This window comes from Pedobacter sp. UYEF25 (assembly GCF_054061655.1).
Window position 1 is genome coordinate 57,672 of sequence record NZ_JBSSEL010000013.1, and the last position, 93,151, is coordinate 150,822.

Below are 93,151 nucleotides of genomic sequence, written 5' to 3' on the forward strand. Positions count from 1 at the left end.
TGTTGCTTTGCTTGTTGCATGTTTTTATTTAATTGTTCCTGCATCTGCCTTAATTGCTGCATACTTTGTTGTTTGCCCTTACCTCCTTTAGCATTCTTAGTGGCTTTTTGCAGTTGCTCTAAAGCTTCATTAAGCATTAGCGCGAGGTTATTTATAGAAGTCATGGTATATTGTTGATAACGGTTTCCCTCTGCCGTTCTTCGCTCCGCTAAGCTTTCTAAACTTTTGGTTAAATTAAAGTTTATGGTGTTCATCTCTTTATTAACGGTACTTTCTATTTGAGGCACTCTTTTGCTCAAACTGAATAAGCTATCGGCAATGGTTTTCAAATTCTCTTTGACCGTTCGCTGCGCTTGTACATTAGTTCTATAACTTGGGTCGTTAGCATTCATTTCCTTCAACGCAAGCATAATTTTTTCTTGGGTAAAGGATGTAGAAAGCAGGTTTTCAAGCAGTTTACGCAGCTCTTTTGCATTTACGTTATTTTCAGCTTCTGTGCTATGCTGATTCATTTGCTTCATTTTCTCCGAAAGATTTTGCATGCCATCTGCTGCGTCTTTTTGTTTTTGGCTCGCCTGTTTTGGATTGTTTTTATCTAACGCGTCCTTACCATCTTGTTGCTGTTTTTGTATCTGCTGCAATTCGTCCTTAGGTTCTTCAAAAGTATTGGGACGTTCCAATTCCTTATTTTTCTCGCTTAATTTGGCAAGCTCTTCTTTAATTTCTTTAAGTTGTTTTATTAAATCATCCTGCTTTTCCTTCGCATCAAGTTGCGCTGTGCTTGCTGCCTTTGTTTGTTCGCTAAGCTTTTGCTGCGCTTTCGAGAGCTCATTAAGGCGATTGATGTTGTTTTCTAGTCCTTGGTCAAATTCCAGCTGTTTATACAGTTCCAAAATCCTATCCAGTTCATTTTTCAAACCTTTGTTGTCCACTTGAATTTTAGATAACTCATCCTGTGTAGAATCTTTAGCCTGTTGATCCATTAAAGATTGAAGTTTCTGCAACAATGCTTTGGTTTTTTCATCTAACACGTTATCGAACAAGTTTTTTATTTGATCTTGTTTTTGTTTGAGCTCATCCGTTTGCTGCCGATTTTCTTCTCGTTGCTGATTGCTTTTGTTGTTAAGCTCTTTTATCTCTTTAACCGCCTCGTCTAACTGTTTCTTTTTATCAAGTAAGGATTCTATCTCTTTTTTATCCTCAAAAGTAATTTCCTTTCGATCTATAAGCTTGTCGGCTATTTTTTTACTTTCTGTTTGCACCGAATTCGCAAGGCGAATGGCCGATTGCATCTGCTGTTTCAATGAAGTGCTATTCGCATTCAATTGGTTAGAAACCTCTTGTTTTGTAGGTGGAACGAATGTCATCAAAGAAGACCTAGAAATTTTCGCCCCATTAACGCCGTCGTTATCCGCTACTTCAAAATAATATTCTAACGATTGGTTCTCTTTTAAGGCAATATTTCTTAAATCCCATAAAAAGAAGAAATCGTTTGCAATAGCGTCCGCTTTGATTGCTATATTCTTGTGGAAGCTGGAGATTGATTTGCCATTTTCTTTAACATTATAATTAAAACTAAGGCGACTAAAGCCGTAGTCGTCTTCTATCTGACCGGTAAAATAAAGTGCTTTGCTTGATATCGAATCACTTTTTTGGTTAACCGCTATGCTTGGAAATTGATCTTTAATGACTGAAATTTGATGGCTAAGCGAATCAATAGAAGTTGAAAATTGATTCTTTGGAACGATACTATATCGCCCATTTTCTTTCATTTGTGAGCTGAAATTTGAAAGATTATTCTTTACAGATAAACGCCGGGATTTATCATTAAGCAGAAACAAAACGGCATCACTTTGCGAAGTTTTTATTTGCCAAGTTATTTCAGTTCCTTCCGGGATAAGTAATTCACCAACATTATCTACCTTTTCGCTTTTTTTACCAAGATAGTTTGGAAAATTAAGGAAAGCAGAAACGGTCAAAAGTTCTGCTTTGGGACGAACCTTCACCACATAACTCACTGACGAAAAACCTCCTCCTTTAAAGATTAGCGTCTTATCATTTTGAATATTTTTAATCGCAAAATTGAAGTTCGTTAAACCTTTCTTTTCTAATTTGTAAATGTTCTTTCCATCCGCTACATAAACCTCATTTGGAATATTATCCCCTACTATTTTAATAGGAATGTTGACATCATCGCCCTGGGTAAAATTTAAGTTTTTATTTGAAACTACAAACTCAAACGGCGCGATAGGAGGAATGTATTGATTGTATTTTATAAAACTATAAGTGCCTTGTTTTAAAATAATTGGAGAGAAAACAGCAATCAATAATATAAGGCTGATTGGTATAAATAAATATTTTAAATATTTCTTATTATCACCTATTCTTACTGCAGAATAAAACGGAATAGGCTTTAATTCTAAGATTTTTTGATCTATACTGGCAAAAATTAAATTGGTATTTGCCGGGTTATTTTCTGCCAATTGATGCAGTTGAAGCGTATTAAGTAGCTTGTCTTTAATATCTGTAAAATGATTGCCAATAATCACCGAAGCTTCATCCAAACTAAGCCGCCGACCCAATTTCGCCATCGCAAATAGGGGTTTGATAACTAATAAAACAATAATTAAGCAGGCGAAGGTTATAAACGAAAAAAAGACGATCGTTTTTACAGCTGCCGACGGATGGAAAAAATAAAAGCTTAGGAAAATAAATAGATACAGCAGCAACAAAACTGCTGAGGCATAGATGCTTCCACGTAAAATTTTATTCAGGTAAAACTTACGAATAAACTCGTTTATTTTTACCAATAATTCATTGTAGCTTTTTGTTGCCATGGGCAAGGGCTAATTTACGTAAATTAGATGTCTTCACCCTCCTCTTCTGGAGCGTAATTTTCTATTGCTTTGCCAATAGCGTTAACTTCCAAATCTTCTTCGAAAACGGGTAATTCTGTCTTGTAGTCTAATTTTAACCAAATTGATGAGGTGTCTTTTATAATTTGAAGGTATTCTTTCCCATCTTTAAATATGGTGTATGTATCATTTCCTTCAGGAAAAGCAGCATAAAGAACGCCGGAAACTTCTAAATCAAATGGGTCTTGCATAATGGAATTTTAGGAGGTTAAAATTACAAAATCATTGTTGGAAATTCCGCTCATTATTTACAATTCCTATTTTTGGAATCTCCATCAATAAAAAATTACTTCGCTTTGTTAAAATAAATAACGGTTTAAGTTAATTTAGCAACATTACATTCTTTTTAAAATATGAAATTAACCTTTTGGGGCGCTGCGCAACAAGTTACTGGTAGCATGCACCTGCTGGAAATTAATAATTATAACATACTAATAGACTGCGGGTTAGATTATGAGAAGGATTCTTATCAAGAAGATAATTTACAATTTCCTTTTAATCCGGCGAATATAAATCTGATAATTCTGACCCATGCACACATAGACCATTCTGGGAATCTGCCAACCTTAGTGAGGGCTGGTTTTGCCGGACAGATTTTGTGCACTCCGCCTACAGCCGACTTATCGGCATTACTTCTTTTCGATTCCGTAAACATTTTTTTAAGTAAAGAAAAGCGAACACCACGGACTAAACGCGGAAAGTTTTCGGGTCCAAAACCTTTATATCTTCAAAAAGATGTAATGGACACGCTAGATAGGATGGTTACCATAAATTTTAATAAACCTTTCCGCATCAGTGGCGATGTTAGTTTAACATTTATACCAGTCGGTCATTTATTAGGCGCTGCAGCGGCGGTTTTAACCATTAATGAGTATGGCCAAGAGAAGAAGATCGCTTTCACCGGAGACATTGGACGAGATAATTATCCAGTTATAGTTAATCCAGAGCCGTTACCAGAGGTAGATTATTTAATTTGTGAAAGTACTTACGGGGGGCGCTTTCACAGTAAAGAACTCAATTTGGAGCAACGTTTAGTGAAGGAAATCGAAGAGGCGTGCATCAAAACTCCAGGACGCTTAATTATTCCCGCTTTCAGCATCGGAAGAACCCAATCGCTGGTTTTTGCGCTTAATCAGATTTTTACAAAACAACTACTTCCTCCCATACAGGTTTTTGTAGACAGTCCAATGGCGCTTAAAGCAACCTCTATTTATCGGAAACACCACAAATTCGTCAATCAAGAAGCTAAGGATTTTTATCAAACTAAAGGTGATGAGTTTGAATTTGAACATTTAGCCTACGTGCAAACAATGAAAGAAAGCAAAGATGTTTCCAATTATTTAGATCCTTGCATCATTATTTCGTCTGCCGGGATGTTAGAGGGCGGTCGTATCCAAGACCATTTGTATTACAATATCCAGAATTATTATTGCACGTTGTTGTTTATTGGCTATTGCGCAAAAGGAACACTAGGAAACAAATTGTTGCGCGGCGATCCAATAGTGAGGATAAAAGATAGAGAATTAATGGTTTACGCTACCATTAGACAAACAGATTTGTTAAGCGGGCACGGAGATCACAACGATTTGCTAAATAAAGTTAGAGAAGCGGGAAAGCCAAAACAGGTGTTTCTGGTGCATGGTGAAATGAAAAGCTTACAAGCGTTAAGTGATGCTTTGGAAACAGAAGGTTTTTCGGTAAAGATACCAGAACGCGGAGAGACTTTTGAGATTTAATTAGCCTAATTAGAACGATTAAGGGCTTTTTATTGGCTTGACTGCTCTAAACAAGCTAATTTTAAGGAAACATCGTTTGCCTATAATGTATTTATGGTTAGCAATTTCCTTTTCCATGTAATTAGGTATGAGACTTAAAACAGACCTATCGAAAAGCGTTTAGCCTTACTCCAAACCGTTTATTTGATAAAAACTAGGGAATAGAAAAAAATTATCTATATTTGTTAGTGAGTATTCACTAACAAGTGTATTTGTTTGACAATTTACAGGGTTTCAAACGGTAACGGTAACACAAATGCAAACAAGCAAAATAAATTAAAAATAAGGATCAAAATTAGCTATAAAGCGAGTCTACACTTTTACGGAAAATTATTTAATTAAAACGATGATTGAAACCATAACACCTAGGCAGTTTGAAATAATTGAGGCGGCGGGTAAAATTTTAACCAAAGCAGGCGTGGGCGGTTTAACCATTAAAAATCTGGCCAAAGAAATGCAATTTTCGGAAAGTGCAATTTACAGGCATTTTCCCAGTAAGGAAAGCATCATCATAGCTATGCTATGCTTTTTGGCAGATGATATGGATAAACGCTATGCTAATATTATTAATGAAGCGCACTCAATCGAAGAAAAATTCATTGTTCTTTTTCAAAATCTGCTTTCCTTCTTCCATAGCAATCCGCACTTTGTGGTAGCTGTTTTTTCTGATGGACTAATCGATGAGAGTCATGCCATTAATTACTCCATTACAAACATTTTGAAAGTAAAAATAAAACACTTAAAGCCAATCATTCAAGACGGTCAAAATAATGGAATTTTTATAAACAGTCTTTCAACAGATGATTTGGTACATATTGTAATGGGCGCTATGCGCCTGCAAATGTATAAATGGCGCATGGCGAATTTCGAATTTAATATTATTGAATTTGGAAATAGACTCATACTTTCTTTGTTAGTCTTGATAAAAACCAAATAAACACCTGAACACATTCAAATCAATTTCGGTATCGTAAATTGAAGTATGCTGCTTTTTAGCTGTCGAAACAATTTTAAAGAACAAGCTTGAGAACGAGCAGAAATGTAAACAGAAATATTTTAACCAGAAATTATAAAAAGAATGAAAACAATAAATTACTCTAACGTATATCGAATTTTGCAATGGGTAATTGCTTTATCTCCACTTTTCATCCTGGTAACTAAAATTTTGAGGCCTACATGGCTAAATAAAAACAACATGGCAGAGATTATCCAATCCTATATTAGCAATGAAAATATTTCACTCTCGCGCGATAAGATCATCATACTAGCAAATAATAAGAAGTCCAATGTGGAACTGGCATATTTATAATGGCGATCTATTAACAGGGCTATTTAGCATAAGATTTTTATTTTCTAAGAATATTTGAGCTGAAAGAAGATAATTACCTCAAAAATTACAATCAGGTTAAAAAATTTTTTTTTACCCCTAGACGAACTTTTGATTTCACAAACAGATATGATAACTGCCAAATTAATTTTGATTTCGGCACTGGCAAATATAGGATTCAACAAAGCAAAAACTGATATCAACAATGGATGTTAAAATGAAATATGGATTAATGGTTTTATTAGCTGCAACGTTTTTCTCTTGCAACTCGAAAAATAAAGAGGTAAAACCAGTTGTGCAAGACATTAAAGAATTGGTTTTTGTATCGGGGGTAGTGGAATGGGATGATGTCTATAACCTAACGGCACAAACTGATGGTGTGTTGACCAATGCCAATTTCGACGCCGGAAACAAAGTAGTTCAAGGGGTCGTTTTGGCAAGTATCGATAACAAAACCAACCAAATTAATACCGAAATGGCACAAAAGCAATTGGCTATTGCCAATCAAAACCTGACATCAAAATCGCCGCAAATGCAACAACTACAGCAAAATATTGGCTTTGCTGAGAGCAAATATAGACAGGATAAAACGCAAGAAGAACGATACAAAAGAATGTATGAAAGTGAAAGTATAGCAAAAATGGAATATGAAAATATAGCTTTGAACGCAAAGAGCTCTTTGGCAAATTTGAATGCATTAAAAGACCAACTCGCGCAAATTTTACAACAAGCCAAGCAACAACAAATTGCCATTAAAGGACAGTTGCAAAACAGTAAAGTGGTGCAAAACTATAACCAAATTGTGGTAACCGAAAGTGGCACCATCATCAAGAAACTAAAAAACTCGGGAGAATATGTGCGCAAAGGCGATATTATTGGCACCATAGCCAATGATAAGAAAATTGAAATTGTATTAAATGTTGATGAAAACAGCATTGCCAAAGTAAAGATTGGGCAAACTGTTTTTGTGCAATTGAATACCGACAAAAGTAAAACCTACGACGCTAAAATAACTGAAATATTGGCAGCATTTGATGAAAAAACACAGTCGTTTATTTGCAAAGCAAGCTTTGATACTGCATTGAATACCAGTATTTTCGGAACGCAACTGGAGGCAAATATTTTGGTTGGCGAAAAGAAAGATGCATTGTTGATTCCGAGAAGCTATATGGGTTTTGGAAACAAAGTAAATGTAAAAGGGAAAGACGAAGATGTAATTATTAAAACAGGTATTGTTTCAACAGATTATGTTGAAGTTTTGCGTGGAATTACCAAACATGACATTCTGTTACCCCTAAAACTATAAGCAATGAACATAAACAGCGCCATTGCCAAAACATACATTTTTTCTAACCAAAAGCTTACTGCGGTAGCCGTTCTGGGCGTTTTGTTGGGCATGTCTATTTATATTTTTATGAATAGTTTGTTGGTGGGTTTTGATAAAAGTTCCAACAAGTCGATTTTCAGGAACACTTCGCACATTCGAGTTTATAAAGGTGATGAGGTAAGCAAAGTTTTGATAAAAGACACTAATTCTGATTACCTAATTATCAACCCAAAAGTAGTGCCCAATAACAACACTATCCTCAACCCAAAAATGGTGATGGAAACCATTTTGAAACAAAAAGAGGTAACGGTGGTAACGCCACAGATAAACACCAGTGTTTTTTACAATAATGGCAAATCCCAAATAGCAGGTCTTGCGGTTGGAGTAAACCCGAACGAAGCCAATTTGATGTACAATATTCAGTCTTTTATGGTCGAGGGAGATTTTGATTTACTTAAATCTAATCCCAATGGAATGGTTATTGGCAGCGGCATTGCAGAGAAAATGAATTTAGCCGTTAGCGATAATATCAACCTCAGTTCCTCCAAAGGCGTAAACCGAACTTTCAAAATTGTAGGCATTTTTAAAACCAATAATTCGGCTACAGACAAAACAAAATCCTACATAAATTTGGCCGCTGCACAACAATTATTGCTCGAAGGAAATTCTTACATAACGGATATAAATGTAAACGTAACCGACCCCGAAATTGCCGAGAAAGTTGCCGCTAAATTGAGTCAAATAACAGGCTACAAAGCTGAAGGATGGAAGGAAGCCAACGAAACCTTGATGGCATCCAGCAGAATGCGAAAATTCATTATCACCTTCGTGTCGTTCACTATTCTTCTGGTTGCAGGCTTTGGAATTTACAATATTTTAAACATGACAGTTTCTCAAAAGATAAATGACATTGCCATTTTAAAAGCGATGGGATTTAAAGGTAAAGATGTCATCCGTATTTTTGTAACGCAAGCTGTTTCTATTGGTATTATGGGCGTTAGTGGCGGCGTAATTATGGCAATCATTCTGGTTACCCTATTAAAGAGAATTTACCTCGGTGGCGATATTGGATTTTTTCCGGTGGATTATGAACCCGAAAAATTTATTCAAGGCATAGTAATTGGATTGGTAATCACCTTTTTTGCAGGCTATATCCCAGCCAAAAAGGCTGCAAATGTTGATCCGGTTGACATTTTAAGAAAATAGGAATGGGCACGATTTTAAAAACAACTAATATCGATAAGTTCTTTTATGAACCAACTGAATTTCAAGTGTTGAAAGGTATAAATTTTGAGGTGAAAAGAGGAGAATTTTTAAGCATGATTGGAAAGTCTGGGAGTGGAAAATCGACTTTATTGTATATACTCTCTACGATGGATACCGATTATAAGGGTCAATTATTTATTGATAATCAATTGACTACTGGTTTGTCCAAAGATAAACTAGCCGAGTTGCGGAACGAGAAGATTGGATTTGTGTTTCAGTTTCATTATTTATTATCCGAATTTTCTTGCCTGCGAAACGTGATGATTCCGGCTTTAAAATTGGGTAAGCTATCCGAAAAAGAAATAGAAGCAAGAGCCTATGATAAACTGAATGTTTTAGGCTTAAAGGACCAAGCATTGAAACCAGCCAGCAAACTTTCTGGTGGCCAACAGCAGCGGGTAGCCGTTGCGAGAGCACTAATTAACGATCCGTTGATCATTATGGGCGATGAGCCAACGGGGAATCTGGACAGTAAAAACACCAATATTGTTTTTGACATTTTTCAGGAACTCACGCAAAATTATGGTCAAACAATTATTGCTGTAACCCATGACGAAGATTTTGCGCAAAAAAGCGATAGAGTGATGGAAATGAAAGACGGAGAAATTTTTAAACATACCTACAAAAGCTAAACGTTTTCTAATTTCCTACCCTCTACAAGCTATCTTACCTATTTATCCCATCAAATTACAAATTTCTATCTTGGCTTCATGGAAAATCTGGATCAAATATCAGAATTTAAATCTTCGCCCGAGCTCGTTGCGCAACTCTACAAATACAGCATAAAAAAGAACTACAAGGCGGGAAGCACAATATTGAACGAAAACTCTAATATCCGCTCTATACCAATTGTTACCAAGGGGATGATGAAGGTGTTTAGAACCGAAGCAGACGGCAGGGAAATTTTGCTCTATTACATTAAAGCCGGTGAAAGCTGCATCATGTCTTTTTTGGGTGGATTGCACAATGAAATAAGCAAAGTTAGAGCCGAAGTAGAAGAGGACGCGGAAATTCTTTTTCTGCCTATTGATAAGGTTTCCTTGTTTATTAAAGAATATCCACAATGGTTAGATTATATTTTCCGCCTATATCACAAACGTTTTGAAGAATTATTGGAAATTGTAAATGCCATTGCATTTAAAAAGGTAGATGAACGCCTTTTGAGTTTGCTAAAAACAAAATCAGATCTCACGCAATCTAAAACCATTTCAATTACGCATGAACAATTGGCCAATGAATTGGGAACGGTTCGGGTGGTGGTTTCTAGATTGTTAAAGCAGCTAGAGGACAATGGTGTTGTGCAACTTGGCCGAAGCAAGATTATCCTTATGTAACCAAAGTAGCTGTATGGGCTTTTGATTTGATGCACCTTTGTGGTATCAATATTAAAAAGGAATGGAACTAGCGGGCTATTTAGCATCAATTTTTATAGGTATAGCCTTAGGCCTAATTGGTGGCGGTGGCAGCATTCTAACGGTACCTGTTTTAGTTTATTTATTTAGTGTTGATGCGGTTTTAGCAACGTCTTATTCACTTTTTATTGTGGGTACAACAAGTGTGGTGGGCTCTCTTTCCTATTTCAAAAAAGGGTTGGTAAATATCAAAACAGCAGTTGTTTTCGGCTTACCATCTATTGTGGCGGTGCTGCTTACAAGAATCTATATTGTTCCAGCCATCCCAAAAGAAATTTTCAGCCTTGGTAACTTTACCCTTACTAAGGGCGTATTATTTTTACTATTGTTTGCTGTGCTGATGATTTTTGCGTCATACAGTATGATAAGAAAGGATAAATTATTAACGGAACAAAAAAACAGCGCATCCTTCAAATACCCATTAATAATTTTGCAAGGTTTTTTTACGGGTGCAATTACAGGCTTAATAGGTGCGGGTGGCGGGTTTTTGATTATTCCGATGCTCGTTAATTTGTTAAAATTACCTATAAAAACTGCAGTAGGAACCTCATTGGCCATTATGGCTATCAGCGCCCTTCTTGGGTTTTTATCTTCGTTGCAACATAGCACTATCAACTGGCAGTTATTGCTAATCATTTCCTGCATAGCCATCATCGGGATATTGATAGGCAGCTATATTTCTACAAAAATCGACGGTAAAAAACTCAAGCCTGCCTTTGGGTGGTTTGTGCTGTCAATGGGCATTTACATCATCATTAAAGAAACTATTTTAAAATAATAAAGCTATGGTACAAGATCATTATTACGGGGTTAACTTACAATTGAACGAAGGCAGGAAAGGCACTTTTTCCCCCCTGTTTTAAACGAAATTATTGATAGAGGGCAAATATTTGATTACCCAGGCAGAAATGTTTCCGACCGTAAAAATTAGTTGATATAGAAAATGATTTAGATAAAGTTCAGCGGATTGTAGGAAAAGAAAAAATTTCGCTGCTTGGCAAGAAATTTTATGAAAACAGAAATAATATTGACATCGAACATTATCTAATGTGACAATAGTAGCTGTACAGGTGGATCAAATAATCGAAGTTTGTAGAATTAGACAAATATAACAGAACAATAAAAATTAAGACTATGTTTTTTCAACACGTTTATGATGAAAGTTTGGCTCAAGGAAGTTATGTGATAGGTTGCCAGGCTACCGGCGAAGCAATAGTAATAGATGCAAAAAGAGATATTGATGTATATCTTGATATTGTCAAACAAAACAATCTTCGCATTACCCACATAGCCGAAACACATATTCACGCAGATTTTCTTTGCGGTTCCAGAGAATTGGCTTCCGTTACTGGCGCAACGATGTATCTATCAGCAGAAGGAGGCGAGGATTGGCTTTATGAATTTGCACACAAAGGTTTAAAAGATAGGGATGTAATAAAAGTTGGAAACCTTTCTTTGGAAGTATTGCACACGCCGGGCCACACGCCAGAAAGCATCAGCTTTTTACTTACGGACCATCCGGCAACAGAAAAACCAGTGATGTTATTTACAGGAGATTTTGTGTTTGTGGGAGATATTGGCCGTCCTGATTTACTGGAAAAGGCCGCGGGGCTTATTGGTACCAAAGAATCTGGCGCCAAACAAATGTTCCAATCGTTAAAAAAGTTTGCTGCTTTGCCATCATATGTGCAGGTATGGCCAGCTCATGGTGCAGGTTCTGCTTGTGGCAAGGCTTTAGGCGCAGTGCCAAGTACTACGATAGGTTATGAGAAAATACGCAATTGGGCATTTAGGTATGGTGAAAATGAACAAGGGTTTACAGATTGTCTTTTAGCAGGGCAACCAGAACCGCCCAAGTATTTTGCGATGATGAAACACTTAAATAAAGCCGACCGAAAGTTACTTATAGAAGTACCTAGGCATCTCAAATTAACCACGACACAGTTTAATTCTGCTTACAAAAGCGATATTAAGCTAATCGACTCCAGCGATAAGGCAGATTTCGCCAAAGGATTTATTCCTGGCAGTCTTAATATTCAAAACAATAACACTTTCTCTACCTGGGCTGGTTGGCTACTTAATTACCAAGAGCAGTTTATGTTGGTTTGTAATGATAGTCAAATAGAGGATTTGACCAGGAAGCTGATGCGCATAGGGCTGGATAATATTTACGGTTACATTTCGAATGTCAACGAATGCGGTCTCGAACTACAAACAGAAGAAGTAATTTCAGTTGATGCCTTTAAAACCTATCTCGGCAAAGAAGACGTTCAAATTATAGATGTAAGAGGCGCAACCGAATACGAAGCAGCGCACATTAAAGGAGCAGATAATATTTTTGTGGGAACCATTCAAGATAATTTGGATAAGATAAGCAAACACAAACAGCTCGTTATTTACTGTCAGGCAGGAGATCGTGCTGCAATTGCCTATTCGGTAATGGCTAAAAACGGTTTCAAGAACGTAAAGAACTTTTCTGGAGGAATGAAAGCGTGGCTGGAAGCAAAAGGTAAAACCATAAGTAGCAAAACAGCAATATTTATCAACATATAGAATTATGGGATTTTTTTCATTATTATTTGGCAACACCGACAACAGTAAACTAAAAGACGCGATAAAAGCGGGTGCATTTTTGGTAGATGTTCGCGGTAGCGGAGAGTTTGCGTCGGGCAGCGTAAAGGGAGCAGTAAACATTCCGTTAGATAAACTGCCAAGTCAATTAGCTAAATTTAAGGGCAAGAAAAACATCGTTGTTTTTTGCCAAAGCGGTAACCGAAGCAGTAAGGCAAAAAGCCTTTTGGAGCAAAGCGGTATACAAAACGTACTAAACGGTGGCACTTGGAACAATGTAAATAGGGTAAAGAATGAATAATGGAAAGGAGCTGCAATGTTGCGGTACACCATGTGATGATAAGCTTGACCAAGCCTTTTGGAACACCCGGTGGGAGACTGGCGAAACACGCTGGGATAACGGCGAAGCTTCGCTTGCAATTACAACCTAACTATCACAATACACCAACAAAAATGCTGCGGTATTAATTCCCGGTTGTGGCAATGCCTACGAGGCAGCGTATTTAGTTGTAAATGGGTTTACAAATATCACACTGATTGACATTGCGCCTGCACCCATAAACTTGGTTAAAGCCAGGTTTTCCGATAGACCACAGGTAAACGTGTTGTGCGAGGATTTTTTTAAACATCAAGGCAAATACGATTTGATTATCGAACAAACATTTTTCTGTGCCATCCCACCCAATAGGCGAAGAGAATATGCAGAAAAAACGGCGTCGGTACTTAACCAAAATGGTAGAATAGTAGGTGTGCTATTCGATAGAACTTTTGAAACACATGGTCCACCATTTGGAGGCTGCCAAGACGAATATAAGCAGATTTTCGAACCAAATTTTACCATTAAGACTATGGAGGAATGCTATAACAGTGTTTTGCCTAGAGCCAATACAGAAATATTTATCAACCTGGTAAGAGAATAGAAACGATGAAAAACTATTTGAGAAATTGGAAATTTATGCGTGTTCTGCGCTTAGCGATCGGCTTTTTTATTATCGTTCAGGGCATCCAAACAAACGAATGGATGTTGGTGGTTGCAGGTGGATTTTTTAGTTTAATGCCATTGTTAAACATTGGCTGCTGTGGTCCATCTGGCTGCAATGTTCCTATTTATAAAACAAATAAGAAAGCCAAAGAGATCACTTATGATGAACTTTCTTAAAGAGCATTTGCTTGCCACTATTGGTGTTTTGCAGGAGGAGCCGCCGGATGTTTCCACTGGAAATTTGTCCGCTGCAGTTACAGCCCTTTCACATGTATGGTATTATGGGGAGCAACTGCCTCATTAAATTGATGGATAGGCCTATTAAACAATGGTTTAGGCTCCTTCTATCCTCTCACCTGCCCATCACCCTCAACCACCCATTTGTAACTGGTCAATTCCTCTAAACCCATTGGTCCTCTAGCATGTAATTTTTGTGTGCTGATGCCTATTTCTGCCCCTAATCCAAACTGGGCGCCATCAGTAAATGCGGTTGATGCGTTTGCATAAACAGCAGCGGCATCTACCTCGTTTAAAAATTTTGCTAAAGCATTTGAGTCTTCAGAAATAATGGCTTCACTATGTTTTGAGCTAAATTGTGAGATATGATCTATCGCACCGTCTAAATTTTTTACTACTTTAACTGCCAATTTTAACGATAAAAACTCTGTGCCAAAATGTTCCGGCTTTGCCCTGTTTAACATTGCCTTGGGATAGTTGCCAGAAAGCACTTCAAAACTGGCATCGTCTGCGAAAAGAATTACTTCTTTATCTGCCAAAGGCGACAGTAGCGCTGATAAATCTTTTAATCTATCTTGATGGATCAATACGCAATCTAACGCGTTGCATACACTCACCCTTCTCGTTTTTGCGTTTAAAATAATCGATTTTCCTTTTGCTAAATCGCCACTTCTATCAAAAAAAGTGTGCACAATCCCCGCACCTGTTTCTATTACAGGAATTTTGCTGTTTTCTCTAACATAATTTATAAGTGCTTGGCTTCCGCGAGGAATAATTACGTCTATAAAATCTCTGGCATTTAGTAACGCCTCTGTTGCAGAGCGTTCTGGAGGTAATAAAGTAAGCAAGCCTGGGTTTAAGTTGTGTTTTTTTAAAACACCATGGATGGTTTTTGCAATAGCCTGGTTAGAAAGATCTGCATCACTGCCGCCTTTTAAAACGGCTACATTTCCAGTTTTGAAACAAAGGGAAAACACATCAGCTGTTACGTTAGGCCTCGCTTCGTAAATCACGCCAACAACGCCGAGTGGAACGCTGATTTTTTTAATGCTCAAGCCGTTTTCAAGCAAATTTTGACTGATGATTTTACCCAAAGGAGTTGCTAGTTTGGCGATATTTTCCATGTCACCGGCGATGGTATTTATCCTTTCTTCCGTCAGCTTCAATCTGTCGTATTTCGGATCGTTTTTATCCATTTTCGCCAGATCTTTTACATTTGCCGCTAAAATAAATTCTCCGTTTAACCTTAGTTCTTTTGCCAAATCGAGCAAAACCCCATTTGTAGTTTCGAGACTTATATGTACGGTACCTCTTGCTGCAGTTTTTGCATTTTTAAAATAATCCGAATAGTTGTCCATCGTTTTGCGCTAAAGTAAGGAGAAAAAGTAATCGCAGTGCACCAAAGGTTTTTGATGAGCATGGCCAAGCCCTTCTTTGGCTTTATCAGAACCATACTCAGCAATCCCAAGTCCTATACTTTTATTTTCCTCATCGAAAATTTTTATAATGTCACCTTTGGCAAACTCACTGATAATTTCTATTACACCAATAGGCAAAATACTAATAGCTTTTCCGTCAGAAAGCGCTTTTTTTGCACCATTATTTACTTTAATCGCTCCTTTTGCGGCATTCTCAGAATGCGCTATCCATCTTTTTTTTCCAGATTTTTTTTTCCCAGGAATAAAGTGTGTATGAGTTGGGCTGCCATCAAATAAATCGGTTAAGATATCATCTGTTTTGCCATTGGCGAGGTGAACTGCAATACCCAATTTAGATATTTTTTGAGACATACTGAGCTTCGTAGCCATTCCTCCCCTACCAAAAGAAGACTTATTATTCGCCACAAACGAGGTCAAAGCCATTGGTTCTGTATCTATTTGAGTAATCACATGTGTATCCTCTGACGATGGATCGCCATCGTAAAGTCCGTCTACATTGGTTAATACAAAAAGTGCTTCGGCATTTAACATTGAAGCAATAAGACCGGCAAGCTCATCATTATCTGTAAACATGAGCTCTGTAATGGCCACTACATCATTTTCATTTACGACAGGAATAATGTGGTGCTGCAGCAAAGTTTGCATGCAGTTTTTCATGTTTAAATAATGCGTACGGTCTCTAAAATCCTCTTTGGTTACCAACACTTGAGCAGAGCTTATCTGGTGTTTGGCAAATAATGTCGAGTAAGCGTTGATTAATTTTATTTGCCCAGTAGCTGCCAATACCTGTCGCGCTTTTACGGCATCTATTTTTTCTGAGATTAAGTTTAAGCTACGTCCAAATGCAACCGCTCCCGAAGAAACCAATATAACCTCAATTCCGCGTTTCATTAAGCTAGCCAATTGATTTACTAGATGCTGTAAACGAGCTTCGTCTGGAAGCCCATCAGCCTGGGTCAAAACATTTGAACCAATTTTTACCACTATTTTTTTATAAACCAACGCCATTGCACTATTTTCGTAAAATACAATGGCCAAGGTAACATCTATTTTTTTGGCCACAAAGTTTAATCGTCCATCCCCAAGGCAAAGGCTTGCTTAAAGATACAGTTTAAACAGCTCGTCTAAAAGAAGTAAAGATGCAATCTGGGCGCTCTTTTCCGTCAAATTGCTTTATCTTTGCAGCCGAATGGACTATAGTTTACACACGCTGAAAAATGGAATTAGGCTACTGCATGCACCAAGCGCTAGCACCATATCTCATACGTGTATTTTGATTAATAAAGGCTCCAGAGACGAACCAGAAGGTAAGGCAGGTTTGGCGCATTTTATTGAGCATTTAATTTTCAAGAGAACCAAGAAAAGAAGTACCAATCAAATTCTAAATCGTTTAGAAAGCGTAGGAGCCGATTTAAACGCATACACCACTAAAGAATACACGTGTATTCACGCCTCATTTTTAAATCCGTATTTGGATAGGACTTTGGAGCTTTTTAGCGACATCCTTTTTAATTCCACTTTTCCGGAAGAGGAAATGGATAAAGAAAAGAGTGTCATTTTAGATGAAATTGCTTCTTATGAAGATCAGCCAGAAGAAGCTATTCAAGATGATTTTGAAGATGTGCTGTTTGCCGGAAATCCACTGGGAAATAATATCTTAGGCACCATAGAAACGGTTAAAAATTTTACGAGAAATGATGTTTTAACATTCTTGAAAGAGAATTATCATACGGATGAAATTGTAATCGGTGTGTTGGGCAATTACAATTTTAAAAGAGTTATTTCTACCGCTGAAAGACATTTTGCAGATATAAGTCAGAGTTCATCTAGCAGCAAAAGGCAGAAAGCTAATGTACTTCCTCCAAGCGAGGTAGTTAGATTTAGGCCAATAAATCAAAGTCATTGTATGTTGGGTTTGCAAACTTATGATACCCATCACCCAAAAAAGGCAGGTTTGTTGTTGCTGAACAATTATCTTGGCGGAAACGGAATGAGCTCTTTACTTAATTTACAAATTAGGGAAAAATATGGCATCGCATATACTATAGAATCTAATTATTCGCCACTTAGCGATACAGGAATATTCTGTATTTACTTCGGTACTGAACAAGAAAAACATCAAAAAGCGTTAACCCTAATTTTTAGGGAAATAGATAAATTAAAGTCAAAACCATTAAACGAACTACAACTTCAAAAAGCAAAAAATAAATTTATCGGGCAGATTGCGCTTGCTGAGGAAAATAGGATGGGTCTAATTATTTCTATGTCGAAAAGTTTGCTAGACCATGACAAAGTAGATACGCTACAAGAAGTTTTCGATAAGATTAATGCGGTAAGTAGAAAGCAATTTGCAGAGATTGGCGAGGAATTGTTAGACAGGTCTAAGTTAACTACTTTTAGCTTTCATCCTTTGCCAGAATAATTCTTATTTTTGTGGCTATAAAATTATTTTCTCGGTTCTAATGGAATCTGCAGGTGTAAGAGAGACGACGGAAATCTTTCAAAAAACTCGGGGAAAAGTGGGCCTTAAAAAGCCTAAAAAAAATTAATTAATATGAAATTACCTATTGTTGCATACGGAGATCCAGTTTTGAAAAAGATTGGGGAAGAAATAGACAAGGAATACCCAGATTTAGAAAGGTTAATTGCCAACATGTTCGAGACCATGTACCATGCGAATGGAGTGGGTTTAGCTGCGCCTCAAATTGGTTTACCGATACGATTGTTCATTGTCGATTTTAAGGATGATGAAGCCACGGAGGGCTATAAAAAAGTGTTTATTAATGCCAGAATCTTAAAAGAGACGGGCGAAGAATGGATGTTTAATGAAGGTTGTTTAAGTATTCCCGATGTTAGGGAAAACATTATGCGGAAGCCAAAAGTTGAAATTAGCTACCTTGACGAGCATTTTGTAGCGCATACTGAACAAATTGAAGGCATGCCTGCAAGAGTGGTGCAACATGAATATGACCACATAGAAGGCAAACTTTTTACAGATCGAGTAAGTGTACTTCGCAAGGCAATGTTGAAAGGAAAATTAGACGATATCTCTAAGGGAATTGTAGACATCGATTATAAAATGCGCTTTCCGAAAAAAAATAAAAGAAAAGCTAAATAGGTTGTCAATCTTCTTTCCTGCTCCTATCACCATCAAAAATTTGTTGCATCAATTTGCCCCAAGCAAACGGATTAAGCAATGGGTTGGTTTGAACCATATTTTTGTTGATCATCCTATCGAAATTATACCTATAATTCTGGCTACTAATTTCTCCTCCATCTCTTGGAAGTGTTTGGATTAGCCCATTTATGGATGATTTGGATAGATTTCTTTTGGCAATGGCGAGGTCATCATCTGCTATCTTCATCGATAGAAACTCTCTGGTAAACTCTTCTGTAGTTGCCCAAGGGAAAACGCGAACTGTTGGCAAATTAATTACATCAGCTTTCATCTTTACCATAATGGTGTACTTATTGTCGGGCGTTCCTAAGGGGACAATTATCGAAAATTTCTTGTAGCCGATTGCTGTAAACAAAATGGTATCTCCCTGATTAACTATAAAAGTAAAATAACCACGATAATCTGCGGCCACGCGTTTTTCTTTAACAGAAAGGTTTGTAATTGTGACATATGGGATGACGTTTGAGCTATCGATATCTGTAATAACTCCCGAAAATTGGATAAGTCTATCTTGAGTCGGTGGCGTTTGTGCCACCGCCGAAAGAGAGAAAACAAATAAAAATAGTAAAACGCAATATTTCATCAATGCAAAACTACTCTTAAAGCCCAGATTCTGCTGTTAAAAAATGTTAAGGTCATTCTTGTTCCGCCAAATCAACTGCTACCACAGCCGTAATCTCCGGAACGGCTCTCATAATTGCCTGTTCAATGCCAGATTTCATTGTCATAAAACTCATTGGGCAAGTGCCACAGTTTCCAAGAAGTTTTAATTTTACGACATGATCTGCAGTAATTTCTTCAACAGAAACATTGCCGCCATCTGTAATGAGGTATGGCCTAATGGTTTCCAAAGCCTCTTCTACTCGTTCTGTTAAGTTCATTTTATTAACCTTTAAAGTTTAAAATTAGCAATTTTTTATCAAACAGGTGTCTGCGCATTGTTAATTGATATCTGTTGTGCAATTTTACTTGCGATAGTTCCAAATATATTATCCAAAAACGGGTCGTTGTTTAAGGCTGCAGGTCTACCAGCATCTCCGGCCTCCCCAATACTTTGAACAATCGGTATTTCGCCCAAAAACGGCACGTTAAAGCTTTCGGCTAACTTTCTTCCACCACCTTTTCCGAAGATGTAATACTTGTTATTTGGAAGTTCTGTAGGTGTAAAATAAGACATGTTTTCTATTACACCCAAAACAGGAATGTTTATGCTTGGCATGTTAAACATTGCCAATCCTTTGTGCGTATCTGCTAACGCCACCTGCTGCGGCGTTGTTACGACCACGGCACCAGTTATGGGGAAGCCCTGAGTAATGGTGATGTGAATATCTCCAGTACCTGGCGGCAAATCCACTATTAAGTAATCTAATACGCCCCAACTGGTATCATTAAAAAGTTGTTTTACGGCGTTTGAGGCCATCGGTCCACGCCATGGCACTGGTTGTCCGGGATCTGCAAAAAAGCCTAATGACAACAACTTAATGCCGTACTTCTCAATCGGCAAAATCTTTGTTTTGCCATCTTCGGTTTCTTCTGCACTTGGTTTTGCGTCTACTAAATCAAAAAGCGTAGGAATTGAAGGGCCATAAATATCAGCATCTATCAGGCCCACTTTTGCACCATCTTTTGCCAAAACAACCGCCAAGTTGCTTGCTACGGTAGATTTACCCACCCCACCTTTTCCAGAAGAAATTAAAATAATATTTTTTATTTCATTTAACGATGAGGAATTTATGGGTTGTGTAACCTTCGAAGTAATCTGAATGGTAATTTCCGCATCTGTCGTCACAAACTCCTTTATGGCATTTACACAAGCACTTTTGAGCATTTCTTTTAAAGGGCACGCAGGCGTAGTCAGTTCTAATGTAAAGCTTATTTTGTTTCCATCAATCGCTACATCCTTGATCATTTTTAAGGTAACTAAATCTTTTTTTAAATCGGGATCCTCGACATTTTTTAATGCGTTTAAAATATCTTGTTCGCTTATCTGCATGGAATGTGTTTAATTTCAAAATTAACAAAACCTAGCCACAAATGCTTTAACTTAGCCTTTTTAACCGTAATTTTAACACGAAATAAACATTTAAATGCGACGTTTAGGCATAGTATTCTTTAATTCCTTTTATGCAGTTACCAAAAATTAAAATCAAAAAGAAGTATCTGAAAATTTTAGCTTGGATTTTAGGTGTTTTTTTCATTATTGTTGGTATGGTAGGAATCGTTGCTTATAGCAAAAGGGAAGCTTTACTTCAAAAAATAATGGCAAAAGCCGTATTAAAAGCCGATAGAGTTTACGGCCTAAAAATAAACATTGGAGAAGCTGGCTTTAGCGGTTTAAGTACTGTAGAACTTAAAAGTGTATCTGTTGTGCCAAAAGACAGAGATACCTTGGCGAATATAAATACGCTGCGGGTAGGCGTAAAATTACTTCCGTTGCTTTTCGGCAATGTAAAGTTATCTGAAATTAAGTTAAACGATGGGATGATGAGCGTTGTCTTGAAAGACTCTACAACCAACATAGATTTTATTCTAAAACGAAAAAAGGCTGACAGTACAGACAATAAGGGTAAAGTAAATTTTGCAGATCTGGCAAGCAATCTTTTAAACGAGGTGTTGTATAAAATACCAGACAACATGGATATCCATAACATGGTGTTTAAGCTTAATGACCACGACACTGCAAAATTGAATTTTGAAACGTCTGCAACTATAGATAACGGGGATTTAAAATCGACCATTAAAGTAAATAATGGCTATGCAGTTTGGCATGTTGATGGAAAAGTGAGGCCTAGCAAAAGAAGACTAAGCTTCAAGACCTATGCCGAAGGAAAAAAATTAGAACTTCCCTATCTAAATCATAAGCTCCATGCTAAATTGAACTTTGATACGCTACAAACGGAGTTGAAAGATGCGGATTACAGTGGCGATAATTTTAAGATTTCTGGTTCTTGGTCGGTCAGAAACATGTTGATAAACCAGGATAGAATTGCTGGTAACGACATAATAGTTTCTAGCGCCAAGCTTGAAGCAGATGTATTGGTTGGGCCAAATTTTATTTCTTTAGATAGCAGTTCTACCGCTTATTTAAAGAACGCCACGTTTCATCCATTTATAAAATATACCGTAAAGCCCCATAAAATCTATGAGCTTAAGTTAACTGCAGACGAGCAAAATGCACAAGATTTGTTTGATGCGTTTCCTCAGGGTTTATTTGAATCGTTGGATGGACTGAAAGTTAGCGGGAAGCTGAGATACAGTTTAAACTTTTACCTAGATGCTGAAATCCCCGATAGTGTAAAGTTTAATTCTACCCTGACACCTACTAATTTTAAAATTCTAAAATGGGGCAAAACAGATCTCCAGAAAATTAACAAACCTTTTGTCTATACCCCCTACGAATATGGCAAGCCAATGAGAGACATCATCGTTGGCCCGGCCAACCCAAACTTTACCAAATTAAACAATATTTCGCCCAATTTAAGAAATTCGATACTTACCGCAGAAGATCCGTCATTTTTTACCCATCACGGTTTTGTAGAAGAATCTATCCGAAAGTCCATCGCCACAAATTACAAAGAGAAGAAATTTGCTCGGGGCGGAAGTACAATAAGTATGCAGTTGGTTAAAAATGTATATTTAAGCCGGAAGAAAACTTTGGCGCGCAAGGCAGAAGAGATTTTGATTGTTTGGCTGATAGAAAATGAGCGCCTCATTAGCAAGCAGCGAATGTTGGAAGTTTACTTTAACATTATAGAATTTGGAAGGAATATTTATGGCATTGGAGAAGCTTCTAGATACTATTTTGGTAAGCAACCTTCAGAGCTGACCATTGGAGAAGGTCTGTTTTTTGCGAGTATTGTGCCAAAACCAAAGGCAGCGATGTATAAATTCGAACCAGATGGTTCATTGAAACCTTACATGCGTAAGTATTTTGGATTTATTGGTAATATTATGGCCAGGCGAAGTTTGACTCCTGCGGATACTTCGGGGTATGGCTTTTACAATGTGCGCTTGCGCGAGGGCCTTCGACAGTATGTTGCACCAGATTCTGCGGTGGTAGATTCGACTTCTTTTGATGATGAAGATGGTCCGCCTATCATTATGCAGGATAAAAATAAAAGCTTTTTTGATAGACTTTTTGGCGGTGAGAAAAAAGAAAAAAGGGATACTGCGCACAGATCAGGAGTTTTGCCTATAGATACAGTGTTAACTAAAAAAGAAATGAGGCAAGAAAAAAGGGAAGAGAGGCGCAGACAGCGGCAGAACGATTAGCAAAATCATTTCTTTAATTTTTAATAGCAATAAATGGCTTTTCTAAAGTATTTAAATTTATAAATCTTATTTTCAACTTTATGGCCGATGGATAGAATTACAATTTCCGGGAAAGATTTTGAGATTTTTTTGGACAAAGAAGTGATTCAACATAGAATACGCATTCTTGGCGCTCAGATTAACGAAGATTACCAGGGCAAATGCCCAATAATTATCGGTGTGTTAAATGGTAGCTTTTTATTCATGGCAGATTTGGTGAAAGCGCTCAACATCAGCTGTGAAATTGCGTTTATTCGCCTTCAGTCTTACGAAGGTGTTAAAACTACCGGTGAGATTAAAGAATTGATCGGTTTGCCACAAAACCTCAAAGGTCGAGACGTTGTCATTGTAGAAGACATTGTTGATACCGGATTAACAATCCATCATATTTTAAAAATGGTATGGGCGCAACTGCCTGAAACGTTAAAGGTTTCTACATTACTTTTGAAACCGTTATCCTTGAAGAAAGAAGTGGACGAATTAAAATATGTGGGATTTGAGATACCGGATGATTTTGTGGTTGGTTACGGCTTAGATTACGATGCACTCGGGCGCAATTTTAATGAAATTTATAAAGCAGTTTAGTTCCATTATTAAGCGAATTTAGCAGTTGCTAAATAATATGGTTTAACAGTTACTTAGCATCTAAATATTTGTAAACTCTACGTTAGTTTTTTTTTGCACCTTTGTAGTTTAATTGCCATAAATGACGATACATAAAGAGGGTTATACAACCATCGCCCTTTCCATTCTTTTTATACTTGTAGTAAATGCGTTTCTAGATTATCGGTATTATGATATCGGTTGGCTGCGGTGGTTGATTTATGTGCTTTCTTTTTTGACGTTGTTGATTGTTCTACAATTTTTTAGAAGTCCGAGACGGCTTTTTTCTGCCGGGGATACGTTGGTCATCTGTCCTGCAGACGGTAAAGTGGTGGTGATTGAAGAAACAGAAGAGTCAGAATATTTTAAAGATAGACGGTTACAGGTGTCCATATTTATGTCGCCGGTTAATGTGCACATCAATAGAAATCCAATTTCTGGTGTTGTTAAATTTTTCAAATATCACCCAGGGAAATATTTGGCAGCATGGAACCCAAAATCCTCTACCGAGAACGAGCGTACAACCGTTGTAGTAGAGCATAGCAATGGCGAGCAAGTGTTGTTTAGGCAAATCGCCGGTGCGCTTGCTAGGCGTATTGTATGTTATGTTAAAGAAGGTGATGAAGTGGTGCAGGCAGAACAATTTGGCTTTATAAAGTTTGGCTCTCGGGTAGACGTATTTTTGCCTCTCGGAACGCAGGTTAACGTGGCATTAAACGAAGTGGTTAAAGGCGGTATAACAACTTTAGCAGAAATTTAGGGTTTTTGTAAAATTTTTGGGCTAAGGCATCAAGCCTTATTTTTTACCTTATTTCTGCTCGTCTGTTTCTGTAAGCGGGTTTGGAGCTGTGGTAATCAACCTTTGTGTTGGATAAGCAAAACCGGAATTATTGCCCAATACAGTATCCATAATCTGATAATTTATCTCTTGTTTTATTAACACGTATTTGCCGAAATCCAGTTCAGTGATGTAGTAGATAATAACAATATCCAAAGACGAAGCGCCAAAGCCATCAAAATAAACAATCCCATCATTGTTTGTGTCGGTGTGGTCAAACAGAAAAATTCTTATTTTCTCTACAATTTTTTCCAACTGATCTTTTGGTGTTTCATAAGTAACTCCAACCGTAAATTTTACGCGCCTGATATTGCGCAAACTCATGTTTTCTAGTACGCCATCAATCATTCCTTTATTTGGGATAGTAACCATGGTTTTATCCACAGTTCTAATCCAAGTGCTTCTAAATCCTACTTTTTCTATCACGCCTTCTACATTATCAACCTTTACTAGATCGCCAACAACAAAAGGCTTATCTAAAAATATGGTAAAGGAGCCTAACAAATTCTCTAGACTTTCTTTCGCTGCCAAAGCAATGGCAATACCGCCAATGCCCAATCCTGTAATGAGCGTAAGCACATTTATTTCAAAAACATAACCCATTAATGTAAAAAAAGCAACAAAGATAATTACAGCTTTAAAAAGCTCTTTTAAAAAAGGGATAAGCTGAGTTTCTGTTTTACTCTCTTTTGACGTTGCTTTGAACAAAAAAACGTGAGAGATGAAATCGATAATTCTTAAAATAATCCAAAAAATGGATAGAATGATCAAGAATAAAAAGATCTTATCAAAGCAATCTCCTATTGTAATAGGAATGGCAAGAGTCGTCTTATCTACAAGCGTGTGGTGATGAAATAGGGTTACGTTTAAAGGATATCTAAGCTGATTAAAGGCGATAAATAACGTTGCAATCAGTAGAAAAAATTGTAAGGGAATAAGAAGGAGGGAGATAAAAGTTGCGTCGTGCGATTGGGCAGCAAAATTTCTAAACAGTTTAACGAGCAGTTTGCCTAAAAGTTTAGAAATTAGCTTTCTAAAGGCTAGCCCCAAAACTAGAATTAGGAAAAACGAGCAATAGTTTTTTACTGGATTGCCCCAAAAAATCTGTTCGAAAAAAGCCGTGTCTAGCATACAAAAATCAAATTAACAAAAAAACCTCCACGAAACAAATCGTGAAGGCTAGGCTCTTTCTAAAAAGATTTATTTTCTTAAAGACTTAATACGGGCAGCTTTACCAGTTAATGCACGCAAGTAGAACAATTTTGCTCTGCGAACCTTGCCATGGCTGTTAACCTCTATTTTATCTATGTTTGGAGAGTTTACAGGAAAGATACGCTCAACACCAATGCCGTTGCTCATTTTGCGCACCGTAAAAGTCTCGTTTGCGCCAACGCTATTGCGTTGCAACACCACTCCCTGGTAAACCTGGATACGTTCTTTGTTACCTTCGCGAATTTTATAGTGTACGCTCACTGTATCTCCAGACTTGAACACAGGGAAATCTTTTTTTGCAATCTCCTGCTCTTCAACAAATTTTACTAAATCCATGATTTTTAAGCTATTAAACCAAACTTCTTTACCTTGAAATTCGGATTGCAATATTAGGGATTTTTTTTGGATTTTAAAAAGGGATTTTAGTTTTTTCCACATTTAATTTTTAATCCACAATTGATATAGAAAAGAAGCCTAAATTATAGAAGTATATTTCTGTTAATAGGGCGTTCCGCTTGGCCGGCGCTCATACCCTATGCTCGCGGCGCGCTTTACGTTGCAATCTTTTTTTTAAAAGCTCGTTCCTCGCAAAAAAAAGTATTTACACTGCAATCGCTAACGCGCCCCTCAACCGTAACTCTAACATTTTTAAAATAGCAGATTTGATGCATTAGGGATGGTAGGGGCTTGGTGCCAATTTTTTATTGGCACGGAGCGCAGCGACCCCCGCACAGCCCGGACCCTTGCGCAGCTTGGGTAATGCCCAAAAAAAAGACTACAATTTTTTTATGTTATTCTAACAAATCTGGTCTTCTTTCTTGCGTACGCAATAGGGCTTGCTCGTGCCTCCAATTATTAATTTTCGCTTCGTGTCCACTCAATAAAATCTCAGGGATTTTATGTCCGCGCCACTCCGCAGGTCGAGTATACAACGGAGCATCTAACAATTCACCCTGAAAGCTATCAGAAAGCGCAGAAGTCTCATCATTTAACACACCGGGTATCAACCGAACTACTGCGTCTACTAAAATAGCCGCAGGAAGCTCACCACCGCTCAATACGTAATCGCCCACAGAAATCTCTCTGGTTACAAATAGATCTCTTATGCGCTGATCTATGCCTTTATAATGGCCACACAACACAATGATATTTTTCTTTCCCGATAATTCGTTTGCGGCGCTTTGCTTTAAGGTAATTCCATCGGGAGTCATAAAAATAACTTCATCGTAATTTCGTTCCGCTTGTAGTTTTTCAATGCAAGCCGCAAAAGGTTCGATGCTCATTACCATACCGCTGCCACCACCATATTGGTAATCGTCTACACTTTTTTGCTTGTTCGTTGCATAATCCCTAAGGTTATGCACAACAATTTCTGCAATTCCCTTTTTTTGTGCGCGCTGTAAAATAGAGTGTGCAAAAGGGCTTTCTAATAAAGCAGGCAGAACAGTTATAATATCAAAACGCATAATGCAAAGATAAGAATTGGCAGGAGTTGTAATTGCAGTTCTTTAAAAGTTACGCATCAACGTTGTATATTTAGTTTGCGATGACCTCAACCTTTCTCCACAATTCTTTCCAACTATCTGCTCTTTTCCCATCTTTATCTTCAAAAGATCCTTCTAGGTTAAGGAAAGTGTTTTTCCCATTTACCATAAAATGGTATTCGAGTATTTTTTTTTGCCCGCCCTATCAAAGTCTTTTAGGCTATCAGTCCATATAATATCATTAAAATGCGTACTATCAACTACTTCATATTTGCCTTTTTGTAAAATGAAAGCGCCCTGTTTAGAAACAATTACTTAGCTTAGTGTACCATCACTATCAAAGACTTTTAATGTTGGGTTTTGAGGGTTCATAGCATCTGTTCTTGAAGACATTATTATTTTATTTAATTGCCATACGCCCACAAGCGAGGACTTTGCGATAAAATCTTGGGCATTTACCTTAACAGTAAATAATAGAAAAGCTAAAACTGCAATGCACTTAAGTTTTATAATCCTCATCCGCCAATTATTCTATCGTATTAGTTCTAATCAATTCGTTTTCCCATTTCAGTTTTGGCCTGCCAAATCTTCCATCTACAACACCACTCACTTTTATGTGATTTTTATCGACAAAAGTATAGTAGTTTGCGTACTGCCTGCCCATCATATCATAGGTAGCATTTGCTCTGGCATACGTAATATCTACCAAATACATGTTGTTTGATAAAACCTTGTAGTTGCCACTATGGGTAATAATTTCTACATCATTCTCTTTGGTTATGTTGTAAAAAGTCCCGTCGGCCTTAAACACAATTTTGGCTCCCAGATTCACATTATCGTTCCAAATCCCAACGAAAGGTTTTATCTCTTTAAGATTAGCTTGCTGCACTGTGCTACAAGAAGCAATAGATAATACGGCAAGCAATATTGCCGTGTATTGAAATAATTTTTTGAGCATATTGATTTAGATTAGAAAATCTAAATTAGTCTTTTTATTATTTATAACAAGTGGCAATGACGAATATATAGTGCTCAATATGTTGGATGAGAAATGTTTAACGACAAACATATCTTTAAGCGGCTTTTGCGAAATATTATTTCAAACCTTAGCGGTAAAACAACTAGTCTCCTTCCTCCAATTCAAAAATATCCTCCAAAGATTTCTCAAACACTCTAGCTATTTTTAAAGACAGAACAGTTGATGGAACATATTTGCCAGATTCTATGGTGTTTATTGTTTGTCGAGATACTTGAATTAGCTCTGCCAATTGCGCTTGGGTAATGTTTTTTATCGCACGCTGAATTCTAATGTTATTTTTCATCGCTTAAACCTTCCCTTCTAAGTTTAAACAGGTTCCAATAAAAAACAACAATAAACACCAACAAAACCGTAAACGTGTTATAAATCATGAAACCTGCGAAGGCCATATCGTAAATCAACAAATTTGCGACAAACAGAATGCCATAAGAAATTACAACTGACCATTGCCAACTTTTTAGTCTTATTAGCGAGATATATTCGTCTTCATGCTTTTCTTTAGCGAAAGCAATTGAAAAGAGACTAACGGTGATTAGCGCAATGGAGACCGTGGGCCAGATGTCTACATTTAACCCGGAATTTTTATTCCATTCATCAATCATCCTAAGTTGTTCGCCATTATTGAACCAAGGGACAATAGCAAATAGAGAAAAAGAAAGCAAAAAAACCACCCAACCAATCATCTTAAAAGTAATGGGCAACAACAAAGAATTTTTCATACATCAAATTTGTTTTACCAAATGTAAAGTATAATTGACATAAAAACAAATTTATTTTACTTTTAGACAATCAAGCATGATATTTAACTATCCAAATACACGTCCAATAAACCTTCAGGCAAATCTAACGTCAATAATTTTTCGTCTTCATCAATCTCTACGATGAAATCTTCATTTAACGGAAAGAGCACTTCTTTCTCCTTGTAAAAAACTGCGGCCACAAATTGCTGTGGATATTCATGCACCTCCGTTATTTCGCCCAATTTTCCAAGAGTTTGGTCGACAGCTGTAAAGCCTTTTAAATCTGTATAGCGAAACTCTTCCTCCCCGCGTTCTGGCATTTCTGCTAATGGCAGATACAATTTCTTCTTTACTAAAAGTTGCGCCTTGTCGATATGGTCCAAGTCATCAAAATAAAAATAGCCAGTGCTGTTTTTCTGCAATTTATAAGTCGATACAAAATAGGGAACCAATTTTCCATTCATATCTGCAAATATGATTTCTGGAGCCAATTGATCGTAATCCGCAAATTCGAAAAAAACCTGTAGTTCGCCTTTTAAACCTTTGGTTTTGGTTACATAACCTATATAAAAAGTTTCTTCTTTTTGCATTGTGAAGTGATTTTACTATTAAAATAAAAAAAGCGTTGCGAAAACCGCAACGCTTTATACTTTTAGAATTTATCGCTTAAGCTTTATCTTCTGGCTTTTCTTCTGCAACAGCAGTTTCTGTAGCTGGAGCTTCTGCAACAGGAGCTTCTGCGACTTCTGATTCTGCAACTGGTGCTTCTTCTACCACTGCAACTTCCTCTGCCAAAGGAGCATTTTTAGCTGCAATTACAGCCGCTCTGCCTTCTTTTTTCTTAGCTTCTGCTGCTAAAGCTGCTTTACGTGCATCAGCTTTGCTCGTTGCCAAACCTTCTGATTTTCCGGAGATTTTGCCGCTTTTTGCATCTAACCATGCTGTAAATTTCTCTGCAGCTTGCTCTTCTGTTAAAGCACCTTTTTTAACTCCGCCTTCTAAGTGTTTTTTATATAGAATTCCTTTGTAACTTAAAATTGCGCGTACGGTATCTGTAGGTTCTGCACCTTTATTTACCCAAGCTAAAGTTTTGTCGAAATCTATGTCGATGGTAGCTGGATTGGTATTTGGGTTATAAGAACCTAAACGCTCAATAAATTTACCGTCGCGTGGCGAGCGAGAATCTGCTATTACCACATGGTAAAAAGGCTTTCCTTTTTTACCGAATCTTTGCAATCTAATTTTGGTTGCCATTTTTCTTTTGTTTATGTATACAACATAGTTCCCGGAGCTTCATGCTGCGGGGCTGCAAAGATAATTAAATAACTGAAAACTAAAAACATACTTTATTTCTTTTCTTTTTCGGGATATTTGCGCCAGAATAATGAAAACAAGCATGAAGACGATAGCCATAGATATGGATGAGGTAATTGCAGATGCAATTAAGAAATTTTTAATTCTTTATAACCGCGATTTTAATACGCCTTTGAATCTAGAGATTATCCCGGGAACGGAAATTTTTAGAAATATACCGGAAGATGTAAACAATAGATGGTTTGAATACATAAACGAGCCGGGTTTTTTTAGAGATATGGAAGTAATTGCCGATAGTCAACGGGTAATTCTTGAGCTACAGAAAAAATACGAAGTTTACATTGTCTCTGCGGCAATGGAATTTAGAAATTCTTTAACCGATAAGTATGATTGGTTGGCAGAACATTTTCCTGCGATCGACTGGAAGCATATTGTTTTCTGCGGGAATAAAATTATTAAAGCCGATGTTTTGATTGATGATCGAATTAAAAACTTTAAAGATTTTGACGGCAGACCGCTGTTGTTTTCATCGCCACACAACCTTTTAATTACCGATTACGAACGCGTAAACAATTGGCAGGAGATTGCGGATAAGCTTTTGTAGAGTTAAACGGTTGTCGGTCTGACCTTGTCGAAGACCTAATATGAATAATGAAATTGTCGTTGTCCTTCGACAGGCTCAGGATGACATAAAATTTAAATTACTTCCGTTTTAAAGGCTCTAGTAGATATTCCAAACCATTCAACCTAATCTCATACATCGTTGCCATTAGGTCGCCTAGTTTTCCTTTCGGGAAACCTTTTTCTCTAAACCACAATAAATAATCTTCGGGTAGGTTGCAAATGAGTTTGCCTTTATGTTTGCCGAAAGGCATTTCCATTTCCACTAATTCTTTCAGTGCGTTTTGATTGAACATTAACTAATGAATTCTAAATAATTTTCTTTGTTGATTATGGTAAAGGATGCGTCGGGATAATTCTTAGCAAAAAAACCGGGAACTTTCTTTTTTTGATTTCCCCATTTAAAATCTACTGCAGTAATTTGTTCATTTTTAACTTCAACTAGGTCAATTTCTTGTTGATCGTAAGTTCTCCAAAAGTAATGCCTTGTATTTTGTTGTTGATAGCTCATCTTTTTAATACGCTCGCTGAAACAATAGTTTTCCCACAAAATTCCCTGATCATTACGTAGTGCCAAAAGTCGAAAATCGTTAATAATCGCATTCCGAATGCCATTATCATAGAAATACCACTTAGATGATTTTGTAACCTCTTTACGCAAGTTATTGCTGTAGCCGCCAACCTTATAGATGATAAATGCTTTCGAAAGTAAATCTAGATATCGGTCAACCGTATTTTTTGCTATGCCTAAGCTTCTAGAAAGCTCATCAACAGAGACTTCTGAACCAACCTGAAATGCAATTAATTTTAACAATTCAAATAGTTTTGCGCTGTTTTGGATGTTTTCGAACATCAATATATCCTTCAGTAAATAAGATTGAACCAATTCAGTTAAATATTGCGCCTTCTCGGTAATCGTAGTTAACTGAAATAGTTCTGGATAAGAGCCAAAAATAAGGCGATCTTCGAGATTTTGGGTTGTTTGTAGTCCGTTTTCTATGCCATTTAATTCTACCTGCGCTATTGGATAAAGATAGTAGGTTAAACTTCTACCTGTTAAAGGTTCTCCCGTTTGGTTAGAGAGGTCAAAAGCCGATGAGCCGCTTGCGATAATGGTTAAATCTTTAAAAGAATCTATAAGTAGTTTTAAAATCTTTCCGATTTCGGGAATAACTTGTGCTTCATCAATGATCAAAAGCTTGGTATTTCCTAAAACCCTGTTGTAGTTTGCGGCAGTTCTGGTAGCAAGTAACGCTTGTACATCTTGATCCTCGCCATTTAAAAATAAATGTTCGACAGCAATTTCTCCAATAATATTTTCTATAAACCAAGTTTTGCCAACTCTTCTGGTTCCGAAAAGCAAAATTACTTTGTTTTTTCCAACTTTACTGTTGATAACAGCACTCAAATATCTTGGTATCCGATTTTCCATTTCAATCAAATATAAGATATTTATGTTAATTCAGTCAGTCAACTGACTCAATTAACGTTAATTCAGTCAATCAACTGACTGAATTTGCGTTTTTAATCAATTAATTCTAGCGTTTCTATTGCCTCCTCTACAGTTCTTACATTGTTAAAAGCGATACGAAGGGTATTTTTTACCTCCTTTAAATTACACATTGCCGGGTGATTTTGCGCAAAATTTAAGATTTTGGTAAAGGTCTCAGAATCGAAATAAGCAGATTGTTTATTGCTTAAAAAGTAACCCCTCAGCACATTATTCTTGTAAGTTAACTTTTCAAAACCCAATTTTTTGCCCAACCACTGCACTTTTACAACGCTTAACATTGTTTTTACAGGTTGTGGTACCGGTCCAAATCGATCTTCTAATTGCTTTTCGAAAGCCATAAGGTCTACTTCGTTTTCTATTTTAGAGAGCTCTGTATATAAGTTATACCGTTCGGTGATGTTGGTAATATAACTATCCGGAATGTAAATTTCTAAGTCTGTATCGACTTGTGTAAAGCCAACAAAATCTTTCTTAGGCTCATTTTCAAAAAGGCCTTTAAACTCCGCATCTTTTAGCTCTGTTATGGCCTCATCTAAAATTTTATGATACATTTCAAAGCCAATCTCGGCAATAAAACCGCTCTGCTCGGCACCCAAGAGGTTCCCGCTTCCGCGGATGTCTAAATCTCGCATCGCAACATTAAATCCGCTACCTAAATCGGAAAACTCTTCAATTGCGCTCAATCGTTTTCTAGCTTCGCTAGTTAATGTAGAGAGTGGCGGAGAGAGCAAGTAGCAAAATGCTTTCTTATTGCTTCGGCCAACTCTACCGCGCATTTGGTGCAAATCACTTAGCCCAAACATATGCGCATGGTTGATTATAATAGTGTTTGCGTTTGGAATATCCAACCCAGCCTCGATAATTGTGGTTGCCACCAACACATCTTTTTCACCATTAATAAAAGCGAGCATTACATCTTCCAATGCATCGCCTTCTAACTGACCGTGTGCAATGCCGATTTTCGCTTTTGGCACCAACCTCTGAATCAGATCGGCAAACTTTGGTAGATCGTTCACCCGGTTATTGATGAAAAATACCTGTCCGTCTCTATCCAATTCATATTGGATGGCTTCTTTAATTAGCTTATCGTTAAAAACATGCAGTTCCGTATTTACAGGCTGTCTGTTTGGCGGTGGCGTACTTATGATGGATAAATCTCTCGCGCCCATCAAAGAAAAATGCAATGTTCTTGGAATTGGAGTTGCCGTTAAAGTAAGTGTATCTACATTTATCCGAATGGCTTTTAATTTTTCCTTTGCAGACACGCCGAACTTTTGTTCCTCGTCCACAATCATAATTCCTAGATCTTTAAATTTCACATCCTTACTTAGCAAACGATGTGTCCCGATTAGAATATCTACCTTTCCTTCTGCAGCGCGTTGTAACGTTTCTTTAATCTGTTTGCTGCTTTTAAATCTATTAATATAATCTACTGTAACAGGAAAATCTGCCAATCTTGCAGAGAACGTTTTAAAATGCTGAAGGGCTAAAATTGTGGTTGGAACTAATATTGCCGCTTGCTTTCCTTCTACTACTGCTTTAAAAGCAGCCCTAATGGCAATTTCTGTTTTTCCGAAACCAACATCGCCACAAACCAATCTATCCATGGGATGTGAAGATTCCATATCTTTCTTTACATCAAGCGTAGCTTTTAACTGATCTGGTGTATCCTCATAAATAAAGGAAGCTTCTAACTCGTTTTGCAAATAACCATCGGGAGAAAAAGCCGTTCCAGTCTGTGTTTTACGAATGGCATATAGCTTAATAAGATCTCTGGCTATGTCTTTAACTTTTTTTTTAGTGCTTTTTTTTAACTTGTCCCACGCTTCGGTACCGAGCTTATTGAGTTTTGGAATGCCACCTTCTTTGCCGCTATACTTTGCAATGCGGTTTAACGAATTTATGTTTACATATAAAAGGTCGTTATCGGCATAAACCAAACGAATCATTTCTTGGATTTTTCCGTTTGTCTCAACTTTCTCTAAACCCGCATATTTTCCAACGCCATGGTCTATGTGCGTTACAAAATCACCAGGTTTTAACTCTCGCAATTCTTTAAGTGTAATCGCTTGAGTACGCTGATAACCTTTTTTAAGCTTGTACTTGTAATATCTATCGAAAATTTGATGATCGGTATAAAAAGCTACGCCAAGTGTGGGGTCTATAAAACCTTCTCTTAACATGTGATTTATTGGAGTGAACGAAGCTGTTTTATCGATATCTTCTATGATGGCATACAAACGCTCAATCTGTTTGGTAGAATCTGTAAAAATTAGGTTTTCAATCTTCGCTTTTTCATTCTCTTTTAGGTTGTGAATAAGTAAGCTAAAATCTTTATTGAATGAAGGTTGAGGTTTGATATCAAAGTTAATTTTGTGTTCTGTTTGATAAAAAAACTGCTTTCCAAACTCAATGATGGGAAAATCCTGCAAATGGTCACTGAGCATTTTCTCGTCTGTAAAGGCAAACTGCGGATCAATCCACCCGGTATTTTCTGCTTTATCAGCCAAAGAAAGCGCTTTCCAAAGTTCTACAGCTTTTTTAAAACCAGCTTTTACAATATCTATCGTAAATTCTACATCTTTAATCCAGAGTTGCGTATCGGCATCTATATAATCTAAAATACTAATGTTGCTTTCAGTTAAAAACTTTGCCTGAACGTTGGGAACAATGGTCAATGTTTTAACATTACTAACGGAGAGTTGGCTTTCTATCTCAAAACTTCTGATGCTTTCTACTTCATCCCCAAAAAACTCTATTCTAAAGGGAAGATCAGAGGAGAACGAAAAAATATCTACAATACCCCCACGGATGGAAAACTGTCCCGGCTCATAGACAAAATCGCAACGTTCAAAGTCGTAGTCAACTAAGAATTCATTAATAAATTCGATACCTAGCTTCGCGCCAACTGCAATTTCTAAAGTATTCCTATCCAAGGCAGAGCGATCGATAACTTTTTCGGAAATTGCTTCTGGATAGGAAACAACAATCTTTCCAAATTCAGAATCGTGGTTTAACTCGTTTAAAACTTCGGCCCGAGCCAACACATTGGCATTATCTATCTGCGTAAAATCAAAAGATTTCCTATAGCTCGAAGGGAAAAAAAGCACTTGTTTGTCTAAAATGCTTTCTAAGTCTGACTGGAAGTAAGCCGCTTCTTCTCTATCAGGCAACACAAAAAACAATGGTTTATGTAACATGAAATAGGATGCAATAGAAATCATTGCGTCCGAAGAACCAACCAAACCTCTTAACTGGACTTTAGGGTTTTTGCTTTCGTTTAACGTTTGGGCTAATTGGGTTACCCGCTCATCCGTTTTATATCTGTTTACTAAATCGCGAATATTCAAGCTACAAATTTAAGATTTATTTAGCAATTGATACGCCAATAAATGCTTGCACATTAAGATTCTGTAAAGATGGAGATAGATAAAATGAATTTCTGTAAAATCTAAGTTATAAAGATGTTAACAAAAAAGTTTTTAAGATCAAAATTTTACAAGCAAGGTTCAAATGGTTAGATTTGAAATAACTAGTTGAAAGAATGCCTTTAATTAGTTTAAGAAATAATCTACCACATATGCATACCAACAATCGAAGAGATTTTTTAAAGAAAACGGCACTTTTGGCAGGAACTGTAGGGTTAACTAACGTATTGCCAGACGCGATTGCAAAAGCTGCTGGGATTAGTGCTGCGCCAGGAACTACTTTTATGGATGCAGAACATGTTGTTTTCTTGATGCAGGAAAATCGGTCGTTCGACCATATGTTTGGTAAATTAAGAGGTGTTAGAGGTTTTAATGATCCCCATCCGCACATTCAACCAGATGGAAATAAGGTTTGGTTGCAAAAAGACGGAGAAGGGTTTACTTATCTTCCATTTCATGTAGATATAAATAAAACAAAAATTACTTGGCAAGGCGGTTTACCGCATTCTTGGAATGACCAAGTAGCGGCTAGAAATGATGGCAAATACGATAGGTGGGTGCCAATAAAGTCTAAAATGGCATTGGCTCATTTTGATAGAGCCGATATTCCATTTTACTACGATTTGGCGGACGCATTTACTATTTGCGATCAAAATTTCTGTTCTTCGCTTACTGGAACCACACCTAACCGGCTATTCTTTTTTACTGGAACCATTAGAGGCGAAAATAGCACAAACAAAACCGCTGCAGTAAGCAATAGTCAAGCAGAAAGCAGAGACAATGTCTACGTAGATTGGCCAACTTTTCAAGAAACATTAGAGGATAACGGAATTGATTGGCGCGTGTACCAGAACGAAGTTTGGAGCGCGAAGTACAAGGACGATGAGACAGACGATTGGTGCGGAAACTACGGAGATAATCCATTAGAATATGTTTCGCGGCATAACGTAAAGCTTTCCTCTTTTTTCCGTGCGAATGGAGATCACCTATCAAACCCACCGTTAAGCGCAGCAGAAGTGACTTCGAAATACAATGCGCTCTCTCAAAAAGAAAAGAACTTAATAGATAAAGCGTTTACCACAAATAAAGACGAAAAGGATTATTTAGAGGTCGAATCTATCAGTTACACAAACGACAAAGGGGAAAAGGAAACTGTTAATTTACCAAAGGGAGATATTTTTCATGAGTTTCGGAAAGATGTAGACAGCGGAAAACTACCTGCAGTTTCTTGGTTGGTTGCACCGCAGCGATTTTCTGACCATACAAGCTCGCCACTCTATGGCACTTGGTACGTGAGTGAGGCGTTAAATATTTTAACGAAAAACCCGGAGGTTTGGAAAAAAACCATCTTTGTGCATACTTATGATGAAAATGACGGTTATTTCGACCATCAACCACCATTTGTGGTACCTGATCCAAAGAATAAAGAAACGGGAAAGGTTTCTGAAGGAATAAATTACGCGACAGACTTCGAGGATGAAAAAGGTAGCCCGATTGGACTTGGTTATCGCGTTCCTATGATTGTTGCTTCGCCTTGGAGCAAGGGAGGCTTCGTGAACTCCCAAGTTTTTGATCATACTTCGTCTCTAATGTTTTTAGAGAAGTGGCTAAAAAATAAAACTGGGAAAACCATCAGGAGCAATAATATTAGCGACTGGCGTAGAGTAATGTGCGGAGATTTAAGTTCGACTTTTAGAACATCTGAGGAAAATAATGTTTCGCTTCCAAATTTTTTACAGCGGGATAAAGTTGTCAAAAACATTAATGACGCTAAGCGTAAGCCCGAGCAAATGGCACCTTCTGCATTAACCGAAAAAACTATCGAAAAGGTGAATGCGTTCGAAAGTTTTTCTGCTAACAATACCGAACAAATGCCAAAACAGGAGAAAGGCACTAAGCCTGCTTGTGCGTTGCCTTATCAATTGGCGGCAGACGCGAAGATAGTTGATGGAAAACTCCAACTTTCCTTTGCGGCAGAAAAAACCGCTTTTGGAGCTGCGGTTGAAAACAACGGAGCGCCATTTAATATGGTATTTTTAAACAAGTTTAAGGGGATTAGTGGAAAAGTAAATGCCTACGGCGTTAAGGCTGGAGATATTCTAAGAGACAATCTACCTTTATCTGATTTCGAAAACGGTCAATATGATTTAGCCGTACATGGCCCAAATGGATTTTATAGACATTTTAAGGGAGATAACGAGACTTCCAAACTTTCTATCAAAGCAAGCTCAGAAATGGGCGGCTTGATCAGCAGGAAAGCGACGGGAAAATTAGTTTTTACTTTCGAAAACTCCTCTTCAGAGCAAATTAAAATTAAATTAATTGATAATAAATACAATCGGCTAGAAAATTTAATAACGATCAATGCCATGGAACAATTAAAACAAGCAATCAGTTTTTCTAGTAGCGCCAACTGGTACGACATAAGTGTAGTTACTGATTCTTCAAATTTTGAGCACCGTTATGCGGGAAAGATCGAAACAGAAAAGGGAACAACTACAGATCCATATATGGGTGGGGAAGTAACTGAAAAAGTGATTGTTTAAGAGAAGTTTCTATTCTGGTGCTATAATATTTTTGATTTAAAGCTGTCCAATTTTTTCACTGGTAAGTTTTATCGTCGTTTTTGATTCGAAAGTAAAAAAAGGGAATTTTACGCTCGTTGATTAGGAGGTGACTTTTACCTGCGGTGGACTTGTTCGAGTTTGTTTATTTTTCAATCGTCTTTCTTATCATTGCAACAACGCAAAATTTTTAATCACCTTTATGGCTGTAATTCTCTATTGAGCAAATTTATTGGGACTTCTACAAACTTCCTGTAAACTTGAACTTAATCCCCAATTGGAAATTCTCAATCGTCTTGAAAATTTCTTTCAATGTTGCCTTTTCAATTTTTGTTAAAGAATTTAATTCTATCGAATTTTGAGGTGCTCTGTTGTCGTTAATAATTTGCTTTGTCTGATTCTTTAAACGTAAGCCCATCAAATAATAATAAGATTGCATCAACTCATTAAACTGGCTTTCGTTAAAAACCTCTAAGTCGCGTAGCGCTTTTAAGCGTTCGCCGGTATTTTCCTTCTTAAAAATTCGATTTTGGAGGGCATATACACGAACTAAATCTACGATAGGCGTCATCGCTTTTTTGATGTCGAATACCTCTTTCTCTTCTACTTTGTAAGTTTTTATGTTTTTAAAGAACGTTAATGGCGGTTCATATTGTAGTGCATTTTTTGCGAGGTATAAAAAGAATCTTTCGTTTGGCTTTTGCAATTCTTCATCTACAAAAATCCTAAGCTCGTCTATAATAGCTATTTCACCGTAGATTGCTCGACAATCGAACATGGTTGAGAACTTAATCGCAGATTCTGGAAGTGCATCATCAATCCAACTTTTATAGTTTTTCTTCCAATGCGAAAGCGAGTGTGTCCATTCGGGATTAGAGGCCATAAAGCCGCCGCTGCAATACACAAAGCCGATGTTGTTGAGTTTATCAGATACCAAAGAAGCGAATTTTAAGAAATAAGCCCTTACTTCTTCTCGATGTTCATTTGCTTTGTCCTCATAAATAATGGCGTTGTCTTGATCTGTTTTCAGCGTTAGCTCTTTTCGCCCTTCGCTACCCAAAACGATATAAACGAATTTGGCCGGTGCATCACCTATTTCCTCAATTACTTCCTCAATTACTTTTAAAGAAATCGTATCAGCAATAACGGTAACAACTTCATTTATAATTTCTGCGTGTACGCCACGGCCAATCAACTGAGCAACAATTTGTGGCACTTTTTCCCATTTAGATTTCAGTTCCTTGGTGTTTGATGCCAGTTTAACGGATTGGATAAAAACCAGTGGCGACTGAGCCTGTTCACTTAGCAATCGGTTCCGACTTAGAAAGCCAATAAAGTTTCCTTCATCTTCTACCAATAAATACCGAATTTTTGTTCTGAACATCATTAAAACAGCCTCGTAAACCAAAGCATTTTTTGATATCGATATAATGTTTTCGTCCATTACCGAGCTTATTGGATCTTCCCCATTCCGTCGCATGGCAATTACCCTATCCCGTAAGGTAATGTCGGTTACAAAACCAACAATTTTATTTTTATCATCCGTAATAAACAAGCAGCTCACTTTGTTTTTTGCCATTTGGGTTGCGGCCTCATAAATGGGTTGGTGAATGCTACTACTTACGATGTCTTTATAATTTACACCTTCTATCTTCCGACTGTAAAGTTGTTCTGAAGCGATATAACTCTCTTCGAAAGTAGTATGTTTTTTATAGAAATGGGCGAAATCCTCATTCAACATTTTTATGCCGAAAAGAGTGGTAAAGTGTTGAAAAAATGGTGCGTAGGCCGAACAGAGTTGTCTAAATTCTTTTCTTGGGAGAAACAGTATTTTGGTGCCTTTTTTTGCGACGGCAGTTTTAAGCGAACGTTTTCTGTTTAGTAAAATGGAAATTCCACCGTAACAATAACCGCCGTGGTGAAGTTCCACAGCGCGCTTTGCATCGGTGCTGTCGTAAAAGAAAGATTCATATTCGCCAGTTAGAATAATATCAATCCCTTTCATTTTACTTTGTTCCTGCTGATAAATTAATGTATCCTTTTCGTAATTGACTTCTTGCAGGATTGTTATGATGCTCAGCAATACATCATCAGGCAGCATATTAAATGGTAAAACGGTTTTTAGAAATGCTAATCTATCGTTCATAATAAATGGATATTACAAGAAGTATAAGAGCAATGCCCAGCACGATAAAAGGCCACCAAAGTACTTTCTTTTTGGCATCGGCATCGCTTTGTTTGCCATCCAAGAATTGGTCTCTAATAATCTGATCTGTCACCTCTCCGCGCGCTTCGAGTGTGAAAAGAATCTCTCTAGTATATTTTACATCGTTTAATGCATTGTGTAGATTTTCTGCGGCTACGTTAAATAAGGTTTTATAAAACTGCCCTAATTTTAAATGGTTGAAATACGGATTACGCACATACTTTGCACTAGCTTTCATTGTGCAAAACCGTGGGAGTTGGATAATTGGATTATTCATCGAAAGCCTAAAGAAAGTGGCATTGATCATGTGGATATCAAGTTCGATAAAGTGACCGACTAGTAGCGGATCATATTGTTTAAGATCGGCTGCGAATTTATTCATCACGCTTGTGCTGTCTTCACCTTTCTCTTGCAAGAATTCATAGGTAATTCCGTGTATTTTCTGAGCCGATTTTTGAATTTTACAATTGTTATTTTTGATGTAATGGTTTTCTTTTTTAATTTCGATACCATCGGCTTTGCAAACAATCCATGCAATTTGAAGCACGTACGGCCAACTTTTAGAATCATAGGGTGCATGCCAGTTTTTAGGCAAACCAGAGGTTTCTGTATCAACGAATAGAAAAAAATCTTTCACCGATGCAAGTTAACGGTTTGGATGGAAATTTTGACCTGTTTCGATTTTCATGGATTAGTAATGCTTTTTTCGAAAAATCATATTATTATGTGAACTTAGTCTAAAACATTCGAGAAAAATCTACAAGATATTTTATTAAGATAATTTCTTTCACCCTCCTTCTCTTGTAAGGAATTGATTGACATTTATTGCAAATAAAATAAAATTACAAGCTTTTAAAACTTGAAAAAATACCTATTGGTCATTAATTTTAAGGAATTAAACCAAAGGCTGTGGCAAAGCGGTAAAGTTCGGAGAATGTTTTCAGCTTTAGTTTGTCGCTAATATTTCTGCGGTGCGTACTAACAGTTAGCTTCGTAATTTGTAGGGCGTCTGCAATAACAACACTGCTGTTTCCACTTACTACCAAGATTATAATTTCTTTTTCTCTTTTAGTAAGCAAGCAGAATTGTTTGAAATAATTTTTCATCCAACCTGTTTCTTCTAAAACGTTGTTTATTTGTCTTGCGATTCGGCCGGCGCTATTTACCTCATTTACTATCAAAAGCATTTTATCCGCCATTTCATCTCCCTGCGAATACATCAACTTGGCCGAAGCAAGGTACCATTTGTAAGAGGCATCTTGTAGATTTTTTACACGATGTGCAAAGTTGTAGATTTTTGTAAGATTTTGTTCCCGATGCATTTGTAAATACGTAGGTACAAATACATTCATCTCCTCAGGAAAAAAAAAACGCTGAAAATATTCTGGACCTAGTGCAGCAAGTTCTTCTGTACTATGCTTTAAAATGTTGCAACCACTGCTATTCATATATTCTGTGGAAAGATTCTTAAGATTTGTTACCAATACATTCCCCGGCACGTAATCTCCTATTTCCTCAATACAGAAGTCTCCATTACTTATTTTGCTTTCCAGCGTATAGATTTGTCTGCTATTGGTATCTTGTATTTCTTCTTGAGTGAGGTTAACTTTCATATAACCTAGTTTTCTGAAGCAAAATCAAATACTTCGGCAAATTGCTGCAAAGCCGCCAAGTTCTTTATACCTAATTTTTTCTTGATGTGTTGGCGGTGTGTATTAACGGTATTCACGGACGTAAAAGAGAAATCGGCTATCTTCCTGCTATTCATCCCTTTTGCCAAAAGTAGGGTAATTTCTTTTTCCTTTTTTGTAAGGTTCGCAGCTTTATGAAAGTTTTCTTTAAAGAAAACATCTTGTTCAAGCACTGCAAATAGTCTTTTTTTTATTTCATCAAGCAGATCAAGATCGTAAGTAAAAACTATGAGTTCTTTTTTCTGCATATCTTTAGATTCACCTAGCCGACAGCAGCAAAGTCGCCAGTTCCCAACTTCGGCATCTGTTTTACAAAAAAAACTGTAGACTGTTTCGGTTGATTTGTCTTTAAGATAAGTAGCTATTTTATTGACAGACAAAACGTGGTCGCCAGGCGCAGAACGAGCAAATAACTGGCTGTCGATGGTAAAGTTACCAATAGTTAAAGCTTCGTCCTTATCAAGTTGATAAACTTTTAGCTGATCTGTAAAAAGAGAGTTTGAGAGCTGCATACAAAGTGTTTTTTTATCACATTGTGAGTTGTTAATTCAACTAAGGGCTAGCCTTATTCTTAATAATTGTGAATATACTTTTTGAAAGAAATTTTCTATGGGATACTAAATATATGAATAAAGTTTTGATCCTGCATGTTTGTGTATAGATTATGTTCAAAATCGAGCAGTCAATTTTTATAAGATTATTAAATAATCCGTAGTTTAATAAGGATAAAGATTAAATGCAGTTGGATATTTTAGATATCGTGGCAGAGAGGAATCAATCTTTAGAGTTTTTGGCTAGTACCTGCACATAGCGGTCGATAAACCAATTTAGGACCGGATTGCTATTGTTTTGTTTATAGGCTAAAACTACCTCTGTATGTATTGGGATATGATTTAATTCGATAAATGACAGATTCATCTTTTCATATTGTTTTTTTAAGGTCAATGGCAATATAGATACGCCGAGATTCGTTTCTACGAGCTGCAATATAGAATGTACGTTATTTGCCTCATGAGTAATATCTGGAACAAAACCCATTCTTTGGCAGATTTCCATTAGCTTTTGATTGTAATGTGGCGCAAAATCTTTATTAAAAAAAATGAAAGGGCGGTTTTTTAAAAAATCAGCTAGCTCTTGTCTATGTTGGAAGACTTGGTCTGAATTTGGAATGACAACTACAAACGGGTCGAAATAAAGCGTCTTGACCATGAGTTTATCAGACATTATTGGAGCTCTCAAAATCCCGATATCCAATTTTCCTAGTTCGAGATCCTTCACCTGCAGCATCGTTGGGACTTCAAAAAGGCTAGTCTTTCTATAAGGAAATTCTTTGTGCATCGCCTTCAAAACCTCAGCCAAATTGGATTGATAAACAGAACTAATGTAGCCAATCTTTAATTCTCCGCTGATACCTTCTTGAATTTTGCGAATATCACTTTTAGTTTCTTCTAACTTATCAAATATTGCCTCAACTTCTCTTTTAAAGTATTTTCCCGCATCAGTTAATAGTACTCGCTTATTGTTTCTAATAAATAGTTGAACGCCCAACTCTTGCTCAAGCTCTTTGATTTGCCTACTCAAGGGCGGTTGGGAAATATGAAGTTTAGTCGCTGCTTTGGTAAAATTAAGTTCATTCGCTACTGTCTTGAAATATAATAAATGTCGAAGTTCCATTATAGCGATACTTTAGAGGTATTGTTAGATGATAATATTGATATTTTACAAATATGATAAAAAGACTTAGGTTTATAAAAAAGTTTAAGCTTATGAATAGACACGATATGCAAAAAGCTACAAATGATGAAATTAGAGCCCGATTTGATACTGATGTTGAGCGTTTCTCCAATTTAGAAACAGGACAACAAACAACTATAGATGCGCCATTAACTATGGAATTGTGCACCGAGGCGGCAAAGTACATTAATCCAAATGCGCGCAATTTGTTGGATATTGGTTGTGGAGCGGGTAATTATACGCTGAAAATGCTCAATAAAATTCCAAATCTAAATTGTACGCTTAATGATTTAAGCTTACCTATGTTAGAACGGGCAAGGGAGAGAGTATCAGCTAATACCCACGGAGAGACAACAATTATTCAAGACGATATGCGGAAATTAGATCTGCCTGATAATCATTACGACATTGTTTTTGCAGCGGCCACTTTTCATCATTTACGGACAGATGCAGATTGGGAATTGGTGTTTAATAAAGTGTACCAAACCTTAAAACCGGGAGGTAGTCTGTGGATTTCAGACTTGGTTGCTCACGATTCTAAGTTAATTGATTCCCTTTTTCGCAATAAGTATGGCGCATATCTCGAAACAATTGGCGGGAAAGAATACAGTCAGAAAGTGTTTGATTATATTGAGTATGAAGATACCCCAAGATCCTTGAATTATCAATTAGGCCTTCTAAACCAAGTTGGATTTACTACAACAGAAATTCTGCATAAAAATTCTTATTTCGCTGCGTTTGGGGGAATAAAGTAAGTTTGAGCGCTGGTCTTAAGATTAATTGAATTAACCCCGTTTGCTCAATTAGATTAAAGGATCAAGAAGTTGGCGTTAAAAGTATATCGTGTTCTCCTAGCGGTACATGGAAGTTTTTATGGAAAGGTGATCGGAAGTTCAACTTGGGTTTTACCCCACGCAATTTCTAAATTTGCACCAATTTCTGATTTAACGAAGGTTAACGATAGATATTCTAATGATTTTGGCAATGTATTTACAGGCACTTCAACCCGGATAATGTCTTTGGTCTGATCATAAGTAAATGCGCCCCATTTATTAACTTGCTTGTTCAAAATGATCGTCCACTTATCTTTTTCCGGAATCGCAAAAAGACTGTAAGTACCAGTTCTAATTCTTTGCCCATTAATACTTGCTTTTTCAAAAAAAGTAATTTCCGTATTCTCGTTTGCGCCAAGTCTCCATACTTTTCCATATTCTTCTAATACGCCAAAAATGACGCGTCCTTTTAATTGTGGCCTAGAATAAATAATTTTAATAAATGGCTTGTCCTCTCCATCCGTTTTTGCTTTAGCTGCGTTTAATGGATAGTAAAGAATATCTGCCGGGCTCGCATCAGGCGGTGGAAATGAAAGGGTTTCAACAGGTTTATTCTGTGCGGAAACGGTTAAATAAGCCAAAAAGAATATAATTGAAAGGAGCTTTTTCACCAATTTAAGGGTTTGGAAACTTTGAAGTTCTTTGCAAGGCCAATTTAATATTTACGACCCTTATCTAAGGCATTTAGAAATAATCCCGCAGAAAGAAGACCTAAAATTCCGCCAACAATGGCAAAAAGATAGTTTCCCTCGATCACTATGGCGGTTAATGTGCCAAAAATAAGTCCAGAAAGGTAGTAAACCCAGTTAAAGTTATTGTCGCTATTCTCTTTTACACTCATGATCATCTTATTTGTCGACAAATGTACAATTTATTTTAATTTGTTGTCTTAGAAAACAATTATCAAAAAAGTGTAATCTTTCCAAGATTAAGCCATAATCAATCAATCGATTGATTAATTTTGTGCTATATTAAAAGAAAGGAAAAAAATGATTTTGGAAAAGACGGATAAAAAAACCGCAATACTAACTGCCGCAGAAAAGCTTTTTTGTAGCGGTGGTTACGAGGGAACGTCTACTAGGCAGATAGCAAAGGAAGCGGGAGCAAATATGGCCATGATCAATTATTATTTTGGATCAAAAGAGGGCGTATTTATGGATATTATGACAGATCGGATTGCCACGTTTTCTGTTATACTAAAAAATATAAGCGAAGATGAAATCTCTCCAATGGATAAGCTTTACAAGGTAATAGAAAGTTTAGTCGATCGGATTTTATCTAATGTGCCGTTTCATAAAATGATGAATAGAGAGTTATCGCTCTCGCAACGTCCGGAAATGTACATTCGGATAAAGGAAGCATTGAGAAAGAATATGCAGATTATAGAGCATATTTTGGTAAGTGGAATGGAAGATGGAGATTTTAACAGAGTAGATGTTCGGATGGTTATTGCGACCATTATGGGCACGGTTACTAATGTGGTTAGCTATCCTGCAAAAATGCTAAGCACATCATCTTTCGATATTGATAACCCGAAAGACAGAAAAATAATTAGGGATCGTTTGGTAAAACACCTCGAAGATTTATTAACAACTTTCTTAAAAACAAATACCAATGAAATTTAAAACAATAAGGCTGTTGCTTACTTTGGCACTAGCGCCTTCTATCTTGCTAGCGCAAGATGTTAAGGAATTAAATCTAAATCAAGCAATCGCTCTGGGCATTGCGAATAGCAAGAATTTAAAGTTATCGCAAAATAAGATAGATCAGGCAATTGCAAGGCTGGAGGTGGTAAGAGATAGGGTTTTGCCTTCCGCAAACGCTAGTTTTTTATACAATCACGCAGAGATACCAACCAACACGTTGAGCTTAGGTGGCAATTCTAGCACCATTCATCTGCCAAAAAGAGCCGACGCATTTGTAGGAACCGCGGCCGTTAATGAGTTGGTGTACGCAGGTGGAAAGTTAAAGTTTGCGGAACAATCAACAAAACTCTTAGCAGATGTAGCGAGATTAGATGCGGATAAGAGCAGAGAAGAAGTAACTTTTGCTGTGATAGACATGTATTATAGTCTATTTAAAATACTTCAAAGTGAGAAGGTTATTGATCAGAATTTAAGTTCTATTGCGGCACAAATTAAGCAGGCACAGCAATTTTTTGATCAAGGATTGGTAACCAAAAATGATGTTTTGAGGTTTAAGTTGCAGCAAGCGAACATCAATCTTACTAGGATGGATGCAGAGAGTAACAGAAAAATTGTGAATTACAATCTGGATATTTTGCTAGGTCTTGGCGAAAGCACTGATGTAAAAATCGAAGAGCCAACAACTGGCGCACTAAATCCAAGCAATTTGAGTGATTACATCAACATGGCATTTGCCAACAGGCAAGAACTTAAGCAATTGGATTTGCGCAATAAAGTTGCAGATTATAATGTGAAAACCATTAAAGCAGACATGCTGCCAACTGTGGGTGTTGGGGCAAATTTATATTATATCAATCCGAGTGGAGGTTTTATTCCAAGTGCAAATCAATTCGTTTTGCCGGTTACAGTCGGCGCTTCTGTCTCTTGGAATGTAGCAAGTCTTTGGTCTAATAAGAACAAAGTTAGTGAAGCAAAAATTCAACAGACAGAAATTATTTTGCAAAAAGACATTTTATCAGACAATGTTAAACGAGAAATTAACGGCAATTACCAAGATTTTAAAGTAGCTGTTGATAAAATAAATGTGTTGGAAACTTCCATTGCGCAAGCAACAGAAAATGATAAATTACTTGCTGCCAAATACACAAACAACATTGCGTCGGTTACAGATAGGATAGATGCAGAAACATTGCTTTATCAAGCAAAGATTAATTTAGAAATAGCCAAGGCTAATGCCGGGCTTGCATATTACAAATTACTAAAATCAACAGGAAAAATTACCCAATAAATAAAACGATGAAAACGGAGCAAAAAAAGAAAAGTAAGATTGTACCCATTATTATTGGGGTTCTAGTTATAATAGGAATTGTATTTGGGATAAGCGAGTGGAGTTATTATAGCAAACATATTGATACAGATGACGCCCAGATTGATGGAGACATTAGTCCGGTTGTTGCTCGCGTAGGCGGATATGTAAAGGACATTAATTTTGAGGAAAATACCCATGTTAAAGCGGGTCAGGTGCTTGTAAAATTAGATGAACAGGATTTTAAAATCAAACTAGAACAAGCCCAGGCTGGGCAACAGGGCGCTAATGCGGGAGTTGGCGTTTCACAGTCGCAGATTTCTGCCACTGCTGCAAATATAGGAACTGCAAAAGCCAATGTTGATGTGGCGAGAGTTAAATTAAATTTAGCTCAAAAAGACTTTACTCGATACGCCAATTTAGTTAAAGAAGGCGCAATTACGAAGCAAGCTTTTGATCAGGCAAACGCAACAAAAGAGTCTGCAGAAGCAACTTATCGCGCCGCGCAAGACCAATACCGCGCTGCGGTTAAACAAGTTGGTACTACGCGTTCTCAATTGGCAGTTAGCAACAATGCAATTAGCTTACGTCAAAGCGATGTTGATTTCGCGAAATTACAACTTTCATATACCGATATAAAGGCGCCAGTATCTGGTCTTGTTTCAAAAAAGAACGTTCAAAAAGGGCAACTTGTGCAAGCTGGACAGCCGCTATTTTCTATTGTAAATGACGGCAGCTTATATGTAACGGCAAATTTTAAGGAGACTCAGCTAGAAGACATTAAAAAAGGACTAAAAGTGGAAATTACGGTAGATGCTTTCCCCAACGAAAAGATAGAAGGAAAAGTGTTAAACTTTGCGCCGGTCACCGGAGCTAAAGGCTCGCTGTTACCGCCAGATAATGCAACTGGAAACTTTGTGAAAGTGGTGCAACGTGTTCCCATCAAAATAGAAATTCATCCATCAAAAGAACTGTTGGCCAGATTACGCCCGGGAATGAGCGTTAAAGCATCAGTTTCTAAATAAAATTATCATGCCCGAAGTAGGTTTTAAAAAGTGGATCATTACCATTACGGTAATTACGGCTTCTTTGCTGGAGCTAATTGACACAACGATTGTAAACGTTGCACTTCCTGATATTCAAGGTAATTTGGGGGCCACGCTAGAAAATGTTGCTTGGCTAACTACAGGTTATGGTGTCGCAAATGTAATTATACTACCAATGTCTGGTTGGTTGGGGAGCAAATTCGGCAGGAAAAATTATTTCTTAACGTCGATCATTATTTTTACAATAGCTTCTTTTTTATGCGGCAATGCTACCGGATTAGATGAACTTATTGTATTTCGAATCATTCAGGGCTTTGCGGGCGGTGGTTTATTATCAACAGCACAAGCCATTCTATTAGAAACATGGCCTCGTGAAGACGTTGGTATTGCCACTGCTTTATTTGGTCTCGGTGCTGTTGTTGGCCCGACAGTTGGTCCAACCATCGGTGGCTATATTTTAGAAATAAGCTCTTGGCCATGGATTTTTTATGTAAATATTCCCGTAGGAATTTTGGCCGCCTATCTCGCGTACACCTATATAAAGGAGACGCCCAAAGATGCGAAAGGAAAACCGATAGATTGGTGGGGAATTGCTTTGTTGGCGCTGTTTGTTGGTAGCCTCCAAACCGTTCTGGAAAAAGGCGAAAGTGAAGATTGGTTTTCTGAACCATACATCGTGGTGCTCAGCGTTTGTGCACTCTTTGGTTTTCTATTCTTTATATGGCGAGAGATGCGAACGGATCATCCTATTGTTAACTTCAAAATAATGAAGTACCGAAGTTTTTCTATCGGGATGATGACCTCGTTTCTTTTAGGCTTTGGTTTGTATGGATCTGTATTTATTTTCCCGGTATTTTGTCAAACTTTACTTGGCTTTACCCCTTTGCAAACTGGTAAATTGTTTTTACCGGGTGGTTTGGTAACCATCATGTGCATGCCATTTATTGGCATTATGTTAAAAAGGGGAGTGCCGGCGCAAATTATGGCGAGTGTAGGGATGCTTTTGTTCTTTGTGTTTTGCTGGATGTTAAGCGGTTCTACGCTTTCTTCAGGAACCGGAGATTTTTTCTGGCCTTTAGTTATTCGTGGAGCAGGTATGGCCCTTTTATTCGTGCCATTAACTACGTTAGCCGTTCAAGATTTAAAGGGTCCAGAAATTGGCCAAGGTACAGGCTTAAACAATATGATGAGGCAGTTGGGAGGATCTTTCGGCATTGCTTCACTCACCACCATGATTCACCTGCGTCAGGGTTTTCATAGAAGTACTCTGCTCAGCAATATAAATGAATATAATCCAGCTTTTATGGATAGGTTTAATGCCATTGTAAATGGCTTTATGGCTAAAGGCCAAAGTTTATTTAATGCAAAGATTATGGCCTATCGGGCAATTGATGGAATGGTTTCTAAACAAGCCTTACTATTAACTTTTAACGATGCCTATTGGATAACTGGTTTGATTATGCTTTTCGCAATACCTCTGGTTCTTTTTCAAAAGTTTCAGAAAAATATGCCCATCGCAGCAGATTCTCATTAAACTTGCCGTTTTTACGTTGAAAATAGGCCAAAAAATAGGTAAAAATAAAACAGCCGATCTAAATTAAAAGATCGGCTGTTTATAACCCAAAAAATTAACAATCATCGCAATGCCCTTAAACATTGCAAAAGTTCTTAGATGGGTACCCAACACCCAAATAAGATTCTAAAATTAAATTATTTTCTACAAAAATCCAAATCATAAGCTGGTAAATTTTAATTACTTGAGCATTTTTTGTAGTATTACCTCTCAATTTTGAATCCCATAAGCTATGCCAAAACTCCGTTTAACTACCCACCGCGAATTTATTTTTAACAACGAGGTAGTTTCTAAATTTGAACTTTTTAACAGCCTTTTTTTAACATTGCCGTTTTACAAGGTAAAAGCCACCGGAACCTTATTACCTCTTTTCTTTAAAAGTTGCGAGGAAGGAGTAGCAAATGGCCAAAAGCCTGCACAGATTATAGAGGAATTTTTCTCAAAGTTTACAAGTTACTCAAATCAGAAAGACATCATCGATCTATTGTTTAGATTTATTCAATACATCGAACGGCAAGTAGTACTTTTTGATGCGGTTGAAGATGCGTCTTTTTCAAAGTTAAATACCGCAGATGAACAAAATACCTTGTCCTTTCTATTGAATAAAAATATCGATAATAAGCCGATGTTGGGCAAAATAGAAAAGGTAGTGGAGGCACTTTCGCTTCGGTTGGTACTAACCGCTCATCCAACACAATTTTATCCGGGCAGCGTGCTCGGAATCATCACCGATTTAACCTCAGCCATCAAGGCTAATGATTTAACCACGATGAATTTGCTATTGCAACAGCTTGGCAAAACGCCTTTTTTTAACAAAAAGTCGCCAACACCAGTTGATGAAGCACTTAATTTAGCTTGGTTTTTGGAAAATACATTCTATTTTGCTGCAGCAAATATTCAAGAAGGGATAGACCAAAACTTAGATGAATATGGTTTAGAAACAAATAAAATTCTGCAGCTTGGTTTCTGGCCGGGAGGAGATAGAGATGGAAATCCAAACATTCATATTGAGACCACAATAGAGGTTTCTAAAATGTTAAGGCAGATTTTATTTAGGTGCTATTACAGAGATTTTAGAAATCTTAGAAAACGGATTACTTTTAGAGGTGTAGAAGAAAACATCGCGCACTTGCAGCACGTACTTTATCAAAATGCGTTTGATCAAAACCTTGAGTTGACCGATATTTCTGAAGAACTCAGGTCTCATCTTAACCTTATTAAAAACACCATACTAAACGAGCACGACGGGTTATTTGTAGATCTGGTAAATGATATGATTAGGAAAGTGGATTTATACGGTAGTTATTTTGCTTCGTTAGACATTCGCCAAGACAGCCGCGTGCTTAGAAGAGTACATGCTTATTGTAGAGCCAACAAACCTATTTCTTCACTTTACCCGGCCGACTATGATGCATTGTCTGAAGCCGAGAAGTTGAAACTTATTTCTTTCAAAGAAGCTGGGGTAGACTATGTCACGGATGCAGACGCATTAACCCAGGATACGATTGACGTTATTAAGGAGATTAAGGGCATTCAAAAACGCAATGGAGAGAAAGCTTGCCATAGATTTATAATAAGCAATTGCCAACAAGCAAGTGATATTTTACAATTGGTAGAACTGTTTTTATGGAACGGGTGGGATAAGGATGAACTGACCATCGATTTTGTGCCGCTTTTTGAAACCGTGAACGATTTAAAAGGCGCAGCTGATATCATGGATATTCTCTATAAAAACCCTTTTTACAAAGCTCATTTAGCGTCGAGAGGCAACCGACAGGACATTATGCTCGGTTACTCTGACAGTACTAAAGACGGTGGATATTTAATGGCAAACTGGTCTATTTTTAATGGAAAAACCTCTTTAACGGCTATTTCCGCAAAACATAACATTAAACTCGCATTTTTTGATGGACGTGGCGGACCGCCAGCACGCGGAGGAGGTAAAACACATCGTTTCTATGCATCAATGGGAAAAGAAATCGCGAACAACAATATGCAATTAACCGTGCAGGGCCAAACCATAAGCTCACAATATGGGTCTATAGAAAGTGCGGAATTTAATATAGAACAACTGATAAATGCAGGTATTACTTCCGGACTAAAAGAAAAACACAATGTTTTGTTAGACCCGGAAAACAAAACGCTGCTGGATGAAATGGCAGAGGTGAGCTATAAGGCGTTCGTAGATTTGCGCGAACATCCTTTATTTGTGAAGTATCTAGACCAACTCTCCCCTCTTAAACTATTGTCGCAAGCAAATATTAGCAGCCGGCCAGTAAAGCGAAATGGTGGTGGCGAAATGAAATTGGAAGATTTGCGTGCGATAAGCTTCGTAACTGCATGGAGTATGTTAAAACAAAATGTTCCTGGTTTCTATGGAATGGGCACTGCGCTGAACAAGCAAGAAAAAGCAGGTAATTGGGATAAAGTGGTGAAGGTATATCAAGCATCCGAATACTTAAAAACCATCGTAGACAATTGTATGATGAGTATGAGTAAATCAGATTTTGCGATTACAGCCCATTTGGCAGGCGACAAAGTGTTCGGTGAGTTTTGGAAGCAATTGCACAATGAATTCGAACTTACTAAAGCAATGCTTTTAAAATTATCCGGGCAGGCCACATTGATGGCAAATTATCCATTAGATAAGAAATCTATTGCAACACGCGAACGTATTATTCTCCCGCTCGTCTTAATCCAACATTTTGCGTTGGAAAAACTGCAAGCAGCGCAAGAAACCGATGATAGAGTTGCGATAGAAAAACTTGCCGTGAGAACCGTTTTTGGCATTGTAAATGCAGGGAGAAACTTGGCGTAGCATTTCTTAGACTCCATTGGTAAAGGAGTTCGATTTAAAAACCGAAATCTTATAAAAAAAACCCATCAAAAATATTTGATGGGTTTTTTAAGGTATTAAAGAAGACTTATCGGTCAATGGAACCCATCACCCTTTGCCCGAAAGAATTTAATGCATCTTTTTCAGAAACACCATCTTTAACCATTTGATGCACTTCTAAAGCACCGCAGATATTTGTAATCATTTCTCCTGCAACATCAATTTCTGTTTCATTTACTCCACGAAATTCGCAAAAAGTCTCTAGAACCTCCAGAGTCGATGTCAACTTCTCTGGTGTGTTATGTTGAAATAGTTGCTTTATTACTGGTATCTTCATTACTTTATCTTGTTAAAAAGTTCTACCAAACCTTCTTGCTTATTGGTTTGCACCTGATCTACCAAACTACCCCCTTCAAAAGCAGCAAAAGTTGGTAAATTATCTACATTGGCAAATTTGCGCGAATTTGGAAGCTTTTCTGCGTCTATGATTAGAAAAGCTACGTCATCATTTTCCGCAGCTAATTTCTTAAACTTCGGCTTCATAATACGACAATTGCCACACCAAGATGCGGCGTACTGCACCATAACCTTTTTGTTATCGGTTAAATACTGCTGTAAATTATCTTCTGTTAATTCTAAGAACATATTCTTGTTTTTTATTAGTTGGCGCTGAAATATTCTGCTACCCCTACTCTATTTGCATTCATGGCCTGTTTTCCTTCTTCCCAATTTGCTGGGCAAACTTCGCCATGTTTTTGTACGTGCGTATATGCATCAATTAAACGCAAATACTCTTTTACGTTTCTGCCAAGCGGCATATCATTTACACTTTCATGAAATACTTTACCTGTTTCATCAATTAAATAAGTAGCACGGAAAGTTACGTTTGAACCTGTGTAAATCTCACTTCCATCTTCATCATATGCTACCTCTTGATCTACGATATCTAACAAATTAGCAAGCTGTCTGTGTGTATCGGCCAATATTGGATAAGTTATTCCTTCTATTCCGCCATTATCTTTCGGAGTATTCAACCACGCAAAATGAACCTCATTGGTGTCGCAGGAGGCACCAATAACAGTCGTATTTCTGTCGCTAAATTCAGTTAATGAATCTTGGAAAGCGTGTAATTCTGTAGGGCAAACGAAAGTGAAGTCTTTCGGATACCAGAACAATAAAACTTTTTTATTTTTACCAATTGCTTCTTCTAAAACGTTTATTTTTAAATCGTCTCCCATTTCTGTCATTGCATCTATGCTAACGCTTGGGAATTTTTTACCTACTAGTGCCATAATTCTTAAATTTTGCACAAAGATACACCTAAAGGAAGTGCCAGTCAATGATATTAGCGGAAATGAACATCATTAATATAGATGTACATATAGACAAAAACTATATACATATTTTTTTGTATAGGCGATGGTATTTACGACTTACAAAACAGCGCGATGGGCGATACCATTATAGAAACCTTAAGTGTTAGTAATGAGACCGCTGCGACTGTTAAAAGTTATATCGGATGCGTTAACACCTTTGGCTCAACCGCTTTGGATAAAACCAAAATCCCTATCTTTGAGGCTATTTTATATTTTATGGCTAGAATAATGGCATTCGACTATGGAACAAAGCGTATCGGTATAGCTGTAACCGACCCCTTGCAAATAATAGCTACTGGACTAACCACCGAACATCCTAAGGATGCCATCGCATTTATAAAGAAATACATGGAAGCGGAGCCAGTTGAAGCCTTTGTTATCGGTGATCCGAAACAGATGGATGGTAGCGATTCTAATTCTAAGCAACATGCCAAAGGATTTGCCTCTTTGCTGAAGAAAAGCTTTCCTACGATTCCGCAATATTGGGTAGATGAACGCTTTACATCTAAATTGGCCAAACAAAGTGTGATGCAGAGCGGCTTAAAAAAGATGGATAGGCAAAACAAAGAACGCATAGATACCATTGCCGCAGCCATTATTTTACAATATTTTATGGAACAGAGGCGTTAACTGTAAAATATGGATTTGATAAACCCAGCGCTTCAAGATTTAATATACAATTACTGCGAACCAGAAAGCGAACTGCTGCAAAGTATTGATAGAGAGACGAACTTAAAAGTTTTGATGCCACGTATGCTCTCTGGGCATTATCAAGGACGGGTTTTAACGATGCTGAGCAAAATGCTGTCGCCGGCACGAATTTTAGAAATAGGTACTTTTACCGGCTATGCTACGCTTTGCCTTGCAGAAGGTTTATCTGCCGAAGGCATAATTTATACCTTGGACGTAAATGTAGAGTTAGAGGATATGGTGCGGAAGCATTTTGCAAGTTCTAAATTCGACAAGCAAATTAATTACATTCTTGGTGATGCGACCGAATCATTAAAACAAATAGAAGAAATTTTCGACCTGGTTTTTATAGATGCGGATAAAAAAAACAATGGCAATTATTTCGACATGGTCTTTGATCGAGTTCGCAGTGGAGGAATTATTATTGTTGATAATGTCCTTTGGAGTGGGAAAGTCCTCGCAGAAAATCCCGATAAGGATACGAAAAGCATCAACGCATTTAACGATAAAATAAGAGATGACAATCGGGTGGAGCAGCTAATCCTACCGGTAAGGGATGGCTTATTTGTAATTAGGAAGAAGTAGTTGCACACTTATTCATCTAATAGAAAATATAAAGTATGAAGAAAATAAATAATTTTACCTTATTCATTTTTGCAATTTGTGTTTTTGTATGTGCTTTTAGCATAAGTGAAGCCAAAGCAAGCTCTACCGAAAGCTACATCGCTGAGCATTTAGATTGTGCGCAAAATTTAATGCGGACTTACAAAGTTCCAGCTAGCGTAATCTTGGCGGTAGCCATTCATGAATCAGCTTCTGGAAATAGTAGAATTGCCCAATATTTAAACAATCACTTTGGTGTAAAAGGCCCAAATAGCAACACTGAAATAAGGTCGGGTTATAGAGACTATGATACTGTAGATGAATCTTATCAAGGTTTTATTGATTTTTTAGACAATAAGCCTGCTTTTAAACCGCTGTTTGATACCTGCGATCAGTACAATTATCGGGCTTGGGCTCGCGGCATTCAACACGGAGGTTATGCACATAGCAGAATTTGGGCAAGCCAGGTGATTGCAATCATCCAAAAATATCAGCTTTATCAATATGATGAGCGGCCCGAAGATTATATAGAGCCGATTTTTAAAAAAACTGCTTCGAGCAGCCATGTAAAAAAAAGAATCTATGTTGTAAAAATTGGCGACAATCTTAGCGCTATTGCGGATAAAAAAGGAACGACTGTAAAAGTGTTGATGAAGAAGAACAAGTTAAAAAACGCATCATTACAGCCTGGAAAAAGGTTGAGGTACTAAATGGGTGCCAACAATGCTAAAAATAGCAACAGGCACCTAAAATAAAAAATCTAAATTTGGCAGAATATGCTTAAAACGCTTCCACTAAACATCCAAATGAAATCTGTAATTTATTTTTCAATCTGCACTTTGTTTCTTTTATCATCCTGCGCGTCGAGAAAATTTACTAAAAATAATAAACAGATTGAGAAAAATGCCAATAAGGCCAATAACAACAATTATCAGCGCTTCACCACACTTAGTTATATAGATCAGTTTAAGGGGGTTGCTATTGAAGAGATGAATGCGGCGGGCATTCCAGCTAGCATTACTTTGGCGCAGGGAATATTGGAATCGGGCAGCGGAAACAGTGATTTAGCGAAGTATGCCAACAACCATTTCGGAATAAAATGTACATCAGACTGGCGAGGAAAAAGCTATTATCGAGACGACGATGAAAAAAATGATTGTTTTCGGGTATATAAAGATGCTCGAGAATCGTTTAGAGACCATTCCGAGTTCTTAAAACGCAAACGATATAGCTTCCTTTTTCAGCTAGACAAAAACGATTATCGAAGTTGGGCACAAGGGTTAAAGACTGCAGGGTATGCCACCAATCCAAAATATCCAGATATGCTTATCGGAGTGATCGATAAATATCAGCTTTTTCAATATGACCAATCGGAAACTGAAACTCAGAAATTAGCCAGAGAAGATAAAGTTTTTACAGAGATCAACGCAAATATTCCTCAAGAAAATAAAAAGTTTACGCCTGTAGAAAATCCTCCGCTGAGCACAGGCACAATCAGCAGCGATGGCACATATACTATTTTAAAGGGCGATACACTCTATAACATTTCGAAACGCTTTAAACTTACCGTTGAGGAACTGAAAAATTTAAACAACATGACCGATAACGCGATTAGGTTAGGACAAGTAATTAAGGTTAAATAATGTTAAGGCATATTTGACCAAATTTGTTATGCGTAACTTTGATATTGTGAAACCTCTTTTGTGCACTGTTTTCTTTTTAGTAGTTGCTACAGCTTGCTTGGCGCAGTTAAAACCTTTGCAGGGAATTGTTATAGATAAAGATACCAAACAACGTTTGGCCAAAGTATACATCTATAATATGCGCTCCGGCGATGGACTCTACAACAACACAAAAGGAGAGTTTAATACCTATGCAAAGCCTGGCGATACTCTGGTTGCGGCCTTAAGCGGTTACCGCGTCGACACGTTAATATTTAGAGAACAGGTTGCGGCCTATTTTCAATTAAAGTCGTTTGGCATTAGGCTAAAAGACGTTCAAATTCAGCAAAAGAAGTTAACACCGCAACAAAGATACGAAGAAACTATAAATGATAATCGCTACGCCATTTTAAGGGGCAGTAGTAAAGACATTTTGACCGTCGGTAGCCAAGGCGCAGGCTTGGGCATAGATGCCATTTACAATCTATTAAGTAGGCAAGGAAAAAATGCACGTTACTTACAGAAAGTTTTAGAAAGAGATTATAGAGAACAGGTTATCGATTATCGATTCTCACCGACTTTGGTAACGCAGGTATTGGGGATAAAAGGTGCAGAGCGTGATGATTTTATGTTGCAATATAGACCAACTTATCAGTTTGTGTTGGATGCGAATGGTTATGCTTTTAATTTATTTATTAAAAATGCTTATAAAAGTTACCGCATCAATCCAAACATATTAAGGCTGCCAACTTTGCCAACTTTAATCCCTAAAGAACCATGAAAGCGCCATTTCTAGTGGTGAAAGTACTCCCTGCCTTTGGTATGGCATTGTTTCCTTTTATTTTGCTCAAATCGGAAGCGCATAAGAATAATAAAGTTCTTATAAATCATGAAAACATTCATTTGCGTCAGCAACTGGAATTGTTTATCCTTCCTTTTTACGTGTTGTATTTGAGTAATTATCTAATTAATAGGTTAAAATATAAGGGTCATTATGAAGCTTACAAAAATATTATTTTTGAAAAAGAGGCTTTTCATAATGAAAGAGATCTGGCATATTTGAGCAAAAGAAAGTGGTTTGGGTGGATGCAAATGAAATGGGATTTTTAGCTGACTTAAATCTTTGACTGATAAAAATTAGGTATTCAACATATAGGGATGGCTTGAACGTTAACTTTGCCGGGTTTTATGCGCCTAAAACTGCGCTAACGACTGACGCATACTTTTGGGTCTTTTGCCCCAAAGATACAGCAAAAGGCGTGTTTAAGCGCCCATATTATCTAGCTCCTCTAAGAAAGGAAACTTTAACATTTTTGCCAATGGTAGCGTAGATTCGGATCAAAGTCAAACGTAAAACCAGCATATTTTTTTTCTATCGTTTTTTTGTTTTTCTTTGTAAACAATGAAGAATATCTTAGCCGTTTCTATTGTTTTACTAAGTCTTTGCTGCAAGCCATTATTTGCCCAAGAGATAGATACCATACCGATTAAAACAGATAGTCTGAATTTAAAGCTCAAGCGAAATCCGCTGCCAAGCAGACAATGGCCATTAACTTTTGAGCCTGTAACTATAAAACCAATCATTGTAAACGCAAAAGTTAATTATTGGAAAACAGTAACTTCTATTGGCGTAAATGTTAACCAGGCACAATTTAGCGATAATTGGAAGGGTGGCGGAGTTAATTCTGTGGCTGTTGGCGCACAAGTGAACTATAAGGCAGAATATAATAAAAGCGACTTCAGTTTTGTAACCGAGACCAATTTACAATATGGGAAAGTTAAAAATAAAGATCAGTTGCAGAAGAAAACCAATGATAGGATATTTTTTGACAATAAGGCTGCGTTGAAGATATCGAAAAACTGGTCTTTTTTTGGATCTATCACCTTCGAATCCCAATTCGACGATGGGTTTAGTTACGCAAGACAAGACGATCATGAGGTGGCCACTTTAATCTCTAGGTTTATGTCGCCCGGGTATTTAACCGAGTCGATAGGTTTTGAATATAAGCCAGTAAACTATTTTTCTGCTCGTATTGGCACAGGCACTGCAAGACAAACGTTTGTGCTAGATACCACTTTATACAGAACGAATCCTAAAAATTATGGGGTAGACGTGGGGCAGCAGGTGCGGAATGATCTGGCTTTTCAGGTTGTTGCAAATTTTGAGAAAGAGGTTTTTAAAAACACTGTTTTAAAATCAAGGTACTTAATGTTTATTCCCTATAAGGAATTAACACTCGCAAATATAGACCATAGGCTAGATGTAACTTTAACCGCAAAAGTGAATAGGTTTATGAATACTAGCCTTACCGGAGTATTGCTTTACGATAAATCCAACGACGCTAAGGTCCAAGCAAGTCAATCGCTCTCGTTAGGCATTGGTTTTGTTTTTCCGCGATAGCGTATTCCAAACTTTTCAGTCAAAAAAATTATGCGCAAAATTAATATCTTTGCGTAAGAATAAACTATGGTCATTTTAAAACAAGTGGCCTTTTAGCATAAAATAATATGTTTGATAATTTACAGGATAAGCTAGATAGAGCTTTCAAAGTACTTAAGGGACAAGGAAGTATTACCGAAATCAATGTGGCAGAGACCATGAAAGAGATTCGTAAAGCACTGCTAGATGCCGATGTAAACTATAAAACTGCTAAAACTTTTACCGATGATGTTAGGCAAAAAGCTTTAGGGCAAAACGTACTTTCTGCGGTATCTCCCGGGCAGTTGCTCACAAAAATAATGAGTGATGAACTCGCTGCTTTAATGGGCGGTCAGGTGGCTGAACTGAGCATAAAAGTAAATCCGACCATTATTTTAATTGCTGGTTTAAATGGTGCAGGTAAAACTACCTTTGCAGGCAAATTGGCCTTGTATTTAAAAAATAAAGGTAAAAAACCTTTACTGGTTGCGGGCGATATGTATCGTCCGGCTGCGGTAGATCAATTGGAGGTGCTCGGGACCTCGGTTGGCGTATCCGTTTTTGCCAATAGGGCTTCTACAGATCCTGTCGGCATTGCCCAAGAAGGAGTAGCTTATGGCAAACAAAACGGCTTTAACGTAATTATTATAGACACCGCGGGACGCTTAGCGATTGATGAATCGTTAATGAACGAAATCTCCGAGGTAAAAGCGAAAACCAGTCCCCAGGAAGTGCTCTTTGTGGTAGATTCTATGACTGGGCAAGATGCGGTGAATACATCCAAAATCTTTAACGATCGCTTGGATTTTACGGGCGTCGTACTTACTAAGTTAGATGGCGATACGCGAGGTGGCGCCGCGCTTTCTATCAAATCGGTCGTAAATAAACCAATTAAATTTATCGGTACAGGCGAAAAAATGGAGGCTTTGGATGTTTTCTATCCAGATAGAATGGCCTCTCGTATTTTGGGTATGGGAGATGTGGTTTCCTTAGTGGAACGTGCACAAATGCAGTTCGATGAAAAGGAATCTGCAATCCTTCAGAAAAAGATCAGAAAAAATAAATTTGATTTTAACGATTTCTACAACCAGATCCAGCAAATCAAAAAAATGGGTAACATGAAGGATCTGATGGGCATGATACCTGGAGTGGGAAAAATGATGAAAAATGTTGACATTCAGGATGATGCGTTCAAATCTATTGAGGTAATCATTCAGTCTATGACGCCGTTCGAAAAAGAAAATCCAGATAGCATTCAACAAAGTAGACGAGTACGTATTGCCAAAGGCTCCGGCACTAAATTGGAAGAAGTAAACAAGTTGATTAAGCAATTTGAAGACATGCGGAAAATGATGAAGCAGTTTTCAAATCCTGCAGCGGCCAAGGCCATGATGCAAGGAATGCCAAAAATGCCGATGGGAAGATAAAACTATAGAAATTAGCGCATACACAATGTCTTTTGTCCAGCAATTCTTGCGAAGGATTTTACCTCACCTCCTTCTCTGGGCAACCTGAAGATGCCATAATGAAAACGATGTCTTTTAGTGCATACGGCGCAATCGAATAGGTATTGAAAGGCTGGTAAAAGAGCTCAAAATTTTAAAAGATTTGAAAATGAAAGCCTCCAATTCGTCTGCTGGTTTTTGCCCCCGCTTTACGCTGTAGCCGTTCGTTTCTCTCGGGCTGCCGCTAAAATCGGGTTTAGGTACGCAATGCAGTGCTAGAAATATCGGTGTTGTGTAAAAAATCTTCTAGCGTATTTGCTTCGCTTGCACTATCGATCAAAACAATCTCTCTTTGTAATGCCTTAAGCGAAAATTAAGCATTTGGTGCACATAAAAGCTCACAGAACAACCCTAATGCTATGGTTCTAAATTAACATCTTATCATTTAGAATGAAGTGAAAAGTCGTACAATGAGGCGTAAATTTTTTGATAATCCTATAGTTGAAATTCCGCTACGTCAAATTGGCAGTTAAAACTTAGTCACTGAATGAACACCGAATGATCTCAGGGTTTTTAATACCTAGAAAGCAAAAAATTGCTAACTTAGCAATAGACCAACCAAAACCAAATTTTAATGCTCGTAAAAACATATGGGAGTGCTGTTTACGGTGTAGATGCATTAACCATAACCATAGAAGTTAGCATAAGTCCTGGTACTAAGTATTATATGGTTGGGCTGCCTGATAATGCGGTAAAAGAGAGTCTTCAACGCGTAGCAAGTGCGGTAAATGTATCTGGTTTGCGGATGCCAAAGCAAAAAATTGTTGTCAACCTGGCTCCTGCCGACATAAAAAAAGAGGGGTCAGCTTATGACCTACCAATTGCGGTTGGTATTTTGGCTGCATCCGCTCAAATACCTAGTGATAGACTGAACGAATTCTTTATAATGGGAGAGCTATCCTTAGATGGAACTATTCTGCCAATACGGGGCGCCTTGCCCATTGCAATTCAAGCTAGAAAGGAGGGCTTTAAAGGCATTATTTTACCTAGTCAAAATGTAAGGGAAGCAGCCATTGTTGATGGATTGTTAGCTTATGGAGTAGAAAATCTTTTAGAGGTAATTGGCTTCTTTAATGGCAATGCTGAATTGGAACCCGTTTCAATAAATACCAAAGAGGAGTTTTTAAAGAACATAGGCAATTACGAGCACGATTTTGCAGATGTTAAAGGACAGGAAAATATAAAACGGGCGCTGGAAATTGCAGCGGCTGGGGGTCATAACGTTATTTTAATTGGACCTCCAGGGGCGGGTAAAACAATGCTTGCCAAAAGATTGCCCACAATTTTGCCCCCTTTAAATTTGCAGGAAGCCTTAGAAACGACTAAAATCCACTCTGTAGCGGGCAAGCTTTCTGCCTCAGATGCGCTGATGACGGTTAGACCCTATCGAAGTCCACATCATACCATTAGCGATGTAGCACTTGTTGGTGGCGGAATAAATCCGCAACCTGGCGAGATCTCACTTGCGCATAATGGGGTATTATTTTTAGATGAATTGCCAGAGTTTAAACGAACAGTACTGGAAGTTATGCGGCAACCTTTAGAAGATAGAAAGGTGGCCATTGCAAGGGCAAGGTGCTCTGTAGAATATCCTGCTAGCTTTATGCTAATTGCCTCGATGAATCCATGCCCCTGCGGTTTTTACAATCATCCAGAGAAGGATTGTGTGTGCGCGCCGGGTGTCGTACAAAAATATTTAAGTAAAATATCCGGGCCGCTGCTAGACCGAATAGATTTACATGTAGAAGTTACACCAGTTAATTTTTCTGAGCTCGCATCAACCAGAGATGCAGAGAAAAGTGATCAGATCAGAATTCGTGTAATCAAAGCACGAGAAATTCAAGACAGGCGGTTTGCTAACGATGAAAATTTACATTGTAATGCTCAAATGAGCCCCAAAATGGTAAGGAAAGTATGTCAAATTAGCGACGCTGGAATTGCGCTATTGAAAACAGCCATGGAAAGACTTGGCTTAAGTGCTCGGGCTTACGATCGCATTTTAAAAGTGGCGCGTACCATCGCAGACCTCGCCGATAGCGAGACCGTAGAAATTGAGCATTTAGCAGAATCGATCAATTATAGAAGTTTGGATAGACGCGGATGGGCAGGATAAAATTTGGCTAAGCGTGAGGTTTTGCGGTATTGTTGAGTAAGCCTAGAGTGCTACCTAATTTTTGAAACACGAAATGAATAGTGAATTTGAAAATTTCGGTTTGAGGTGCCATTTGGATTTTTCATCCTTCCGACATCTCCGCGCCCAAATTTATTTTCTAAATCCTACAGACTGTAACAAATATCAGTAAGATTGCTCTAAATAAGGTAAAATGAAAAAGTTTAAGGACTTTCCGATAGAACTTGTTTTTTGGTTAACCGCTTTAATGTCTTTGGCCATTAGTGATTTGTCGGTACACAATTTTACACTTTGCCCATTGGCTAATTTAGGTTTAGAGGCTTGGTGCCCAGGCTGCGGTTTAGGAAGATCAATAAGCGCACTGCTACATGGGTCATTTAGACAATCGTTTCAACAACACTGGTTTGGATTGCCAGCCTTCCTAATAATTTTGTACCGCATTACCCAACTTTTGAAAAGGAAAAAACAGCAAATAAATTTAACACAAATAGTAGATTAGATTATGGATATATTTCAATCACCGTTGATGTCGTTACCAGGTATAACGCCGGATGAATACGCTTACCTTCAACAAGCCACAACTGGTTTAACCGATCAGCAATTGCGCAATTTTTTGATGGTTTATAGCAGCAAGAGAAAAAATCCATCAGACATGTTGATTTTTTGCTTGATTGGCTTAATCATTGTGCCGGGTTTGCAGCGATTTATTATAGGGCAAATCGGAATGGGTATTTTATACCTGCTCACTTGGGGACTATGTTTCATTGGATCAATTATCGACATCGTTAACCATAAATCGTTGGCTTTTGAGCACAACCAAAAGATGATTTTTGAAAGTTTGCAAATGGTTCGCATGGGTGGGTTTCAACAACCGACGCCATAACGAGATTCAACTAATTTTGTAGGTTTTTTAAACTAATCACATTTTTTGCACTTCTCAAATTTGATAAAATTCATTAGTTTTATCAAATGAGGTTATCAGAATTAATTGGACATTTAGAAGAGATTGCACCACTAAACTATCAGGAAGATTACGACAATGCCGGCCTCATCGTTGGCGATTACACAATGCAAGTTGATTCCGCTTTGGTTGCTTTAGATTGTACAGAAGCCATTGTTGATGAGGCTATTGCAAATGGTTGTGATCTGATCATCACTCACCATCCAATTGTATTTAAAGGGTTAAAAAAGCTTAATGGAAAAACTTATGTAGAACGTGTAGTGCTCAAGGCGATTAGAAGCAATATTGCACTTTATGCCATCCATACCAATTTAGATAGTGTGCGCAATGGGGTAAATGGCAAAATATGCGAGCGCTTAGGTTTAACAGGAACAAAAATTCTTCGGCCAAGAGGCAATATTTTAAAGAAGCTCGTTACATTTTGCCCAGTTAAACAAGCTGAACAGTTGCGGCAAGCATTATTTTATGCAGGTGCTGGAAATGTTGGCAACTACAGTGAAACAAGTTTCAATGTTTCTGGCATGGGAACGTTTAAGGGAAATGAGTTTTCCAATCCTGTCGTCGGCGAACGTGGTGTACAAGAGCAGACCGAAGAATTAAGGATAGAAATTATTTTTCCGGTACAACAAGAGAGAAAGATTCTATTGGCGCTGTTTGAAAACCATCCTTATGAGGAAGTAGCTTATGATATTTTTCAACTAGAAAATATGCATCAAGAAGTTGGCGCAGGAATGCTGGGTTGGCTTGAAGAGCCAATGGATGGTAGAGATTTCCTAGAAATGCTAAAGTATCAAATGCAGGCTAAAGTTGTTAGGCACACCAACATCCTGCCAAAAAAAATTAGAAAAGTAGCTGTGTGCGGTGGTGCGGGTAGTTTTTTATTAAAAGATGCCATAGCTGCCGGTGCAGATGCATTTGTTACTGCAGATTTTAAATACCACGAGTTTTTCGATGCAGATCAAAAATTAATCATTGCAGACATTGGGCACTTTGAAACTGAACATTTTACGTCGAATTTATTGGTGGAAATTATTAAGAAAAAATTTGCTAACTTTGCAATCCGTTTAACGGAGCAAAACACGAACCCCATAAATTACTTGTTTTAATGGAACAAACCGTAGAACAAAAGCTAAAGGCTTTATACGAATTACAGAACATCCACACAAAAATTGATAAAATACGCCAAGTGAGAGGTGAATTGCCGATGGAAGTTGCCGATTTAGAGGACGACGTTCTCGGATTGGAAACACGTATTCAAAAAATTAAGGGTGAGTTAGATGAATTAGATGACACGATCGTAATGCGTAAAAATGCCATTAAAGATTCGCAAGCAGCCATTAAGCGTTACGAAACACAGCTTAAAGAGGTAAAAAATAATCGCGAATACGATGCGTTGACCAAAGAAATTGAAATTCAAGGGTTAGACATTCAGGTTGCCGAGAAAAAGATAAAAGAATTTGGTTTCGATATTGCCTCGAAGAACGAAGGCTACGAAGCTGCCCAAGTGCAAGTAGAAAACCGGAAAAAAGACTTGGAGATTAAAAAAGGCGAACTTGAAGTAATTACATCTGAGACCGAGAAAGAAGAATCCGGATTGCAGAAAAAAGCAGAGAAGGCAGAAAAAGCAATTGAGGAACGCTTATTGGTCGCTTATAATCGTTTACGCAGAAATTCTGTAAACGGACTTGCTGTGGTAACTATAGATAGAGATGCTTGTTCTGGTTGCTTCAACCAAATTCCTCCACAAAGGCAATTAGATATCCGTCAACGCAAAAAAGTAATTGTATGCGAGCATTGCGGACGTATTTTGGTAGATGAAGCTTTAACGGTAGAAGTAGTAGAAGCTTAATTCATAAATCATAAGTAGAACGGTCTTGCTGAAAAGCGAGGCCGTTTTGCGTTGTGGGAAAAATTATTTCAGTTTTGTTTTTGTGAACACGTTCTGCAATTTAAAGGTTATAGGAAATCTTTAAAAATAATTGCGACTTTATTACCTATTAGCTCACAAGTTATAAAATCACCTGGGAAAGCCTCGCCATTTAAAAACTAATATTCATTTCAATCTGCCAACCAAAATAAAGTTGCGTTCTTTTGAGGTTTGCTGATTTAAAATTTATAAATGATCGCATTTATATGCATTCCAGCGCCCACAGAAGTAAAGATGGCCACATCGCCGGGTTTTACTTTATAGCCTTTAACTTTATTGTGTAGTACTAAGTCTATTAGCGTAGGGATTGTTGCTACAGAGCTATTTCCAAGCCAAGAAATTGTCATTGGCGTTAAGTTTTCTGGCACTTCATTCTTGTCGTATAGCTTAAAAAGGCGCTTCATAATTGCGGCATCCATTTTCCCATTTGCTTGATGTACAAACACAATGTTAACATCGTCGACCGTTAGATTTGCTTTATCTAATGCCTTCTTAATCACTTGAGGAACTTGCACCACAGCAAACTCATAAAGCTTACGCCCATTCATTTTTAGATAAGCATTGCCGCTGTCATCTGCCGGGTTTGCACTTTTATTCATCACCAACAAATGGCCATGGTTAACGGCGTGAGTTTCGGTTTTATGGGCAAGAATTCCTTTTTTTACCTCGCTTTCTTGTCCTTCATAAATCGCTGCTCCTGCGCCATCCGCGAAGATCATACTGTCCCTATCATGCGGGTCGACCATTCTACTTAAGGTTTCTGCACCAATTACAAGTACCCGCTTTGCGTCACCGCTCTTTATTAAATAATCTGCTTGGATTGAACCTTGCACCCAACCTGGACAACCAAAGATTAGGTCAAAAGCAACACAATCTGGATTTTGAATCTCCAATTGCTGCTTCACTTTTGCGGCAAGTGCCGGCAACATATCAATGCGGTTACTGTTTAAGTGTACGTCTCCGAAGTTGTGACAAAAAATAATATAATCTAGGGTTTCTTTATCTATAGCAGCATTTTCAATTGCGTTAGTTGCTGCAATGCATCCAATTTCATTGTTCAGTTGTTCATCACGTATATAACGACGCTCTTCAATTTCTGTGATTTCAGAAAATTTATCAACAATGTCTTTATTTTCCTTTGCTATTTTCTCGCCGTTTTCAAAAAAGCTATGTTGTAAAAAAGCTTTTCCAGATACGATGCGCTCTGGAATATAGCTACCTGTTCCTATCAGTACAGTGTTGATCATTTTATAAGAATTAAAACCGTAAACCAAAACGGTATTGGGTATAAAAATAGCGTTTATATTTTATAAACAGAAATAAATGGATTTTCTCATCTCGCATTTTAGATTACAATTATATTTAAATTGTAGTATATATATCTATCCTAGAAAATTCTTATGGATGCATATTTTAAAAATCATTTCTTTTTTACGCGCAAAAAATTACACAAGGATCAACGTATATTGGTTTCAATCTGAACTAAATAAAAATTATTGAGACTGGTTTCTATCGTTTAAAATAGGCAAGATATGTAAGTTATTCCCATTTTTTTACTGAATTGTTAGACAAAAAAGGTTAAAAAAGGCCTGCGATATTTCAGGAAGGACACATATTATTTTTTATTCTGCTTCCACTAATATATAAAACATTGGCATTTAAAGGCAATAACTTAACTTATGTTCTTTACGCTTTCTTCTTTAAGCCTGGGTTCATTAAGTTTCACCAGCCTTAATTTTCTTTGTCGATTTCTAAAAACCATATTTAGAACTTCCACTCCTACAGAGAAAGCCATTCCGAAGTAGATGTAGTTTTTTAAATGCATGTCATGGGCGGCAGTAGCATCCCAACCTTCTATTACGAGGCTAAGTCCAATCATAACCAAAAAAGACAGCGCCAACATTTTTAAGGTAGGATGTTTGTGTATAAAAACAGAGATTCTGGGACTAAAAGTAAACATGATAAACATGGCTATAACCACAGCAATTATCATAACCTCCAAATGCTTGGCGGTTCCTCCTGCCGTGATTATGCTATCAAAAGAGAATACGGCATCTATCAACATAATTTGCACAATTGCTTGTCCAAGGCCTAACGGCTTGTTTGCGTCTACATTGTTGGATGGATCTTCACCTTCCAATTTGTGGTGAATTTCCATAACAGACTTATAGATTAAAAACAGACCTCCCAGCAACATAACGATGCTCGCAAGGTCTAAGCCTTTCCCAAACCATGCTTCGGGAATGATGTATTTTCCTTTCTGAGAGAGTAGCCAACTAAGGCCGAACAACATGACGCAACGAGAAGCAATTCCAGTGAACATCCAAATTAGTCGGCCTTTTTTTTGAGAGTCTTTTTGAATTCTATTCAAAATCAGACTAACAAATATAACGTTGTCTATACCCAAAACTACTTCCAGTACTGTCAATACCAATAGGGAGGTCCATGCCTCTGGGCTTGATAATAACTCTAACATAAATGTATTATCTGATTGCTAAGATTAAATGAATTCCTTAATTTCCTTCCCATTCTTTATAAAACTGGTCTAGAAAATTAAGCATAAATCTGTGCCGCTCCTCTGCAAGAACTTTGCCAGATTTAGTTTTCATCCCGTCTTTAAGCAATAAAAGCTTTTCGTAGAAATGATTTATGGTTGGCGCATTCGTGTTTTTGTAGCTAGTTTTTGTATGGTTTAATTCTGGTTGTATTGCCGGATTGTAAAGAACCCTGTTTTTAAAGCCGCCATATGTAAAGGCCCGAGCTATCCCTATCGCGCCAATGGCGTCCAATCGATCAGCATCTTGCACTACCTCCATTTCTACAGAAGCGTATGGAGCTGTATCAAAGCTATTTTTAAAAGACATGTGCTGGATAATTTTGACCACTTGATCAATCGTTTCCGCAGAAACATCTATGGACATCAGAAAATTTTTGGCCATTTCTGGCCCAAGAGTTTCATCGCCACCATGAAATTTGGAATCAGCAATGTCATGTAGTAAAGCCGCAAATGCGATTATGCCTTCATCAGCTCCAACAGATTTGTTAATATTTAGAGCTGCTTTGTAAACTCTTTCTACATGAAACCAATCGTGCCCCGCTTCGGCATCTTTTAAAGTTTGTTTGACAAAGGCTATTGTTTCTGCAACTTTCTGTTCCATAAATCGGGTTTTTTCAAAAGTAGCAGAAAAACTTTTAAGTAAAAAACCTGATGCAATTTTTAAAACTGTTTATTAGGCACTGACCAAGTTGTTGGTGTCGGCAATGTGTTTGATCAGGTCGTGTTCATTTAAAGAAATTAAAAGCTTTGCTTCCAAACCTAGGATATTGGCTATTTTAAAAAGCCTGTCGACAGTTAGTTTGCTATAACCAAGTTCCAATTTACTATAGGCATTTTGCGATATTTTTAGTTTGGCGGCTAAATAATCTTGTGTATATCCTTTATATTCTCTAATTTTTCTGATGTTGCTCGCCACGTCTTTAACGTGACTGGTAAAAATACTTTCCATATCTCGGTGCTGTTAAGCTGTTTAGCAACATTTACGGAAATTTAATGCAAAAGGATTTTATTTGCGTAAAAATGAGGTTTTTATACGCGATTATAAGCAATTATTTATACGTATAAATCTAGTTGTCTTGGTTTAAATGCTTGGGTGCACGCTTTTCCGGGTCTCTTTTTGAACCGTCGTAAAGTTCGTATTCCAACATCCTACAATCTAACTTTCCATTGTAAAACTCAATTTTTCTCTGGGCTTTTAAACCTATTTTTTTTGCTAGATCTGGGTTTCCTGTAAGTATGTAGCCAAAATAGCCTTTGCAATCTTTCTTTAAAAAGTCTCCTATTCGGGCGTAGGTGAGTTCTAATTGAGAATGCGCACCCAGCCGCTCTCCATACTCAGGATTGAAAACAATCACGCCTTTTTCTTTTTCTGGAACTAAAGTTTTCTCAAAATCACAAACTTGAAATTCAATCAATGTATCCACACCTGCTGTTTTTGCATTGCGGATACTTACATCAACCGCGTCTTGAGAAATGTCTGATGCAATTATTTTTAAATGAGGTTTTTTTAACACCTGGTCTTTTAAAATTCTGCGTTCGGTAAAAAATTCCTGCTCATCATAACCCATAACATACATAAATGCATAATTCATGCGAAATAAACCTGGCGCTCTATTGGTGGCAATAAGGGCTGCCTCAATGGCTAGCGTTCCAGAACCACACATTGGGTTTATAAATGATGCTTCTTTGTCCCAAGAAGTGGCATATATAACGCCAGAAGCTAGCGCTTCTAACATGGGGGCTTTGCCTGGTATTTTTCTATAACCATGTTTAGCCAAAGTTTCTCCGGAGCTGTCTAAAAAGATTGTTGCTTCTGCATCTTTCCAATACAAATGTACCACTGCTTTATTGGCGTCTGAGCCGGAATCTGGGCGTATCCCCTTTTTCTCTTTTATCCGATCTACAATCGCATCCTTTACCTTTAAATTAGCAAAAAGAGGCGTGGTAATGTTTGGGTTGTCTACGTTTGAAGTGACAGAAAAGTAACCAGAAAAATCTATTAAATCTTCCCAAGCAATCTGGCTAACTTCATTGTATAAGTCATCTGGGGTTATTGCTTTAAAATCTTTAATTGCGTATAAAATCTGGCTAGCACACCGAAGATTTAGATTTAGCTTTATACACTCCGTCAGCGTAATGTTTAGCTCTACGCCAGTGGCGAAATAGCGCTCTATTGTATAACCGAGGGCGATTATTTCGTCTCTCAGGTATGGCGACAAACGGTTGTTGCAGGTAATGATAACCTTGCTTTTATTGTGGAAAACTTGCATAATATTTATGCGAAGTTATCAATAAATTTATAGAGATTTGAACTTTAGAAGACATTATTAGGATCTGTGTTATGGAAATAAAAGGAAAAGTACACGAGGTTGGAGAAATTCAACAAATAAGCGAAACATTTAAAAAGCGGGATTTAGTTGTAGAATATGCAGAGAATCCACAATATCCAGAATATCTAAAGTTTGAAGCGCTACAAGACAAAACAGGTCTTTTAGACAGCTATAAAGTTGGAGACGAAGTAGAAGTTTTCTTTAACCTTCGAGGCCGGGCTTGGACTGATAAAACAGGAAAAACAGCCTATTTTAACAGTATGGTTATTTGGCGCATTAATGCGCTTACTGCAGCTGCCTCAGCTCCAAATACGCCGCCAATGGTACAGGCTGTTGATGTAAGTACAGCGTCTGGAGAGGAAGACGATCTTCCCTTTTAAATAAAAAGTTTAAGAAAATAACAATTGATGCCAAGATAGAATCTTGGCATTTTTTTGTGCTTTTTATAGTAGAATCAGCAGGTTTTTAGGGCATAAAATGAGAGTTGTTTATTGCCTCAAAAAGAATATTTGTTAAAAGTGACAGACAATCTTGTTGTTAAATTTTGTTAAACCATAGATATAGGTGTTTTCTTTAACTATTTTTGGATGAAGGGGGAAAATTTCTAGCTTGCAAAGAAAGTTTTTCACACGGTTCTGAATGAAGAAAAAAAGTTTTTGGTTAATTACGGTGTTGATGACACTAGCTTTGCTGGGGGTTTTTGTAATGCAAATGTACTACATCAAGGAAGCCTATACCTTAAAATCGCAGCTTTTTGATCAACAGGTTAACCAAACGTTAAGCACGGTGGTTGGCAAATTGCAAAAACGCAACGCCTTTAATTACTACAATCGTAAACAAATTGCAAACAAACGCCAACAAATCATGGATTTGAAACAGCGCGATTTGGAGCTTTTAGAAGCAAAGAAAAATTTCGAAACCCTGTTAGACCGCAATAGATTAAGTCATCAGCGCAGTATCGAAGCAGAGCTTATTTATCAAGACAGCATCATTAGAGCCTTTTATCAAAAAACAAGTATTTTATCAGAAACTGATTATAGGGCTGCCGATGCCAGAAATGGTCAGAATCCAAACTCACCGGTTAGAGTAGATGTGTATGCAAATATCGACGAAGACTTTAACATTGTTAGCGGTAGAATCTCCACAAAATTTACACCGTCCGGTAGACGCACCTTAAATTTTAATGGAGGTAAATTACCAGATTCTATCCGCTATGCGGCATTAGACCCAAATACTAAACGGATAGTACTCATTTCGCTAGCAACCGTACAGCCAGATATGGCTTCGAAATTTAAACAAGAAGATTTTTTGGCGAAAAAGGACTATGAGCAAAAAGTTAGGTTTTTGAAGTCAGACTCTACTTTTACTTTTACCGCAAATTTAAGTCAGTTAGAAGATGTTGCCAGAGAAATGAGTCAACCTAACCTTCCATTAGAAAAACGGATAGATTTTGGCAAATTGAAGAATTTGTTAACCAAAGAATTCAGGAACAGCAACATCACACAGCGTTTTAGGTATGCGGTAACCCTTGCTAAAAAAGACTCGATTCTTTTTGTAAGTTCAGCAGATTCTTCTAGGGCACATTTTAGTCAGGCAAATACGTATTCGACGAGACTAGATAACAATGGTCTTTTGTCTGATCCAGGGATTTTGATGGTCACTTTCCCCAATAAAAATTCTGCCATTCTGTCTAATTTAACAGCTACTGTTGTTTCGTCTGTAGGCTTACTATTGGTTTTGGTGTTTATTTTTAGTTACACCCTTTATGCCATACTTAGGCAGAAAAAATTATCGGAAATGAAAACAGATTTTATCAATAACATGACGCATGAATTTAAGACGCCTGTATCTACCATCATGATTGCGAGTGAAGCATTAAAGGAACCAGATGTAAGTGATGATAAAATTCGGTTAAAACGTTTGGCTGATATTATTTATGATGAAAATGTGCGCTTGGGCAACCACATAGAACGGGTGCTAAGCATCGCTCGGTTAGAACATAAGCAGCACAGCATGAATAACAGCGCGGTTGACATGAACGATTTAATCGTAATTGTGATAGATACCATGGATTTGCAACTTCAAAAAAAGAATGCTAAAATAATCCTTGAGCTGGATGCTGAAAAATCTACGGTTTTTGGGGATGAGCTTCACTTATCGAATGTCATTTATAATTTGATTGATAATGCGAATAAGTACAGTTCTGACAATCCTAAGATCATTGTTTCTACGAAAAATACCGTGGATCAATTGATTATAAAAATTGCCGATAACGGCATAGGAATGAGTAAAGAACACAGCAAAAAAATATTCGATCAATTTTATAGAGTGCCTACCGGTAATTTGCATGATGTAAAGGGATTTGGTTTAGGACTAAATTACGTGCGAGACATTGTTAAGAGGTTAAATGGCAGGATAAAAGTCGAGAGCGAAAAGGGCAAAGGCACCACTTTCGAAATTTTGTTACCTTTATTGTAGATATAAATTGGATTACATGAAAAAAATACTTTTAGTAGAGGATGATCCAAATCTTGGTTTGTTGTTGCAAGATTATTTACAGCTTAAAGGAAAGTTTGAAGTGGTGCTTTGCGTTGATGGAGAAGAAGGTTTAAAGGCTTTTAACACACAACACCATTTTGACCTTTGTATACTAGACGTGATGATGCCTAAAAAAGATGGTTTTACCCTAGGCAAAGAAATTAGAAAACTCAATCAGCATGTTCCTATTATTTTTGCAACAGCTAAAACGATGTTGGAAGATAAATCTGCCGCTTACGACCTTGGTGGCGATGATTATATTACTAAACCATTCAGAATTGAAGAGCTTTTATTGCGAATTAATGCGTTGCTAAAACGTGTTTCCGGAAATCCAGATGATGTTCTAGCAAGCAAAGAAACGAAGTTCTCTATAGGTCAATACCATTTTGATTACACCACCCAAATCATCACATTTAATGGGAGCCAACAAAAACTTTCGACAAAAGAAGCAGAATTATTGCGTCTGCTTTGCCTTAAAAAGAATGAAGTGCTCACCAGAGAAGAAGCTTTGCTAAGCATTTGGCACGACGACAATTACTTTAACGGCCGAAGTATGGACGTGTTTTTGAGTAAGCTGAGAAAGTACCTGCGCGAAGACTCAACCGTGGAAATTTTAAATGTGCATGGAAAAGGGTATAAGTTGCTGGTAAACTAATTACACCTCAGCACTTTATACATATAAATGTGCAGGGATTTCAGTGATAATCCCGCGGCTTTTTGCCCAAATGAAAAGGGTATCAATGGCTTTTCTGCCGCCTTCGCCTAAATCAATGCTGTAATTATTTACGTACAGGTCTATGTGTTTGCGCATTACGCTTTCTTGCATAGTCTGCGCATGTTCTTTTATAAAGTCTAAACTGGCATCAGGATGTGCAAATGCATATTCCACAGATTTTCTCACCAACCTATTTACCTTTAATTGGACTGCCCTTTCTAATTTTCTATTTACTACAATGCCGCCCAACGGGATTGCACAGCCAGTAAGTTTTTCCCAATAATCTCCTAAATCGGTGATTTTATGTAGATTTTTATCCTGATAAGTAAACCTATTTTCATGTATAATTAAACCGAGATCAATTTTATCGTTAATCAAACCTTCTTCAATCTCAGAAAACAACATTTCCTTTTTATTGGTTAACTGCGGATAAGCAATTCCCAGCAAAAAGTTTGCAGTGGTGTATTTTCCCGGAATACCGACTTTAAGTTTTTCATAATCAACACCCTCATCTGTAAGATTAGCCGCATATTCTTTTTTACTAATCAGTAGCGGCCCCACTCCAAAGCCAAGTGCACTTCCTGCATCTAATAAGGCATATCTATCTGAAGCGAAGGCAAGCGTGTGGAAGCTGAGCTTCGATACGTCTAATTCACCCCGCAGTGCTTTTTGATTTAGGGTTTCAACATCGTCAAAAAAAACCTCAAACTCTAGGTCTTCAGTATCGATTTTGTGATGGATTAACGCATCAAATATAAAGGTATCGTTTGGGCACGGGGAAAAACCAAGAGTAAGTTTCATACATCAAAATTAAAGTTTCGTCAAATGGTACGCGTCATTGTTAAATCAAAACGCTAAAAACCTACAAATATGTTGCAGTCTCTAAAAACTCTATCGCCCAAGTGTTGAGGTTTTCGATGGCCAAATTCATATTCCAAGCGCGTTTGTCTCTGGGCTGCACGTAGTTAGAAATGCTTCGTACCTGAACGACATCGATTTTTTGCTGTGCTGCGGCGTAGAAAACAGCAGCGCCTTCCATACTTTCCGTTTGTGCCATCCATCGGTTTTTTCTATCCAGGATCGTGTTAGCGTTTCCGCTGATTGTATTCACAGTGATGCCCAAGGCTTCGGGTAAGCCAAGATTTAGGGTCGATTGGTTAGAAAACGTATTTTCGCCAAAACCCATCTGCTCGATGCTTAAAAAACCACCATTGTCTTCGGCGCCAAAATCAGCAAAACTATCTTTAGTTACATTAAATACTGTACCCAGAGGAACCGTTTTGTCAAAGCAGCCTGCAATGCCAAGATTAACAATTAAATTATATTTGTTGGCAATAGGTAAATTTCCGAGTGCGAATGCAGTAGCCACCATACCAACCCCGGTAATAAGTACATCGAAATGAATGGAGCTCGTAAAAGCCTCTTTTTTAAGATTAAAGTGGGTGTAAGTAGGATTTAATTCGGCCTTTGTTGCCGCCACGACCAACGCTTTCATTTGGTAAATGTAAGTTTTGTTTTATACTGATGAAAGATTAAAGATGTATTTTAGGTCGTTTTTTTGGTATTAAAAGGATTTGCCGTCTTTCGTTGCTTGCTGCTTAAACTGTATATTTGTTTTTTATTTAACAACATGATTTATATAACTCGTAAAGTAACTTTTAATGCCGCGCACAAACTTGCTAGACCGGATTGGGACGATGCTAAAAATTTAGAGGTTTTTGGTAAATGTTCAAATCCGAATTGGCATGGCCACAACTATACCCTATATGTAACAGTAAAAGGGGAAATAAATCCTGAAACAGGTTTTTTGGTAGATCTTAAATGGTTGAAGCAAATAACCAATGAGTTGGTGGTAGACAAGGTAGATCATAAAAACATAAATCTTGATGTGGATTTTATGAGCGGGAAATTAGCTTCTACTGAAAATTTAGCCATCGCGATTTGGGCGCAACTCGTTTCTGCCATTGCAGAGAGTGGAGCAGTGCTACATGCCGTAAAGATTTATGAAACCGAGAATAACTACGTAGAGTTTTTTGGATAACAACAAGCAAATTATACATGGAAATGGATAGTGAATCAATAGATGGGTATGTTAAAGTAGACCGATATAACGAAACAAGAGTTGCTAGCTTGGCTGCGGTTTATAAGGATGTTTTAACGCAATTGGGCGAAGATCCAAATCGAGAGGGATTGTTAAAAACGCCTGAGCGAGTGGCAAAGTCGCTGCAGTTTTTAACACATGGCTACGATTTGAACCCAGCTGAAATTTTACAATCGGCAATGTTTAAAGAAGATTATAGCCAAATGGTCGTTGTTAAAGACATAGAGGTTTATTCTTTGTGCGAGCACCACATGCTTCCCTTTTTTGGAAAAGCGCACATTGCCTATATACCTAATGGACATATTGTGGGGCTTAGCAAAATCCCCAGAATTGTAGATGCATTTGCCCGTAGATTACAGGTTCAGGAGCGGTTGACCAATGAAATTAGAGATTGTATAGAGGATACCTTAAAGCCTAAAGGGGTGGCTGTTGTGATTGAGTGCAAGCACTTGTGCATGGCGATGCGTGGCGCCCAAAAGCAAAATTCTGTTACCACAACTTCTGCATTTACTGGCGCATTCCTAAATAATGAGGGTACCAGAGCAGAATTTTTAAGATTGATTACTGCAAGTCTACATTAAGCATTTTTTTTTAAACGCCTCTTAAGATTTAAGTGGATTTTCAGCTCCTACACACCATCTCAAATATCATAAATTTAACCAATATTAAACTTCCCGTTTGGGGGCAAAAACATGATAGCATATATATTTCCGGGTCAAGGTGCGCAATTTTTGGGTATGGGCAAAGAACTTTATCAACAGAAATTAGGCAAAGCGCTTTTTGAGCAGGCCAATGAAATTCTTGGGTTTCGCATTAGTGATGTGATGTTCGATGGAACCGATGAAGCGCTTAGGCAAACAAATGTAACGCAACCTGCCATTTTTTTACATTCTGTGATTTTGGCGACTTTAATGGGCGAAAGATTTAAACCAGATATGGTGGCAGGGCATTCTTTAGGCGAGTTTTCTGCGCTCGTTGCTACAAAGGCATTAGGTTTTGAAGATGGATTAAAATTGGTAATGGCGAGGGCAAATGCCATGCAAAGCGCATGTGAAAACCAGCCATCTACTATGGCAGCAATATTGGGTTTAGCAGATGATGTGGTAGAACGGATTTGCCTAAATGTTGATGCCATCGTAGTTCCGGCAAATTACAACTGTCCGGGGCAACTCGTCATCTCTGGCAGTATTGAAGGCATAGATCTTGCTTGTACAAAATTAACGGAAGCTGGGGCAAAGAGAGCATTGAAACTAAATGTTGGTGGCGCTTTCCACTCTCCTTTAATGGAACCTGCAAAGGTAGAATTGCAAGCAGCCATAGAACAAACGGCTATTTTACAGCCCATATGTCCAATTTATCAAAATATAGATGCAAAACCTTATATTTTGCCAAGCGAAATTAAAATAAACTTAATTAGGCAGCTTACTGGCGCAGTAAGATGGACTCAGACCGTGAGCAATATGTTATCAGACGGAGCAACAGAATTTATTGAAGTTGGGCCAGGAAATGTTTTACAAGGTTTAGTTAAGAAAGTGGATAGGTCTTTGACAACGAGTAGCGCTATGGCCTAATCTATAATTACCACCCTTAAGCTAAGGGATAGAATAACAAGAAAACAAATATTGCTATTAGACAGAATGGGTATAGGTTTTGGAATTAGAATTAGGTTTTTGCTCCTAGTGCTTGGTTGCTCGCTTATAGCTACTTCAGTTTCTTTACGTCGATTCTCTACCAAGGCCGAGATTTTAGCGCACGATGCAAAGGAAGTTGAGCACAATCTTTCTCTAAAAGAAAAAACAGTTAAGGATTTTTTAGCAAATAAAGATCACGTTGCACAGCTAAAAACATATCCACAAAATGCCAAAGGAGCCTTAAACTTTATCGAAACCTATAGAAAAAACGGCATCAATCTTTTTACTTACCAACAAGGCAGACTCGTCTTCTGGAGTACTTTCAAAATCGCAAACCTCGATCCCAAAACCATCAAGCTTGGTACTTCAGTTGTTTTTTTATCAAACGGGTGGTATGAAGTAATTAGGCAAACCAGCGGAAATTTCGATTTTGTTTTTTTTATACCCATTCAGGCACAATATGGGATTAAGGAAAGCAGTTACTTCAGCGATGTGATCGATCCTTTATTGTCGGCTTCCCAAAAAATTACTTTAGCATCGTTTGGAGATAAAGATGTCTACGCAGTTAGGAGTTTAGAGAATAAATTTCTTTTTGCTTTAAAGTTAAAATCTAATTTTCCGGTAGATTATATGCCTGAGTTGCAAATATGGTTATTTGTAGCTGGGCTTTTATTTATAGCGGCTTTTTTTAATTCACTCGCTTCCTTTATAGCGAAAAAGGGATACATTGGTTTTGGAACACTCCTGTTAACGACTTTCTTTTTGGTGTTTAGGCTCACAGATTTATACTATGGATGGTTTAACCATAGATTTGCGATTGAAATTTTTGATCCAAAAATTTACTCTCAGAGTTTTTTAATGCCTTCATTAGGAGATTTGATAGCGAAATTTACTTCCATTACTTGGGTGCTCTTATTCATTTTTAACCACCGAAAATTCTATCAGTTTCCTCGATGGGCAACAAAATACAGCTCGATTGGGATTTTAATCCATATGCTGTTTTTAGCCATTTTAGGCGCAACAGCTTTGATTGTCGATAACATTTTATTCGGGCTTATTTATAACTCTAAAATTAATTTCGACATTATAAATATTTTGAAGTTAAGCGGATCTAGCTGGGTCAGTATTGTAATTGTTTGCTTGGTATGGTTTCAACTTTATCTAATTACAGCCAGTTTTGCTGTGGTAAGCAAGCAATTAAAAGTATCTAATAAACAGCGTATTTACATTCTTTCAATTGCTTTTTTGCTGGTGCTTGCTTACAAATTGGCTACTGGTTTTGACGTGTTTTTTATTGCGTTTTTTTTAGTATTATTTTTAGTAGCCAGAAGTGTTTATGTAGAAAATTCAAAGTTTCACATGGGCCATTTTGCGACCGTCTTTATTTGCCTCTCATTCATCACTTCTGTTAAATATTTAGACTACAAAAACATTGGTGAAGAATCCTTGCGGGAGCCGCTTGCACGAAAGGTTCAGTCTGCAGATGATCCGAACGCAATTTTAGCGCTTAATAATTTAGAAAATAAACTATTGGCCAGTAAATTGTTGCCAGAATTTTTTGAGACTTATAAAACCACCGATTACACCGAACTTAAAGCCAACATTAAAAGCTTTATGGCAGGCTATTTAAGTCGTTATGATTTTCAAGTGTACAGCTACAGTAAACAGGGAAATCCACTGGCGCTTGCCAATGCTAATCTTTTTTCTAAATACAGAAACTTGGTAAAATCTGGTTCTATAAAAGTTGATGGAGCAAAGTATTTTTATCAGGTAAATAACACTTTTGGATATCAAAACTATTTTGGGATAATTCCTGTGGTTGAGCGAGGAGCTTTGATTGGTACGATGATCATAGAATTGAGATCTAAACCTTATAATTATAACAATAGGTTACCAGATCTTCTCGGAGATCAAAAATTAGTCAACATTACAGATTTTAAAGGGTATTCCATCGCGCTGTATAACAATGGGCGGCTGCTAAACCAGAGCGGAAGTTTTACCTATCCATTAAATGGCAACGTCTTTGGTGGTAAGGTAAATGATTTTATGTATAAAGATGATGGCCAATCGGGGTATAATCATTTGGTGTTTAAATCGTCGCCAAGCAAAATGATTGTGATTAGTAAAGAGAATCCGAATTACATCGAGCGGATGGCGGTTCTTTCTTTCTTTTTCATCATTTTCATCATTTTCTCCTTGGTTCTTTTTGGTCTGGTATGGATTGTTAAAAATTTAGAAGATGACAAAGTTGGCTGGTTTACAGTAAACAGGTCGCTTATGATAAATGCCAATAAAATTTTATATAAAACGCGCATACAGTTGTCGGTGGTGCTTTCTGTGGTTGCCACGTTGATTATTGTTGGTTGGATAACATATTTCTACATGAATAAAGAATACCGCAATCAACAAAATGACATCATCAAGCAAAAAATTAATACGATACAACAAAATTTTGAAAAACAGGTGCTAAACACCGATCAAATTAGTAGTGACTCCTCTACTTTAGCTGGTTTCGAAAGCTTTGCAGACATTAACAACGCAGATCTAAACTTGTACGATTTAAACGGAAATTTGGTAACCACCACCTATCCAAAACTTTACGATTACAAAGTTTTGGGAAGGAAAATGGGGGCTGCTGCTTACATTTACCTTAAATATTTGCAGCGATCCGAGTACATTAATCCGCAAGAGAAAATAGGAACTTTAACCTACGCAGCAGCATATGTACCGATTAGAAATGCCCAAAGCAGAACGATTGCTTTTATTGGTTTGCCCAATTATTTAAATGAGGAAGAGTACAGCAGTAAAATCGCGCTGTTTTTAAGCAATCTGATAAATATCTATGCGTTGGTTTTTGTTGGTACTGGAGTACTTGCCATATTTTTGGCAAATCAGATAACCAATCCATTAACTTTTATTCAGCAAAACATTAAAAAAACCAAATTGGGACAGCTTAATGAGCCGATTATTTGGCGCAGACATGACGAACTTGGGTCTCTTATAAAAGAATATAACAATTTAATTGCCGAGTTAGAGGCGAGTGCAAAAAAGCTTGCGCGGTCAGAACGAGAAAGTGCCTGGCGAGAAATGGCAAAGCAGGTCGCTCATGAAATAAAAAACCCATTAACACCTTTAAGGTTGGGCGTACAATTGTTAGAAAAATCTTGGAAAGAACACGACGTAAATTTTGAGATAAAATTCAATAAGTTTAGCAAATCATTTATAGAACAGATAGATAGTTTATCAAGAATCGCTTCGGAATTCTCGCACTTTGCCAAAATGCCAGACGCGATTTTAACGAGGCTAAATGTGTTTCTGGTGTTAAAGAAATCTGTAGAGCTTTATAACAGTTCTGAGAATGTAGAGATTGTAGTTGTCAATAAATCTGTAAGTTCATTAGAGATTATGGCCGATAGCGACCAGTTGCTCCGAACTTTTAATAACCTATTTAAAAACGCCATTGAAGCTGCTATAACAGGCTCGTTCTGTCTTATTGAGGTTAGATTGCTAAATGATTTGAAAAACGTTTATATAGAGATAGAAGACAATGGTAATGGGATTCCAGATGGCGTAAAAGATCAGATTTTCGTACCCAATTTCACTACAAAAACATCGGGCACAGGGCTAGGTTTAGCCTTTGTAAAGCAGGCTGTAGAGAATTTAGGCGGAACTGTCGGCTTTACTTCAACTGAAAATGGAACCACATTTTATCTTTCTTTTCCGCTCGCATAATCTAAGCAGTAATTGGTGCTATTTCAAAGTAATCTGTGCCCTTCCTAATGTTTGTCCTCGAGTGTATAAAATGACCGTATAATCGCCTTTTATAAAGGGTTGAGAATTTTTCCAGTCTATCAAATAACTGCTGTTATCATTGTTGTAATCTATGTAAATAGAATGGCTGTACTGCATCTCTTGACCGTCTGCTTCAAACCGATTGTTGTCATCTGCCAACAAATTTCCTGCAGGATCGAAAACCCTTAAAAAGATGTTGTAACGTGTTTTTTCAGCTAAGTCGTTAGGAACGATGTTAAACCGAATGCTAAGTTTTTCTGCCGTAGACGACTTTGTAACCTCAACTTTTCTCCCATTAGATTTTGTTCTAAACGCTGCTAAATCTATACTTTTAATCTTAAGAAAGGCCGCCGATTTAACCTTTTGGCTTAGCGATTGATTCCTTTTTTCTAAAACAGATACCTGGCTTGTAATTGACAATACCCTATTTTTTAAACTATCTCTGCTGTTTCTAAGATAGACACTGTCTTTTTGCAATTTCGCAACTTGGTTGCTGTAGCTTTTAATAAAGATTTTTAATTTGGTAATTTGTAAATAGGCCTGATCAAGTTCAATTTTTGTAATCGCGTTTTTCCTTAGGGCTATTTTTAACTGGTCAATTTTATCTCTTGCAATTTTTTGTTCGCCAATTAAATCTTGATTAAGGGAAATATTCAACAAATTTACACGGTCTAGTTCTACCTCAATTTTTTCAACCTCTAACTTAAGTTCGTCTTTTTCTACACCGGTGCTGTTAACCTGTTCCGTTTGTTGCTTATTTTTAAAATATAGGTAACCGTTCGTTCCTAAAAGCGCTACAATTACAATAACTAAAAAATAAACCTTATTTTTATTTCCCCTGCTTACATCCCTAGCTTCCATATGGTGCCAAAATTTTTTGTTTTTAATAAAAGGTTATTCCAAATATTTATTTTGGGTTTTTAAAGGATAACTTTGAGCCGAAATTTAAACTTTTTATAAAAACTTATAAGATTTTCTGAAAAGAAATCGTTTAATTCCATAGCACAGTTTACTTAATTAGCCGAACACTGAATAGAAAAAGATCCAAAAAAATGCCTAAAACCGTCATTATCACCTTTTTAATAGCTTCTCTTCACATTTTAAATGCATCAGCGCAAGTAACCACAAATATAACACCAAAGAGAGAATTTAGGGGAGTTTGGGTGGCTACTGTTGCAAATATAGATTGGCCATCTAAACCTGGTTTGACCACAGACCAGCAAAAACAAGAATTGATCGGCATTTTGGATCGCCACAAGGCAGAAGGCATGAATGCAATTATTTTACAAATTAGGCCTGCGGCCGATGCTTTTTATGCCAAATCTAGAGAACCTTGGAGTTATTGGCTAATGGGAAAACAAGGGCTGGCACCATCTCCCGGTTATGATCCGCTAGAGTTTGCCATTAAAGAGGCGCATGCTAGAGGCATGGAACTTCATGCATGGTTTAATCCATATAGGGCAAGCATGAGTACAAATACCGTTTTCGCCAGCAACCATCCTACCCAAATTCATCCAGAATGGTTCTTTACCTACGGAGGGAAAAAGCAATTCGATCCCGGCATTCCAGAGGTAAGGGAATACATTGTGCAGGTGATTTTGGATGTGGTAAAACAATACAATGTAGATGGCGTGCATTTTGATGATTATTTTTATCCCTACCCAATTGCAGGGCAACGTATAAACGACTCGGCAACTTTTAGCAAGTATGCGGGCGATTTTAAAGACATAAACGATTGGCGCCGAAACAATGTAGACCTGCTGATCAAAGAATTGGACGACAGCATTCATTTTCATAGAAAATTTGTAAAATTTGGCATTAGCCCGTTTGGTATCTGGCGAAATAGTTACGAAGATCCAGAAGGTTCGGCAAGTTCTGGCTTATCTAACTATGCGGAGCTTTACGCCGACAGTAGAAAATGGATTAAAGAAGGTTGGGTAGATTACATAAATCCTCAAGTTTATTTTACATTTACTAGGAAAGTTGCACCTTTTGCAACGTTGGTAGATTGGTGGGCGAACAACAGTTATGGTCGGCATGTTTATATTGGCCTTGCTGCCTACTTGGTAAATAGCCGAGCGGAAGCCGCGTGGAGAAATCCAAAAGAAATCCCAAATCAAATTAGGTATTTGAGGAAAGAGAATCGCATAGAAGGAAATGTTTTTTTCTCATCAAAATCGCTAAGTACAGTGGCTAGGTTGGTGAGTGATTCTTTAAGAAACGATCTCTATAAATATCCCGCTTTGCCTCCACAAATGCCATGGCTGGACAGTATTCCGCCAAATAAGCCTAGAGAACTAGCCATTGAAGCAAGTAAGTTGGGCGTAAGCCTAAAATGGAAAATGCCAGAGCGTGCCAGCGATGGAGAAACGGCCTCGGGCTTTGTCGTTTACCGCTTTGACGAAGGGGAAGACATATCAATTTTAAATCCTAAAAACATGGTTAAAATAAGTTTTGAAGATTTTACGTTTTTCCTAGATACAAATGTTCAAGCAAAACACCGCTATAGTTATCTCGTTACTGCTTTAGATAGGTTAAAAAATGAAAGCGAACCCTCTGGGCCTGTGGGAATTGAAACGAATTAGTTTTGGATTCTTCTTTTTAAACTTTTATGACAATGTTCCTTTTGTACATAATCCACAGTAGGATATAGAAACCTAAAACATAGCTAATCGCCCAGGCCAATGAGGCGTTTATGGGAGAAAAATTGGCTTGATACACGAGTTCGTATAGGCGGGTTAAAATAGTTACCCGCACTCCATCTGGTCTAGCGATGGTAAAAAAGCCCAATAATCTGGGCATCAGTCCAGCAAGGAAAAACACAGTTATGGCATTAATGCCATAAATAACGAAAGGTGTAGTAAACCTTTTATAATGTTGCACATCGATTATCCAATAGCACAAAGCGAGTGCTACACATGCAATGCCGCCGGTATAGAGCACAAACGAACTTGTCCACAGGGCCTTATTAATTGGAAACTGTAAATCCCAGATTAATCCTAAAATAATGGTTAATAGCCCGATGGAGAACAGCCAAGCTACTTTTGTTGCGCCGTCTTTATCCTGTCTCCGCATCCAAAGACCTACTAAAATGCCGAAAAGACAAGAGCCTATTGCCGGTATGGTGCTCAAAACGCCCTCAGGATCCCAGGTGATAGATTGTGACCAAGTGTGTGCCTCCGTTAAAACGAGTCTATCTATCCAAGCGGCTAAACTGGTCTCTTTCTCCAAGTTGGGATAGCCGATGCCTGGAACTGGAACAAATGTCATAATTGCCCAGTAGAAAACCAAAAGTCCAATGAGGATGATAAGTATATTTTTTCGAGAGGTCTTGATAAATATGATACTGCTAATGATGAAGACAATACCAATGCGTTGTAAAACGCCCAAAATACGAACAGTTTCCAAGGCGTGTTTATAATCCGTTACCAATTTACCGAAGATAGCTAAGAAAAAACCGAGCAAATATAAAACGATTCCCCTTTTTAACGCTTTCAAGACCATCGCTTTATGTAATGAAGGATCTTCTTTTTTGCTTCCCATAGAAAAGGCAATGGACACCCCAACAATCCATAAAAAAAAAGGAAATACAAGGTCTGTAGGCGTACAGCCGTTCCATTCAGAGTGTTCCAATGGGGCATAAATGTGTCCCCAATCTCCTGGGTTGTTTACTAAAATCATGGCTGCTACCGTTAAACCCCTCAAAAAATCTAAAGAAAGTAACCGCTGTTTTTTCTCAACCATGATCGTTTATTTGCATAAATAAATGTAACACAATGTTTTCAGAAATGATAGATTTTTATAATTACAGATCAGATATTGAAGTCACAATTCGTAACATTTTAACATCTAATTAAAAAAAGCCTTTACTTTTCCTAAATTGCTTGCTTTAACTAAACAACCAATGAAGTATTTTTTTTCGGCAATTTTTTTAGTGATGGTTCAATATTGTTGTGCGCAATTGGCACCATTAACAGTCGAGAAAATTATGAGAGATCCAATATGGATGGGTGTTTCTCCATCAAACTACAGATGGAGCCGCGACAGCAAAACGCTGTTTTTCGATTGGAATCCAGAAAGCAAAGAGGAAAGTGTACTGTATAAAATTTCGACAAAGGGCGAAAAAGTTGTGAAAGCTGTGGACGCTGAGAAAGAAATTGCAAATGCACAACCTTACTCGCCAAACACCGCGGGCACTTTCGGATTACTAGAAAAGAAGGGAGATATTTATCTGAAGGATATAAAAAACGACAAGGTAATGCGGTTGACCAATACGGTCGAAAGTGAAAGCAACCCGGTTTTTTTGTTAAATGGCGATGTGGCTTTTGAAAAAGATAGAAATCTATTCAAAATAAATTTAAAAACAGCATCGATTACGCAGCTTAGTAATTTCATAGAAGGAGAAAAACCGGTTAAAAAGGGAAAAGAATTGTCGCAACAAGATAAATGGCTTAAAACAGAGCAGGCAGAAGTATTCGATATAATCAAAAAGAAAAATGTAGAGGAAGAAAGGGCGGAGAAAGATAGAGTAAGAAATGACTTGCCAAAGCCGCTCCGTGATATCTATACCAATAAAAAATATTTAAGCGCTATAACCATTAGTCCAGATGGAAAATACATTACTTACAAATTAACAAATCTTGTAAAAGACAATCACAACACTATTGTGCCCAACTATTTAACAGAGAGTGGATATACAGAAGACATTGGTGGCAGAACCAAAGTTGGGGAGCTGCCCCGAACTTCCGAAAGTTATATTTTCGATGTAAACAGAGATACGGTTTACGCCATGCAAACCACTTCCATCGAAGGCATTAAGGAGCTGCCCGATTATATGAAAGACTATCCGAAGGCGCTGGATTCTTTGCAGAAGAAAAATGCCGACAGACTGGTAAATGTTTCAAGCGTTATTTGGAATGACAATGGAACAATACCTGTAGTTGTTGCTACTTCAAACGACAATAAAGATAGATGGATTTTAAAATTGGATGCGCAGACAGGTAAATTTAGCACCATTGATAGGCAACGAGACGAAGCTTGGATTGGCGGTCCCGGAATAGATGGATACGACGCAGGGAATGTAGGTTGGATAGACAACAATAGGTTATATTTCCAAAGTGAAGCTACTGGCTACTCGCATTTATACGTGGTTAATATTGGTACAGGCGATAAAAAGCAATTGACTAAGGGCCAATGGGAACTGCAAACCTTGCAGTTATCAGCAGATAAAAAGGAGTTTTATTTTACTGCAAATAAAGAACATCCCGGCATCACCAACTTCTACAAAATAAGTAGCAATGGGGGCATCATTACGCAGCTAACAAAATTGCAAGGCTTAAACCGAATTACCTTGTCGCCCGATGAGAAATCTTTGGCGATAAGCCACTCCTACCTAAACGCACCTTGGGAATTATACCTTCAAGAAAATAATTCAAGCGCGAAGGCGATTAGGATTACGCAATCTACTTCGGCGGCTTTTAATTCTTATCCTTGGCGAAAACCGGACATGATCACGTTCAAGAACCGTTATGGCACAGAAGTTTATGCACGCGTGTATAAGTCGTCGATAACAGATAAAAATCATCCAGCGGTGGTTTTTGTACATGGCGCTGGCTATTTACAAAACGTACACTTTGGCTGGAGCGATTATTTTAGGGAATACATGTTTAATAACCTTTTGGCCGACAATGGCTATACCGTTATCGACATAGATTACACCGGCAGCGCAGGTTATGGAAGAGATTTCCGGACTGGTATTTATAGGCATATGGGTGGTAAAGACTTAACAGATCAAGTGGATGGCGTTAAGTATTTGGTAGAGAATTATGGTGTTAATCCAGCTCACGTTGGGTTGTACGGCGGGTCGTATGGTGGATTTATTACCCTAATGGCGCTGTTTAAGGAAAGTGGCACATTTACTAGTGGTGCAGCTTTACGCTCGGTTACCGATTGGTCGAACTACAACCATGGTTATACGTCCAATATTTTAAATGAACCTTACAACGATCCCATTGCTTATAAAAGGAGTTCGCCGATTTATTTTGCCGACCAGTTAAAAGGCAACTTGCTTATGGCCCATGGCATGGTAGATGTTAACGTTCACTTTCAAGACATCGTCCATTTAACCCAGCGATTTATCGAGCTTGGAAAAAATAATTGGGAGCTTGCTGTTTACCCGGTAGAAAGTCATGGTTTTCTGCAGCCAAGCAGTTGGACGGATGAATATAAGCGGATTTTTAAGCTTTTTGAAACAACGTTGAAAGTTAGGGATAGTCATTAAAGAAGATGTCTTTCTAACTCGTAAAGCTGCCTTTAGTCAATAGCACATAGGCACATAAGTAGTTTTATAATTCTTCCGTTTTTGGTACTACCGTCGACCACTTTTTTCCGCTCGCAGGGGTCGCGCTTTTTGAATCGCCCAACTAATAATTAATATTCTTGGTTTTAAATAAATCTAACAAGTGTTTAGATCATTTGGGCGTTCCCCTGAAGAGGGTCGCGCTTTACGTTGCAAATCTTTTGCTCGTTCCCCGCAAAAAGGATTTCCAAGCAATACACACATGCTAGGTCTTCCGCTAACGATGGGAATGACATCCTTTAATTGGCCCCTTAAAGCCAATTAAAGATACAATGGACAGCGTGTAAAAGCGCCCAAATAATTAATATTCTTGGTCTTAAATAAATCTAAACACTTTTTAGATCATTTGGGCGTTCCCCTGAAGAGGGTCGCGCTTTACGTTTCAATCTTTTTGCTCGTTCCTCACAAAAAGGATTTCCAAGCAATCGCTAACCAAAATAGGCATCGCGTACTAGCGCTAACGATGGGAATGGCAACCTTAAATTGGCCCCTAAAAGCCAATTAAAGATACAATGGACAGCGTGTAAAAGCGCCCAAAAAATCCTCAAGAATATGGATCTTAAATAAATCCAACGAGTATCCATTTACTGGCCATAAGAGCAAATTTCTAAAACGCTGTGCTAGACGTTATCTGTATAACAATTAAACTGCGGATTAGCACCTTTAAAAGGGCTTCCCAAAAGCCGACAAATTCAAATTTCTTGCTTTCGCATTTTTCGTTAATAGGTTAATCTCGCATCTATTTCTTATTTTGCAGCAATGCAATTTAAAGACATCGTAGGGCAACAAAAAATCAAGCAACATTTGCTGCAAACGGTAAAAGAAAACCGGTTGAGCCATGCACAGCTGTTTCTTTCGCCCCTGGGATCTGGTGCGTTTCCTCTGGCAATTGCCTATGCCCAATACATAAATTGTTTAGATAAAAAACCCCAAGACAGTTGCGGAGTATGCGGTAATTGCAGCAAATATCAAAAGCTTATTCACCCAGATTTACATTTTTCTTATCCTTTTTTTGCGAAGAAGAAAGAAGAAACGGCACAGCTGTATATAGATTCGTGGCGAAAAATGGTGTTGCACGACAGCTATTTCGATATGGAGATTTGGCGTTCAAAGAATGATGCAGCAAATAAACAACCTAACATCAACATTGCCGAATGCCACGACATTATAAAAAAACTTAGTTTTAAGGCGTTTGAGGCCGAAACGAAAGTGCTAATAATGTGGCTGCCCGAATATTTAGATAAACAAGGCAATGCCCTTCTAAAATTGATTGAAGAGCCGCCGGCAAATACGTTGTTTATTTTAGTTGCGCAAAATCAGGAGCAAATTTTAACCACCATTCTATCCCGTACACAAATAATAAAAATTCCTAAGCTAACAGCCGCCGAAATAACCAATTATTTAATTGAGGAAGGCGGATTATTGCCCCAACAAGCCGCAGATTATGCCTTTTTAGCAGATGGAAACATGGTTGAAGCGAAAGGGTTGGTGGCCGATGTGCAGAATGATCATTCAGGTAAATTTACCGAGTGGCTAAGGAATGCCTTTATGAATAAGGTGCCCACGATGATCGATTTTGCCGAAGAGGCCTCAAAATGGGGAAGGGAAAACCAAAAGAACTTCTTAAGATTTGGCATTAATTTTTTAAGAGAATGTTGCTTAATATTGGGCGGTGCAGACGAATTGGTTAGGCTGTCGCCATTAAGTTTAGAGACTGCAAAAAAGCTCAGTGAAAAGGTGCTTTCCCTACCAATGGCAGAAGGTGTTATTGCAGAACTGGAGAAAGCGCATTATCACATTGAAAGGAACGGCAATCCAAAAATTGTCTTTTTAGATGTATCTTTACAATTGGTGAAGATTATAAATTTTAAAATACTCCCCGAGGGGATTCAATATATATACAATTAATTATGGGATGTGGAAGTTGTTCTAGTGGTGGTGGTTGTACCCCCAATGGATGCAAAAGTAATGGAAATTGTGGCACAGGTTGCCAAACCATGGAAGTACACGACTGGTTATCCAATTTGGATATGCCGGCAAATTATAGACCTTTTTTGGTCACAGAGGTAAAATTTAAAGGCTCTAGAAAAGAGTTTTTTATAAACCAAGAAAACATCTATTTAGAAATAGGAGAGCTTGTTGCAGTAGAAGGATCTTCTGGGGGCTTTGATGTGGGCCATGTTTCGTTAACCGGCGAATTGGTGCGGGTGCAAATGCAGCGCAGAAAAACCACGATGGATGCGGTGACCAAAAAGATATACCGCAAAGCAACAGACGCCGACGTTGAAAAATGGAATGCCGCTAAAGAGCAAGAGTGGGAAGCCATGCATAGAGGTCGCAAACTGGCCTTAGATTTAGGTCTCTCTATGAAAATTAGCGACGTAGACTATCAGGCAGATAAAAGTAAAGCAACCTTTTATTACACCGCAGATGGGCGCGTAGATTTTAGAGAATTGATCAAAAGAATGGCCGAGCAGTTTAGGGTAAGAATCGAGATGCGCCAAATAGGGATGCGCCAAGAGGCCGGGCGTTTAGGAGGCATTGGTTCTTGCGGCAGAGAATTGTGCTGTTCTACTTGGCTAACAAACTTTAAAACAGTTTCTACAGCTGCAGCTCGATATCAGAACCTATCGCTTAACACTTTAAAGCTTGCAGGACAATGTGGCAAACTTAAATGTTGTTTAAATTACGAATTAGATACCTACCTAGACGCATTAAAAGACATCCCAGATCGGGTGGATAGTTTAGACACTGTGGTTGGATATGCCCGCCATCAAAAAACAGATATTTTTAAAAAAATTATGTGGTTTAGCTATCAAGGTGAGGACGATTGGATTCCACTAACGGCAGCGAAAGTAAAAGAGATTTTAGCGATTAACAAAGCCGGGAAAAAAGGTCCAAACTTAAAAGAGGAGGCTATTGTAATCGCAGCTCCTGAGGCATTAGAAAAATCTTACGATTATGAAAATGTAGTCGGTCAAGATAGCTTGACCCGTTTAGATGATCGTGCTAAAGGAAAGAATAACTCTAAAAACAAACGTACAAATCAGAAAGATAAACTACGGCCAACTAATAAGGTTGGTGATTTAGAAGATGTAATTTTAAAGCAGGATACACCAGCAGTACAAGGTAGAGAAAATGCCAAACGCGAAAATAAACCCGGCAATCAACAATCTAATATAGATCAAACTGAGCGGGAAACTACATCTCAAAGTGCAGAAGGACGACCAAAGCGACCAAAACCAAAAAATAAACGTTTGCCAGAACAACCTAAACCTATTGCTTCAGATCTTTCAACAATTCAAGCCAATGTAACGGGAGGAGCTGTTAATTTGATTTCTGGCGATGGTAAAGTGGCTTCCAAAAACAAGAATCGTAACAATCGGAAAAAGAATTTAAAACGCCGCAACGACAACAATGGGCCAGATCAAAATCCATCTGCAGAATAGGTTTTTAGGAATTGTGCTTCTGTTCGTTACTATGATGACCGCCAGCACAGGTTGCAAACGTAATGTGGTAGATTTTACAATGGAAACGCCAAAACGACAGTGGTTCTATAGAAATCATGTTTCTGCGCCGTTTGAAATTAAGAACCATAACAAAGCCTACAACATTTACCTTAAACTAAGGCACAGCGATGATTACCGTTATGCGAATATTTTTGTATTAGCGCATTTTATTGACGGGAAGCAAAAAATAACTAAGCGTTACGAATATAAATTGGCAGAGAAAGATGGCAAGTGGCTGGGTAGCGGCTCAGGAAACATTTTTAATTACACTTTGCCAATGCTTACAAACCATCGCTTCACCCACAATGGCAAGTACACGATCGATATAGAACAGAATATGCGAGACAATCCCTTAAAAGAAATCACCGACGTTGGTATTCTGGTAGAGGAAGCAGGACAGAACTAGCGAGAAAGACTTGGGGTTAGAGTCAAGAATGATGTTTAAGTTTAGGCTCACTTTTTTTATGAGTTTAGACCTTTAATCAAAAATGGACGTAAACCATAAAATAAAAGCTGGACCGAAAGATCAAGTTAATTCAGTTCATTTATTCAATTCCTTTATGGTGCGATTGAGGGGTCCCATTAAAAACTAAAAAGAGGTAATCTTGTATTTTCACGTCAAGCAGTACCGTTATGCTTGAATTACCGGCACGAGCCTAATGTCCTGAGCGCGCATGAAAGTTGTTAAAACCATATGTCTGACGTCAAAAAAATCAATGATGCTGATACAAAAGCATTTACGAACCTTTTTCAAGAAAAAATAGGAATATGATATCAACTCTATATCGAAGCGCGTATGGCAAAAACTTCAAATAAATTAAAGGACCTTGTAGTGGTCTCCTTAAGGTCTCCTTGTGGTCTCCTTGTGTTCTGCTTTGGTTAAAGGGGGTATGACCACAACAAGACCACAACGATACCACAACAAAACCTATTGTTTCGGTCCTTTTTCTTGCCTTTTGTAGCTTAAGGGGGAAGTTTTAGACGAGTCTTTAACGATGGTACCACCTGCCTCGTCAGTTAAGACTAAAGTACATCAATTGCAAAGGAAATCCTTCTTGCGAGGAACGAGCAGAAAGATTGGAACGTAAAGCGCGACCCTCTTTAGGGGAACGCCCAAATGATCTAAATAGGATTTTTAATCTAGCTAAGCTTAATAACATTGATGATTATTTGGGCGCTTTTACACGCTGTCCATTGTATCTTTAATTGGCTTTAAATTGCCAATTAAAGGATGTCATTCCCATCGTTAGCGCACCACTCATTTCGGCTATTTAGCGATTGCAGAGGAAATCCTCCTATGATTAATATTACCTTTTTTTAAAGAAAGATCAAAAGATTTCCTTTGGAACAGGGCCTTCTAACGGCCTCCGCTCCTCAGGT

Annotated in this window: 88 protein-coding genes and 1 pseudogene (1 of these 89 running past the window's edge); 51 read left to right on the forward strand and 38 right to left on the reverse strand. The window is 37.7% G+C overall.

Features of this window, described 5'->3' with window-relative positions:
* Nucleotides 1-2,837: the 5' portion of a DUF4175 family protein gene (locus tag ACVWYG_RS12995; RefSeq protein ID WP_457270661.1), read on the reverse strand. Its footprint begins 469 nt before the window's first position; the window shows 2,837 of its 3,306 coding nt (coding positions 1-2,837); its start codon is at nt 2,835-2,837; its stop codon lies off the left edge, out of view.
* Nucleotides 2,838-2,860: 23 nt separating this feature from the next.
* On the reverse strand, nt 2,861-3,106 hold the full coding sequence (locus ACVWYG_RS13000; protein WP_457270662.1) for a hypothetical protein: 246 nt from the start codon (nt 3,104-3,106) through the stop codon (nt 2,861-2,863).
* A 162-nt stretch (nt 3,107-3,268) separates the two neighbouring features.
* Here ACVWYG_RS13000 and ACVWYG_RS13005 point away from each other — a divergent pair, with 162 nt between their 5' ends.
* From ACVWYG_RS13005 to ACVWYG_RS13065, 13 genes and pseudogenes are all read left to right on the forward strand, one after another.
* Entirely contained in the window at nt 3,269-4,651 is a 1,383-nt protein-coding gene (locus ACVWYG_RS13005; protein WP_457270663.1) for an MBL fold metallo-hydrolase, read from the forward strand.
* A 385-nt stretch (nt 4,652-5,036) separates the two neighbouring features.
* The gene (locus ACVWYG_RS13010; RefSeq protein ID WP_457270664.1) at nt 5,037-5,627 is read left to right on the forward strand and encodes a TetR/AcrR family transcriptional regulator; all 591 of its coding nucleotides are present in this window, start codon (nt 5,037-5,039) and stop codon (nt 5,625-5,627) included.
* Between the two features lie 141 nt (nt 5,628-5,768).
* Nucleotides 5,769-5,999, forward strand: coding sequence for a hypothetical protein (locus ACVWYG_RS13015; RefSeq protein WP_457270665.1), 231 nt, complete (start codon nt 5,769-5,771; stop codon nt 5,997-5,999).
* A 223-nt stretch (nt 6,000-6,222) separates the two neighbouring features.
* A complete protein-coding gene (locus ACVWYG_RS13020; protein WP_457270666.1) occupies nt 6,223-7,323 on the forward strand; it encodes an efflux RND transporter periplasmic adaptor subunit in 1,101 nt (366 codons plus the stop codon).
* A 3-nt stretch (nt 7,324-7,326) separates the two neighbouring features.
* A complete protein-coding gene (locus ACVWYG_RS13025; RefSeq protein WP_457270667.1) occupies nt 7,327-8,550 on the forward strand; it encodes an ABC transporter permease in 1,224 nt (407 codons plus the stop codon).
* A 2-nt stretch (nt 8,551-8,552) separates the two neighbouring features.
* On the forward strand, nt 8,553-9,242 hold the full coding sequence (locus ACVWYG_RS13030; RefSeq protein WP_457270668.1) for an ABC transporter ATP-binding protein: 690 nt from the start codon (nt 8,553-8,555) through the stop codon (nt 9,240-9,242).
* A gap of 78 nt (nt 9,243-9,320) precedes the next feature.
* The gene (locus ACVWYG_RS13035; RefSeq protein WP_457270669.1) at nt 9,321-9,944 is read left to right on the forward strand and encodes a Crp/Fnr family transcriptional regulator; all 624 of its coding nucleotides are present in this window, start codon (nt 9,321-9,323) and stop codon (nt 9,942-9,944) included.
* Nucleotides 9,945-10,005: 61 nt separating this feature from the next.
* Nucleotides 10,006-10,800 (forward strand): sulfite exporter TauE/SafE family protein, encoded by a 795-nt coding sequence (locus tag ACVWYG_RS13040; protein ID WP_457270670.1) that lies wholly within the window; start codon nt 10,006-10,008, stop codon nt 10,798-10,800.
* A gap of 356 nt (nt 10,801-11,156) precedes the next feature.
* Nucleotides 11,157-12,575, forward strand: coding sequence for an MBL fold metallo-hydrolase (locus ACVWYG_RS13045; RefSeq protein ID WP_457270671.1), 1,419 nt, complete (start codon nt 11,157-11,159; stop codon nt 12,573-12,575).
* 4 nt (nt 12,576-12,579) lie between these two features.
* Complete coding sequence (locus ACVWYG_RS13050; protein ID WP_457270672.1) at nt 12,580-12,894, forward strand: rhodanese-like domain-containing protein; 315 nt, start codon at nt 12,580-12,582, stop codon at nt 12,892-12,894.
* Nucleotides 12,887-13,024, forward strand: a complete 138-nt coding sequence (locus ACVWYG_RS13055; protein WP_457270673.1) for a hypothetical protein — start codon at nt 12,887-12,889, stop codon at nt 13,022-13,024. The genes ACVWYG_RS13050 and ACVWYG_RS13055 overlap by 8 nt, the downstream gene beginning before the upstream one ends.
* A gap of 27 nt (nt 13,025-13,051) precedes the next feature.
* Nucleotides 13,052-13,513 (forward strand): annotated as a pseudogene (locus ACVWYG_RS13060) (methyltransferase); the annotation flags it as partial.
* Nucleotides 13,514-13,518: 5 nt separating this feature from the next.
* Entirely contained in the window at nt 13,519-13,752 is a 234-nt protein-coding gene (locus ACVWYG_RS13065) for a hypothetical protein (protein WP_457270674.1), read from the forward strand.
* A 167-nt stretch (nt 13,753-13,919) separates the two neighbouring features.
* On the opposite strand, the gene ACVWYG_RS13070 is transcribed toward ACVWYG_RS13065, so the two are convergent.
* The gene (locus ACVWYG_RS13070; RefSeq protein ID WP_457270675.1) at nt 13,920-15,170 is read right to left on the reverse strand and encodes a glutamate-5-semialdehyde dehydrogenase; all 1,251 of its coding nucleotides are present in this window, start codon (nt 15,168-15,170) and stop codon (nt 13,920-13,922) included.
* A 9-nt stretch (nt 15,171-15,179) separates the two neighbouring features.
* Nucleotides 15,180-16,313 (reverse strand): glutamate 5-kinase, encoded by a 1,134-nt coding sequence (gene proB, locus ACVWYG_RS13075; protein ID WP_457270676.1) that lies wholly within the window; start codon nt 16,311-16,313, stop codon nt 15,180-15,182.
* A 127-nt stretch (nt 16,314-16,440) separates the two neighbouring features.
* On the opposite strand from proB, the gene ACVWYG_RS13080 reads away from it, so the two are divergent.
* Together ACVWYG_RS13080 and def are read left to right on the forward strand one after the other, a co-directional pair.
* On the forward strand, nt 16,441-17,673 hold the full coding sequence (locus tag ACVWYG_RS13080) for a M16 family metallopeptidase (RefSeq protein WP_457270677.1): 1,233 nt from the start codon (nt 16,441-16,443) through the stop codon (nt 17,671-17,673).
* A 132-nt stretch (nt 17,674-17,805) separates the two neighbouring features.
* Nucleotides 17,806-18,369: a peptide deformylase gene (def, locus tag ACVWYG_RS13085; RefSeq protein ID WP_457270678.1), complete on the forward strand. Its 564-nt coding sequence runs from the start codon at nt 17,806-17,808 to the stop codon at nt 18,367-18,369.
* A gap of 4 nt (nt 18,370-18,373) precedes the next feature.
* On the opposite strand, the gene ACVWYG_RS13090 is transcribed toward def, so the two are convergent.
* From ACVWYG_RS13090 to ACVWYG_RS13100, 3 genes are read right to left on the reverse strand one after another with little or no spacing between them, the layout of a single operon-like run.
* Nucleotides 18,374-19,012, reverse strand: coding sequence for a hypothetical protein (locus ACVWYG_RS13090; protein WP_457270679.1), 639 nt, complete (start codon nt 19,010-19,012; stop codon nt 18,374-18,376).
* Nucleotides 19,013-19,064: 52 nt separating this feature from the next.
* Nucleotides 19,065-19,310: a NifU family protein gene (locus ACVWYG_RS13095; protein ID WP_457270680.1), complete on the reverse strand. Its 246-nt coding sequence runs from the start codon at nt 19,308-19,310 to the stop codon at nt 19,065-19,067.
* Between the two features lie 38 nt (nt 19,311-19,348).
* Nucleotides 19,349-20,422, reverse strand: a complete 1,074-nt coding sequence (locus ACVWYG_RS13100) for an Mrp/NBP35 family ATP-binding protein (protein WP_457270681.1) — start codon at nt 20,420-20,422, stop codon at nt 19,349-19,351.
* 131 nt (nt 20,423-20,553) lie between these two features.
* On the opposite strand from ACVWYG_RS13100, the gene ACVWYG_RS13105 reads away from it, so the two are divergent.
* From ACVWYG_RS13105 to ACVWYG_RS13115, 3 genes are all read left to right on the forward strand, one after another.
* Nucleotides 20,554-22,701, forward strand: coding sequence for a transglycosylase domain-containing protein (locus ACVWYG_RS13105; protein WP_457270682.1), 2,148 nt, complete (start codon nt 20,554-20,556; stop codon nt 22,699-22,701).
* Nucleotides 22,702-22,788: 87 nt separating this feature from the next.
* Entirely contained in the window at nt 22,789-23,325 is a 537-nt protein-coding gene (gene hpt, locus ACVWYG_RS13110; protein WP_457270683.1) for a hypoxanthine phosphoribosyltransferase, read from the forward strand.
* A gap of 121 nt (nt 23,326-23,446) precedes the next feature.
* A complete protein-coding gene (locus ACVWYG_RS13115) occupies nt 23,447-24,103 on the forward strand; it encodes a phosphatidylserine decarboxylase family protein (RefSeq protein WP_457270684.1) in 657 nt (218 codons plus the stop codon).
* Between the two features lie 48 nt (nt 24,104-24,151).
* Here the strand turns inward: ACVWYG_RS13115 and ACVWYG_RS13120 are convergent, their stop codons facing one another.
* The 9 genes from ACVWYG_RS13120 to ACVWYG_RS13160 all read right to left on the reverse strand — a co-directional run bounded on the left by ACVWYG_RS13120 (nt 24,152) and on the right by ACVWYG_RS13160 (nt 29,910).
* Nucleotides 24,152-25,312 (reverse strand): mechanosensitive ion channel family protein, encoded by a 1,161-nt coding sequence (locus ACVWYG_RS13120; RefSeq protein WP_457270685.1) that lies wholly within the window; start codon nt 25,310-25,312, stop codon nt 24,152-24,154.
* 69 nt (nt 25,313-25,381) lie between these two features.
* Nucleotides 25,382-25,729 carry a 50S ribosomal protein L19 gene (rplS, locus tag ACVWYG_RS13125; protein WP_457270686.1) on the reverse strand — a complete coding sequence of 116 codons (348 nt, stop codon included), beginning with the start codon at nt 25,727-25,729 and terminating at the stop codon, nt 25,382-25,384.
* A 455-nt stretch (nt 25,730-26,184) separates the two neighbouring features.
* Nucleotides 26,185-26,859 carry a tRNA (guanosine(37)-N1)-methyltransferase TrmD gene (gene trmD / locus ACVWYG_RS13130; protein WP_457270687.1) on the reverse strand — a complete coding sequence of 225 codons (675 nt, stop codon included), beginning with the start codon at nt 26,857-26,859 and terminating at the stop codon, nt 26,185-26,187.
* Between the two features lie 333 nt (nt 26,860-27,192).
* Nucleotides 27,193-27,396: a hypothetical protein gene (locus tag ACVWYG_RS13135; RefSeq protein WP_457270688.1), complete on the reverse strand. Its 204-nt coding sequence runs from the start codon at nt 27,394-27,396 to the stop codon at nt 27,193-27,195.
* 7 nt (nt 27,397-27,403) lie between these two features.
* Nucleotides 27,404-27,835 carry a hypothetical protein gene (locus ACVWYG_RS13140; RefSeq protein WP_457270689.1) on the reverse strand — a complete coding sequence of 144 codons (432 nt, stop codon included), beginning with the start codon at nt 27,833-27,835 and terminating at the stop codon, nt 27,404-27,406.
* Nucleotides 27,836-27,998: 163 nt separating this feature from the next.
* Entirely contained in the window at nt 27,999-28,199 is a 201-nt protein-coding gene (locus tag ACVWYG_RS13145) for a helix-turn-helix transcriptional regulator (protein ID WP_457270690.1), read from the reverse strand.
* Nucleotides 28,189-28,635: a hypothetical protein gene (locus ACVWYG_RS13150; RefSeq protein ID WP_457270691.1), complete on the reverse strand. Its 447-nt coding sequence runs from the start codon at nt 28,633-28,635 to the stop codon at nt 28,189-28,191. The genes ACVWYG_RS13145 and ACVWYG_RS13150 overlap by 11 nt, the downstream gene beginning before the upstream one ends.
* Before the next feature lie 83 nt (nt 28,636-28,718).
* Nucleotides 28,719-29,246, reverse strand: coding sequence for a ribosome maturation factor RimM (gene rimM / locus ACVWYG_RS13155; protein WP_457270692.1), 528 nt, complete (start codon nt 29,244-29,246; stop codon nt 28,719-28,721).
* A 76-nt stretch (nt 29,247-29,322) separates the two neighbouring features.
* Nucleotides 29,323-29,910 carry a 30S ribosomal protein S16 gene (locus ACVWYG_RS13160; protein WP_457270693.1) on the reverse strand — a complete coding sequence of 196 codons (588 nt, stop codon included), beginning with the start codon at nt 29,908-29,910 and terminating at the stop codon, nt 29,323-29,325.
* A 142-nt stretch (nt 29,911-30,052) separates the two neighbouring features.
* On the opposite strand from ACVWYG_RS13160, the gene ACVWYG_RS13165 reads away from it, so the two are divergent.
* Nucleotides 30,053-30,574, forward strand: a complete 522-nt coding sequence (locus ACVWYG_RS13165; RefSeq protein WP_457270694.1) for a 5' nucleotidase, NT5C type — start codon at nt 30,053-30,055, stop codon at nt 30,572-30,574.
* A 97-nt stretch (nt 30,575-30,671) separates the two neighbouring features.
* On the opposite strand, the gene ACVWYG_RS13170 is transcribed toward ACVWYG_RS13165, so the two are convergent.
* The 3 genes from ACVWYG_RS13170 to mfd form a co-directional block, all read right to left on the reverse strand.
* Nucleotides 30,672-30,887, reverse strand: a complete 216-nt coding sequence (locus ACVWYG_RS13170) for a DUF3820 family protein (RefSeq protein WP_457270695.1) — start codon at nt 30,885-30,887, stop codon at nt 30,672-30,674.
* Nucleotides 30,887-32,023: an ATP-binding protein gene (locus ACVWYG_RS13175; protein WP_457270696.1), complete on the reverse strand. Its 1,137-nt coding sequence runs from the start codon at nt 32,021-32,023 to the stop codon at nt 30,887-30,889. The genes ACVWYG_RS13170 and ACVWYG_RS13175 overlap by 1 nt, the downstream gene beginning before the upstream one ends.
* A gap of 92 nt (nt 32,024-32,115) precedes the next feature.
* Entirely contained in the window at nt 32,116-35,454 is a 3,339-nt protein-coding gene (gene mfd, locus ACVWYG_RS13180; RefSeq protein ID WP_457270697.1) for a transcription-repair coupling factor, read from the reverse strand.
* Between the two features lie 194 nt (nt 35,455-35,648).
* Between mfd and ACVWYG_RS13185 the strand changes: the two genes are divergently transcribed.
* Complete coding sequence (locus ACVWYG_RS13185; protein WP_457270698.1) at nt 35,649-38,078, forward strand: phosphocholine-specific phospholipase C; 2,430 nt, start codon at nt 35,649-35,651, stop codon at nt 38,076-38,078.
* 259 nt (nt 38,079-38,337) lie between these two features.
* Here the strand turns inward: ACVWYG_RS13185 and ACVWYG_RS13190 are convergent, their stop codons facing one another.
* The 5 genes from ACVWYG_RS13190 to ACVWYG_RS13210 form a co-directional block, all read right to left on the reverse strand.
* On the reverse strand, nt 38,338-40,242 hold the full coding sequence (locus ACVWYG_RS13190; RefSeq protein WP_457270699.1) for a DUF294 nucleotidyltransferase-like domain-containing protein: 1,905 nt from the start codon (nt 40,240-40,242) through the stop codon (nt 38,338-38,340).
* Complete coding sequence (locus tag ACVWYG_RS13195; protein WP_457270700.1) at nt 40,232-40,939, reverse strand: 3'-5' exonuclease; 708 nt, start codon at nt 40,937-40,939, stop codon at nt 40,232-40,234. The genes ACVWYG_RS13190 and ACVWYG_RS13195 overlap by 11 nt, the downstream gene beginning before the upstream one ends.
* 250 nt (nt 40,940-41,189) lie before the next feature.
* A complete protein-coding gene (locus ACVWYG_RS13200; RefSeq protein WP_457270701.1) occupies nt 41,190-41,915 on the reverse strand; it encodes a response regulator transcription factor in 726 nt (241 codons plus the stop codon).
* A 5-nt stretch (nt 41,916-41,920) separates the two neighbouring features.
* Nucleotides 41,921-42,505, reverse strand: a complete 585-nt coding sequence (locus tag ACVWYG_RS13205) for a helix-turn-helix transcriptional regulator (RefSeq protein WP_457270702.1) — start codon at nt 42,503-42,505, stop codon at nt 41,921-41,923.
* A 262-nt stretch (nt 42,506-42,767) separates the two neighbouring features.
* A complete protein-coding gene (locus tag ACVWYG_RS13210; protein ID WP_457270703.1) occupies nt 42,768-43,667 on the reverse strand; it encodes a LysR family transcriptional regulator in 900 nt (299 codons plus the stop codon).
* 92 nt (nt 43,668-43,759) lie between these two features.
* Here ACVWYG_RS13210 and ACVWYG_RS13215 point away from each other — a divergent pair, with 92 nt between their 5' ends.
* On the forward strand, nt 43,760-44,482 hold the full coding sequence (locus tag ACVWYG_RS13215) for a class I SAM-dependent methyltransferase (RefSeq protein ID WP_457270704.1): 723 nt from the start codon (nt 43,760-43,762) through the stop codon (nt 44,480-44,482).
* Nucleotides 44,483-44,598: 116 nt separating this feature from the next.
* Here ACVWYG_RS13215 and ACVWYG_RS13220 read toward each other — a convergent pair whose 3' ends face one another.
* Both ACVWYG_RS13220 and ACVWYG_RS13225 read right to left on the reverse strand, forming a co-directional pair.
* Nucleotides 44,599-45,171 carry a DUF2911 domain-containing protein gene (locus tag ACVWYG_RS13220; RefSeq protein WP_457270705.1) on the reverse strand — a complete coding sequence of 191 codons (573 nt, stop codon included), beginning with the start codon at nt 45,169-45,171 and terminating at the stop codon, nt 44,599-44,601.
* 44 nt (nt 45,172-45,215) lie between these two features.
* Nucleotides 45,216-45,401, reverse strand: a complete 186-nt coding sequence (locus ACVWYG_RS13225) for a hypothetical protein (RefSeq protein ID WP_457270706.1) — start codon at nt 45,399-45,401, stop codon at nt 45,216-45,218.
* A gap of 148 nt (nt 45,402-45,549) precedes the next feature.
* Between ACVWYG_RS13225 and ACVWYG_RS13230 the strand changes: the two genes are divergently transcribed.
* From ACVWYG_RS13230 to ACVWYG_RS13250, 5 genes are all read left to right on the forward strand, one after another.
* The gene (locus tag ACVWYG_RS13230; RefSeq protein WP_457270707.1) at nt 45,550-46,185 is read left to right on the forward strand and encodes a TetR/AcrR family transcriptional regulator; all 636 of its coding nucleotides are present in this window, start codon (nt 45,550-45,552) and stop codon (nt 46,183-46,185) included.
* Complete coding sequence (locus ACVWYG_RS13235) at nt 46,175-47,494, forward strand: TolC family protein (RefSeq protein ID WP_457270708.1); 1,320 nt, start codon at nt 46,175-46,177, stop codon at nt 47,492-47,494. Before ACVWYG_RS13230 ends, ACVWYG_RS13235 begins: the two co-directional genes overlap by 11 nt.
* An 8-nt stretch (nt 47,495-47,502) precedes the next feature.
* Nucleotides 47,503-48,537 carry an HlyD family secretion protein gene (locus ACVWYG_RS13240; RefSeq protein ID WP_457270709.1) on the forward strand — a complete coding sequence of 345 codons (1,035 nt, stop codon included), beginning with the start codon at nt 47,503-47,505 and terminating at the stop codon, nt 48,535-48,537.
* 7 nt (nt 48,538-48,544) lie between these two features.
* The gene (locus ACVWYG_RS13245) at nt 48,545-50,092 is read left to right on the forward strand and encodes a DHA2 family efflux MFS transporter permease subunit (protein ID WP_457270710.1); all 1,548 of its coding nucleotides are present in this window, start codon (nt 48,545-48,547) and stop codon (nt 50,090-50,092) included.
* A gap of 271 nt (nt 50,093-50,363) precedes the next feature.
* Complete coding sequence (locus ACVWYG_RS13250; protein WP_457270711.1) at nt 50,364-52,949, forward strand: phosphoenolpyruvate carboxylase; 2,586 nt, start codon at nt 50,364-50,366, stop codon at nt 52,947-52,949.
* A 106-nt stretch (nt 52,950-53,055) separates the two neighbouring features.
* On the opposite strand, the gene ACVWYG_RS13255 is transcribed toward ACVWYG_RS13250, so the two are convergent.
* Genes ACVWYG_RS13255 through ACVWYG_RS13265 form a run of 3 tightly spaced genes read right to left on the reverse strand, consistent with a single transcriptional unit; the run spans nt 53,056 to nt 54,259 of the window.
* Nucleotides 53,056-53,304 carry a DUF6952 family protein gene (locus ACVWYG_RS13255; RefSeq protein ID WP_457270712.1) on the reverse strand — a complete coding sequence of 83 codons (249 nt, stop codon included), beginning with the start codon at nt 53,302-53,304 and terminating at the stop codon, nt 53,056-53,058.
* The gene (locus tag ACVWYG_RS13260) at nt 53,304-53,612 is read right to left on the reverse strand and encodes a thioredoxin family protein (RefSeq protein WP_457270713.1); all 309 of its coding nucleotides are present in this window, start codon (nt 53,610-53,612) and stop codon (nt 53,304-53,306) included. Before ACVWYG_RS13260 ends, ACVWYG_RS13255 begins: the two co-directional genes overlap by 1 nt.
* A gap of 14 nt (nt 53,613-53,626) precedes the next feature.
* The gene (locus ACVWYG_RS13265; protein WP_457270714.1) at nt 53,627-54,259 is read right to left on the reverse strand and encodes a redoxin domain-containing protein; all 633 of its coding nucleotides are present in this window, start codon (nt 54,257-54,259) and stop codon (nt 53,627-53,629) included.
* Nucleotides 54,260-54,559: 300 nt separating this feature from the next.
* Between ACVWYG_RS13265 and ruvX the strand changes: the two genes are divergently transcribed.
* From ruvX to ACVWYG_RS13330, 13 genes are all read left to right on the forward strand, one after another.
* Nucleotides 54,560-54,973: a Holliday junction resolvase RuvX gene (gene ruvX / locus ACVWYG_RS13270; RefSeq protein ID WP_457270749.1), complete on the forward strand. Its 414-nt coding sequence runs from the start codon at nt 54,560-54,562 to the stop codon at nt 54,971-54,973.
* 9 nt (nt 54,974-54,982) lie between these two features.
* Nucleotides 54,983-55,618 (forward strand): O-methyltransferase, encoded by a 636-nt coding sequence (locus tag ACVWYG_RS13275; RefSeq protein ID WP_457270715.1) that lies wholly within the window; start codon nt 54,983-54,985, stop codon nt 55,616-55,618.
* A gap of 35 nt (nt 55,619-55,653) precedes the next feature.
* Entirely contained in the window at nt 55,654-56,346 is a 693-nt protein-coding gene (locus ACVWYG_RS13280) for a glucosaminidase domain-containing protein (protein ID WP_457270716.1), read from the forward strand.
* A 66-nt stretch (nt 56,347-56,412) separates the two neighbouring features.
* Nucleotides 56,413-57,279 carry a glucosaminidase domain-containing protein gene (locus ACVWYG_RS13285; protein ID WP_457270717.1) on the forward strand — a complete coding sequence of 289 codons (867 nt, stop codon included), beginning with the start codon at nt 56,413-56,415 and terminating at the stop codon, nt 57,277-57,279.
* A 46-nt stretch (nt 57,280-57,325) separates the two neighbouring features.
* On the forward strand, nt 57,326-58,078 hold the full coding sequence (locus ACVWYG_RS13290; protein ID WP_457270718.1) for a hypothetical protein: 753 nt from the start codon (nt 57,326-57,328) through the stop codon (nt 58,076-58,078).
* Nucleotides 58,075-58,407, forward strand: coding sequence for a hypothetical protein (locus ACVWYG_RS13295; protein WP_457270719.1), 333 nt, complete (start codon nt 58,075-58,077; stop codon nt 58,405-58,407). Before ACVWYG_RS13290 ends, ACVWYG_RS13295 begins: the two co-directional genes overlap by 4 nt.
* 292 nt (nt 58,408-58,699) lie before the next feature.
* Entirely contained in the window at nt 58,700-59,698 is a 999-nt protein-coding gene (locus ACVWYG_RS13300; RefSeq protein WP_457270720.1) for a DUF3078 domain-containing protein, read from the forward strand.
* A gap of 107 nt (nt 59,699-59,805) precedes the next feature.
* Complete coding sequence (gene ffh / locus ACVWYG_RS13305; RefSeq protein ID WP_457270721.1) at nt 59,806-61,143, forward strand: signal recognition particle protein; 1,338 nt, start codon at nt 59,806-59,808, stop codon at nt 61,141-61,143.
* A 652-nt stretch (nt 61,144-61,795) separates the two neighbouring features.
* Nucleotides 61,796-63,334, forward strand: coding sequence for a YifB family Mg chelatase-like AAA ATPase (locus tag ACVWYG_RS13310; protein WP_457270722.1), 1,539 nt, complete (start codon nt 61,796-61,798; stop codon nt 63,332-63,334).
* Between the two features lie 211 nt (nt 63,335-63,545).
* A complete protein-coding gene (locus tag ACVWYG_RS13315; RefSeq protein WP_457270723.1) occupies nt 63,546-63,851 on the forward strand; it encodes a DUF2752 domain-containing protein in 306 nt (101 codons plus the stop codon).
* Between the two features lie 3 nt (nt 63,852-63,854).
* Nucleotides 63,855-64,235 (forward strand): TM2 domain-containing protein, encoded by a 381-nt coding sequence (locus tag ACVWYG_RS13320; RefSeq protein ID WP_457270724.1) that lies wholly within the window; start codon nt 63,855-63,857, stop codon nt 64,233-64,235.
* 86 nt (nt 64,236-64,321) lie between these two features.
* Nucleotides 64,322-65,419 (forward strand): Nif3-like dinuclear metal center hexameric protein, encoded by a 1,098-nt coding sequence (locus ACVWYG_RS13325; protein WP_457270725.1) that lies wholly within the window; start codon nt 64,322-64,324, stop codon nt 65,417-65,419.
* Complete coding sequence (locus ACVWYG_RS13330; RefSeq protein ID WP_457270726.1) at nt 65,419-66,162, forward strand: zinc ribbon domain-containing protein; 744 nt, start codon at nt 65,419-65,421, stop codon at nt 66,160-66,162. The genes ACVWYG_RS13325 and ACVWYG_RS13330 overlap by 1 nt, the downstream gene beginning before the upstream one ends.
* Before the next feature lie 257 nt (nt 66,163-66,419).
* On the opposite strand, the gene ACVWYG_RS13335 is transcribed toward ACVWYG_RS13330, so the two are convergent.
* From ACVWYG_RS13335 to ACVWYG_RS13355, 5 genes are all read right to left on the reverse strand, one after another.
* Complete coding sequence (locus ACVWYG_RS13335; RefSeq protein ID WP_457270727.1) at nt 66,420-67,487, reverse strand: 3-oxoacyl-ACP synthase III family protein; 1,068 nt, start codon at nt 67,485-67,487, stop codon at nt 66,420-66,422.
* Nucleotides 67,488-67,912: 425 nt separating this feature from the next.
* Nucleotides 67,913-68,716: a TerC family protein gene (locus tag ACVWYG_RS13340; RefSeq protein WP_457270728.1), complete on the reverse strand. Its 804-nt coding sequence runs from the start codon at nt 68,714-68,716 to the stop codon at nt 67,913-67,915.
* 37 nt (nt 68,717-68,753) lie between these two features.
* A complete protein-coding gene (locus tag ACVWYG_RS13345) occupies nt 68,754-69,398 on the reverse strand; it encodes an HD domain-containing protein (protein WP_457270729.1) in 645 nt (214 codons plus the stop codon).
* A gap of 72 nt (nt 69,399-69,470) precedes the next feature.
* Nucleotides 69,471-69,746, reverse strand: a complete 276-nt coding sequence (locus tag ACVWYG_RS13350; RefSeq protein WP_457270730.1) for a helix-turn-helix domain-containing protein — start codon at nt 69,744-69,746, stop codon at nt 69,471-69,473.
* 118 nt (nt 69,747-69,864) lie between these two features.
* Complete coding sequence (locus ACVWYG_RS13355) at nt 69,865-71,067, reverse strand: THUMP domain-containing class I SAM-dependent RNA methyltransferase (protein WP_457270731.1); 1,203 nt, start codon at nt 71,065-71,067, stop codon at nt 69,865-69,867.
* Nucleotides 71,068-71,138: 71 nt separating this feature from the next.
* Here ACVWYG_RS13355 and ACVWYG_RS13360 point away from each other — a divergent pair, with 71 nt between their 5' ends.
* From ACVWYG_RS13360 to ACVWYG_RS13370, 3 genes are all read left to right on the forward strand, one after another.
* The gene (locus ACVWYG_RS13360; RefSeq protein WP_457270732.1) at nt 71,139-71,507 is read left to right on the forward strand and encodes a DUF3127 domain-containing protein; all 369 of its coding nucleotides are present in this window, start codon (nt 71,139-71,141) and stop codon (nt 71,505-71,507) included.
* A 259-nt stretch (nt 71,508-71,766) separates the two neighbouring features.
* The gene (locus ACVWYG_RS13365) at nt 71,767-73,605 is read left to right on the forward strand and encodes a sensor histidine kinase (protein ID WP_457270733.1); all 1,839 of its coding nucleotides are present in this window, start codon (nt 71,767-71,769) and stop codon (nt 73,603-73,605) included.
* A 16-nt stretch (nt 73,606-73,621) separates the two neighbouring features.
* The gene (locus tag ACVWYG_RS13370) at nt 73,622-74,320 is read left to right on the forward strand and encodes a response regulator transcription factor (RefSeq protein WP_457270734.1); all 699 of its coding nucleotides are present in this window, start codon (nt 73,622-73,624) and stop codon (nt 74,318-74,320) included.
* A gap of 15 nt (nt 74,321-74,335) precedes the next feature.
* On the opposite strand, the gene ACVWYG_RS13375 is transcribed toward ACVWYG_RS13370, so the two are convergent.
* A complete protein-coding gene (locus tag ACVWYG_RS13375; protein ID WP_457270735.1) occupies nt 74,336-75,181 on the reverse strand; it encodes a menaquinone biosynthesis family protein in 846 nt (281 codons plus the stop codon).
* 61 nt (nt 75,182-75,242) lie between these two features.
* Entirely contained in the window at nt 75,243-75,875 is a 633-nt protein-coding gene (gene mqnB / locus ACVWYG_RS13380) for a futalosine hydrolase (RefSeq protein WP_457270736.1), read from the reverse strand.
* A 135-nt stretch (nt 75,876-76,010) separates the two neighbouring features.
* Here mqnB and ACVWYG_RS13385 point away from each other — a divergent pair, with 135 nt between their 5' ends.
* The 4 genes from ACVWYG_RS13385 (at nt 76,011) to ACVWYG_RS13400 (ending at nt 81,844) form a co-directional block, all read left to right on the forward strand.
* Nucleotides 76,011-76,421: a 6-pyruvoyl trahydropterin synthase family protein gene (locus ACVWYG_RS13385; RefSeq protein WP_457270737.1), complete on the forward strand. Its 411-nt coding sequence runs from the start codon at nt 76,011-76,013 to the stop codon at nt 76,419-76,421.
* Nucleotides 76,422-76,444: 23 nt separating this feature from the next.
* Nucleotides 76,445-77,062 (forward strand): GTP cyclohydrolase I FolE, encoded by a 618-nt coding sequence (gene folE / locus ACVWYG_RS13390; protein ID WP_457270738.1) that lies wholly within the window; start codon nt 76,445-76,447, stop codon nt 77,060-77,062.
* A gap of 111 nt (nt 77,063-77,173) precedes the next feature.
* A complete protein-coding gene (gene fabD / locus ACVWYG_RS13395; RefSeq protein WP_457270739.1) occupies nt 77,174-78,052 on the forward strand; it encodes an ACP S-malonyltransferase in 879 nt (292 codons plus the stop codon).
* 51 nt (nt 78,053-78,103) lie between these two features.
* Nucleotides 78,104-81,844 carry an ATP-binding protein gene (locus ACVWYG_RS13400; RefSeq protein ID WP_457270740.1) on the forward strand — a complete coding sequence of 1,247 codons (3,741 nt, stop codon included), beginning with the start codon at nt 78,104-78,106 and terminating at the stop codon, nt 81,842-81,844.
* Nucleotides 81,845-81,862: 18 nt separating this feature from the next.
* Here ACVWYG_RS13400 and ACVWYG_RS13405 read toward each other — a convergent pair whose 3' ends face one another.
* Entirely contained in the window at nt 81,863-82,765 is a 903-nt protein-coding gene (locus tag ACVWYG_RS13405; protein WP_457270741.1) for a hypothetical protein, read from the reverse strand.
* A gap of 191 nt (nt 82,766-82,956) precedes the next feature.
* Between ACVWYG_RS13405 and ACVWYG_RS13410 the strand changes: the two genes are divergently transcribed.
* Entirely contained in the window at nt 82,957-84,489 is a 1,533-nt protein-coding gene (locus ACVWYG_RS13410; RefSeq protein ID WP_457270742.1) for a glycoside hydrolase family 10 protein, read from the forward strand.
* Nucleotides 84,490-84,505: 16 nt separating this feature from the next.
* On the opposite strand, the gene ACVWYG_RS13415 is transcribed toward ACVWYG_RS13410, so the two are convergent.
* The gene (locus tag ACVWYG_RS13415; RefSeq protein WP_457270743.1) at nt 84,506-85,648 is read right to left on the reverse strand and encodes an acyltransferase family protein; all 1,143 of its coding nucleotides are present in this window, start codon (nt 85,646-85,648) and stop codon (nt 84,506-84,508) included.
* Nucleotides 85,649-85,808: 160 nt separating this feature from the next.
* Here ACVWYG_RS13415 and ACVWYG_RS13420 point away from each other — a divergent pair, with 160 nt between their 5' ends.
* From ACVWYG_RS13420 to ACVWYG_RS13435, 4 genes are all read left to right on the forward strand, one after another.
* Nucleotides 85,809-88,184 (forward strand): prolyl oligopeptidase family serine peptidase, encoded by a 2,376-nt coding sequence (locus ACVWYG_RS13420; RefSeq protein WP_457270744.1) that lies wholly within the window; start codon nt 85,809-85,811, stop codon nt 88,182-88,184.
* 837 nt (nt 88,185-89,021) lie between these two features.
* Nucleotides 89,022-90,170, forward strand: a complete 1,149-nt coding sequence (locus ACVWYG_RS13425; protein ID WP_457270745.1) for a DNA polymerase III subunit — start codon at nt 89,022-89,024, stop codon at nt 90,168-90,170.
* Nucleotides 90,171-90,172: 2 nt separating this feature from the next.
* Complete coding sequence (locus ACVWYG_RS13430) at nt 90,173-91,711, forward strand: PSP1 domain-containing protein (RefSeq protein ID WP_457270746.1); 1,539 nt, start codon at nt 90,173-90,175, stop codon at nt 91,709-91,711.
* On the forward strand, nt 91,680-92,177 hold the full coding sequence (locus tag ACVWYG_RS13435; protein ID WP_457270747.1) for a gliding motility lipoprotein GldH: 498 nt from the start codon (nt 91,680-91,682) through the stop codon (nt 92,175-92,177). Before ACVWYG_RS13430 ends, ACVWYG_RS13435 begins: the two co-directional genes overlap by 32 nt.
* Nucleotides 92,178-93,151: the final 974 nt, after the last annotated feature.

What these genes read in the sequence shown, in the direction of transcription:
- ACVWYG_RS13000 (WP_457270662.1), bottom strand. Translation starts at nt 3,106, where the DNA reads ATGCAAGACCCATTTGATTTAGAAGTTTCCGGCGTTCTTTATGCTGCT.
- ACVWYG_RS13005 (WP_457270663.1), top strand. Translation starts at nt 3,269, where the DNA reads ATGAAATTAACCTTTTGGGGCGCTGCGCAACAAGTTACTGGTAGCATG.
- ACVWYG_RS13010 (WP_457270664.1), top strand. Translation starts at nt 5,037, where the DNA reads ATGATTGAAACCATAACACCTAGGCAGTTTGAAATAATTGAGGCGGCG.
- ACVWYG_RS13015 (WP_457270665.1), top strand. Translation starts at nt 5,769, where the DNA reads ATGAAAACAATAAATTACTCTAACGTATATCGAATTTTGCAATGGGTA.
- ACVWYG_RS13020 (WP_457270666.1), top strand. Translation starts at nt 6,223, where the DNA reads ATGGATGTTAAAATGAAATATGGATTAATGGTTTTATTAGCTGCAACG.
- ACVWYG_RS13025 (WP_457270667.1), top strand. Translation starts at nt 7,327, where the DNA reads ATGAACATAAACAGCGCCATTGCCAAAACATACATTTTTTCTAACCAA.
- ACVWYG_RS13030 (WP_457270668.1), top strand. Translation starts at nt 8,553, where the DNA reads ATGGGCACGATTTTAAAAACAACTAATATCGATAAGTTCTTTTATGAA.
- ACVWYG_RS13035 (WP_457270669.1), top strand. Translation starts at nt 9,321, where the DNA reads ATGGAAAATCTGGATCAAATATCAGAATTTAAATCTTCGCCCGAGCTC.
- ACVWYG_RS13040 (WP_457270670.1), top strand. Translation starts at nt 10,006, where the DNA reads ATGGAACTAGCGGGCTATTTAGCATCAATTTTTATAGGTATAGCCTTA.
- ACVWYG_RS13045 (WP_457270671.1), top strand. Translation starts at nt 11,157, where the DNA reads ATGTTTTTTCAACACGTTTATGATGAAAGTTTGGCTCAAGGAAGTTAT.
- ACVWYG_RS13050 (WP_457270672.1), top strand. Translation starts at nt 12,580, where the DNA reads ATGGGATTTTTTTCATTATTATTTGGCAACACCGACAACAGTAAACTA.
- ACVWYG_RS13055 (WP_457270673.1), top strand. Translation starts at nt 12,887, where the DNA reads ATGAATAATGGAAAGGAGCTGCAATGTTGCGGTACACCATGTGATGAT.
- ACVWYG_RS13065 (WP_457270674.1), top strand. Translation starts at nt 13,519, where the DNA reads ATGAAAAACTATTTGAGAAATTGGAAATTTATGCGTGTTCTGCGCTTA.
- ACVWYG_RS13070 (WP_457270675.1), bottom strand. Translation starts at nt 15,170, where the DNA reads ATGGACAACTATTCGGATTATTTTAAAAATGCAAAAACTGCAGCAAGA.
- ACVWYG_RS13080 (WP_457270677.1), top strand. Translation starts at nt 16,441, where the DNA reads ATGGACTATAGTTTACACACGCTGAAAAATGGAATTAGGCTACTGCAT.
- def (WP_457270678.1), top strand. Translation starts at nt 17,806, where the DNA reads ATGAAATTACCTATTGTTGCATACGGAGATCCAGTTTTGAAAAAGATT.
- ACVWYG_RS13090 (WP_457270679.1), bottom strand. Translation starts at nt 19,012, where the DNA reads ATGAAATATTGCGTTTTACTATTTTTATTTGTTTTCTCTCTTTCGGCG.
- ACVWYG_RS13095 (WP_457270680.1), bottom strand. Translation starts at nt 19,310, where the DNA reads ATGAACTTAACAGAACGAGTAGAAGAGGCTTTGGAAACCATTAGGCCA.
- ACVWYG_RS13100 (WP_457270681.1), bottom strand. Translation starts at nt 20,422, where the DNA reads ATGCAGATAAGCGAACAAGATATTTTAAACGCATTAAAAAATGTCGAG.
- ACVWYG_RS13105 (WP_457270682.1), top strand. Translation starts at nt 20,554, where the DNA reads ATGCAGTTACCAAAAATTAAAATCAAAAAGAAGTATCTGAAAATTTTA.
- hpt (WP_457270683.1), top strand. Translation starts at nt 22,789, where the DNA reads ATGGATAGAATTACAATTTCCGGGAAAGATTTTGAGATTTTTTTGGAC.
- ACVWYG_RS13115 (WP_457270684.1), top strand. Translation starts at nt 23,447, where the DNA reads ATGACGATACATAAAGAGGGTTATACAACCATCGCCCTTTCCATTCTT.
- ACVWYG_RS13120 (WP_457270685.1), bottom strand. Translation starts at nt 25,312, where the DNA reads ATGCTAGACACGGCTTTTTTCGAACAGATTTTTTGGGGCAATCCAGTA.
- rplS (WP_457270686.1), bottom strand. Translation starts at nt 25,729, where the DNA reads ATGGATTTAGTAAAATTTGTTGAAGAGCAGGAGATTGCAAAAAAAGAT.
- trmD (WP_457270687.1), bottom strand. Translation starts at nt 26,859, where the DNA reads ATGCGTTTTGATATTATAACTGTTCTGCCTGCTTTATTAGAAAGCCCT.
- ACVWYG_RS13135 (WP_457270688.1), bottom strand. Translation starts at nt 27,396, where the DNA reads ATGAGGATTATAAAACTTAAGTGCATTGCAGTTTTAGCTTTTCTATTA.
- ACVWYG_RS13140 (WP_457270689.1), bottom strand. Translation starts at nt 27,835, where the DNA reads ATGCTCAAAAAATTATTTCAATACACGGCAATATTGCTTGCCGTATTA.
- ACVWYG_RS13145 (WP_457270690.1), bottom strand. Translation starts at nt 28,199, where the DNA reads ATGAAAAATAACATTAGAATTCAGCGTGCGATAAAAAACATTACCCAA.
- ACVWYG_RS13150 (WP_457270691.1), bottom strand. Translation starts at nt 28,635, where the DNA reads ATGAAAAATTCTTTGTTGTTGCCCATTACTTTTAAGATGATTGGTTGG.
- rimM (WP_457270692.1), bottom strand. Translation starts at nt 29,246, where the DNA reads ATGCAAAAAGAAGAAACTTTTTATATAGGTTATGTAACCAAAACCAAA.
- ACVWYG_RS13160 (WP_457270693.1), bottom strand. Translation starts at nt 29,910, where the DNA reads ATGGCAACCAAAATTAGATTGCAAAGATTCGGTAAAAAAGGAAAGCCT.
- ACVWYG_RS13165 (WP_457270694.1), top strand. Translation starts at nt 30,053, where the DNA reads ATGAAGACGATAGCCATAGATATGGATGAGGTAATTGCAGATGCAATT.
- ACVWYG_RS13170 (WP_457270695.1), bottom strand. Translation starts at nt 30,887, where the DNA reads ATGTTCAATCAAAACGCACTGAAAGAATTAGTGGAAATGGAAATGCCT.
- ACVWYG_RS13175 (WP_457270696.1), bottom strand. Translation starts at nt 32,023, where the DNA reads ATGGAAAATCGGATACCAAGATATTTGAGTGCTGTTATCAACAGTAAA.
- ACVWYG_RS13185 (WP_457270698.1), top strand. Translation starts at nt 35,649, where the DNA reads ATGCCTTTAATTAGTTTAAGAAATAATCTACCACATATGCATACCAAC.
- ACVWYG_RS13190 (WP_457270699.1), bottom strand. Translation starts at nt 40,242, where the DNA reads ATGAACGATAGATTAGCATTTCTAAAAACCGTTTTACCATTTAATATG.
- ACVWYG_RS13200 (WP_457270701.1), bottom strand. Translation starts at nt 41,915, where the DNA reads ATGAAAGTTAACCTCACTCAAGAAGAAATACAAGATACCAATAGCAGA.
- ACVWYG_RS13205 (WP_457270702.1), bottom strand. Translation starts at nt 42,505, where the DNA reads ATGCAGCTCTCAAACTCTCTTTTTACAGATCAGCTAAAAGTTTATCAA.
- ACVWYG_RS13210 (WP_457270703.1), bottom strand. Translation starts at nt 43,667, where the DNA reads ATGGAACTTCGACATTTATTATATTTCAAGACAGTAGCGAATGAACTT.
- ACVWYG_RS13215 (WP_457270704.1), top strand. Translation starts at nt 43,760, where the DNA reads ATGAATAGACACGATATGCAAAAAGCTACAAATGATGAAATTAGAGCC.
- ACVWYG_RS13225 (WP_457270706.1), bottom strand. Translation starts at nt 45,401, where the DNA reads ATGAGTGTAAAAGAGAATAGCGACAATAACTTTAACTGGGTTTACTAC.
- ACVWYG_RS13230 (WP_457270707.1), top strand. Translation starts at nt 45,550, where the DNA reads ATGATTTTGGAAAAGACGGATAAAAAAACCGCAATACTAACTGCCGCA.
- ACVWYG_RS13235 (WP_457270708.1), top strand. Translation starts at nt 46,175, where the DNA reads ATGAAATTTAAAACAATAAGGCTGTTGCTTACTTTGGCACTAGCGCCT.
- ACVWYG_RS13240 (WP_457270709.1), top strand. Translation starts at nt 47,503, where the DNA reads ATGAAAACGGAGCAAAAAAAGAAAAGTAAGATTGTACCCATTATTATT.
- ACVWYG_RS13245 (WP_457270710.1), top strand. Translation starts at nt 48,545, where the DNA reads ATGCCCGAAGTAGGTTTTAAAAAGTGGATCATTACCATTACGGTAATT.
- ACVWYG_RS13250 (WP_457270711.1), top strand. Translation starts at nt 50,364, where the DNA reads ATGCCAAAACTCCGTTTAACTACCCACCGCGAATTTATTTTTAACAAC.
- ACVWYG_RS13255 (WP_457270712.1), bottom strand. Translation starts at nt 53,304, where the DNA reads ATGAAGATACCAGTAATAAAGCAACTATTTCAACATAACACACCAGAG.
- ACVWYG_RS13260 (WP_457270713.1), bottom strand. Translation starts at nt 53,612, where the DNA reads ATGTTCTTAGAATTAACAGAAGATAATTTACAGCAGTATTTAACCGAT.
- ACVWYG_RS13265 (WP_457270714.1), bottom strand. Translation starts at nt 54,259, where the DNA reads ATGGCACTAGTAGGTAAAAAATTCCCAAGCGTTAGCATAGATGCAATG.
- ruvX (WP_457270749.1), top strand. Translation starts at nt 54,560, where the DNA reads ATGGCTAGAATAATGGCATTCGACTATGGAACAAAGCGTATCGGTATA.
- ACVWYG_RS13275 (WP_457270715.1), top strand. Translation starts at nt 54,983, where the DNA reads ATGGATTTGATAAACCCAGCGCTTCAAGATTTAATATACAATTACTGC.
- ACVWYG_RS13280 (WP_457270716.1), top strand. Translation starts at nt 55,654, where the DNA reads ATGAAGAAAATAAATAATTTTACCTTATTCATTTTTGCAATTTGTGTT.
- ACVWYG_RS13285 (WP_457270717.1), top strand. Translation starts at nt 56,413, where the DNA reads ATGCTTAAAACGCTTCCACTAAACATCCAAATGAAATCTGTAATTTAT.
- ACVWYG_RS13295 (WP_457270719.1), top strand. Translation starts at nt 58,075, where the DNA reads ATGAAAGCGCCATTTCTAGTGGTGAAAGTACTCCCTGCCTTTGGTATG.
- ACVWYG_RS13300 (WP_457270720.1), top strand. Translation starts at nt 58,700, where the DNA reads ATGAAGAATATCTTAGCCGTTTCTATTGTTTTACTAAGTCTTTGCTGC.
- ffh (WP_457270721.1), top strand. Translation starts at nt 59,806, where the DNA reads ATGTTTGATAATTTACAGGATAAGCTAGATAGAGCTTTCAAAGTACTT.
- ACVWYG_RS13310 (WP_457270722.1), top strand. Translation starts at nt 61,796, where the DNA reads ATGCTCGTAAAAACATATGGGAGTGCTGTTTACGGTGTAGATGCATTA.
- ACVWYG_RS13315 (WP_457270723.1), top strand. Translation starts at nt 63,546, where the DNA reads ATGAAAAAGTTTAAGGACTTTCCGATAGAACTTGTTTTTTGGTTAACC.
- ACVWYG_RS13320 (WP_457270724.1), top strand. Translation starts at nt 63,855, where the DNA reads ATGGATATATTTCAATCACCGTTGATGTCGTTACCAGGTATAACGCCG.
- ACVWYG_RS13325 (WP_457270725.1), top strand. Translation starts at nt 64,322, where the DNA reads ATGAGGTTATCAGAATTAATTGGACATTTAGAAGAGATTGCACCACTA.
- ACVWYG_RS13330 (WP_457270726.1), top strand. Translation starts at nt 65,419, where the DNA reads ATGGAACAAACCGTAGAACAAAAGCTAAAGGCTTTATACGAATTACAG.
- ACVWYG_RS13335 (WP_457270727.1), bottom strand. Translation starts at nt 67,487, where the DNA reads ATGATCAACACTGTACTGATAGGAACAGGTAGCTATATTCCAGAGCGC.
- ACVWYG_RS13340 (WP_457270728.1), bottom strand. Translation starts at nt 68,716, where the DNA reads ATGTTAGAGTTATTATCAAGCCCAGAGGCATGGACCTCCCTATTGGTA.
- ACVWYG_RS13345 (WP_457270729.1), bottom strand. Translation starts at nt 69,398, where the DNA reads ATGGAACAGAAAGTTGCAGAAACAATAGCCTTTGTCAAACAAACTTTA.
- ACVWYG_RS13350 (WP_457270730.1), bottom strand. Translation starts at nt 69,746, where the DNA reads ATGGAAAGTATTTTTACCAGTCACGTTAAAGACGTGGCGAGCAACATC.
- ACVWYG_RS13355 (WP_457270731.1), bottom strand. Translation starts at nt 71,067, where the DNA reads ATGCAAGTTTTCCACAATAAAAGCAAGGTTATCATTACCTGCAACAAC.
- ACVWYG_RS13360 (WP_457270732.1), top strand. Translation starts at nt 71,139, where the DNA reads ATGGAAATAAAAGGAAAAGTACACGAGGTTGGAGAAATTCAACAAATA.
- ACVWYG_RS13365 (WP_457270733.1), top strand. Translation starts at nt 71,767, where the DNA reads ATGAAGAAAAAAAGTTTTTGGTTAATTACGGTGTTGATGACACTAGCT.
- ACVWYG_RS13370 (WP_457270734.1), top strand. Translation starts at nt 73,622, where the DNA reads ATGAAAAAAATACTTTTAGTAGAGGATGATCCAAATCTTGGTTTGTTG.
- ACVWYG_RS13375 (WP_457270735.1), bottom strand. Translation starts at nt 75,181, where the DNA reads ATGAAACTTACTCTTGGTTTTTCCCCGTGCCCAAACGATACCTTTATA.
- mqnB (WP_457270736.1), bottom strand. Translation starts at nt 75,875, where the DNA reads ATGAAAGCGTTGGTCGTGGCGGCAACAAAGGCCGAATTAAATCCTACT.
- ACVWYG_RS13385 (WP_457270737.1), top strand. Translation starts at nt 76,011, where the DNA reads ATGATTTATATAACTCGTAAAGTAACTTTTAATGCCGCGCACAAACTT.
- folE (WP_457270738.1), top strand. Translation starts at nt 76,445, where the DNA reads ATGGATAGTGAATCAATAGATGGGTATGTTAAAGTAGACCGATATAAC.
- fabD (WP_457270739.1), top strand. Translation starts at nt 77,174, where the DNA reads ATGATAGCATATATATTTCCGGGTCAAGGTGCGCAATTTTTGGGTATG.
- ACVWYG_RS13405 (WP_457270741.1), bottom strand. Translation starts at nt 82,765, where the DNA reads ATGGAAGCTAGGGATGTAAGCAGGGGAAATAAAAATAAGGTTTATTTT.
- ACVWYG_RS13410 (WP_457270742.1), top strand. Translation starts at nt 82,957, where the DNA reads ATGCCTAAAACCGTCATTATCACCTTTTTAATAGCTTCTCTTCACATT.
- ACVWYG_RS13415 (WP_457270743.1), bottom strand. Translation starts at nt 85,648, where the DNA reads ATGGTTGAGAAAAAACAGCGGTTACTTTCTTTAGATTTTTTGAGGGGT.
- ACVWYG_RS13420 (WP_457270744.1), top strand. Translation starts at nt 85,809, where the DNA reads ATGAAGTATTTTTTTTCGGCAATTTTTTTAGTGATGGTTCAATATTGT.
- ACVWYG_RS13425 (WP_457270745.1), top strand. Translation starts at nt 89,022, where the DNA reads ATGCAATTTAAAGACATCGTAGGGCAACAAAAAATCAAGCAACATTTG.
- ACVWYG_RS13430 (WP_457270746.1), top strand. Translation starts at nt 90,173, where the DNA reads ATGGGATGTGGAAGTTGTTCTAGTGGTGGTGGTTGTACCCCCAATGGA.
- ACVWYG_RS13435 (WP_457270747.1), top strand. Translation starts at nt 91,680, where the DNA reads ATGGGCCAGATCAAAATCCATCTGCAGAATAGGTTTTTAGGAATTGTG.